Here is a 115,343-nt window from a genome sequence, read left to right as displayed (position 1 = left end):
GTCCTTTCCTGCAAAAATAACAATCCCATCCCGAACAACCGATACTTCCGCAGTTTCTCCAGGTGCGATCATCATTCCCTGTCCATTCGATTGAAATGTTTCCTGCACACTTCCACTTACAGGCAATGCCAGTTGGCTATTGGCATCTGTTGCCGCCTGGTTTGATTGTGCCGTAAAGGCTAAGGGACTACCAAAGGATTTCTGATACCACAAGTTAACTTTGGCAAACGGGAATTCCTTTGTTAATACGCCACTGGTCCAAGCTTTTGGCTTATCAAGTAAAGCTGCATCTGATTGCCCTAATAACGCAACACTAAAAAATAGTAGCACAGATAGTATCGCTTTTAGCATGATGCCTGGAGCCAGCTTGCTTTTTTGGCTGCTCGAAAAACTATCGTCCGGCAAAAGTGGTAAATAACCATGCTTCTCTTCTTCTTGAGGAAATGCCGGTAAAACTTGCTTCTTAGCTCCGTCTTTCGGCGTCAATCCACGCACTTTCTTTCGCTGCGCTATTGATTGGCGAACCTTTTTCACACCATTATCCATTATCCTCACAATCCTTCTCATACATTTGTACAAGTTTATGAGAATGGATAGCTATATATGAATAAAAAAAGATGTAATGAAAGTTTTTCTTTCACTACATCTCTTTTGATTCGGCTGTTTTCTAAAAGATTGTTTTTTTATAAGTAAAGAATCTTAAAAGTAGGTATAAATTGCGGCATAATAAATTGGGTTTCTTGTCTACCGTGGAAAGCGACTACCAGTAGCGAAAATCAACATCCCAATTACGTTGCGGTATATCAAGAGCAACAAAGTATATGAAAGACAGCTTCAGTTTACAATATTAAGATCGCATACCAAACAGTCTTTTCACTCTTTGGAACATACCTTTTTCTTCTTCTAAAGATTGTAATGGAACCGTTTCGCCTAGTATTCTTCTAGCGATATTACGATAGGCAATCGATGCTTTTGAATTTGGATGAACCGCAACAGGCTCCCCATTATTTGTTGCTTTAATAACCGCATCATCATCAATCACGATACCAATCAGATCAATGGATAGCACCTGGGTGATTTCATCCACTTCAAGCATGTCTCCATTTTTCATCATATGGTTACGAATTCGATTGATTACTAATGTCGGTGGATCCATTTCGGTTTGTTCTAATAATCCAATAATCCGGTCCGCATCCCGAACACTGGATTTTTCAGGGGTGGTGACCACAATCGCCCTATCAGCACCGGCAATCGCATTTTGAAAGCCCTGTTCAATACCGGCAGGACAATCAATAATAATATAGTCATATTCCTGTTTTAATTCAGCGACAATCTTTTTCATGCCATCTGTTGTTAAAGTATCCTTATCGCTGGTTTGAGCTGCCGGTAATAATGTTAAATGTTCAAAACGCTTATCTCTGATCAGTGCCTGTTTTAATTGACAACGTTCCTGAATGACGTCCACCACATCAAAAATAATTCGATTTTCCAATCCCATTACAACATCAAGATTTCTTAAGCCAATATCTGTATCTATTAAACATACTTTTTTATCCATCAGTGCTAAAGCTGTTCCAATATTAGCTGTTGTCGTTGTTTTTCCAACGCCACCTTTACCGGAAGTAATGACGATTGCTTCACCCATTTTGCATTCTCCTTTCGAATCCGCTTAATTCTTTTCGTTTATGTGGAAGAGCCTGTAGTCGATCAATAATAATTTTATCTTGTGTTTCATCAATAAGACCACATTCCATATACACACCATCCGATTCATAGTCTGGAGCGCGACTAATGTAATCTGCAATTCGAAGTTGGCTGGGATTCATGTAGGATGCAGCAATGAATGCATCCCGATCACCGTCAGATCCTGCATGAGCAATACCCTGCAGGCTTCCCATAATATAAATGTTTCCTGTTGAGGATACTTTTCCTCCTGGGTTCACATCTCCCACTAACAAAAGATCCCCATTCACTTCAATAACCTGTCCGGATCTAACGATTCGATTGATCGTTTTTACCTCGCTATCTTCTTGCCACCTTAATGCGTCTTCTCTGCGTACCACATCCGATTGAATGGAATGAATAATAAATCGGTTTTCTCCACCAATAATTTTACCTATTTGATCTTTTTGTGCTTCATCCAAATAGCGGTTACCCAATTTTACTTTCACAGATACAAGCGGCTCATCCCTTTTGGGTCTGCTGGCAATAATTTTATCTTTTAATTCGATAACAGCTTCTTCAAAAGAGCACGATTCATCAATAAATAGAGTGAGTCCCTCTCTTGTACCTTTAATGATGATTAATTGCTTCTTTTCAAGCACAATAAGTTCACCTCAATCCAATATCTAAGTGCAACGATTTTCCTAAAAGGAGGTTGTTCAAAAAGGGTCCTTGTTATAAAGCGTTATTTTTAGTTAAGTGCTCCCCGCCCCATCTTGTTAGTCGTTTTGCAAAGATAGGGTATAGAATAACTAGAAATACGAGATTCAATATTACGGTTGGCAATAAACGATGTGTAAAGTAATCGATCCAAGGTGCCTCCGTTAATCCTACCATTGTATAAATAAATTCAATTAGAATATCAACCGAAGCAACTCCGGCAAAACCGAGTATAAGTGTCACATAAATATTGCCGTGCAGCATTCGCTTCAATCCGTGAATGATATAAATAACAAATGCATAACTGAACATATAAACCCCAAGAACACCGGTATATACAACATCAATTAGCAAACCAAATATTAACCCATACAAAACGGCGTAATAGGTGTTCTCATAATCATAAAAGATAGCCAAAAACACCAGAAATACCAAAACCCAATGTGGAATAATCAATAAATTGCCTACTACCAGATTGGATGGTAATAATTCAAGTGCAACGCCTTCCAATACGACAAACAGAAAAAGGATGAGTGGCAGTAATAATCGTTTCATTACTCATCCTCCTCTTCACTTTCATTTGATTCATCTTTTGCTAGATTTCTATCCACAACAATGACCTGGTTAATCTCATACATATCTGCTGCAGGTTTGACCAATGCAGTACGTGTTAACCCATACTGATCAGAAACAACCTCTTTGACCTCACCAATTTGTAGGCCAGCCGGGAATACACCGCCCTTCCCAGAAGAAAAGACTTGTTCCCCTTCTTTTAACTCTTGATCCGATTCTTCAATGATCTTAAATAACAGAGAATTACTCTCTTCATCAAAACCTTCAATCATTCCGTTGATATCATCGCCTTTTTTACGGGAGATCGTTGCAGATATCCGGTTATATTGGTCAAATCCAGTAAGTAATTTTACTGTTGAAGTCGTTTTTGATGTATTAAGGATTTTACCAACCATTCCTTCAGCAGTAATAACCGCCATGTTTGTGTCTATACCATCCTTTGAACCTTTATTCAGGGTAATCTGTTCTACCCATCGCTCCGGAGAACGGGATATAACGGTGGCCTGGATGGGTGTATAGTCTCGAATGGACTCCGTTAAATCGAGCGTATCACGCAATTCTTTGTTCTCTTCCTTGATTTCCTGAACTTCGTAAATCATTCCCTTATACTGGGACAGTTTCTCTTTGAGTATTTGGTTTTCCTGATACGTATTTCTAAAATCATCTATATTTGTAAATATGTCTGTTATAAAATTAACAGGTGCATGGATGATTCTTTGCGCCCAACCAACTGTATCATTGACAACTTGCTCTGGTCCCGTGATATTTTCCCGATCACTTAGTGAGTAGCCGATTAAAGCTACAAGAACAATAAACCCTATTAATATAATAAATAACTTTTTTCTTTGAAAAAATTGCATATTATCACCTGCTTAATTGACAAAAGGACGAGCGGATACACCAGGGTGGGAACGGAAGTGCTGAATGTATTCCAGGGATTTACCAGTTCCGATTGCTACACTTTCAAGTGGATCCTCTGTAACAAAGACAGGCATTTTTGTCTCATCGCTAATGACTTGATCGAAATTCTTTAATAATGAGCCCCCACCAGATAATACGATTCCACGATCCATAATATCTGCTGCTAATTCAGGGGGTGTTTTTTCTAATGTGTTCTTCACTGCTTCTACAATCGATAGGACTGTATCTTCTAAAGCCTTCGCAATCTCTTTGGCAGTTATCGTAATCGTCTTCGGTAATCCGGTTAATAAATCACGACCACGGATATCCATATCGACGTCTTCCTTCACTTCACCAGCGACCCCAACGTCCATTTTAATGGACTCTGCGGATCTTTCACCAATCATTAAGTTATAGTGCTTCCGAATATAATGAATGATCGCTTCGTCCATATTATCTCCAGCTGTACGGACGGAGCGGCTTGTAACAACACCACCTAAGGAAATAACAGCAACCTCTGTCGTACCACCACCGATATCCACAATCATACTGCCGGTCGGTTCCCAAACTGGCAAACCCGCACCGATTGCAGCAGCAAAAGGTTCAGAGATTGGGAAAGCATCCTTTGCTCCCGCTTGCTTTGTCGCATCTATCACTGCACGTTCTTCCACCATCGTAATACCAGTCGGCACACAAATCATAACGTCCGGCTTTTTGGCGAGAAACGAACGATTACGCATTGCCTTTTTTATATAATAACGCATCATAACAGCCGTCGTATCATAATCCGCAATAACACCATCTTTCATTGGACGAATGACAGTAATATTTCCTGGTGTACGTCCAATCATGTTCCTTGCTGAATTTCCTACCGCTTCAATATCTCCTGTTTGTATATTTCTTGCTACAACAGAAGGTTCACTTACAACAACGCCTTTACCCTTAACAAATACAAGTGTATTTGCAGTTCCTAAGTCAATCCCTAAATCTTGCGAAAAACTAAATCTTCCCAAAAAAATCTCCCTCTCCAAATCACCATTCATTTTATTCTATGTAGCTTTACTATATCGATTAATTTTATGTGTTGCAAACCTGGAATAAAATACATATCCTATTTCAATCAAGTAAAATTACATATGTGCACCCAATCATAAGTAGCGCCACTTTCAATAACAAATCGAAAAAATGGCGCTGCATCATAAGTACGTCTATACAATTATACGAAAAAAATCCTAAAATAGATAGTGTTATAAATAGCCTTTTTCTTTTAATGACACAAATTTTCGATCTCCAATGATCAAATGGTCCAAAACCTCAATACCGATCATTTTCCCTGATTCAACTAAACGTCTTGTAACATGGATGTCTTCCTGGGATGGTGAGGGGTCTCCCGAAGGGTGATTATGCGCCACAATAATTGAGGCTGCTGACCTTTTTACAGCTTCACGATAGACTTCTCTAGGATGGACGATCGAAGCATTGAGGCTGCCAATAAAGATGGTTTGACGATGAATAATCTGGTTCTTTGTATTTAAAAATAAAACGACGAAATGCTCCTGATTCAGGGATCGCATCTCTTCCATAATATAATCTGCGCCATCTTCAGGCGAACGGATCACATATCGTTCTTCCGACTTATATTGGTGCATTCTTCTACCCAGCTCCATTGCAGATAATACTAATACACCTTTTGCTGATCCAATTCCTTTAATTGCTGTTAGTTCCTCAATTGTAGCATCATTTAGTAGCTTTAGCCCTTCAAAATGCATTAAAACACGGTGGGATAAGGCCATTACGGATTCTTCTTTCGTCCCACTTCCAAGCAGAATGGCGAGTAACTCCTGATTTGATAAATGATTGGCTCCTAACTTTAACAATCGTTCTCGGGGACGATCCTCTTTTGGTACGTCCTTAATCATAATGGATGTAACAGACATTTTTGTAGCCTCCTCTTCTTTAAATTACATCCATATTAGCGCCTGAATTGATTTGCCACAAATCAGTGAAATACCATTATCAAGTGCAATACATCAATGAAAATCGAGATTTCCCTAGAACTAAATAACATTTTAAATCGGAATTAAAGATAAAAATAGAAAAACAGACAATTTTACTTGTCTGTTTTTCGACTGACTATTTTAAGGATTGATCGTAAGCATTCCACAAGTTTAACAAGGTAATTTGTGCATCCGTTCCTGTAGTTTCTTCCACTTTTGAAATTGCGTCAACAAGGTCTTTTCCCCGTTCCGACTCTTTTGGATAACTAGCGGCAATTGGTTCCCAATCAGCAGGTAATAATGCTTTCTCCTTATTTACTCCAGCTAGTGACTTCGCCCACTGGTCCTGAAATGATTGAAACCATTTTTGCTCTTCGCCGGACATTTCCACTTCCACTTTATCTGTTGACCATTCCTTCACAAAAACGTCATAGTCAGATGATTCTTTTGTTGTTGCTACAAGATTTTTCGCTTGTTCCTTTTCCTCTGTCAGTCCTAGGAACAAGTAATACTGCTCGTCCTGCTCCCAAACCATGGATGACATTCCAGCATCCGTGAACTTTTCTGCCCACTTATCGGCATTCGCTTTCTCTGAAAACACACCACCTTGAAGTGCATAGGCATTCATCGATTCAATTGTTATTGGCTTTGCTTCCGCTTCTTGTTGCTGCTTGTCCTCATCCGCATTAACAGCCGCAGTTGGCAAGGAATTTGGACTTGGTGCTGCTAACTCATGATCGATTCCGACAAACATTCGTAACATAACGAAACCCAGTACCGAGCCAATCACAGTTGCAGAAACAATCGCAATGATAACCGGTTTAAAATGACTGAATCTGTTGTTTTTCCCTGTCTTGTTTTTCGGATAGGGTTTGTCTTCTTTAGCTAAAACAGGGATCGGATCTTCGCTTGATTCTTGAAGGGTTGCTGCCTGCTCTGTTTGGGAGGCGTCGACATGTTCTGTAGCTTGTTGTTGCTTTTGCTTCTTTCCACTTTTTCTTGCGACAAATGATTTTTTCATATTTACAAATTTCCCCTCACTTTGCTGAATGTTTTGTTTCACTCTAGCATAGGGTTTGTAAAAAGTAAGCGGAAAATTGTCATACTATTAATATTTCGTTCTACAGAAAATGGCTTTATTTTACAGTTACTTTCTCCTCATACGTTTAAATACTTCCGCACTTCTGTAATAAAATGTAAGGATCCAGTGATGAAGTAGTTTCCGCTTTTTTGTGTTAAAATATACTCTATCACATGATGCCAGTCCGGTTGATATTCATTGTTTTTTTTACCACCCGCAGCCTTTAAATCAGCTACTTGCGCTGCCCGGGGGTGATCGAAGGATGTGAATATAATCGAGGAAAATTGGCGCTGTAGTTGCCCTTGCATTGTTTTTAAATCTTTATCTTTAAAGGCCGCAAAGATCAAATGTTTTTCCTGATTTGCAAAAGACTGACTAACCGTATTTAAAAATGCTTGTACACCTGCCGGATTATGTGCACCATCCAAAATAATCATTGGCTGTTCCCGTACCACTTCAAATCTGCCTGGAACTTGAGTACGCCTTAGCCCTACACAGCTCCTTTCCATATCAAGCTTATAACCAACCTGTTTTAAAAGTAGCAGGGTCATCAAAGCAATCGATGCGTTTTTAACTTGATGCTCTCCATACATGCTAACATCAGCCTCAATCTGATCGTCCGCATGCGTGAACAAAAATGAATGGCCATTTTTAAATTCTTTATATATAAATTCGTTTCCCAACTGGTAGCTCTTCGTTCGCTTTAAGCGTACTTCTTCGTTGATCACTTCCAGCGCTGCTTCGTCCATGTCCCCAATAATTACTGGTGACCCTTGTTTAATAACTCCTGCTTTATGGTAAGCAATGTCTTCTAAACGATGACCTAAGAAAGCAGTATGATCCCGATCAACATTTGTTATAATGGACAGGATAGGTTGAAAACAATTGGTTGTATCTTCTCTTCCACCCATGCCAGCTTCTACGAGTACAATATCAGTTTGTCTGGTAAAATAAACAAATGCCACTGCGGTTATGATCTCAAATTCCGTCGGTGCCATATCTCGGTTATCTAATTGGATAATAAATGGATAGATCCGATTACATATTTCGACAAATACATCTTCTGGTATAGCTTGATCGTCCTTAAACATATAACCGGTTAAGCCGAAAAAACTTGGCGAAGTAAAAACACCGACATGATACCCATTTGCCTGAAGCGCATTTTTCAGAAAGGATAATGTCGACCCCTTACCATTTGTGCCCGCAATATGAATGGCTTTTAGCATATCTTGGGGATTGCCTAACAATCGCAGTAATTCTTTAACTCTATCCAAACCTGGTTTTATGCCGAGTGATTTCCTTTCAACAAAAAAGGACTCCACTTCTTGGAAATGATTAAACATACGAACACCACCTCTGAGACTAATTATAACAGAAAGGATATCAAAATATGAATTTACAAGGATGGATCATCTATAATGGAAATTTACCGGGAAATAAATTCTTGGACTTTGCAGAATGGGTCCAGGAAGCAGCAGCAAGAAAAACAAGCCCAACCAAGATTTACAAAAACAATCAATTGCTTAGCTACTTAACTGGAGATCAGCTTGGTATTTTACAGCAAACAAATCTCACACTTCCTGATTATGTGGTTTTTGCCGATAAAGATATTTATTTAGCAAAGCAGTTGGAATTACTTGGTGTGCGTGTATTTAATACTGCACATGCCATTGGCGTCAGTGATGACAAGATTGCAACCTATCAGTATTTGGCTCAGCAGCACCTACCAATTCCAAGAACGATCATTGCTCCAAAAATCTTTTCAACTGGACATATCGACGCGGAAACAATACAATTGGCGATTGACCAATTAGGCTTTCCTATGATTTTGAAGGAAGCTTTTGGTTCATTTGGTGAACAGGTTTATCTAATCCGTTCTAAAATGGAGTTGTTTAGAAAAATAGAATCGATTCAAGGAAAAGCATTTATCTTTCAGGAATTTATTTCCTCCAGTTATGGCGTAGATCTGCGCCTTCACGTCGTTGGGAATCAGGTCATAGCCGCCATGAAGCGTAACAATGCGGAAGACTTCCGGGCAAATGTGACTGCGGGCGGATCCATGGAAGTTTACGAACCAACTGAACAGGAAAAGGCATTAGCTATTACCGCAACAAAAGCAATTGGAGCGGATTTTGCGGGTGTCGATCTGCTGTTTGGCCCTAACAATCAACCGATTATATGTGAAATAAACTCGAATGCCCATATTCGTAATATGTATGATTGTACCGGCATCAATGTTGCAGATGCCATGATTGATTACATTTTGGACACATTAAGCAACGAATGAGGTGAGAGGGATGCCAACCGGCTGGCTAATTTATAATCAAATCGATGCAGAAAAGAATAAAGCATATATCGATTGGTTTATCGAAGAAGCACAATTACAACAGTTATCGCTCGTTCTGGTACTACGAGAAGAATTAACGATCGGAATTAAAAATAATCGGCGGATCATCACGATCAAAAACATGCCCGTTTCTCCGCCACAATTTGCGATCGTTCGGACGATAGAGCCTTTATTAAATTTACATTTGGAAGCTTGTGGGAGTAACGTATTTAATTCAGCACATATTTCACAAATTTGTAATAACAAAGCATTGACCCACCATTATATAATGGACCTGGACATCCCAATGGTCGATACCCTATATTTTAAAAAAGCGGATATACAAGCGTCGCAAGCCCCGATGCCCTTTCCTTTTGTCATTAAAGAAGTAGCTGGAAGAGGCGGCAACGAAGTTTATTTCATTAAAGAAACAGCGGACTGGACTCAGTGCATAGAGACGGTTTCTACAGATATCATTGCCCAATCTGTAAAAGTAAAACATGGAAAAGATCTTCGTGTATTCGTCGTTGGTAAAGATATCATCGCTGCAGTCCTGCGCGAAAATCCTGCTGACTTCCGGGCGAATTTTATGCTAGGTGGGTCAGCCCGCATATATGAGCTCAATGAAAAAGAGCGATTTACCATTGAAAAAATTGTGAACCATTTTGACTTCGGGATGGTCGGTATCGATTTTCTAATTGCCTTAAACGGGGAATTATTATTTAATGAAATAGAAGACATTGTTGGTTCAAGAACCCTAAGTACATTAAGTGACACCAATATCGTTCGAGCATATGTAACACACATCAAAAAAGTTTTAGTTAGCAATTAACTTTCAAGTTTTCAACGGAGGATAGCCTCCCAGAAAAACATAAAAAATAGCTTTGAACACTATTCGATTATTGTCCCAATCTCTATAAAAGGAGTAAATAAATGACTTTTATTCAACATATAATCAGTTTTATATTGCATATTGACGAACATCTTAACGATATCATTCAAATATTCGGTGGGTGGTCCTATACGGTTTTATTTGCCATCGTATTTGTGGAGACTGGTATTGTTATTTTCCCCTTTCTACCCGGGGACTCTTTATTATTTACTGCTGGTGCTTTTGCAGCGATGAAGACTTTTAACATTGTACTTCTCCTTATCGTTTTTTTCGCGGCCGCTGTGATTGGCGATACAGTCAATTATTATATCGGAAATAAAATAGGTAAATCGATCCCGCCTAATAGCTGGTTCGGAAAAGTAATTAACAAAGAAAAAATGCAAAAAGCCGAGGATTTCTTTAACAAACATGGCGGTAAAACGATTATTATTGCTCGTTTCATGCCATTCATTCGTACATTTGCACCGTTTGTAGCAGGCGCCAGCCGGATGAACTACCGGTATTTTATTGCCTATAATATAATTGGCGCTGCACTTTGGGTAGCATTGTGCACCATGGCAGGATACTTTTTTGGGAATATTCCCTTCGTGAAAAACAACTTTTCAATTGTCCTTTTGAGCATTATCTTTTTATCTGTTTTACCAGCTCTAATCAGTTATTTTAAGCACCGATTAAATATTAAGGCTTCGTGATTTATATGATATACAAAATGGGATTCCAATGTTTGAACATTGGAATCCCATTTTATTTTATACTAAAAGAAACCATTCGGGCGTTATCTTTAACCTCTTAATTCCGCTAAGCGTGCTTTTACTTTTGCATGTTTTTCCAGATAGTCTGTTTCTTTCTGTTTTTCCTCATCTACAACAGATTGTGGTGCCTTTTTCACAAATCCTTCGTTGCCAAGTTTTTTCTGAACACGGTCCACTTCTTTCTGCCATTTATCCAATTCTTTTTCCAATCGGGCAATTTCCTTATCGAAATCAATTAAACCTTCTAATGGTAAATATAGCTCTGCACCAGTCACTACTGCTGACATCGCCTTTTCAGGGGCGTTAATTTCCACATCAATTGTCAGCTGGCTTGGATTACAGAATCGTTCAAGATAGTCACTGTTGTTCTCCAGTTCCATTTGAATTGTTGGATTTTCCGCTTGGATTAACAGCTCAATCTGTTTGGACATTGGTGTATCCACTTCTGCACGAATATTACGTACGGATTTAATAATAGCAACTAGTCGCTTCATTTCTTTTGCCGCTGCATCATCATGAAATTCGCTACGTACTTCGGGCCAAGCCGCGACGGTAATCGAGTCTCCATCATGCGGCAGTTGCTGCCAGATTTCCTCTGTAATAAATGGCATATATGGATGTAGCATCCGCATCGTTTGATCCAGTACATAGGCTAATACTGATCTTGTTGTTTTCTTTTTCGCTTCATCTTCACCATATAACGGAAGCTTCGCCATCTCAATATACCAATCGCAAAGGTCATCCCAGATGAAATTATAAAGATGACGGCCCGCTTCGCCAAACTCATACTTGTTCGTGTTCTTTGTTACATGTTCAATCGTTTCATTCAGTCGGGTTAAAATCCATTTATCCGCCAATGATTTTTCACCGGATAAATCAATGTCTTCGTAGCTGAAGCCTTCCATGTTCATCAGTGAAAAACGGGATGCGTTCCAGACTTTATTCGCGAAGTTCCAAGTAGACTCCACCTTTTCCCAATGAAAACGTAAGTCCTGTCCAGGCGTTGAGCCTGTTAGTAAAAAGTAACGCAATGAATCTGCGCCATATTTCTCAATAACATCCATTGGATCAACACCGTTACCGAGCGACTTACTCATTTTTCGTCCATCGGCATCACGGATTAATCCATGCATCAGCACATCCTTAAATGGCCGTTCACCAGTAAACTCTTTGGACTGGAATACCATACGTGCCACCCAGAAGAAAATAATATCGTATCCGGTCACTAACACATCTGTCGGGAAGTACCGCTTGAAATCCGCTGCATTCAAATCTGGCCAGCCCATCGTTGAAAAAGGCCATAAAGCAGACGAGAACCATGTGTCAAGGACATCCTCATCCTGCACCCAATTTTCAATATCAGCTGGCGCATCTTTTCCGACATAAACTTCTTTGGTTTCCTTATGATACCAAGCTGGAATCCGATGCCCCCACCATAATTGACGGGAGATACACCAATCGCGAATATTTTCCATCCAATTGAGATAGGTTTGTTCAAATCGTTCAGGAACAAAGTTTACTTTGTTTTCCCCTTGTTGCATGTCAACGACAGCATCTGCTAATGGTTGCATATCTACGAACCATTGGGTTGACAAATAGGGTTCAACAACCGCACCGCTTCGTTCTGAATGACCAACTTGGTGTGTGTGATCTTCTATTTCAAATAAAACGCCCATATCCTGCAAATCCTTAACGATTTGTTTACGGCATTCAAAACGATCAAGGTCTTTATACTTGCCAGCATTTTCATTCATTGATCCATCCTCATGCATCACTAAAATACGTTTTAAATCATGACGATTACCAATATCAAAGTCATTTGGATCGTGTGCAGGTGTGATTTTCACAGCACCGGAACCTAGTTCCATATCTACATAACTATCTGCGACAATTTCGATTTCACGACCAACAATCGGTAAAATAACCGTCTTTCCAATCAGATGTTTGTAACGGTCATCATCCGGGTGCACAGCGACAGCTGTATCTCCAAGCATTGTCTCTGGTCTTGTTGTAGCAATTTCAATTGTCTCATTACTATCCTTGATTGGATAACGCATATGGTAAAATTTTCCATGGACTTCTTCATAAATAACTTCAATGTCAGATAGGGCTGTTTTCGTTTGTGGATCCCAGTTGATGATATATTCACCGCGGTAAATCAATCCTTTTTCATATAAGGTAACAAAAACTTCTCTAACCGCATCAGATAATCCGTCATCCAACGTAAAGCGTTCACGTGAATAATCCAATCCTAGACCTAACTTCTCCCATTGCGCGCGAATAAAATTAGCATATTCTTCTTTCCAATCCCAAACAGTGTCGATAAATTTTTCCCGTCCTAAATCGTAACGGCTCTTTCCTTGTTCCTTTAATTTTGCCTCTACTTTTGCCTGTGTGGCAATACCCGCATGATCCATTCCTGGCAGCCATAATACATCATACCCTTGCATGCGTTTCATTCGAGAAACTGTATCCTGCATCGTTGTATCCCAGGCATGCCCCAAATGTAATTTACCGGTTACGTTTGGTGGTGGAATAACAATTGAAAATGGCTCTTTTTCTTTATCACCTGTTGCCTCAAAATATTTTCCTTCTATCCAAAATTTATAACGATCTTTTTCTACTGCTTGCGGATCATATTTTGTTGGCAGTGATGTTTGTTTGTCTGTCATAGCGATATCCTCCTTTAAATAAAAACAAAAAACCCTTTTCATCCTTAGATAAAGGACGAAAAGGGTATATCTCCGTGGTACCACCTTTGTTTACAAGTAATAGAACTTACTTGCACACTTCATTGTTTGATAACGGTCAATAGCCGGCTTCCTCTACTCATCACTGTTCAAAGAAGCTGCATCAAGGGCGACCTTCTAAAATAAACGAATCTGGAAAATTCTCAGCAATTATTTTCCTCTCTGAAGGCGTCTATTCTATACTCTTCCCTATCATCGCATGTAAAAATGTTCAATGTATTTAATCACATTTCATTCTATAACGAAACATATCGAACGTCAACTTTTATTCTCCCTGGCGGTATTAATACACCACCCCTACAGGCAGTTGTTATTTCGTGAAACTACGATAAATACAATCCATTAGGGATCAGATTGCAGCTGAACCAACTCTTATTTATATAGGTATTGCACAAAACAACCACCTATATACATATTATATTACATCAAAAGTAAAAAGTGATACGAACGGGGTGATTCATATGTCGAGGTTTTATCGCTATAGACTACCGCCATGGGTAAGGCAATGCATCTTTGTTGTGGAAAAATGTACACTACCAATTCTAATTTTTCAATTGGTGCGTACCTTATTTTTCCCGACGACCTTTGATGTATTTTTATTAGGCCTTTTAGTCGGAATATTTGTCGCCTTTTATTTAGAATGGATTTAACTTTCCAAGTCATCCATTGAAAAGTTACTTTCATGTTCTTTTTCCACATAATCCGACCATGCTAAACCAAAGTTAATTTTCCGGTATTCATGTTGCAGATGCTTGATTTGATCCACCATGTTATAATCAGATGATTTTACGCTATACGCCTGCACTTTAGCAATGTACGGTGTGGGATTCAACAAATACATCGTCAGTAAATAATGCTCTTTAAGGGTTAGTTCATTTTCCTTCATGTATGCCGGAAATAATTCAATCAATAAATCAGCTATTGGACCATATTCTGCTGCTTCCTGCTGAAAGAAATGAACTAAATCCATTACTGCATTATCTTGATGGCTTTGTTCCCAATTAATAAGATACGAATTTACAGTATGGAAGCGGCTTAAATTTCCATGACAGAGACTATCATTCCAAGCGAACTGTTCGTCGTCTTCCTCTAAAAATTGTTCGATTCTTTTGTCTGCTATGTTTAATGCAAGCTCCAAATCGCGGTACTGTGTACAAACCAACAGTTCAAAAGGAGACATATACCGGCTTCGTTCAAACACTTTCACATATTCCAGCAGCCTATCTTTTGTTTCTGAACAAAAGGTTTGGTAAGTGCGAAACTGTTGTTTGAATTGATCCGTTTGTACAGGATGAGATTGTTTTGTTTTTCCATGAAGGCTACCAATTGTATGATATATCTGCTCAATAATTTGCTGATCGCTTCTATTTTCGTTTTCATGAATCCAAGGTGTTAAGTAATAAACAGATTGACCTGTTTTTGTGTATAATTTACCTTCTCTCGTTAAATAAACAGGTAAAACAGCCGTCAAATTATGGGAATAAGCATATTGATAAACTAATTCCCAATTTTTCAGTGTCTCATCTGTTAATGTCGTTCTTTTCAAAGCATATGTTTGTTTTCCATCTTCCACACGAAACAATTGATTTGTTACTTTCTCTAGATGGAGCGGATAAACAGCATATGCTTGCAATGCTTCCTTCTCTTGTTCCACCTGTGGCCACCACCAATCTGGTATAGAAAAACGCGACATACCCCTTCTATTATCAAGGGGTATGTCTGGTTATTTTTCCTTTTGCATCGGGATATTTAATAATTGTCCTTCTTCAATGTTATAATCTTCATCTAAATGATTTTGTTTAATCAGTTGCAATGCACTAATATGATAGCGTTCCGCAATGGATTCGATCGTGTCTTGATCCTGTACAATACATAGTTTCATTTTGGTATATTGGCGTTCTTCCGGTTCCCTGAACATGTCGGATAAGTATGTGACACCTTCTACTCGTTCCGAACTTTCTTCCTCTTGTTCAGTTGCTTCCACGTCCACGGAAGGAGATGGAGATGGTATGTCTGTTATTTCCGATAAATCTTCCTCCGGTTCCTGTGATGGAAGCTTCTTAAAAAATTCTGCTAACGTTTTTGTTTCTTTGTATTTCCATCTGTCAGGATCGACTTCATCCTGCTCTTCTTCCGCTTCTACCACCGTATCCATTTCTGCTGGTAGTGCTGGCGGATGATCTGTGTTCAGTAATTCCACAGCATCTGCAGATTCTTTTTGCTGTTTTTCCTTCATTTCAAATTGAAATGAATCGCCCACTTCCACTGCTTCTTCACGGCCCTCTATTTCTTCCTGTTCCCGTGATTCATGATCTTGTTCCCGAGATTCTTCCTGTGCATGTAATTCATGATCTTGTTCTCGTGATTCTTCCTGTACCTCTAATTTATGGTCCTCTTCCTGCGTTTCACGTTCTTGTATCTCTTCTTCATGGTCCTCTATTTCATTTAGGTCTTCGGCAAGTGTTTCATCCAACGACGCTTCTTCCTCTAGGGCTTCTTCCTCCAATTCTTTCTCAGCTTTTCTGGCAAATGGTGCTTCTATTTCGCTGTTGATGCCTTGAATTTCAATGGTAGAATAGAGTTTTAATTGACTTGGGTCAGGTATTTCATAATCGAATGCTTCTATATTTACCGTGATATCATTTATATCGGTCACCCGGTATGCAGGTACCGATATTTCAACGGGAAACCGGTGAGAAAATGCTGCCACATTGTTTACCGTATCCACTACTTTTTCCACATAACGCTTTGCCTGATAATCCGTAAAATCGGTAATTTGCTCTTGTTCCGTTGATACAATCTTCTCAAACTCACCCTGAAGTTCAATTTTACCTACAATTGAAATATAATCATTATAGGTTTGAATCGTAATTTCGGGATCTAATGAAATACCTCTCATTTCAGCAACTTCCTGTCCCTTTTCAAAAAAAAGAGATTCATTTAACTCAAAACTAAATACTGATTCGTCATTTGACAAAGGACTTCCTCCCTTCAACATATTAACCCATATACTTCTATGTCTTAATTATCTATATGAAGCACCCAGTGGTGATATGCTAAAGTGACCTTTTACAAGTAAAAAAACTTTCGGTTGGCAAGACTGAAAGGCCGGTCTAGGGGCTAAGTTGCACGCTTAATGGTTTACTTTCATAAAGCACAAATAAAAAGAAGCTATCCTCTAAAGAATAGCTTCTCATGCTTATTTATTACTTTTCAATCCGGGAAAATACATTCCGGATGGCCTGAATTGTTTGTTCAATATCGTCATCAGTATGGGAAGTAGAAAGGAATAATCCTTCAAACTGAGAAGGTGGTAAAAACACGCCTTCTTCAATCATTCCCCGGTAATATTGACTGAAATAATCCAAATTAGCAGTTTGAGCCGTCTCAAAGTTAATTACAGGCTCATCCGTAAAGAATACGCCAACCATAGAACCGGCGCGATTAATATATAGTGGGATATCAAAATCAATAGCAGCCTGTTTAAAGCCAGCGACCAATTTATCCACTTGCTGGTTAATTGCTTCATAGGAAGATTCGTCAAGTGCACTTAATGTTTCATAACCCGCAGTCATTGCCAAGGGGTTACCGGATAGTGTTCCCGCCTGATAAATTGTACCTGTTGGCGCAACATTTTCCATGATTTCACGTTTTCCACCATAGGCACCCACTGGCAGGCCGCCACCGATTACTTTACCTAAGCAAGTCAGATCCGGTATGACATTAAAATGCCCTTGTGCACAATGATAACCTACACGAAAGCCTGTCATCACTTCATCAAATATTAATAGCGTACCATTATCTTTCGTAATTTCTCGTAATTGCTGAAGGAAGTCTTCCACCGGTGGTACAACACCCATATTGCCTGAAACAGGTTCAACAATGATTGCTGCAAGCTCGTCTCCATATTTTTCAAATGCGTAACGTACACTTTCTATGTCATTATATGGGACCGTGATCGTGTTACTCGCAATCGACGCTGGGACGCCCGGGCTATCCGGCAATCCCAATGTAGCGACACCGGAACCCGCTTTAATGAGCAGTGAGTCACCATGCCCATGATAGTTCCCTTCGAATTTGAGAATTTTATCTCTCCCGGTATAACCCCGTGCTACACGTATTGCGCTCATCGTAGCCTCTGTACCGGAATTCACCATTCGCAGCATTTCAATGGATGGTACCCGGTCAATAACAAGTTGAGCCAGTTTATTTTCTAAAACTGTTGGTGCACCAAAGCTGGTCCCTTTCTCAACAGCTTCTTTCAACTTCGAAACAACGTGATCGTCTGCATGTCCCAAAATCAGTGGACCCCAACTTAAGACATAATCAATATATTCATTACCATCAATATCCGTAATCTTAGATCCTTTACCATGATCCATAAAAATCGGGGACATACCCACTGATTTAAATGCTCGGACCGGAGAGTTAACCCCACCAGGCATTAAGTCAACTGCCTCTTTATAGGCATCAATTGAATGATTAAATTCCTTCACAACGATTCACCTCTATGATTTATTTTTCATCCAGCCATGTTGCTACATCTTTTGCAAAATACGTGATAATCAAGTCTGCTCCTGCTCGCTTCATTGAGGTTAGCTTTTCCATCACCAATTCTTTTTCATTGATCCAGCCATTTAATGCTGCAGCTTTTACCATCGAATATTCTCCACTTACATTGTAAGCAACCACTGGTACATTAAAATTGTTTTTCACATCTCTTACAATATCAAGATAGGACAATGCAGGCTTAACAATTAGAAAGTCTGCCCCCTCTTGCATATCCGATTCAGCTTCCCTTAGTGCTTCTTCACGGTTTGCTGGATCCATTTGATAGGTTTTACGATCACCAAATTGTGGTGTACTATCGGCTGCATCACGAAACGGACCATAGAATGCTGAACTATACTTAACGGCATAGGACATAATCGGAATTTGTGTAAATCCTGCTTCATCGAGCGCTTGACGAATGACGGTTACAAAGCCATCCATCATATTCGAAGGTGCGATGATATCTGCACCTGCTTCTGCTTGGGAAACAGCTGTTTTTGCTAATAGTTTAAGTGATTCGTCATTGTCAACATCATGGTTATGGATCACACCACAATGTCCATGTGATGTATATTCACATAAACAGGTATCCGCAATAACGAGTAAATCTGGTACTGTTCTTTTCGCAATCCGAGTCGCTTCTTGAACCATACCGTCCTCAATAAAAGCACCTGTACCTTGTTCATCTTTTTCTTTTGGCACACCAAAGAACATGATGGCTTTAATACCGAGTGCATCAATTTCCTTCAGCTCTTCCGCTAACAGGTCCAAAGATACCTGATACACACCAGGCATAGAAGGTACTTCACGCTTCATGTTCTCCGCCTCAATGACAAACAGCGGATAAATTAAATCATCTTTTCGTACATGGTTTTCCCTTACAAGTGAACGCATCGCACTGGAAGATCTTAAGCGGCGATGACGTTTAAAATCAGTATTCATTGTCATTCTTATCTATCCTTTCATTGCTAGATGATTACACATACTTGTTAACATTCCATCTATTGTAAACTCCTCGGGTGTAAGGATCATTGTAAATCCATGCTCCCGTGCACGTGCTTCAGTCGTTGTACCAATGCATACACATTTCTTTTCGTAATCTTCCACAGCCATCTCTGTGAAAGCATCAACAGTGGATGGACTAGTGAACGTAATAAAATCGTATCTTTTTTCTTTTAACACTTCATTTAACCGTCCAGCCATTTTATAGTTGAAACCTGTTTCATACACTTCTATTGCTGAAAAATCTACCCCAATTTGGGAGAACTTTTCGGGAAGTACGGTTCTTGAGCGATTTCCTCGGACAAGTAAAAACGAACCTTCGACAGTAAAATGAGTAAGAAACTCACGGACCATATGCTCTGCATCATAAACGGTTGGAATAAAATCAGCAGAAATGCCATGTTCCTTTAGTGCGTTTTCCGTTTTATGACCAACGACTGCTATTTTAATACTTTTCAATATAGCTGGCTGAATATGATGTTTGTGCAATAATTGGAAGAAACAATCCACACCGTTGGCGCTTGTGAAAAAAACCCACTGGAATGCTGCTAACGATTGAAACACAGACCTATCCTCCGGGCGATCTTTACAAATAATTTCTAACAGTGGCACTTCCACGGGGTTGCCACCATACTGCACTATCTTTTCGGCAAATGCGCTTGCCTGTTTCTGTTCTCTTGTGATTAATATCTTTTTATTTTGTAAAGAAGTCGTCATTTTTGATTAAGCGCTTCTTTCACTTCATTAATAATATCTAATGCACCTTGTTTAATCAGTTTATCTGCTGCTTCCTTTGCAACTGTGGCTGGATCTGTACCTCGAACCAGTTCTTTCAAAATCGTCTTGCCGTCAGTAGAGATAACAGTAGCTTGCAATACAAGTTCTTTGTTATCAAGTTGGGCATAAGCGCCAATTGGGAACTGGTCACTTCCTTGAAGAATTTCAAGGAATATTCGTTCCGCTTCAACCGTTTTTACTGCTACTTGATCATTTATCTTCGCTAGGATGTCACGGATTTCCACATCATCAGTACGACATTCAATTGCAAGTGCCCCCTGACCAACAGAAGGAATAAACGTATCCACAGGTAAATATTCGGTTATGTTCGCTTCGCTTAAGCCAAGTCTATTTAACCCTGCGACAGCTAATATGATTGCATCATAATCTTCCGTGTGTAACTTTTCAATGCGCGCATCGATAGCGCCACGAATCCACTTGGTCTGTAGATCCGGTCTAACAGCCAACATTTGCGCTTCTCGGCGCAAACTGCTCGTGCCGACGATTGCTCCAGTTGGTAGATCCTTAAACGCAATATCGTTTTTCGCAATATAAGCGTCACGGGGATCTTCTCGTTCAGGGATCGCTGCAATCGTTAACCCTTCAGGCTCCGTAGCGGAGAGATCTTTCATACTATGAACAGCAAAATCTATTTCTTTATCATACATTGCTTGTTCAATTTCTTTCGTAAAGATGTCACTTCCGCCAACTTGGGACAACGCGACATCCAGTACACGATCCCCTTTTGTTACAATTTCTTTTACTTCAAACGGGTTTTCTACGCCTGCTTCTTTTAAATCTTTAATCACCAGGTTTGTTTGCGTAAGAGCTAATTTACTGTTTCTTGAGCCAACAACTATTTTTCTCATACTTCATCCACCTTCTATGTTAATTAAAAATGAAAATTTGATAATGAACTGGATAATAAAAAGTTTATTATTAAAATCAAAAATGCAGCTACATTAAACATGGAGATTGTTTTCCCCTGATATCCTTTTACAAGACGTAGCAGTAAATAAACGACATAGACGCCTAGCACGAGGATTGATCCAGCTGTCTTCATATCAAACCAATAAAATTCTGCCTTGGAGACATACGCCCATACAACGCCTAAAATAATAGCAATCAACAGGAATGGTACTCCAATTGTTACGGCCCTAAATGAATAAGTGTCCAATTGTTTTAAATCACCAAAACGCCACATCCAGCGTAATCCCTTTTTCCGTTTCAGAAAACGATATTGAATCATAAACATTAATGAAAACAAGAAGGATATCGTAAAGAATCCATAAGAAACGATCGCCAATGTGATGTGTGAAACAAGTATTTCATGTACGAACTGTATCCCACTACTGAATGTTTGTTTATTCGCATTGGATGTAATATATAATAGTAATATAAAAAATCCAAATACGTTGATAAAAAACACAATAAAGTGCGTTGGAAACAGCCGACTAATAATCAATGAAAAAGTAACTAGTATCCACGCATAAAAAAACAAACTGTCATTTAATGTAGCAATAGGGAAATTTCGGTTGATCAACACTTCATACAATAAAAAAACGGTTTGAATTGTCCAAACCATACCAAGTAACCAGAAGGCGACCTTGTTCACCTTCTGGTTACTTTGAATAAAATCAATAAAATACCCGATAATACTTAAACCATAAATAATAAGAATGATTTCATAAAGCCACTTCAGTTCAAACATCCTTGAAATCCTTTCTTTTTAAATGGTTGTGATACGTTCAATAAATGAAAATGGTGTTTTAATTTTACTGATTGTTTCATTTTTTTCAGCTTGTTTTTCAAATTCTTGCTTTACTTCCTGCTCGATTCCAAAAATCTCTGTAAACAGCTCTAATGATTCGTCCGCACGGTCACTTGCAGCCATTTCTTTCGCCTGTGTCACCGGTTCTTTTAAAAGCTGATTAATAATACTTTTTGTATGTTTATTAATGACTTTCTTCTCGCGTGCTGTCAGATCCGGAATCTTTCTTTCAATGCTTTTAACTGTTTCAGCCTGAATAGACAGTGCCTTTTGACGCAATGCAGAAATCACTGGGACAACACCAAGTGTTTTTACCCATTCTTTAAAGATAACAATTTCACCCTCTAGCATGATTTCAATTTCTTGAGCAGCTACTTTTCTCGCTGCCAAATTCTCATCCACAATATGCTGTAAGTCATCAATGTCATAAAGAAAAACATTATCCAAGCTAGCAATAGCAGGATCCAAGTCTCTTGGTACTGCGATATCAACAAGAAAGAGTGCCTTTCCCTTTCTTTTCTTTTGAATTGGCGCTAACGTTTCCTTGGTTAGCACAGCATTGCTTGCACCTGTAGAACTAATTAATATATCCGCATTTTCTAATACACTGGTTAAATCATCCATATGTGCTGTTTTCGCCTGGAACTTCTCTGCTAAAGCTACAGCATTTTCATACGTACGATTAATCACGGTGATTTCTGTTGTCCCGGATCCTTGCAGGTTTTTAGCAGCAAGTTCGCTCATTTTACCTGCCCCAAGTATCACAACATGTTTATCTTTTAGATCACCAAAGATTTTTTTACCCAATTCAACCGCCGCATAGCTGACAGAAACAGCCTGCTCACCGATCGCCGATTCATGCTGGGCACGTTTAGCAAACGTAATCGTCTGTTTAAACAACTCATTAAAAACAGTACCAGTCGTCTTCGCTTTTTGTGCTTTGAAAAAAGCATCTCTAACCTGACCAAGGATTTGTGTTTCACCCAAAACCATGGAATCAAGTCCTGCCGCTACCCGAAACAGATGTTCTAATGCACCATCCTCTTCTGCAATACGCAAATAGGAAGAAAATGCTTCTTTATCGAGATCAAACCAATCTGCCAAAAACTGCTTAATATAATAACGCCCTGTGTGCAGTTGATCAACAACTGCGTAAACCTCCGTACGGTTACATGTAGACACAATCACGTTTTCCAAAATGCTTTTTCGTGTTTTTAATTCTGTCATCGCTTCACTTAATGTTTCTTCTGAAAACTGTAGCATTTCCCTTATTTCTATGGGAGCGGATTTATAATTAAAACCTACTTTTATTATATACAATTTACCTACCTCCAAAATAGTTGCAGGAGGATGTTCAATTTTTTTGAACATACCTAACTACACTGATACGAAACTAACTTTTAGGATATCAGCATAAGTGAAAACTACTCCTTTGTCTTCGCCTTAGGACCTTCTTTATAATTTTGTACGAATAAATGATTATTTATAAATTTCTTTATCTACATTATATTATACCATAAATCGCTGCACACTTTTTTTGAAAATGTGAACAGAATCTGAAACAATATGGTAGGATAAAGCATGTAAGATGTTAATATGAATGTACTTTATCACACCATTAGCCTATAATCAAGAAATCGATATTGAACAGCAAAGGAATGATACCATGAAGAAGCAAAATACGTTTGCGGCATATTTACTTATTGGTGTTGGGGCATATTTTCTTTTGCGACAACTTAAAATACCAATCGTAACCGATTTTTACTCTTGGCCAACATTACTTATTATTGTTGGTTTGGCACTTCTTATACATAGTTACACAGCAAAAAATTATCAGAACCTATTTGTCGGAACAATTATCCTAGGACTTGGGATCCATTTTCACGGAGTGGCACATTACCCTTTTTGGATTGATCATTGGGCCGTATATCTGCTGATTGTCGGGATTGCCTTTCTTGTTCGCTATGTACATACAAAAGCAGGACTTTTCCCCGGGATGCTGCTTATCGCTATTTCGGTCATTATGATATTTTCCATTAATCTTCCTGTATGGTTTGATTGGGTCTATATTGTTGTTGATGTTATTGAGAAATTCTGGCCAATCCTATTGATCATCATCGGCATCTATTTATTATTCAAGAAGAAAAAATAATCCACTCCACACGGTACCGACCCCTGAAAGTTAGAGTAGAAAATCTAAATTTCAGGGGTGTTTTTATGGCTAAATATAGTGAAGCATTTAAAATAAAGCTTGTGACTGAGTATTTGCACGGGAATCTTGGATATAAATCATTGATGAAAAAATATAATATGCCTAGTACTTCACCATTAAAAAACTGGGTGAAATCTTATAAAGTACAAGGAATGGAAGGATTAAGACGAAGAAAAACGAAAGAGGAGTATACTGTTCAATTTAAATTAGATGCGGTACAATTTATGCTAGAAACAGGTGCTTCTTATTTAGAAACTGCAGTTCAATTTAATTTGAACAACCATTCCATGATTCAACGTTGGTTGAAAGCATTTCGTGAACAAGGGATAGAAGGCCTGAAACCAAAATCAAAGGGGCGACCTTCTATGTCTAAGAAACCTAATAAACAGAAGAAAAAGGAAGAAAAGAAGTTAACACGCGAGGAAGAATTAGAACGCGAGAATGAATTATTGCGACTGGAAAATGCATACCTAAAAAAGTTGAGAGCTTTTCGAGAAAGTCCGAATGCCTTCCACGAAAAGCACAAGCAAAGGTGGCATTCGAGCTCAAAGAAGAAGGATTCCGATTAAAAGATATTCTCCTTGTCGTGGCCATTCCGGAAGCAACTTACCACTATCATGTGAAAAACTTTGACAGAGAAGATATGGACACAGCATTAAAAAACATTATTATAGATCTATTTAAAAAGTTCCATGAACGTTATGGCTACAAACGGATCACGAGAGAATTAAAGAAATTAGGATATGGGATCAACCATAAAAAAGTGTATCGGATTATGCGAGAACTTGGATTAAAATGTGTGAAGTTCATGCGTAAATCTCGTAAATATAATTCATATAAGGGGCATGTTGGGAAAGTAGCAAAAAACCGCTTATCCCGCCGTTTTAGCACACCTATTCCGCTTCAAAAATTAGTAACAGACATTACAGAATTCAAATGTCTAGGCGAAAAGAAGTTATATTTAAATCCCATTCTTGACCTTTATAATAGTGAAATTATTGCTTGTGAAATCAAGGAACGTCCAACATTAGATCTTGTCATGAAACCTTTAAAAGAAACCATAGAGATAATAAAGAATCGTGCAACCTATTATCGCACCACCATTCATTCAGACCAAGGCTGGCATTATCAGCACAATCAATGGGTGAAGACATTAAAACAAAATAAAGTATTCCAAAGCATGTCACGCAAAGCAACCTGTGCAGACAATGCTTCGATGGAGAATTTCTTTGGCATTTTAAAGCAAGAAATGTATTATGGGGAAGCATTAGTAAGCTATGAAGAATTAAAAAGACGGATTGAAAAATATATCAACTGGTATAACCATGAACGATCAAAAGAAAAATTGGCTGGATTGAGTCCAGTAGCATACCGAACTCAATCCAGCCAATTAGCTGCATAATAAAAACTTTAACTTTTGGGGGTAACCACCCACTGGAGGGATTATTTTTTTCTTTTTATCGCAGTTTGGCTCAACTAACATTAAGTGGAATAGGCAGGCTATATCGCGAGGCCTGGCACTCCGGTTAGTAGAGCATTGTCACAACGTCCACACTAGCACGTGCTGTGCGTTGAAAACGCTCTCCAAATAAAGCTTCACTTTATAATATAGAACTCAAAAACGCTTGCGTGCGCTTCTCTTGTGGATTATCAAACAAGTCACTTGGTGTGCCGCGTTCCACAATTTTACCTTCATGCATATATAAGACCCAATCAGATACTTCTCTGGCAAAGCCCATCTCATGGGTAACCACTACCATCGTCATACCTTCTTTTGCCAACGCCTTCATTGTTTCTAGGACTTCCCCAACTAGTTCAGGATCAAGTGCCGACGTTGGTTCATCAAATAACATAATATCCGGTCTCATTGCCAACGATCTCGCTATCGCGACACGCTGTTTTTGACCGCCGGACAATTTTTCTGGATAAACGTCTTCCTTATCTGCTAGTCCTACTTTATCTAATAATTCTTTGGCATCTTTGATTGCCTGTCTTTTCGATGTGCCTTTTACTTGTGTTGGTCCTTCAATCACATTTTCCAAAACACTTTTGTGCGGGAATAAATTAAAATGCTGAAACACCATACCTACTTTTTGTCGCACCTTATTCAAATCTGATTTTTTTGGGTCAATTGACTTATCTTCAATCAGAATGTCTCCGCTATTTTTCATTTCCAAGAAGTTCAGACAGCGTAACAAAGTACTTTTTCCTGAACCACTTGCGCCAATTAAAACGACAACATTGTTTTCATCCACTGAAAAGTCAATATCCTTTAATACATGTAAATCACCGAAATATTTATTCAGTTTTCTCGCTTCAATCATTTTCTTAACTTCGCCCATCTTCTCCATCTCCTTAATCGCTCACTGCTAGTTTTTTCTCTGTGAAGCTAACGAGTAGCGTTAATAAGAATACTAGAATTAAATAATATACTGCACTAATCAACAGATAGGTCATAAAATCAAAATCAGCCGATCCCATCGTTGTGGATACATTAAATATTTCTGCCAAACCGACAAAAGCAGCCAAGGACGAATCCTTCAAGCCAATGATAAATTGATTCCCAAGTGGTGGTAGTGCCCTGCGTAATGCCTGTGGTAAAATAATCCGCTTCATTGTTTTCCAGCTCGTCATCCCAATGGATCTACCTGCTTCCGTTTGCCCTTTACCAATTGATTGGATGGCGCCTCGGAATATCTCTGCAATATATGCACCATTATGGAACGCTAAGCCAAGTGCAGCGGACCAAAATCCGCTAATTTGCAATGGACCATACGATAAACCGTAATAAAATATAAAAATTTGTACGATAAGTGGTGTCCCACGTACGAGAAAAATATAAGTATTTGCGATCCATACTAACACTTTAACCCCTGTTGTTTTAAGCAGAGCAAAAAACAAACCGATAAATATTGCAATAAAGATGGACAGCACTGTTAACCTCAAGGTAAGTACAGTAGCATCGAGAAAAATCCCCTTACTTTCAATAAATACTTCCCACAAATGCCCAAGATAATGGATAAAATCAATAAACACTTTTATCAACTCCAATCATTGTCAGTTAACAATTTGACCGAAATAGTTCAGCCCTTCACCGTGTTTTTCAACGACAAAGGGCTGAAACTGTTCATTACTACTCTATTTGTACAAATCACTGCTTATTCCGGCTCCTCCGTAATATCTGCTTCAAAATATTTTTCACTCAGCTCAGTTAATGTTCCGTCTTCTCTTAACGTTTCTAGGGCTTCGTTGATTGCATCCAATAATTCTGGATGGTCTTTTCCGACTGCTACGGCCTGTTCACTTCTTTCAATCATTTCCTTATCGACAATATCAAGATCAGATGCAATGGCTTCTTTCCCTGTTAGGAAATCAGTGATCACCGCATCATGATGTCCTTTCTCAAGTGCTTGCAATGCAACAACATCACTATCATATGTCTTCACATTGTCGGTTACCTGTTCAGCATATTCGGTATATGTCGACCCTTTCGATAAACCAATTTCCAATCCCTCCAAGTCTTCCAATGATTCCACATCACTGTCCGGTCTGACAAAGATCTGTGCTCCAGAATAGTAATAGGGTGTTGAAAAATCCACACTCTCCGATCGTTCTGGTGTAATCGTGTGACTTGCGACTGCCGCATCAAATCGACCCGTTTTTACGCCTTCAACAATTGCAGAAAATTTATAGCGTTCCTGTTGTGGTTTCAACCCCAACTCTTTTGCAATCGCATTACCAACTTCCAAATCAAAACCTGTCATTTCGCCGCCACCTTCTATGTAACTGAAAGGTTTAAATTCCCCCGATGACGCAAAAGTAAATGTACCTTCTTTCACAAGATCATAACCATTCCCAGAGTCGATATCCTTATCATCCGACCCGCAAGCAGCCAACAATAATATCATTATCATACAAATAAAAGCAAGATTCAGTCTTTTCATAAGCTAATCAACCTTTCAAAATTATCATCGTTATAGAACACTCTCCTCATAAAACATAAAATACCGCTTACATTTTTAAGTGTTTTTAGCAATGGTTAAAAGTATAACAATGAAACTTTTCAAAATCCAACTGCTAATTACCGTATATATCAGACTATAACCACATAATGAAATGTGACGTTCATTTAACGCCTATTAGCTTAGTTATCCCAACAAATACTAATCATTACGCCTTTACCCTTTCAATTATTTCATAAGCGTGAAATAATTCGGCATAGGAAAACCGCTTCTCATTCCATGAAAAGCGGTTTTTGCTCAGGCTAAATATTTCCTCACCAGTGCCCAGGCTGCTTCTTTTCCTTCACCTGTTTCCGAGGAAAATGGCAGTAAATTATCTTCTGATTGGATTTGAAAAGCTTCTTTGGATCGTTTAACATGCTGGGATCTTTTATTTTTTGGAATTTTATCAAGCTTGGTTGCAATAATAATAACTGGTAGATCGTAATGCTTCAAAAAATGATACATTTGTATATCATCTTTTGAGGGCTCATGACGAATATCTGTAATTAATAATACAGCTTTTAGTGTGTCTCTTGTTTGGAAGTATTCTTCCATCATGCCGCCCCATTTTTCTCGTTCTTTTTTCGAAACCTTGGCATAACCGTATCCAGGAACATCCACAAAGTAAAAGAAATCGTTAATCCGATAAAAATTTAATGTTTGTGTTTTCCCTGGCTTGGATGATGTTCTTGCCAGGCTTTTTCGTTGGATTAGCGTGTTAATAAATGACGATTTACCGACGTTCGATCTTCCCGCTAACGCAATTTCAGGGATTCGATCTCCTGGGTATTGCTTCTGACTAACTGCACTGATTACGATTTCTGCATTAGTTACCTTCATTGTTGTCCTCCACTAGTGCATGTTTTAACACTTCATCTAAATGATTTACTTTAATAAATGTCAACCCTTTACGAACACTTTCCGGTATTTCATCAAGGTCCTTTTCATTTTGTGCAGGCATAATAATAGTCGTAATACCGGCCCGGTGTGCACTTAATGATTTTTCTTTTAGTCCACCAATGGGTAACACCCGACCGCGAAGGGTTATTTCTCCCGTCATTGCAACCTCTTTTTTTACTGCTCGTCCAGTTAATGACGAAACAAGTGCGGTTGCCATGGTAATGCCTGCGGATGGACCATCCTTTGGAATCGCTCCTTCTGGTACATGAATATGAATATCATATTTTTCATGGAAATCTGGATCAATATGGAGTTCATCTGCTCTGGAGCGGATATAGCTAAACGCTGCTTGGGCAGATTCCTTCATTACATCCCCAAGTTTTCCAGTTAAAGTAAGTTTTCCTTTGCCAGGATAATGGGAAACTTCAATCGATAAAGTATCCCCACCCACTGTGGTATAGGCCAGACCGGTCGCCGCCCCAACCTGGTCCTCCCGCTCCATTAGACCGTAACGGAAAAGTGTCTTCCCTAATAATGTTTCTAAGCTTTTTTCTGTAATAACAACGCGTTTCTTTTCGCCTGAGATAATGATTTTAGCCGCTTTTCTACAGAGCGTAGCGAGTTGCCTTTCCAAGCTACGGACCCCAGCTTCACGCGTATACATTCTGATCAGCTTTAATAAAGCTTCATCCCGTATTTGCAGGTTCCCTTTTTGTAACCCATTTTCTTTAATCTGTTTCGGTAGTAAATGTTCCTTTGCGATGTGCAGTTTTTCAACTTCCGTATACCCAGCAATGGAAATTAACTCCATGCGGTCCAATAACGGACCTGGAATTTGATTGACATTGTTTGCAGTGGCTACAAATAGAACACTGGATAAATCATAGGTTTCTTCAATAAAATGATCACTAAAATTGCTATTTTGTTCCGGATCTAATACTTCCAGCATAGCTGACGACGGATCCCCGCGAAAATCATTGGCCATTTTATCAATTTCATCTAATAAGAAGACGGGGTTGATCGTTTCCGCCCTTTTCATTCCTTGAATAATTCTACCTGGCATCGCACCAATATATGTTCTTCTGTGTCCCCTGATTTCCGCTTCATCACGAACACCACCCAATGAGATTCTAACAAAGTTACGATTAATCGATCTGGCAATCGATTTAGCTAAGGATGTTTTCCCTACCCCCGGCGGACCAACTAAACAAAGAATCGGACCTTTAATGGATTTGGTAAGCTTTTGCACGGATAAATACTCCAGTATACGTTCTTTTACTTTCTCCAGTCCATAATGATCTGTATCCAGTATTTCCTCCGCATGATCGATTTCAATTGTATCCTGCGATTTTTTTGTCCATGGTAATGCTAAGAGCCAATCTAAATAATTACGAATGATAGAACTCTCTGCAGAGCTTTGTGGGACCTTCTCATACCTATCCAGTTCCTTTAATGCTACTTTCATGATGTCTTCAGGCATATCGGACTGGTCGATTTGCTCTTTCAACTGACCGACTTCACCATTTTTGCCTTCTTTTTCTCCCAGTTCCTTTTGGATTGCTTTTAATTGTTCACGTAGATAATATTCTTTTTGCGTTTTATCCATTGAACTTTTTACACGCTGTCCGATTTTTTTCTCCAAATCTAATACTTTTTTCTCATTTGATATGATTTTAATTAAGTACTGGAGTCTGTTTTGGATATTTTGAATCTCAAGCAGCTCTTGTTTATCCTTAACTTTCAAAGCAAGGTGGGAGGTGATAATATCTGCCAATCTTCCCGGCTCGTCTATATCTGAAACAGTTGCGAATGTTTCTTTCGTTATCTTGCTGGATAATTTTATGTAGTGCTCAAATTGTCTTAATAAAGAGCGCATCAAGGCTTCTTCTTCATTGATATCCCCGTGGACATCCTCAATCCCCTTTATATCTACAACAAATTCATCCTTTAATTCAATAAATCGCACAATTTCTCCCCGGTGAAGCCCTTCCACGAGTACCCGCATTGTACCATTGGGAAGCTTAATCATTTGATTTACTTTTGCTACAGTTCCTACCCGATAAATATCATCCGGTTTCGGATCGGTTAAACTCACCGTTTTTTGTGCTGCCAGAAATATCGTTTGATCACCCATCATGGCCTTTTCTAAAGCGGCGATGGATTTGTCTCTGCCTACATCAAGATGAAGAACCATTGCTGGAAAAACAAGTAATCCGCGTAAGGGTAGGAGGGGGATCTGATTGATATCTTTTGTCATGGTATGTACCTCCTAAGGTTATGTATTTTTTCTGTACACTATGAGATAAAGTTTATAGAAAATCTGACCATTTGTAAAATTTATATCCTGCTTGGTTTTAGTATGACCTGTTACGTATTTACTTATCAAAAAAAGAAGAGACTAACATGGGCATCACCTCGTCTACAATAGCAAGCGTTTGATATGCCAGTCAGTCTCTTCTATAGCTAAAAATCTTTGCTTAATCAGGCACTCTCTTTTGGATGTTTTTCGTTGCCCTCTGTCACTGTTCCATCTCTATAAACAAGTTTTGGGTGACTCTCTTCGCTGAGAACTGTTTCTTTTGTAATTACACATTTCTCAATATCTTCTCTTGATGGTAATTCAAACATGACATCAAGCATGATACCTTCGATAATGGAACGTAATCCACGTGCACCTGTTTTACGTTCAATCGCCTTCTTGGCGATTTCCACAAGTGCTTCTTCTTCGAATTCTAATTCGACGTCATCCATTTCGAATAGCTTCTCATATTGTTTAACAAGTGCGTTTTTAGGTTTAGTCAAAATTTCAACTAAAGCATGTTCATCAAGTGGCGTTAAGCTTCCTACAATAGGAACCCTACCGATAAATTCTGGTATTAAACCATAACTCAACAGGTCCTCGGGTAATATTTTCGAAAGTAATTCTCCCATGTCCAGATCTTCCTGCTTTTCATTGGACCCAAATCCAATTACTTTTTTACCTAGACGACGCTTGACCACTTGATCAATTCCATCAAACGCACCGCCAACGATAAATAATATATTTGTTGTGTCAATTTGAATAAATTCCTGATGCGGATGCTTACGTCCTCCTTGAGGCGGAACACTGGCAACCGTGCCTTCTAGAATCTTCAGCAATGCCTGCTGTACACCTTCACCGGATACGTCTCTGGTAATCGACGGGTTTTCCGATTTACGTGCTACTTTATCGATTTCATCAATATAGATAATTCCCTTTTCAGCCTTTTCAACATCGTAATCTGCTGATTGAATTAATTTCAGGAGAATATTTTCTACATCTTCACCAACATAGCCTGCTTCTGTTAAAGACGTTGCATCGGCCATTGCAAATGGAACATTTATAAGTCGTGCAAGCGTTTGTGCCAAAAGTGTTTTACCACTACCTGTTGGTCCAATCATAGCAATATTACTTTTCGCCAATTCTACATCATCTGTCGTACTCTTTGGCGAATTAATTCGCTTGTAATGGTTGTAGACCGCTACAGATAAATTCTTTTTTGCTTGATCCTGACCAATTACATAATCATCCAGGGTAACGCGAATTTCCTTTGGTTTAGGAATTTCTTTTAATTCCGTTTCCTCTTCCGTACCCAGTTCTTCTTCTACAATTTCTGTGCAAAGTTCAATACATTCATCACATATATAAACGCCAGGTCCTGCTACAAGCTTACGGACTTGATCTTGGCTCTTTCCACAAAATGAACATTTCAATTGTCCTTTTTCTTCATTAAACTTAAACATTTCCATTCACCCCTAAAAGTTTAAATCTGCTTCTTAGTGTATGCCTAGAATTCAACTTTCATTGCCATCATATCAGATGGGAATTAAAACACAAAGCAATATACTTGTTTTCATTATGGATAATATTTTTTAAATGTCAAATCAAACTACTTATACTATATGCTACTTCCATTATTTAAGTCGTTGATTTGTTTACCATTCCACTGTATGCCTTAGAAAACCTGGCTTTAACGCCAAAGCTAGAAATAGGCATATACTTTCTTTGCTGCTAAAAACATAAAACAAGGTGCGATATGTTTCACACCTTGTTTTCATTCACTTTATGGATCTGCAATTAACCTGTAAGAAAGGTTTATACTGTTTTACTATGCTCTACGAGAAAGTCAATTCCTTTTCTCATTTTCAGATCTTCTTTAATGGCATCTGCGTTTCCACCGAGCATTTGTTTTAATTGCTCAACCTCAGTACCATACATTGAAGCCATTTTTTCCAATTCAGCATCCACATCTTCATCAGATGCTTCCAGACCTTCTGCATTAACAATTGCTTCAAGTGTCAAGTTTGTTTTTACACGTTTCGCTGCATCATCTTTCATTTGTTCTTTTAATGCATCTTCATCCTGACCTGAGAACTGTGCGTACATTTCCATCGTCATGCCTTGTGCTTGCAAACGTTGTTCAAATTCACGAACCATTTGCTCCAGCTCGGTGTCAACCATTGGATCAGGAATATCCACTTGTGCATTATCAGATGCTTTTTCGATTAAAGTTTCACGTTTTTGATTATCAGCCGCTTGTTTCTTTTGCTCTTCAAGCTCTGCCTTTTTCTTTTTCTTCAGTTCGTCGAGTGTTTCTACCTCTTCGTCGACATCTTTCGCAAATTCATCATCTAATTCAGGAAGTTCTTTGAATTTAATATCATGAATCTTAACCTGGAAGGTAGCTTGCTTACCTGCTAAATCTTCTGCATGGTAATCTTCAGGGAATGTAATTTCAATTTCTGTTTCCTCTTCAGCAGCTTTACCAATTAATTGTTCTTCAAATCCAGGAATAAACTGACCGGATCCAATTTCCAATGAGTGGTTTTCACCTTTTCCACCTTCAAAAGCTTCTCCGTCCATGAACCCTTCAAAGTCCATTACAACAGTATCGCCTTGTTCTACAGTACCTTCTTCTTTAACAACAAGTTCTGCCTGATGTTCACGTTGGTGCTCAAGTTCATGGTCTACGTCTTCGTCTGTTACTTCAACAGATTCTTCTTCGACTTCTAAGCCTTTGTAATCGCCAAGGGTCACTTCTGGTTTAACCTCTACTTTTGCTGTGAAGATTAAAGGTTCACCTTGTTCAATTTTCTCAATATCCACGTCCGGCTGAGCAATTGGCTCAATACCTGCTTCATCAATTGCTTGTACATACGCATCAGGTAATGCAATGTCTACCGCATCCTGATAGAGTGATTCGACACCAAATCTTTTTTCAAAGATTTTACGTGGTATCTTACCTTTACGGAATCCAGGGATCTGAATATCCTTTACAACTTTCTTGAATGCTTTATCTAAAGCATCATCAAATTTTTCCGCTGGTAATTCAAATGTTAGTACGCCTTCGTTACCTTCTTGTTTTTCCCATTTTACTGACATAAAAGTTCCCTCCAAAATCTATTGTGTCCATTCATTACTCACGTTCATAACTAACGCTAGGGTTAGATAATGATCTATTTTACAACCATCTCATTATAACATAATTCATTGGGCTTTCAAATATTTGCAGTCCATTACGATTACGCCTCAATTATACTCGAATATAATGATTCACACATATTAATTTCTTCTATGTAATGCTGTACTTTATCATTCAATTCATCTGCATGATTTACAGGTAGATTCAAATACTGTTCACCTATGTATCGTAGCGCTTCAGCGATTGCTGGGACATCTTCTTCCTGCGGCATCAGCGGGTAACGAACATATGCATAACGGTAAAGCAACTGATCGATCATCGTGAATAATGTTGGATTTTCCTGTTCAATACTATTGATTAGCAATCCAATTTCTTTTATTGCCGTATTTGATTCAATATCTAGAAGCTCCATTGGTTTAACATTTACTTGCGCATTTAACTTATGTATTTCCACAGTTTGCGAGATTTCTTTTTCCCGAAGCCAATTTATAATGGCTGTTTTTGTTACCGGATGAACCAATTCATTTTCCAATAGTGCAATAACCTCATCCGTGGGATTCGATTTCATGTTACGCAAGTTTTCCACAAGACGCCATTGTTTTGTATGTTCCTCATTTTTCACCGCGCGCAGTAAATCGTCAAAATACACTGTGGATTTTTCATCAATAACATTTTCCTTCATTTTCCAGCTTATATCGTAAAGTTGCTGGAATTGCTCCCTGATTGATTCTGGTAATGAGCCATCTTCGAATTCATGATTAACTTGTTCGATTAAAAGCTCAAATTGATTGGTTTGAAAAAGTATCGTTAAATAAATATGTACATAATGATAGTAATTATCGTCTTTGTTTTTATTTAAAAGCAGTGTCTCGCATATGTCCTGCGCTTCATCAAAACGGCCTAATTCTATTAAGCACATTAACTTACCGACAACAATTTCGTGGTCATTAATATCATAGCTTAATAACTTGTTTAACTTTTCCAGTGCTTCTTCAAACCTTTTTTCTTTTAATGCTTGTAAGCTTTCTTTTTCCAATGCTGTTTTCCATTTCGGAAAAAGAATGACATTATCGGATTGTTTTACCATAGATTCCCTCCATTCTTTATTAATGTTTCTATTTATAGTATTAAAAAACAGCTAATAAATATACATACCCGATTGCCTGGCTTTTAAACCTTTTTCCGGCAACTTTCTGCTTACATTGTTAACAGTTTTATGGCGGACACCCTTATAGATAAGAAAAATCCATCATACAACAGTAGGTCATCGGCTGATTAAACGATTGCCTTCACGGTTGATATGACGGATTTTTAGGACTTTCAGGTAGCATGAGTGTCCCAGGCAGGATTCGAACCTGCGACCCACAGCTTAGAAGGCTGTTGCTCTATCCTACTGAGCTACTGAGACATGTCGTGTGTGTTATGTATTTATGGAGCGGGTGATGGGAATCGAACCCACATCATCAGCTTGGAAGGCTGAGGTTTTACCACTAAACTACACCCGCATGCGTTAGATACTTTTTAACGGACAAGACTCATTATATGCATTAACATAAAATTTGTCAACAGGTTTTTATTTTTTTATTATTGAACGCCTATCATATAACATATTTTAATGTATGATAGGCGTCATTTTTTATGCAGATGTCCAAAGGGTAAGTGCTTCGACAATTTCTCCCTGTACTGTATAAAAAGTTACATTTATTTCATCTGTGTTTTCCCATTCCATAATAGCATACGTTTTTTCTTTTCGGGCTTTTGGAAGTCGAATACTTCCTGGATTGATGAATAATTGCTTATTGTTCTGTTCTGCTCCCGCAATATGTGTGTGACCAAAGCAGACGACCTGAGCATTCTCCTCTGCCGCACGGTACGATAATGACATTAAATTAGCCTTCACATTGTATAAATGCCCGTGTGTAATAAAAAATGTCAGACCATCAATCGTTAACTTTTCTTCATTTGGATAGTTTGTATCAAAGTCACAATTCCCTGCTACTTTTACAAAGTCTTCCAGTTCATCTGCATCATAATCCAATTCAGAATCCCCACAATGAATCATATGTTGTAATTGATGGCGCTTTTTAATATCTTCCAGTTCACGAGTTAGTCCATGGCTATCACTTAAAATAAGCACCTTCGTCACTTGATACACCTCCGGCTCTGAATCCTATAATATATCCTGTATCCATTCATCTAAGTGAAGGATTGCGTTTTTGCGATGACTGATACTATTTTTCACCCCAGCGGAAAGTTGTGCCATTGTTTCTTGATAGCCTTTTGGAATAAAGACCGGGTCATATCCAAAACCGTTTTCTCCCGCTTCGGAAAAAGCTATCGTCCCTTCACAATAGCCCTTACGAAAAATGGTCTTTTCGCCTGGAACGGCAATTGCAAGAACACATACAAATCTTGCAGTACGTTCTTCCAAGGCCGTAAAGGCTGTTAATTCTTCCAATACTTTGTTCATGTTTGCCTGATCACTTTTTGGTTCACCTGCATACCTCGCAGAATAAATACCTGGCCTACCATCTAATGCGTCAATCATTAGACCTGAGTCATCGGCCAAAACGGGTTTATCAAACAATGATGCCATCTGTTCGGCTTTTAAAGCAGCATTTTCCTCAAAGGTTGTCCCTGTTTCTTCAACATCAGGAATATCTCCCTGCATATCTAATAAAGACATTGCTTCAATGCCATAATCAGAAAAAAATTGCTTGAATTCTATTGCTTTCCCTTTATTCTTTGTCGCTATAATGATCTGCTTCATATATTAAACACCTCAACGATTCGTTGTAACTGTTTCTCCAATCCGATCGCTTAATTCTCCCAGCGTAGCTTTTTGTGTTTCAAGAATTTCTTGCATTCCTTCATTCGCAAGCTGAAGCATCGTTTGCAATTGGTTGTTAGTAAATGTTGCTTCTTCCCCAGTTCCTTGAATTTCAACAAATTCACCTGATCCGGTCATAACAACATTCATATCCACATGTGCTTTAAAATCTTCTTCATAGTTCAAATCTAAAATTTCAGTGCCATCTGGTAGCACACCAACAGAGATCGCCCCTAAAAAGTCTGTTACAGGCATTTTACTAATGGTTTTCTTCTTCAATAACTTTCCAAAAGCAAGTACCACAGCAACAAAAGCACCTGTAATCGACGCTGTTCTTGTACCACCATCCGCTTGGATTACATCACAATCAACCCAAACTGTTCGTTCGCCAATTTTATCTAAATCAACTACAGAACGTAGCGATCTACCAATTAATCGTTGAATTTCCATTGTTCTGCCGCTTACTTTCCCTTTAGAAGATTCCCGAATATTTCTTTGGTCTGTAGCACGTGGTAACATCGCATATTCTGCCGTTATCCAACCTTTACCTTGTCCCCGCATAAAAGGAGGTACTCTATCTTCGATGCTGGCATTACAGATCACCTTCGTATCTCCTACCTGAATTAAAACAGAGCCTTCCGGGTGCTTTACAAAATTTGGTGTGATGGTTATCGGTCGTAAACTGTTTACCTCGCGTTGATCATTTCTCATCTTAACTCCTCCTCATACATTTCATAGCTTAACATATTCTACACCAAATCAGCACGTTAATACATCACTGACCTTACTTGGATTGTTAGAAAAGCAGGCATTCGCCAAACCTTTATCCGCGCGCCTTCGCTCAACGAAAAAGTCCTTTTCGTCTGCGATAATCGCTCCCGTAGCATTCCTTTGTGCATTTACGACGCAAAGGAATACTTGTACTGGCGTTGTGCAGGACGTCGCGTTTTTAGCCAGTGGGCAGAATGAAATAGGCTAATGCTTTCTTGCCAAAAAAATAAACATAGAGGCTCTTGCTCACGCCCCTATGAATTATAGTTTTTCAGATGGGATAAATGTTTGTTTGGTCACTGGTTCAGTGTATGCTTCCCCGTTCTCATTTACTAATTCATCTACTTTTTCTACCTTTATATTAACAGCTTTAACCTGCTGTTGCTCTGTCAATGTTCTAACCAATGTTTCCATCACGTCATCTGCTATCACTGGTTGATCTGCTTCTTTTAGTAATTCTTTATTAAATTCGAGCTCCAGCACACCATCTTCAAGCTTTGGCTTGTTGGTTAAGACTGTATCTGAATTAAACACTTGCTCCACATTGGTATCTAATCCTGGACCTTTAATTAACGCCTGTACAATGGATGCGTATGTGTCATCATCTTCTTTATTGTTTACATATTGGGTAACAGGCACGTAATAGCGACTGTCATTATATTCTTTTGGATAATACATCGTCACTGCTTTACTGTTTACGAAATCTAACGTATCTGTATCATCAATATTAATTCCATTTGACCGAGAATACCCTTCATTAATTGGCGTGCCATTTACAGGCATTTCAGATTGTGGATCACCATCAATTCGCAACTGGATATCCTTCACACTGTCAAACTGGGTTAGCGTATGTGTCATTGCTTCAAGTATTACTAATTCCTCTTTGGCCTCATAATCTTTAAATTCTTTGGAGAAGTCTACAATCATTGTCCCATCTTCTTGTAAATTAACGCCTAAAACTTCGGTTCCTTCAGGTAAAACAGCCTGGAATCCGTTTGGCAGCAATGATGTTACCGGGCCGCCCTTTACTAAATACTCTAGTACCTGTGTTGCGACTTCCTTCGTATCTGGATTCGGTAATTCTAAAGTCTGTGCAGCGACCATGCCATTAGCATCAATTAAGAATAACTGCCTGGCTACCGTTTCCACTTCCGGTTGATCCTCTTTTTCTTTTGCTTCATCCACTGCTTCTTCTTGCTCACCTGACTCGGCATCCCCTGTTTTATCTACTGCTTCTGCACCTTGCGGCGGATCCACTTCTTCTAACGATTGTTCCCCCTGAAAGCATCCCGACAATACGATGGTAAGGGTCATTGTTCCTGTCAAAAGTATACTGCGCTTTAACATGTCGTTCCCTCCTACGATGGTTTGTATTACTATATATACGAGCCCATCGCAGGAAATAGACCAAGCAAGCAGAATTAATCTGTGCAGAAAATTAGTTTAAGATTGCTTGTTCAATCGAGACTGTTTGCAGATTCGAATGCTGGAAGATACTTTTGGAAATCTTAATAAAAATATCTAGCTCACCCGTCGTATAAAATTCATGGTTAGCTATGCGTTCGCCATGAAACAGCAAACCATGAACATCTAAGGTCGTACTCGTTTCCCGTGCCGTTTCCTCACTAGAGGAAATCACAGTAACTTCCATACCAATGACTTCCTGTATCGTATCTTTAATCAAGGGGTAGTGCGTACAACCCAGAATCAGTGTGTCCTGATGATTATTCAGTTTAAATAGTTGTAATGACTCCTCTACAATTTCTTTTGCTTGCGGACCTGATAATATTCCTTGCTCAACCATCGGTACGAATAGCGGACATGCCAATGCATTAACATGAATATTTTCATTTATACTATGTAATGCCTGTGTATACGCCTGACTTCTGACCGTTCCTTCCGTGCCAATCACTCCAACGCGGTTATTCTTTGTTGACTTAATCGCTGCTCGTGCACCGGGCTGAATAACGCCAATCACAGGAATCGTTAATTTTTCCTGCAGTGCTTTCAGTGTAAAAGCTGTTGCAGTATTACATGCGATCACAAGCATTTTTATATTTTTATTCATTAAAAAATCGACCATTTCAAATGTGAATTTTTGCACCTCGGCTTTTGACCTTGGTCCATATGGGCATCTGGCCGTATCCCCTAAGTAAATTAATCGCTCTTTCGGTAATTGACGCATAAGTTCGTGCGCTACTGTTAAGCCGCCAACACCAGAATCAATTACACCGATAGCCTGATCCAAAAAAATCGCCTCTTCTATGCTGTTATTTTTCATCTACCATTTTCATTTGTTCGTGGAGGAAATCGAGAAGTTCATTTAATGAGCTTGTCTGCTCCTCAGTGAATTTCTCTAAAACTTCTCCTAGATATACCTGTCGCTTTTCAATCACTTCATGAATGATGACCTTTCCCTTTTCCAAAAGATGAATACGCACAACGCGCCGGTCCTTCAAGTCACGGGTTCTTTCTACCAGTTCATTCTTCTCCATACGATCCACTAAATCTGTTGTTGTACTGAAAGCAAGGCTGATTTTATTGGAAAGCTCTCCAATCGTTAAATCTCCCTCTTCCAATAACCATTGTAACGCGATAAATTGTGGAGATGTGATCGGGTAATTATTTAATATTTTACGACCATTTTGCTTAATTGTACCCGATATATAGCGAAGTCTTTTTTCTAACTTTTTAATTGATTCAATGGATACTTCACTTTTCAACTCCTTACCTCCCACTGCTGTACTTTTTAATAGTTTATCATATTTTTGAACGTTACATGAAAAAAGATACCATGGTGAATGGATGTTATCCACGATTTGAAAGGATGGTCGCCCGAGTTCTTAATATTTAAGATGATGACACGCACTGTTTCTTTACGGCTTCATAAGCTATAAGGACTGAATAATTTCCCTTCAGCATGATGCTCTATGACAGCAAGGAGGGGTTAACATTTGAAGGAAAACGAGTACAAATCGAAGCAAATACTAACCAAGCGTGAAAAAGAAGTGTTCGAACTGTTAGTACAAGACAAGACAACAAAGGAAATTGCCCAGGAATTGTTTATATCCGAAAAAACTGTTCGAAATCACATTTCAAATGCCATGCAAAAGCTGGGAGTTAAGGGGCGATCACAAGCCGTAGTAGAGCTCCTTCGTATGGGGGAACTAAAACTCTAAACGAAAGTTGAACTTTAAACGGCTGGTGCATGTACCGACCGTTCTTTAGTTGAACCATTCTACCGGTTAAGTGTGAAAAACCGACTTTTCATTGAGAAGTCGGTTTTATTTTTTGACAGTAATTAAAAACACGGCGAATGCCAAGTTCCCTAATATCAGACTTGTTTTGCTTATTTTTCCAGAAGTGCTTGCTTGATTTCATCTGTTATCTGGATTGGCTTACCTGTCCCCGGATGAATATAGACCATTCTCCCCCGGCCAGTTAATGAGATTTCTCCCTTTTCATTTAATGCCATGTAATGAACATCAAGTGATGTGTTTCCTACATGATCTACCCTTACATACAAATTTATTTTTTCACCAAAAAACATTTGCTGCAAGTAGTCACACTGCAAATCTGCCACGATCGGCATACCTTCATCATTATTCGGATCATCAAATAAACCAATTGTTTTTAAAAATTCAATTCTTGCTTCCTCAAAATAGATAAACGGAGACACATTATTAACATGTCCAAACATATCCGTTTCTGAAAAGCGAATATTAATCGGGATCGAAAAGGAAAAGCCGGCTCTCCATGTATCTATATCCTTAATATATGAAATTTGTTTCAATACCCTTCCTCCTTTCCAACAACTTTACATTTATGTAAAAGAGGCCCTTACAATTAATCGTAAGGGCCCTTTTGCACTTAAAGATTATTGGGCATTGTCACTGCCAAAGAAATTTTTAAATGCTTGTATATTGGTTGCACGGTTCATTGCTGCAATAGACGTGGTCAATGGAATTCCTTTTGGACAAACTTGAACACAATTTTGTGCGTTCCCACAGCCGTCAATTCCCCCATCTTCCATCAATCCATCAAGACGATCGCTTTTATTCATTTCACCTGTTGGGTGTGCATTGAATAAGCGGGCTTGCGATAGCGCGGCAGGTCCAATAAAGTTTGATTTATCATTAACATTTGGACAAGCTTCTAAACACACACCACATGACATACATTTTGATAACTCATATGCCCATTGGCGTTTTTTCTCAGGCATACGTGGACCAGATCCCAAATCATAGGTTCCATCAATTGGAATCCAAGCTTTTACTTGTTTTAAAGCGTCAAACATCCGTTCACGATCTACAATTAGATCGCGAACAACCGGGAATGTGCTCATCGGTTCTAAACGAATTGGTTGCTCTAATTTGTCAACAAGCGCGGTACATGATTGTCTCGCTGTCCCGTTAATAACCATAGAACAAGCACCGCATACTTCCTCTAGACAGTTCATATCCCAATAAACCGGTGTTGTCTTTTCACCGTTTGCATTTACGGGATTTCTTCTGACTTCCATTAACCCAGAGATAACATTCATATTTGGTTTGTAAGGTATATTAAATGTTTCTTCATAAGGAGCAGAATCTGGGCCATCTTGCCGCGTTATAATAAAAGTAACTGTTGATTGTTCAGCCATTTTTTATCTTCTCCCCTCTAATGTGCTTTTGTATAGTCTCGTAACCTTGGCTTAACTAAAGAAGTGTCTACCTCTTCATATGTGAATACTGGTTCATTTTTTTCTTTATCATAAGTAGCTATGGTCGTTTTCAACCATTCTTCATCATTTCTTTCAGGATAATCCGGTTTGTAATGTGCCCCACGACTTTCATTACGGTTTAGCGCTCCAATAGTTATAACACGTGCTAACTGCAGCATGTTTTTCAATTGACGTGTGAACATAACACCCTGGTTACTCCAACGGGAAGTATCATTAATATTTATGTTTTCCCAGCGTTCCATCAATTCTTTGATTTTTTCATCTGTTTTTTTCAATCTGTCATTATGGCGAACAACCGTGACATTATCTGTCATCCATTCACCGAGCTCTGCATGAATTTGGTAAGCATTTTCTTCGCCATCCATACTCATCAGTTTATCAAATTTCTCTTGTTCTTCTTTTTGTCTGTCCTCAAATAGCTCAGGAGACATATCTTCTACATGCGTTTCCAATCCATCAATATATTTGATTGCGTTTGGTCCGGCAACAGAGCCACCATAAATCGCTGATAATAAGGAGTTAGCTCCCAGTCTATTACCACCGTGTTGTGAATAATCACATTCGCCAGCTGCGAATATTCCCGGAATACTTGTCATTTGATCATAATCCACCCATAATCCACCCATCGAATAGTGAACAGCAGGGAAAATTTTCATTGGTACTTTTTTCGGATCTTCTCCAACGAATTTTTCATAGATTTCAAGGATACCGCCAAGCTTAACATCCAATTCATCCGGATCTTTATGGGATAAATCAAGATAAACCATGTTTTCTCCGTTTATTCCTAGTTTTTGATTCACACACACATCAAAAATTTCTCTTGTAGCAATATCACGTGTTACAAGATTTCCGTAAGCAGGATATTTTTCTTCTAGGAAGTACCAAGGTTCGCCGTCTTTATATGTCCAAATACGCCCACCTTCACCACGAGCTGACTCACTCATGAGGCGCAGTTTGTCATCCCCCGGGATTGCAGTTGGATGTATTTGAATAAACTCTCCATTTGCATATCTTGCACCTTGCTGATACAGCTCACTTGCTGCGGAACCCGTATTAATCATTGAGTTTGTCGATTTTCCAAAGATAATTCCCGGTCCGCCGGTTGCCATAATCGTTGCATCTGAGGCAAATGATTTTATTTCATGGGTTTTAATATCTTGTCCGACAATCCCTTTACCGACACCGTTTTCATCAATAATTGCCCCAAGGAATTCCCATCCTTCATATTTCGTTACTAATCCTTCTACTTCATAACGACGAACTTGTTCATCCAGTGCATATAGTAACTGTTGTCCAGTAGTTGCCCCTGCATATGCCGTACGATGGACACTTGTTCCACCAAAACGTCGGAAATCAAGCAGACCTTCCGGCGTACGGTTAAACATAACACCCATACGATCCAACAAGCTGATAATTCCTGGTGCCGCGTCACACATTGCTTTTACCGGTGGCTGGTTTGCTAAAAAGTCCCCACCGTACACGGTGTCATCTAAGTGTTTTGCAGGAGAGTCCCCCTCACCTTTTGTGTTCACTGCACCATTTATACCGCCCTGGGCACACACAGAGTGAGAGCGTTTAACAGGAACAATGGAAAACAGGTCAACATTTACGCCTGCTTCTGCTGCCTTGATGGTTGCCATCAAACCGGCAAGCCCACCACCTACAATGGCAATTTTACGATTACTCATTTTAAATACTCACTCCTTCTATTTTTACGCTCCGTATGCAAATTGAATCAACGTTCTGACACCAATGTAACTGATCACTAAGAATATAAGTATAGTTGCATATGAAACTACTTTCTGTGATTTTGGCGATTGTGTTAAGCCCCAAGTCACTGCAAAGCTCCATAGCCCATTCGCAAAGTGGAAAACAGCTGAAACAACCCCAATGATGTAAAACCAGAACATAATTGGATTCGTTAAAATATTTTCCATTAAGCTATAATCTAAATCTGCATTTCCAAGTCCAATCTGAATCCGTGTTTCCCATACATGCCATGCGATAAATACAAGCACAATAACACCGGTAATTCGTTGTAACTTGAACATCCAGTTACGGAAATACCCGTAATTTTTCACATTATTTCGTGCTGTAAAAACAATATAAACCCCTAAAATCGCATGAAACAATATGGGCAGATAGATTACAAACGTTTCCAACACTAGTACAAATGGTAGCCCTGCCATAAATCCTGCTGCTTTATTAAAACTTTCCTCACCATACACAGCAAAATGATTCACCACCAAGTGCTGAACCAGAAAGACACCGATTGGAATTACACCTAGAAGCGAGTGTAACCGCCTGTAATTAAATTCACGATGATCTGCCATGTTTACCCCCCTTAATCAATTATGTATTCTTAATAAATTGCTGCACAACAAGACATTAGTATAATTTCACATAAATTCTGCACCCATGTTCGAATTGTGACATATTTATTGTACTTCTTACTACAATAAGCGTCAAGATAAGTAACTGTAAAACACAAAAAGTTAACTGAAATCTGATGCGTGTACTTGCTAAATTCCTTTGTTATATGGATAATGAGTCTATCGATATTTATCGAGAAGCAATCGATAGATAATGACGGAAAGGATGACACCAATGTCAAAAACACAACAATTATTGCCCGTTTCTCAACTAGAGGATTTATATACTGCAGGTGCCGGTTATGATGTACTTAGATATATGACATTGCCTGAATTATTAGGAACAGAATCAAAGACATTGCTTTACTTTATGGGAAGAAATTTGGCAAGAAGTCTCGATTTACAAGCAGTAGAAGACATTTACTATACCTTTGAAAAAATGGGATGGGGTAAGCTCGAATTAGTCAAAGAAAAGAAAAAAGAACTTGTATTTCATTTAATGTCTGATTCAATTGCGCGGAGACTACAAGCTTCGTTAGACATTGAGTTTTACTTGGAATCAGGTTTTTTGGCTGAAGCGATACAACAATTAGAGAATGTGGAATGTGAGTGTGTAGAAGAAATCAACAGCAAAATCATGCAGGTTGAGTTTTCGGTTTTCTTTACACATTAAAACTCTCAAAAAGCTGCAGTTCACAATGAACTACAGCTTTTTTATATTTCACTGAATGAAAATAAGTATACATTTTTGGGGCATCCGAATAAGTTCGAGCTAAGGCGCCCCCAAGGATTCGCGATAAGCAAAATCTTTTAATCTTTTTCATTTAAATGACCAATAATATCTTCCGCTGTGTTGATTGGGATACCTAGCTTTGTTAGATCGGCAATGGACGCCTTTTTTATTTCTCCAAGTGACTTAAAATGGGTAAGTAGCAGTTTTCGACGCTTTTCACCAACACCTGGAATCCTGTCCAGTTCAGATTGGAATAAACCTTTTCCGCGTAATTGCCGGTGAAATGTGATGGCAAACCTGTGGACTTCATCCTGGATGCGCTGTACAAGATAGAACTCCTGCGACTTCCTGGATAGATCCATTATCTCTGGTGGTGATCCATACAACAATTCACTTGTTTTATGTTTATCATCTTTGACCAAACCACACAGTGGGATGTCCAATCCTAATTCGTTTTCCAACACATCTAAGGCGACACTCATTTGGCCTTTTCCGCCATCTACAATGATTAAATCCGGTAATGGTAGTTTATCCTTTAAAACCCTGGAATATCGTCTTCTAATTACCTCACGCATTGTTTCATAATCATCTGGTCCCTCTACATCTCTAATCTTATATTTACGATATTCGTTCTTATTCTGTTTTCCATCAATAAAAACAACCATAGCTGAAACAGGGTCTGTCCCTTGAATATTTGAATTATCAAATGCTTCAATCCGATGGGGTATTTCAATATTTAATGCTTCTCCTAATTGTTCGACAGCCTGAATGGTCCGTTCTTCATCTCGTTCAATCAATGAAAACTTTTCCTGCAGTGAAATATTTGCGTTTTCCATTGCGAGTTCCACTAATTCTTTTTTCCTGCCTCTAAACGGTGTGTGAACTTCAATTTCTAATAATTCTTTAACCAACTCATTATCTGCTCCAATCGGCAACAGGATTTGTTTTGGTTTTGGATGATGCTGGTGCAAATAAAATCGACCAATATAACTAATGAAATTCTCTTCCGGTTCATCAAAAAACGGAAAGACAGACACATCTCTCTCGATTAATTTTCCCTGTCTAATAAAAAAGACCTGAATACACATCCAGCCTTTATCATAGCTATAGCCGAATATATCGATATCCGTGTGATCATTGATAGACATTTTTTGTTGTTCCATGACAATTTCAATGTGCTGGATCTGGTCCCGTAATTCCTTTGCCCGTTCAAAATTTAAATGTTCACTGGCCTCATACATCTTGGAATTCAAATCTTTTTTGATATTACCGTAGCCACCTTGCAGAAAAGAAGTAATATCCTGGACAATTGCCTGATATTCCTTTACTGTGGGCGGGTTCTCACTGCATGCAAGACATTGATTCATATGATAATAAAGGCAAGGCCGTCCCGGAGGATTGTTACATTTTCTTAATGGGTATAAGCGATCAAGCAATTTTTTTGTTTCTTTCGCCGCAATCACATTCGGATACGGGCCAAAATATTTCCCCTTATCTTTCTTTACTCTACGTGTAATAAGTAATCGGGGATGCCTTTCGGAAGTTATTTTCAAATAGGGATATGATTTATCATCTTTCAACATCACATTATATTTAGGATCATACTTTTTAATTAAATTCATTTCTAAAATAAGTGCTTCAATTTCTGATGAGGTCACGATATACTCAAAATCTGTAATTTCCTGGACAAGCCGTTGTGTTTTACGATCATTCGCACCATTGAAATAGGAACGTACCCGATTTTTCAGCAATTTTGATTTACCAACATAAATAACGGTATTGTGACGGTCTTTCATTAAATAACATCCTGGCTGTGCAGGAAGAACAGCTAACTTTGCTTTTATATTTTCGTTCATCATTTGATACATTCCTTATTATATATTAGGTTAAGCAAGAAAATCCCCTGTTACATGATGCAACAAGGGATTCCATAATTCATACTTACTTTAAGCATGTTTGTTAATTAGATCAACTAATGCTTCTTTAGGCTGAAAGCCAATAACCTGATCCACTACTTCGCCATCCTTGAACAGCAATAATGTAGGGATACTCATTACTCCAAATTTACCAGCTGTTTCCTGGTTTTCATCTACATCTAATTTTACTATTTGAACTTTCTCTTCCATTTCACCATCAATTTCTTCCAGAAGGGGTGCAATCATTTTACAAGGTCCACACCATGGCGCCCAAAAGTCCGCTAAAACGAGTCCTTTGGAAGTCTCTTCTGTGAAATTCTGATCCGTTACATTTACGATAGCCAATTATACTCCTCCTTATCAAGCATGTATATCATGCACTTTCTAAACTAGAGTATATCATCGTTGGTACACACATGCTACTAGTTTGCTTATGACGTAAATAAGAGGTCCAGACTGCGATCATCCAGACCCCTTTCGTTTATTTCAACTGTTTCACTTCTTCAATAAGTAAAGGAATAATTTCAAACAGGTCTCCGACAATCCCGTAATCCGCTACATTAAAAATGTTCGATTCTGCATCCTTGTTAATCGCTACGATCACTTTAGAATTAGACATACCTGCGAGATGCTGGATAGCACCTGATATCCCTACTGCAATATATAGATCCGGTGTGACCACTTTACCCGTCTGACCAATTTGCAGGGAGTAATCGCAATAATCGGCGTCACATGCACCACGGGAAGCTCCTACTGCACCACCTAGGGCATCAGCCAATTCATAGAGCGGTTTAAATCCATCTGCACTCTTCACGCCACGACCTCCGGCAACAATGACGTTTGCTTCAGACAAATCAACACCTTCAGAAGCTTTTCGGATCACATCTTTGATCACGGTCCGCAGATCGGTAATATCCACTTCTTTTGCTGTTACTTCACCCGTTCGGGACTCATCCCGTTCCGACATTGCGATGTTATTCGGTCGAATCGTCACAAATGTCAATCCACTCGTAATGACTTTCTTCTCGAATGCCTTTCCGGAATAAATCGGTCTGATAAATGTCACTTCATCCCCATCGGTTTGAATCTCAACCGCGTCAGATACAAGTCCAGATCCTAATTTACTAGCTAATTTAGGTGTTAAATCCTTTCCAATGGACGTATGCCCCATCACAATGCCACCTGGAGATTCTGCTTCAATAACAGCTAGAACCGCTTGACCATACCCTTCCGGTGTATACGTTTCCAAATTATCGTGTGCAACCGTTACGACGCGGTTCGCACCATAATAGATCATTTCTTGCGCTTGCTGCTCTAAATTTTCTTTTCCACACAATACACCAACTATCTCACCATCCGATTGTATTTGCTTTGCGGCAGCAATTGCTTCAAACGTTACATTACGCAATTCCCCATCTCTTGCTTCCCCAATAACGACTATTTTTTCACTCATGTAAGTTGCTCCTTTCTATCCACATGGATTACAGTACTTTTGCTTCGTTTTTTAGTAGTGATATCAGTTCTTTCACCTGATCCTGAACGTCACCTTCCAGTACCCTGCCAGCTTCTTTTTCCGGCGGTAAGAAGATGTCTGTTGTTCTGGTTTTGGCTTCTACATCATCTTCATCCAGATCCAGGTCATCTATTTCCAGTTCTTCCAGCGGTTTCTTTTTCGCCTTCATAATCCCTGGGAGTGATGGATAACGCGGATCATTTAGTCCTTGTTGACAGGTTACAAGTAAGGGCAGACTGGTTTCAATGATTTCAACGTCACCTTCCACGTCCTTTTCAATATTTACCGTTTCCCCATCGATCTTCAAACTCGTAACGGTCGTAACATAGGAAATGCCGAGACTTGAAGCAAGCCTTGGTCCAACTTGTCCACTTGCCTCATCGATGGCCACATTACCTGCAAGAATTAAATCTGCTTCTTTATCTGCAAAAAACGCTTCCAAAACTTTCGCAGTCGTAAACTGGTCGCCATCTTCCAGATCATCTTCGGTATTAATTAATACTGCTTTATCTGCCCCCATCGCCAGTGCGGTGCGTAATTGTTTTTCGGAATCTTCATCACCGACTGTTACAACGGTAACTTCCCCACCGTGTGCATCCCGTTGATTAATGGCCTCTTCGACGGCATATTCATCATAGGGATTAATGATAAACTCTGCACCATCATCTTCAATGACACCACCGGATACAGCGATTTTTTCCTCTGTATCAAATGTCTTTTTTAACAATACATAAATATTCATACGATATCCTCCTTATAAGCATTGAACTATTTATCCTTAAAGTTTGGTTCACGTTTCTCTAAGAAGGCTTGCACACCTTCTCTGGCGTCTTCCGAGCCAAATATTTCGCCAAAGGCTTCTGCTTCTAACTGAACACCTTTAGAAAATTGTTCTGTTTTTGCAAGAGGGATCAACCTCATTATGCGCTGGATGGACGGCTGACTCTTAGCAGCAATTTTCTCTGCTAGTTTAGTAGCTTCTGCAAGTAGCATATCCTCGGAAACTAGTTTATTGACCAGTCCCAGTGCATGTGCCTCTTTCCCACTAATTGGCTCACCTGTCAGCATCATTTCATATGCTTTCGCTGTTCCAACATATTGTGGAAGCCTTTGTGTACCGGCAAAACCCGGGATGATTCCTAAAGTTGCCTCCGGGAGCCCCATTTTTGCATTTTCAGTAACAATTCGGATATGACAAGCCATTGCAAGTTCTAATCCTCCACCCAACGAAGCACCATGGATAGCTGCGATGACCGGAATGGACAGGTGCTCGATCCGGTCAAACAATTGCTGAACTTTCCTGGATAGGGATTCGTAGTCAGACGCATTTTGAAAAGAAGTGAATTCCTTAATGTCTGCACCAGCCGAGAAGAATTTCCCTTCCCCTTTTATAACAATTACTTTGGCATCCCCATCCTGTTCAATGGTATCCAATTGTTCGGAAAGAACGTCAAGTAATCTACTGGATAAAGCGTTTGCTGGTGGGCTTTGAATCGTTAAGTATGCAACCTTATTTTTCAATTCATATGCTAATGTTCCCAAAGTTTAACCTCCTTCTTCATCTATTATAAGTTAAATTTGAAAAATTTGAAACTCATAGCTAATTCTCCGACAGGCCATTTGTTAGTAATGCGTGCACATGTACTGCCTGCTCGACCAAATCATATTTGTGCTCCTTCATAACCCAGTTTGTAACTGTTTCATCTAAGGTTCCGAATATCATTTGTCTTACAAGCGGGAGATTCAAATCAGCCTTGAATACCTTTTCTTCGATACCTTCTTCAATAACATCATCAATTACTGTCAAATAAGGCTTCAGTATTTGATTTATTTGTAGCCTTAAGGCAGAATCGGATTGTCTTAATTCTAGCTGCGTAACGATTGCCAAATGACTATCTTCTGAAAGTTGACTAAAATGCATCTCAATCAATGTCAGCAACTTTTCATTCGCATTCTGTTTTTGATTGATTGCATATGCAATCTGTTCGATAAATTGCCCCATTTTATTTTTAAATACGGACACTAAAATATCCTCTTTATTTTTAAAATAAAGATATATCGTTCCGTCAGCTACTCCCGCTTTCTTAGCAATTTTGGAAACTTGCGATTTATGGTAACCATTTTCTGCAATAACCACAACCGCCGCATCAATGATCTGTTTGTATTTTGGTTTATTCTTCATGTTATTCTCCTTAAATCTTACATTTAAAACAATATGAATGAATAATCATTCATATTCCATTGTAGCGGGATCAGGTCATTCTGTCAATCCATTGTTTGTCCTTTTATCGTATAAAATTTTTAGATCGTTCTTTTACACGGTTTTACTATCTTCCATTGGTTGTTCTTTTTCTTCTGCAACCAACTGTCTTCTCAGTATTTTACCGACCGCCGTTTTCGGTAACTCATTGCGGAAGTCATATATTCTGGGCACTTTATATGCAGCAAGGTGTTTTCTGCAATAAGCATTTAATTCAGCTTCATCAACCGTGTACCCTTCTTTTAAGACAATATAAGCTTTTACTGTTTCCCCGCGGTAAGGATCTGGAATACCTGCTACAACTGCTTCCTGGACACCTTCATTTTCATAAAGTACTTCTTCCACTTCTCTCGGATAGATATTATAGCCACCGGCAATGATCATATCTTTGAGTCGGTCCACCACATAAAAATAACCATTTTCGTCCATATAGCCAAGGTCTCCAGTAAATAACCAGCCATCTTTTAATACATTTTCTGTTTCTTCTGGATTATTCCAATAACCTTTCATAATTTGTGGACCCTTCACAGCAATCTCACCGACTTCATCTGTAGCGGCTTCTTCACCAGATGCTTCCATACTAAAAATTTTTGAATCGGTATCTGGCCATGGCACACCAATACTTCCATTGACGCGCGCTTCCCAAACAAAATTCGCATGTGTAACTGGAGAGCTTTCTGTCAGTCCGTACCCCTCAACCAATTTCCCCCCAGTAACCTGCTCAAATTGTTCCTGTACTTCTTTTGGCAGTGCTGATGAACCACTGATACACGCTTCAATGGAAGATAAATCGTATTTCTTAAGGTCCGGATGATTGAGCAATCCAACATAGATTGTGGGTGCTCCAGGGAACAATGTTGGCTTTTGTTTATCGATTGTCTTTAGTACTTCTTCTGCATCAAACTTCGGTAGTAAAATCATTTTAGAACCTTGCATAATAGACATGTTCATTACAGCGGTCATACCGTAAACATGGAAAAATGGTAATACACCAAGTACAATTTCTTCTCCTCGTTTCGTTTTATATAACCACGCTTCACACATTTGTACATTTGCGGTTAAATTATAATGTGTCAGCATAACACCTTTCGGATGACCGGTTGTTCCACCTGTGTATTGCAATAAAGCCAAATCCTCACGTGGATTAATGTCAACTTCTGTAAAGTTTTCATTCGTTTGATCCATCATTTGCCGCCACACATGTGTGTCCTCGCTTTGTTCTACTTTTACTACCATATGATATTCTTTTTTTTGAATAAATGGATAGATAACATTTTTAGGAAATGGTAAGTAATCTTTAATACCAGTGACAAGCACATGTTTCAATGATGTGTTTCCACGAATGCTTGAAACACGTGGCAATAAAATATCCAAACACACAATAAATGTTGCACCCGCATCATTTAACTGGAATTCCAATTCACGTTCCTTATAAAGTGGGTTGGTTTGGACAACAATTCCTCCAGCTAAAAGTGTTGCGTAATAACTAATGACAGATTGTGGACAATTTGGCAACATTACAGCAACCCTGTCGCCTTTTTTTAAACCTAACAATTGCAGATAATGGGCCATCTGCTTTGCTTCCGTATACAATTCCTGAAAAGATATTTCCTTCCCCATGAAATGAAGCGCTTTCTTTTCTTTGTAAGATTTAGCAGCTTCGCTCAAAAAGGCATGTAACGGCTTATCGTCATACGTAATGCTTATCGGTATTTCACTTGGATAAAGCTGCTGCCATTTTTTTACCTCTTCCATTATAATTCCTCCTTTATCTGTACATACATTCATTATAGCGATAAAATTCTATTTTTTGAAATTTTTTCACCTTATTACTAGAAAATCTGGCCTATCGCCAAGCCTTAGTTGAACCAATCGGGCTTGTGCGGGCAGTTATACTTTTCTATCAGTGTAAAAAACTTTGAATACATCCTTTTCACCGGCGTATTCAAAGTCTTTATAACTATATGCTTTATCTATAAAATGAATGCCTCAAACCTCTAGTTTCTATGATTATCAAATTAAATAAACAGCTCCGACAATGATAAAAATAGCTGCTACAACAAAGCACACTTTAATCAATGTTTCCACGCTACTCTCTCCTCATATCATACTTGTGCTGACAACGGATGGTTGGCTGTATTTCATTTAAGCGAATGCAATGACCGTAACGCCGCTACCGCCCTCTCCCATTGTTCCTTGTCTGGCGGAAGCAATGCCAGGATGCTTCTTAACAAATTCCTGCACACCTTTTCGAAGTGCACCTGTGCCCTTGCCGTGGATAATCGAAACTTTAGGATAGCCTGCCAACAATGCGTCGTCTACATATTTTTCCAATTTAAGTAAAGCATCTTCATAGCGTTCTCCCCGTAAATCCAATTCCGTACTTACATGATAACTGGATCCTTTAACTGTCGCCAGTGGTCTTTCCACCACTTGTTTTTGTTTTCCAATGAATTGGAGATCCTTGCGTTTCACTTTCACCTTCATAATGCCGACCTGTACAAGGTATTCATTTTTATCAATTTTCTCTAGAACCGTACCTTTTTGATTGATCGTTAACAGGTTGATTTCATCTCCTGGATAGAGCTCTGTATTGGAGGGAGAAGGTTTTTTAACCTTATCTTGTTGTTTCTTGGACAAATTCGGCTGTGCTTCTTCAAGCATTTTTTTCGCTTCGATCCATTCATGCTCTTTCAACCCTGCGTTGGTCTTCATTTTGCGAATTTCATCGACAATTAATTCCGCTTCTTCACGTGCGTTGGTTAAAGCTTTTTCCGCCTTTTCTTCCGCTTTCTTAAATAATGCTTCCCGTTGCCCCTCAAAGTTGTGCCATTCCTTTTCCAGTTGTTCCTTTAGCTTCTCACTATCGAGTAGCGTGTCATGTGCCTGCTGATAGTCATGTTCCGCACCTAGTTGTGCCTTCTCAAGGGAAGCGATCATATTGTCAACGCCTTTTGAATCCACACCTATAAGTCCTTTTGCACGATCAATAATCGTATCATTTAGCCCTAACCGCTTCGAAATCTCAAATGCATTACTTCTGCCTGGCACGCCTAGCAGCAAACGGTAAGTAGGTTGTAGTGTTTCGACATCAAATTCAACGGAGGCATTAACAACCTGTTCCCGATTGTAGCCATATGCCTTTAATTCCGGATAGTGGGTTGTCGCAATGACACGTGCATCTCTCGATATGACTTCATCCAACAACGCCATTGCCAAGGCAGCGCCCTCCTGCGGGTCTGTCCCGGAACCAAGTTCATCCAACAGCACGAGTGATTGATCATCGACATCCTCGATGATATTAACGATATTTGTCATATGAGAGGAAAAAGTACTTAAGTTCTGCTCAATCGATTGTTCGTCACCAATATCTGCAAACACATCGTTAAATACCGCGAGTTCACAGCCGTCCAATGCTGGGATTTGTAAACCAGATTGCGCCATCAAGGTACATAATCCAACCATTTTCAATGTTACTGTTTTCCCCCCGGTATTCGGACCGGTGATAACGATCGATGTATAGCTTTCTCCAATTTCAACATCATTGGCTACCACCTCGTCTACTGGTATGAGCGGGTGTCTGGCCTGCTGCATTTTAATAATTCCCCGATTGTTCATTTTGGGTTTTGCTGCCTTCATTTTATTTCCCAATTTTGCCCGGGAAAAGATAAAATCGATGGAAGCTAGTACGGATACGTTTTCTTGTAAATAAGTTTCCTGCGAAGCGATTTGCACCGTTAACGCCTGTAAAATTCGTTCGATTTCCTGTTTTTCTTTAATGGTCGCTTCCTGTAATTGGTTGTTCAGATCAACGACAGCTTTTGGCTCCATGAATAAAGTTTGTCCGGATGCTGACTGGTCATGAACGATACCACCAATAGATCCACGGTATTCTTGTTTAACCGGTAATACATAACGGTCATTACGGATCGTGACAATGGCATCAGATAACATGTTACTATTTGTTTTCGTATAATTGTCGAGCTTGTCCCGTACTCGGCTTTCAAATGTACGGATCGATGAACGCAGGCCCCGAAGCTTTTGTGAGGCACTATCCATCACACGACCATGATCATCAATACAGTTTTTAATTTCCTGCTCCAATTCCCTTAAGGGCACAATTTGTTCGACTTGTGCTTTTAAAATCGGCAGATCCATTTCTAATTTTTCGATGAAATCCTTTACCCGACGTCCACCATAGATCGTATTTGCCACATCAAGACACTCTGTTGTCGTGAGCATACTTCCGATGACACTTCGTTTTAAATTTGCGCGTATATCAACAACCCCACCTAACGGAATCGCTTCATTTAAACGAACAATTTGCGCCGCTTCATCTGTTTCTTCATGCATTTCAAGCACACGATCAAAGTCTGTTGCAGGCTTAACATGTGCGGCAGCATCTTGTCCCAATGAGGTTGCTGCATTCTCTTTTAATTGTTCTATTATCTTATTAAACTCAAGTACACGGAGAATTCGTTCATTCATCCTTCATTACTCCTTTATCATTCCAGTTCTTATTTATTTCGATTGAAGTATTCGATCAGTTTCGCTTTCGACCATGTATTCATAACTGTTTCCTTTTCAATCCAGCCTTTTCTTGCTACTGAAACGCCATATGCCATATGTTCCAGCATTTGATAGTTATGTGCATCTGTATTGATCGCCAGCGTTACACCGCTTTTCTGTGCCCTGCGAACCCATTCAGCAGATAAATCCAAACGGTTTGGATTGGCATTGATTTCTAACGCAGTATTGGTCTCTTTGGCTTTCTCGATTAATTTTTCCATATTTACGTTGTAACCCGCTCTTTTTCCAATCAATCTTCCGGTTGGGTGGGCAATCAATGAGACATAAGGATTCTCCAAAGCTGTATATAATCGATTCATTATTTCATCCTCTGTTTGATTAAAACTGGAGTGAATCGCAGCAATTACAAAATCCATTTCACTTAGAAATTGGTCCGAGAAGTCCAGTGTTCCATCTGGTAGAATATCCATCTCAACACCGGCAAAGATATAAAGATCATTATATTTATCATTCAATCTCTTAATCTCTTCCCGTTGTTTTCTTAATCTGGTCTCATTCAGCCCATTGGCAATACGTAAAAATTTGGAGTGGTCTGTAACCGCCATGAACTTATAACCCTTTGCACGTACACGTTCTGCCATTTCTTCCAAAGATTGTCCACCATCACTCCAAGTGGTATGCATGTGCAAGTCACCCTGAATATCATCCAGTTGTATGAGGGGCACATCTTCATGAAATGATTCCACTTCTCCTGTATTTTCCCTAACTTCTGGTGGAATATACTGCAATCCAAAATGCTTAAAAAATGCTTGTTCTGTTGAAAACGTTAAAGTTTCCCCTGTTTCTTCCACTTCAATGCCATATTCATTTATTTTTTCACTACGTGATTTTGCAAGCTGCCGCATCGCCACATTGTGATCCTTTGATCCTGTAAAATGATGTAGCGTAGAAGCAAATTCCGCGTTCGTTACTAAACGAAAGTCTACATTAATATCGTAAACCTCATCCAGCGTGATGGAAATTTTTGTATCTCCTTTAGCGATTACTTCTTTTATATTTTCAATTTCTAGGAGTGCATCGCGAACTTTCTCCGGTTCAGCAGTCGCAATAATAAAATCAATATCTTTAACGGTTTCGCGCATCCTTCGTAAACTGCCTGCAAGTGAAAAGTTATCCACTGCATCTATTTTGCTTAAGTATGCTTCCAGTTTTTCTGCAATCGGAAGCATCATCGCAATTGGCAAACGCTCTGGACGTTTACCTGACTCCTCAATTGCCAAAAGAATCTTTTTCGCCGTTTTTTTACCGAATCCTTCCAGATTTTCTACCTGTCCCGATTCACATGCTACTTGTAGGGATTCAGCATCTGTGACATCAAGTTCCTTATATAGTTTTGCTAACTTTTTACCACCTAAGCCGGGTAATTGCAGTAAAGGGATCAGCCCTGCTGGAACCTCCTCCTGCAACTCCTCCAATGTGTCTGACGTTCCTTTTTCTAGATACTCTATCATTACGGTGTTCGTCCCTTTACCAATTCCTTTTATTTTTGTAAAGTCGTCGATATCTGCTAGCGAACGATTGTCCCGTTCCAGTGCCTGTGCTGCTTTTCTGTATGCGGAAATTTTAAAAGGGTTTTCTCCCTTAAGTTCTAAGTAAATAGCAATTTTTTCAAGTAAATTGATTATATCTTTTTTATTTATGTTCATTTATTTTTCATCCTTTTCGTCCGCTTGTTTTTACGTGTAAAAGAGACTGATTATCTCTAGATAACACTATTGTACATGACATACAAATGTATCTCTATTAAGATGAACCAGTCTCTTTACATCCAATGGAATGCTTTTTTACATGATGTTGTCCATACTTGTAAACCATAAATCTTTCACTTTTTCCGATAGATATGGTGTATTTTCGATAATGAAAAATGCGATAGATGAGTTATTCATCCAGGTTTGGATGCCTCCGATAGGGGTCAATGCCAAAATGTACAAGATAATAAAAAGAATAAGGTAGATTTCCAGGAATCCAAAGATGGCACCAAGAAGCTTATTCATCGTATGCAACACAGGCAATGATGCGACAAAATCGAGCATGGAGGCAATAATGTGTAAAATAATCTTCACTGCAAAAAAGATAATCGCAAATGCAACTGCATTATAAAAGCCATTTTCTAATGGTAAGTACTGTAAGAAGTTCGCCCACGCATTATCACTTGACAGTTCTGGATATGGAATCCATAATGCCAGCCTTTCTGCCACAACATCATAATATTTAACCGCCACAACAAAGGCAATAATAAATCCAACCAGATGAAAAAGCTGTAAAATAAATCCTCTTTTTAATCCGATCAACACACCAAAAATTAACAATATAATTATAATAAAATCAAACATAGTTGATTAATCCTCTTTCTCTTTTAAAGTTCCCAACAACGAAGCGTAGTCTTCTTTTAGTTTTAAATAATCATTCATCGTATTGACTGCAGTCAGCACAGCTAGCATTTTCGTATCTAAATGCTGATTCATTTCTTTTATTTCTTTCATTTTCTGATCCACCAAGCTTGCTACTAAGCGAACATGACTAGCTGACTCTGTTCCCACAATGGTATAGGATGTATTTTGTATATCTACGGTTATTCGTTTCTTGTTGTTTTCTGTCACGGAATTCCCTCCTACTGAGAAAATAGTACACTTCATATTAACATGAAAGGCTTTTAAAAAGAAGTATTTCAATATCGATTAGATTTTGCTATAGTCAATATACGAATGGAGAGATCAATATGCCACAACAAGTTCATGTATTACCAATGGAAACAATCAATCAAATGCAGCAGCATTATGTCGGTGCTTTAATGTCAACACCACAAGGAGCTATCTTTCGTGCCAAAAACACAAACGCAGTGATTACTGCATACAAATCGGGAAAAGTGCTCTTTCAAGGCGCATCACCAGAAGTGGAAGCAGGAAAATGGACCTTTAATGCAACTGCGAAAGCCGCAAGTGGTAAGACGAAGCAGGTTAAAAAGGCGACAACGAAATTCACGCCACCCCAATCATTATTTGCGTCCAACCATATCGGGTCGGACGAAGCCGGGACAGGAGACTATTTCGGACCAATTACCGTTGCGTGTGCATATGTACCATCCCATCAAATCGAAACATTGAAAAGTATTGGTGTAACAGACTCTAAAAACCTGACAGATCCAGTTATTGAAAAGCTATCTAAAGAAATTATCAAATTAAAAATTCCTTATTCATTGCTTATATTACATAATGAAAAATATAATCGGCTACAAAAACAAGGGTGGTCCCAGGGGAAAATGAAAGCCATGTTGCATCACCATGCTATCAACAATCTATTGGGAAAAATCGATGATGCCCCGTTGGATGGCATACTAATTGACCAGTTTTGTGAGCCCGCTATTTACCAAAGACATATTGCTTCTGAACAGGAAAAGCTTGCAAATAATACTTTTTTTATGACAAAAGCGGAAAGCCACTCTATCGCTGTTGCAGCAGGATCTATCATTGCCAGAACCAGCTTTGTCAATGAGATGGATCGTCTGTCAAAAGAAGCGGGCATCCTGTTACCTAAAGGTGCATCGAAAAAAGTGGATCAGGCTATCGCAAAAGTGATAAATGAAAAGGGAGAAGCCTATTTAAACAAGTGCGCAAAAACACATTTTGCTAACACAAAAAAAGCGCAGGCATATTTGTAAAATGGCGTGCTTCGATTGCTGATTTAGTTGGCGATCCACATTTCGTCACTGCACAATTCATGCCATAGCAATAAAAAACGGCAAACTACATGTGTAGTTTGCCGTTTTTTTACTATGATCGTACATATGCGTTAAATGCTTTGTTGATTGTTTCGATGATTTCCTGGTACGATGCTTCGATTTCTTCGTCCGTCAATGTCTTTTCCGGGTGCTGATATAACAGGCTATAGGCAACAGATTTCTTGCCTTCCGGTAAATTATCACCTTGATATAAATCAAAAATCTTTACATCTTTTACCAGTGGTGCACCACTTTGTTCAATTGTTGCTTTCACATCACCAGCGACTACGTCTTTAGCAAGAATAAACGCAATATCTCTGGCGATGGATGGATATTTTGGAACTTCGTGGTAGCTGGGAACATTCGAATATGCTGCGAATACCTGCTCCATATTGATATCAAATACATACGTTTCTTTTAAGTCCATTATTTTCTGCAACTGCGGATGAATTTGCCCCATAAATCCAACAACTTTATCAGCAATTTTTATTGTTGCGCCCCTGCCTGGATGCATGTCCGGAAGTTTTGCCTGTTCAAATGTAACTGGAATTTGCACATGTGCAAACAGTCCTTCGACAATTCCTTTCACAAGATAGAAATCAACTGCTTTCTTTTCCTGCTGCCATGGATGCTCGAGCCAATTCCCTGTTAGTGCACCTGCAAGTCGACGCTGTTCGGTCGGCTGTTTCGTCAAAGTATCCTCGTCAGAAATAAATATACTTCCAAGTTCATAATAGGCTAGATCATATTGGTTTCTTTTTTGATTATATGTCAATGACTGCAGTAATTCCGGTAAAATACTTAACCGCAAATATTTATGATCCTCACTCATTGGCATTGACAGTTGTACTGGCACTAATGTTTGATCACTTAATTCCGGACTAACCAGTTTACGAACCAAGTCATCCTTTGTTAAGGAATAGGTGATGGTTTCCATTAATCCTGCACCTTGCAAATATGCTTCTATATCGCGTTTTAACTGTTGTTGTTCTGTAAGTCCACCAGATTGTGAAGAGCCAACAGGCAACGTGTATGGCAAGTGATCATAGCCATAAATCCTGGCAACCTCTTCCAGCATATCTTCAAAAATCGTAATATCACCACGTCGTGTAGGCACATGTACAATAAAGTTTGTTTTATCCTGTTCAAATTCAAAACGAAGCTTTCTTAAAATCTGTGCGATTTCTTCTGAAGCAATCGATGTCCCTAGACGTTTATTAATTTCTGCCGTTTCCATTTCAACAGTTTTTTCAGAACGGTCTAATTCATCAAACGAAACAGTTCCTGCTAGTACTTTACCATCTGCATATTGTTGTAATAAGTGACATGCACGTAGACCAGCTTTGTGAACCCGATTCGGGTCAACACCTTTTTCAAACCTAGTACTTGATTCACTACGTAGTCCTGTTTCCTTTACGGTTTTCCTAACAGATACGGCATCAAATATAGCCGCTTCCAGCAAAACGGTCGTTGTCCCTTCATGCACTTCCGTATTTGCTCCACCCATGACACCTGCTAAGGCAACGGGTTCCTTACCATTTGTAATCACCAGATTTTTTTCCGATAACGTTCTTTCCTGATCATCAAGCGTAATCATTTTTTCGCCGTTTTTAGCACGGCGAACCACGATTTTATCTGATGCGAAACACTCATAATCAAATGCATGTAATGGTTGCCCATATTCAATCAATACATAGTTCGTAATATCAACGACATTATTGATCGGACGGATTCCCGCTGCCATTAAATAATTTCTCATCCATAGCGGCGATGGTTTAATTTTAATGTCCTTAATCACAAACGCACCATAATATGGATTGAGATCAGGCGCTTCCACGTTGACAGCAATATAATCTGCTGCCGCCTCATTTTCGGTCCGTACTGTTTCGTCCGGAAATTCGATTGCTTCATCTAAAATGGCAGCAGTTTCGTATGCCACTCCCAACATGCTTAAGGCATCGGCACGGTTCGGTGTTAAATCAAATTCCAATACCGCATCATTTAAGTTGAGTAAATCCGCTACATTGTCGCCAATGGTTACATCATCAGGAAAAACAAAGATCCCTTCTGCAGTATCCTTTGGTACGTATTTTTCATCAATACCCAGTTCCTGTAGCGAACAAATCATACCATTTGATTCGATGCCGCGCAGTTTTACTTTCTTAATTTTAAAATCACCTGGCAGTACCGCACCAGGTTTAGCGACTGCTACTTTTTGTCCTTCGGCGATGTTTGGTGCCCCACAAATAATTTGCAACTTTTCTTCGCCCGTATCCACCTGACAAAGATTTAACTTATCGGCATTCGGATGTTTTTCACACACATCTACATGCCCAACAACAACCCCTGTACTTTTCTCAGCTATATATTCAATGCCGTCCACTTCAATCCCGGATTTCGTTATTTTTTCTGCAAGCTCCTCCGGGGGATTTGTTCCTAAATCAACATAATTGCGTAACCAGTTTAATGAAACTAACAACGTAAAATCCCTCCTTATACTTGATGGTATTGTTTTAAGAATCGAGCGTCATTTGTGTAAAACTGACGTATATCATTCACACCATATTTCAACATGGCAATTCGGTCCGGTCCCATACCAAACGCAAATCCTGTGTACACTTCCGGATCATATCCTGCCATAGACAATACTTTCGGATGAACCATGCCACCGCCTAAAATTTCAATCCAACCGGTTTGTTTACAAACTGAACACCCTTTCCCCTGACAAACCTTACATGAAATATCCATTTCTACCGATGGTTCTGTGAACGGGAAGAAGCTTGGACGCAACCGAATTTCGCGGTCTTTGCCAAACATTTTCTTGGCAAAAGCATCTAGTGTGCCTTTCAGGTCACTCATCCGAACGTTTTTATCCACATATAACCCTTCAATTTGCGTAAATTGATGGGAATGTGTCGCATCATCGGAATCACGACGGTATACTTTCCCAGGGCAAATCATTTTCACTGGTTTACTACCGTCATTCGCACGCATCGTTCTTGCCTGTACTGGCGATGTATGAGTCCTCATCAATAATTCATTCGTAATGTAAAAGGTATCCTGCATATCTCTTGCTGGATGATTCTTTGGTAGATTCAATGCTTCAAAATTAAAATAGTCTGTTTCCACTTCCGGGCCCTCTCTTACTTCATAGCCCATACCAATAAATAAATCTTCAATTTCTTCAATGATACTTGTTAATAAATGGGGACCGCCTACCTTTACCGGTCGCCCTGGCAATGAAACATCAATTGCTTCCGTTTCCAGTTGTTTTTCCAAGGCAATCCACTCTAGCTTTTCACCCTTTTCATCGAGTGCTGCTGTGATCGATTCCCTCACATGGTTAGCCATTTCACCAACAACAGGTCGTTCTTCCTTGGATAGCTTTCCCATTCCTCTTAAAATCGCGGTAAGTGAACCTTTCTTTCCTAAATAGGCTACACGTATTTCCTGCAGCGCTTTTGTATCTTCTACTTGCGCTATCTTTTCCAATGCTTCTGTTTCTAACGCACTTAATTGCTCTTTCATTTACCTTCATGCCTCCTTAAAATTTGCAATATAAAAAGCCCCTATCCCGTAAAGGGACGAGGCTATTATTCGCGGTACCACCCTTGTTGATACAAATCATCTAGGCCAAATAACCTTGTGTCTGTATCCAACTTAAGAACATGGTAACGGATGTTATCCGGAAACACCTTTACTTTTGTTATTTCAAAAGGTCCGAGTGTCTGCTCCAGAGTGAAACAATAACATTGCATACGGCGGGAATGCTTTCAGTCTAGGACATTCCTTCCCTTTTCCGCTCATAAATGCTATTAGGCTCTTTCAAAGCATTTTACACTGATAAGAAAGTATAAGCTTGGCAAAAAAACAAGTTTACCAATAATACATATATTATAGAGAAATTACTTGTCAGTTGCAACTTTAACTTTTTACATAATACATTAAAATAGCTGAGGCAATACTAACATTCAGTGATTCCGCTTTTCCGTAGATTGGAATGGTAACAATGGTGTCTGCTAACGCAATCAATTCCCGATTGACTCCAGCGCCCTCATTTCCCATAATTATAGCCATTTTATTGGCCACGGATACATCACTGTATATTTCAGCATCTTCCAGTGCGGTTGCCCAAATTGTAAACCCCGCTTCTTTTAACGCCACAATTTCATCCGTCAGCTTCGCATCGTATATCGGGAGGTGAAAAAGGGAGCCTTGTGTCGCTCGGACAACTTTATCATTAAATAAATCGACTGTACCTTCCCCCAACACAATACCATCAAATCCAGCGGCATCAGCGGTCCGAATCATCGTCCCCAAGTTACCAGGGTCTTGAACAGCATCAATTAAAAGTACGTGGTTTCCCTTATTGTTATCCATCCGCTTTATCTCTACTACCGCTGCAATTCCCTGTGGTGTCTGGGTTTGCGAAATATACTGGAATACATTGTCACTTACTTCTTCAACAGCAAAGTCCTGAACCCATTCAGGCAATACTTCGAAATCCAGCACAATAATTTCCTTTATTCTCCACTCACTTTTCCAAGCTTCCTCTATTAAATGTAAACCTTCAATAAGAAAAGTGTTTGTTTGTTTGCGTTCTTTTCTTTGTTGGAGCTTTTTCCAGGCTTTAACTTTTTCATTTTTTACTGAAGTAATCATTATTTTTCATCCTTATTCTTATTTTCTAGTTTCATCATACATATTTTTAACTACATTGGTCAAACTATCGTTAGCATTATGATGATGAGGAGTGGAAATCATGGATTTAAATTTACGCAAAGCTATTTTATCAAACATCGAAAGTAATGATCAGTCACAGCTGGAGGCGACGATTAATGACGCCATACAAAACGGGGAAGAAAAAATGCTACCTGGACTCGGTGTCTTATTTGAACTCATTTGGAAGCAATCGCCAGCAGAAGAAAAACAGGAAATGGTCGATGCTTTGGAACAAGGGGTTAAACAAGCAACAGCTGAATAATGGTCATTGAAGAAGAGGCTGATGCGACAAAGTATCAGTCTCCTCTTCAAATGAACCTTTGTACCTATTGCATTCCGCCTATACATCGATAAAATAAACTATAATGGTGCTTATCATCTATTATTCTAATATAATAGATATTTTTTGGCGCCTTGTAAACATATTGTCCTAGTTTATGAGAAAATTTCGGCTCAACTTCAACCATTACGGGTCCGACGACATTTGACTATCTTTTTATTTAGTGATATAAAAATATTCAGATGCTTTATTTTTATGGGTTGAAAGAAGGAATAATACATATGATTATAGGGCAGGAACAATGAGAGGGGTAGTAGAATGGATGAATCGGTTGACAACGGAAATACAAAAAAGGGAATCTCTAAAGGCTTAATCGCCTTTATTGTAGCCGTCCTAGTCGTAGGCGGTGGTGTCGCTGCATATGTAATGCTAAATTTCTCCGATAAGGAAAAGTACTTTTTAGCAGAGAAAAGCTCTATTGAATTTATGAGTGAAAAGTTTGAGGAGCGCTATCAGCCTGAAATGGATTGGGGAGAACAAACAAAAGAAAAGCCAACAGCATCAACAATCACCCTTTCAGGTGAATACAATGATCCTTATGGTGGCGGATTTGGGGCTATGGGACCCGAACAATTTATTAACAATTCCACGATTGAGATTCAAACTGCAACAGATTTGAAAGAAGAACAGATCGCTGCAAAGCTAAAAGCAAATATCGGGGAAATGGAAATTGACGATGTTAATTTGTATGTAAATGCAGACGAAATATTGTTTGGCCTCCCTTTCATCGATGAATTGCTTCAAGTTAAAGGGGATGACATCGGAAATATATTACACGAACTGGATCCCGACACTTTTACTGATGAGAAAGAATATGATTTAGGAAATATTTTCAATGAGGAAAACGCATTCCTTTCTGAGGAAGACATGGAATATTTTAAAAAAGAATATGCTAACATGATTTATGATGAATTGCCTGATGAAGCATTTGATTCTACGAATGATAAAATCGATGTGGATGGTAAATCAGTGAAAGCAGAGAAAATTACCTTCCACCTTTCTGAAGATGAAATCAAAGCTATCCTTACAAAAGTACTCGACAAAATGGAAAAAGATGAGAAAATAAAAGAACTTCTGAAAGATCAGTTAGCAATGCAGATTGACGATGCGATAGGTCAAGATGTCGAAGAAATGCTAAGTGAGTTTGAAACAGGTATTGCCGATGCCAAAAAAGGAATAAAAGATTTCAAGATTCCAGACGGACTAACATCTAACATATGGGTGAATGATAAATTAATTGTTCAACGCGATTTCAATATTGAAATGGGACCAGATGAACAAGATTTAGTAACATTTACAGTTAAAGGCACACAATCATTGGACGATGAAGCACAAGTCTTTAATTATGATTTAGGCTTTAAGGATGAATACGATGAAGGAACAATGAATGTTGCAGGTGATTTATCCTGGAAGGACAACAAAGCAAAAGACTCTATTAATCTAACAGTAGACGAAACCGTTCTATCGTATGAAGGTTCGGAAACGTTAAAAGATGGTAAAAGAGATTTTGACCGTACATTTTCTTACAAAGATCCATATGGCGGCGGTGGCAGCTTATTATGGAAAGGAAATGCTTCCTTTGACAAGGACCAGATGAACGCTGAACATAACCTATCTGTTGGAAGCCCGGATATGGATCAAGATATGTTTATACTACAAATTGCAGTTGACGGTAAAACGACGAAAAAAGTTGAAGCACCTGATGATGGTGATGTTAAAGATTTAGGCAGTATGAGCGCCGATGAAATCACAGCGTATTTCAACGATGATGTTGGACCTGGCTTCCAACAATGGTTGATGGAAATGATAGGTACTGGTGGATTCGGATATTAAAAAGCCAACTGAGGAAAAATGTCAAACTTTGTAAAAAGGGCCTTCTTCAAGGTCCTTTTTACACTATTTAGGAAAGTAAGCTCTAATAATATTTTTACAGAAATGGAAGTGCCCCCTATGCATTTCATCAAACACCTCTTACTTTTTACAAAAAATAACTTCATGCAGCTTCAGCGGAAGTGGCTCTCACTTCCGCTGCTTTTCATTTTTCCAATTGTCATCGTTGGATTGATCGTAACAATTATCGTTTCTTTTTTCACCACAGAAGAAAACGACCCCATTCAAGTTGGATTGGTTGATCTAGACCAATCCAGTGAAACACAATTAGTGGTTGATTTAATTGATGAAGCATCACAACTGGGAACTTTTATCCACATTGGGAAAATGACAGAAGAAAAAGCAATCAGCTCGATAAAAGATGATCAGCTCAGTGCTTACATTATCTTTCCGGAAAACTTCACTGCAAATTTGTACAAAGGAAACGCTGTTGCATTACCCATTGTTGGTAACCCGAAAAAAAGCACGGAAAGCTATTTAATTAAAGAACTGATTGAAAGCGTGACACGACATATCCGCTCAGCGCAAGCTAATATATTAACGATTAATTCCTTTGCCAACGAAATGACTATGGATCAGGAAACCCAAAATGATATATTATTTGAGCAGTTTAAGGATTACTTATTCTATACGATTGGCAGAGATAAAATCATAAACGATAAAGAAATCCAGAACAGCGCTACTGCCTCCCCCATCCATTATTATGGAATCGCGAGCTGGTTTATCATTGTGACGATCTGGCTATTATCCATTTACAGCTTTCTAGTTAAAGAAGATACTTTACGAATGAGGCAACGAATGAAGTTGTATGGTGTAACCGCCTTTCAACAAGTCATGGCCCGGATGTTCGTGACTTTAACCACGGTTGGCCTATTTGCAATTGTTTCCTTTTTCCTTTTACAAAAATGGTTAGGGGTGGATTTAGATGTGGAGGATTGCCTGAGAATCGCAATCATCATCCTGCTATATAGCTTTGCTTTTCTGCAGGGGCTGGCTGTCATTTCATTTCTTATACCATCGCAGAAGTTGCGCTTGCTTGGGCATTCCATACTAACAGGCGTCTTGCTGATTTTGAGCGGGGCAATTATACCGACACTCTATTTCCCTGCTTGGTTACAGGATCCGACTAAATATAGTTATGCCAATGAAGGATTTCACTGGCTACAGGAAATTATTTTACATGCCCGCCTGTATGCTGATTACCTTCCATTATTATTAATGAATGCAGTCGGGATATTTATACTCATCGGACTATCATTGTGGAAGGAGCGTGCCCAAAAGTGATGAACATACTTCAAACACGTCTCATTCATTGGAAAAGACAATGGGTTTCCCTCCTATTCTGGTTATTGTTTCCCATAATCAGCACACTCCTGATCATTCAATTAACTAGTTTCATACAGGAGGATAGCAAAGTTCCGGTTGGGATTGTATTACAGGAAGATACTGCCTTGGCAACAACGCTTTATGAGTCAATTAAACAAACACCATTAATTCGTGTTCATGACTTAGATGAGCATGAAGCACTGGCACAGTTGGAAAAGCATCAGCTTGATAGTGTCTTTGTTATTCATAATGGCTATGAAGCAAACATACAAAAAAACAGTCGTAATCATTTAATTACAAGTTATCGATCCGACCTGTCTTTTGCCTATACACCGGTCAAGGAAATGATCGTATCCTTTGTGCAACAGGATACTGGAAGATCAAAAGCAGCTTATATCGTAAAAGATCTTAGTGATACGTATGGTGGAGGTCAGCAATGGAACTGGAAGGATGTCGTTTCTAAAAGCGTTGACATTCAGAAAAAAGAAGATTTACTGCGCACTACATTTTCGTTTACAGATGGGTCCCCAACAGCGTCAGATGATGAAGTGATCCAATTTAAACCCTGGGGACTATGGGCATTGTTCAGTTTACTATCCACATTGCTATTGTTTGACTGGCTAATCAAAGAAAACCGTCTGTCGATTCTGCCGCGATTCGCGTTTATTCGGATTTCTTTTAAAAATTATATGCTGCAAAATGCATTGTTTTATACGATTTTATGTATAATCTTTGATGGACTGGCATTGTTGACTTTCTACTTTGTTATCCATGAACCGATCAGCCTTGGCTTAATCGCTGCGATGCTTTCTTATCGAATCATGCTAAATGCCGGTGCATTTGTATTAGCAATCTGCTTTAAAAATTTATATTTATACTATAGTACTTCTTTTGCACTTGTCCTGTTGTTTGCCATTTCAAGTGGCGCAATCATGCCAATCGACGGTATCATCAATCGAGTACCATGGGTGGAATTCCTAAATCCGATCTACCCTTTTCTGCAAAATAATGTCGTTAATTTATGGCTTCTGCTATTTGCAGTCTGGATCATTAGCTGGTATGTAAGAAAGGAGAAATTCGATGCTTAATATAGATAGTTTATCTAAATCCTATGGCAAAAAGACAATCTTGGATGAGCTTTCCTTTTCCATCGAACAAGGTGAAATTGTTGGTCTAGTTGGGGAAAATGGGGCTGGAAAATCTACTCTACTAAAGACATTAGCGACACTACAGTTGCCGACGATGGGGACAATTACATTAGATGGAATGTCCTATGGAACACAGCGAAAGACAGTGAGAAAAAATATTGGCTTTGTTCCACAAGAGATTGCAATCTGGGATGAATTTACCGTGGAAGAAAATATGGTTTTTTTCGAAAAACTATCCTGGAAAAAGAAAAATAATACCCAATTAAAACAACTTTGCCTCGATATGAATTTGGAAAAATGGAAAGACCCTGTCAAGACATTGTCAGGTGGCATGAAACGTAAATTGAATCTGGCAATTAGTCTGATTCATGACCCTACCCTTCTTCTACTTGATGAGCCTACGGTCGGAATCGATTTAAAGTCTCGCAAGGAGATTGGCAACTATTTAAAGAACCAGGCAATCAACAATGGTAGGACGATCCTTTACACTTCTCACGACATGGATGAAATTATTCATTTGTGTGACCGGGTCCTATGTATTGGAAATGATCCTTTCTATCAAGAAATTTTAAAGGATGCAGAAAAAGATGTCATCATCATGTAAACACGCTCACATATTGCTTAAATCAACGTTTAACAGTATGATAGAAGGGTATGATAGAGGAGGAATCATTTAATGGAAGTACGGGAATTGCAGCAAATGGTCCAGCAACAAGCAATGTCGACTGTAACAGCAAAGGATCAGTCCTTATCAGTCCATTCTCCAATGGTTGATTTGGCATTCAGACAGCTGCTTCAGGAAAAGATTAATCAGGCTGCTGACTTGAATGTAAGTGAAAATGTGGCAACAAAAACGTATGCAACTGCAACGCCAGACAGTTATTCACAAACTAAACCTGTCGGGAGTGCACTGGCCGGAACATCATTTGACAGTTCGATTAAAGAAGCAGCAAATAAATACGGCATAGATGAAAAACTCATCCATGCCGTAATAAAAAATGAATCCAATTATAACCACAAGGCAAGAAGCAGTGCAGGTGCACAAGGTCTGATGCAGCTTATGCCTTTAACCGCAAAGGGATTAGGTGTTGCCGATCCTTATGATTCAAAACAAAATATTGAGGGCGGAACAAAATATTTAAGCCAAATGCTAAACCGCTATAATGGAAATATTGAATTGGCATTGGCAGCCTATAATGCTGGACCGGGAAATGTTGATAAACATCAAGGTATCCCGCCGTTTAGCGAAACACAAAGTTATGTAAAAAAGGTAATGAACACGTATTTAGCATAAAAAAGATCAGTAGATATTCTACTGATCTTTTTTAACTTTAAAACTACGCCCTTTTCGTAAGTTTTGTTGCTTTTAATCCCCGCTTTTGATAGAAACTGCGACGTAATAAATTGATTCCTAGCTGACCGCTCCAGAAATACACTACGCTTTCCCGCTGGAGTCTTGGTATATTTCCTTCGCTGGTATGATGCTTGGCTCAATTAACTGTAATATAATCAATAAAGTCACATCCTACCGCTTCACTAGTCCCGATAAGTGGAGGGTGGTCACTCCTGTTTAGAGCAGCACGTGTCCGAAGAACCCGCGGTGCAGTCCCAATTTTTGAGCAAAGAGTCTTAAGCTAATATAATATCTTTTACTGTATCGGCATCCAGTTTTTTGATCGTTTCAACAATCAATTTTACTGCATTTTCGAAGTCATCACGATGTAAGATACCTGCATGGGAATGGATATACCTTGTGGCAATGGTAATCGATAATGATGGTACCCCATTGGCTGTTAAATGAATAGAGCCGGAATCAGTTCCTCCACCTGCAATCGCTGCATATTGAAATGGAATATCATGTTCCTCCGCAGTTTTTACAACCAACTCACGGACACCCTTATGGGAAACCATAGAAGCATCATATAATATGAGTTGCGGACCTTTTCCTAACTTACTATCAGCATCATTGTCTGAGATCCCTGGTGTATCCCCAGCGATTCCTACGTCCACACCAAAACCAACATCAGGCTCAATCATATGCGTGGAAGTTTTTGCACCGCGCAAGCCTACTTCTTCCTGTATAGTACCAACACCGTATACAACATTGGGATGGTCTTCCCCTTTTAGTTGTTTTAATACTTCGATAGCAATTGCACAACCAATCCGGTTATCCCAAGCTTTTGCAAGTAGCATTTTTTCATTTTTCAGTTGCGTAAATTCAAAGTAAGGAACAATAGAGTCGCCAGGTTTCACGCCGAATTCCTTTGCTTCCTTTTTACTTGATGCACCAATATCAATAAACATATCTTTAATATCAACTGGTTTTTTACGTGCTTCTGCTGAAAGAATGTGTGGTGGCTTAGACCCGATGACACCAGTTACGTCGCCATCACTAGTCATGATGGTTACACGTTGTGCAAGCATAACCTGGCTCCACCAACCGCCAACTGTTTGGAAATAGACGAATCCATTATCATCAATGCGCGTCACCATGAAACCAACCTCATCCAGGTGACCGGCTACCATGATTTTTGGACCATTTGCTTCACCTGTTTTCTTGGCAATCAGACTGCCAAGATTATCTGTAAACACCTCGTCCGCATAGGGGGTGATATACCCCTCCATGACGTCTCTTACTTCTTTTTCATTGCCCGGAATTCCCTTTGCATCTGTTAAATCTTTTAGCATGGTAAGTGTTTCATCCAACTTTGCCATATGTATATACGTCCTCTCTTATTGATCTACATATTCATTATAACGACTTTGTTAGTAAATATAAAGAAAATTCATCTATTGGAAAACTAACTTAATAGCCTTCATTTTGTCGTTGATAATTGACTTCGTTCTTTTTATAATACGCTTCCTGAATAGCTTGTTCACTAAAGCCCAATTTATCCCCCAACTGGAGGAATGTCGTAAATAAATGTTGGTACTGTTGTAAGCTCGGGATGTTTTTAAAAGTAACACATGCTTCGAAGACATCATTAAACTGCTCCGTTTCACTTTTATTAACCGTCGTTATACCACTCGAATTAAATCGTAGCCCCTTTTTAATACCTAATGATAATATAAAATGGATCCCATCTACATATTCCTCTAGAATAACTGATTTTTCACTGCGGGGTTTCGTGCTCCAAAATTTAAAACATCTTGTTTCGTTTGCTAGTTCACCAAGCTCAACCAGCAATGCTAAATATTTTTCCTGGAACAAATCCTGATCTGATAAACCATGCTTTTCCTCAATATACTGATCTAACTGTTCCTGCATCTTAAATAACTTTTCCCAGTTCATATGCAACCCTCATTTCTCTTTATTTCCCGATTGTATCATGAAAATTATAAAATAGTGAAACTTACAGCGGTTCTCTTTCGTATATAATGGTAACAAACAGAGGGAGCCGGTTGGATATGATTATTATTTTATTTCGCATACTTATTCTCATTGCAATAGTTTTCCTCATTTATACGGGTATTCAGTACATTCGAAGTCCGCAAAGAAGATTACGTTTAGCTAAATTATCTAACGAATTCTTTTTTCTAGATGAACCAGGTAATAGTAAAAGAAACCTGCAATTTGTGTATAAGGGCTGTTTATTTGCTGGTGAAAAGTATCTTGGCACGACGGAAGATGCTTTTGAAGTCGTCAATATTCATATTACCGTGGATGATCCCATTGAATTAAGCGGGCTCACACGCGATGATTTATATTTTCTGGAAAAAGAGATTTTATTACGTTATCCACACGCAAAAATTGAGTGGAAACATCCGATCAATCAGTTACTATTAACAAACATGGAATAAGAAAACACGCATCAGCATTTCATGATGCGTGTTCTCTCTAAGCACTAACCTGGAAAAACTCCTGCCATTTTATAATAATTTCTTTGCGTCTTAGTAAATAAAGGAATGGTAGTAGTAGCATTAAAAATAGGAAGATATTTAGTGGGGTTAAATGTGAAATCCATCCGCCAATTGATGTGTATACAAATGCCAGTGGAACATTCGAAAATAAAGATGATTTCGTATAATCTTTAAAATTTGCTGATACCTCAATTAAACATAGTGATAATAAATGAAAATGGATAAATGGGACGAGTCTTAGAACTGCAATTTGCGAAGTGGTCAGTTCACCACGGCTACCAATTAGCTTCTTCTTTACATGAACCAGCTTCTTGAATGATTTAGGTGCCCAGCTAATTAATCCATAAAAGATAACACTCGATAGTGTAATCCCAATAATGGAATACACAGTTCCTGCAACCGGGCCAAACAACACCCCGCCAGAAACACAAATAAAAACAACTGGAAGAAAAAACAGTGGGCGTAATAGATGACAGCTAATAAATAAAATCGGTGCGAAAAATCCTCCCATCCCAATAAAAGTCATGATGTAATTCCCAAAAATCTCCATAACACCCCTCCACTTTGAAGACATGAGCATGGGTTACTTTAATTTTTCTCCTTTTAGATCTATATGACAATAGACGAGCCTTTATGACATAAAGAAGTATGACACCACAATACAATTGAAGATGAGTAGTATCGGCATACCAATAACAAAGGAACGATGCTTTGTTTTGTGACGAAACACATTCATACCAATTAATGAACCGAATGCGCCACCAATCAGGGATAATAGCCAAAAGGTTCGTTCTGGGATCCGGTATTGGTGTTTGATTGCTTTTTGTTTATCTACACCCATCAATATAAATGTAATGATGTTAGCCCCAGCTACGTACGTTAGGATGGTGTTTAATTCGTTCATCTCATTTCTCTCCCCCACTAAGCAATTAAAAAGGACCAAACCCCTGCATATGACGGATTTGGTCCTTTTGTACAATAATTATTTTAAAGCTGCTTTTGCTTTCTCTGTTAATTGCGCAAAGCCTTGTTCATCATGGATAGCAAGATCTGATAACATTTTACGGTTAACTTCAATGCCTGCTACTTTTAAACCATGCATTAATTGGCTATAAGAAATATCATTTAAGCGTGCTGCTGCATTAATACGAGTAATCCATAGTTTACGGAAATCACGTTTTTTCTGTCTGCGGTCACGGTAAGCATACTGACCTGATTTAATTACTTGTTGTTTTGCTGTTTTAAATAATGTGTGCTTTGAACCATAATAACCTTTTGCTAATTTAAGTACGCGTTTACGACGCTGACGCGTAACTGTTCCACCTTTAACACGTGGCATAATAATTCCCTCCTAAATACAACCTATATCATTGTAATTCCTTTTGAATTTTAATTTTGACATCCTTTATTAAGGAAGCATGTTTTTAATACGTCTGAAATCTCCTGCAGAAACAAGTGCACCTTTACGTAGTTTGCGTTTTTGTTTTTGAGATTTATTTGCAAACATATGGCTTGTATATGCATGAGAACGTTTCAGTTTGCCTGTTCCTGTTCTTTTAAAACGTTTTTGAGAACCTTTGTGGGTTTTCATCTTTGCCATGTAGATTTCCTCCTTGTAATCGCTATGCAAGAAATCATGATGATAAATAGCTATGACTTTTTGCATAATTCCCGTCTGTTATGTCATTGTTTTTCATTGATTGGCGTTAGCATCATAAACATGTTACGACCTTCCATTTTTGGTCTGGATTCAATCGTAGCTATGTCTTTCACTTCGCCAGCCATTCGATCTAGAACCTCGCGGCCCAGATCCTTGTGTGTAATAGCACGTCCGCGGAAACGAACAGATGCTTTTACCTTATCGCCTTTTTCAAGGAATTTCCTGGCGTTCTTTAATTTTGTTTCAAAATCATGATCACCAATTCCTGGTGTAAAGCGAACTTCTTTTACATTAATTACTTTTTGTTTCTTACGTGCTTCTTTGTCTTTCTTTTGTTGTTCATAGCGATATTTCCCATAGTCCATGATTCGACAAACTGGTGGTTTCGCTCCCGGAGCAACCAACACCAAATCCAGTTCCCTGGTTCGTGCGATTTCTAATGCTTCCTGACGAGTTTTCACTCCAAGCTGATCACTGTTTGAATCGATAAGACGTACTTCTCTAGCACGAATATTCTCATTGACATTCATATCTTTGCTAATAGCCAGCCACCTCCGTATATTTTTGTTACTGATTCATCATTGACAAGCGAATTTTTACCATAAAAAAAGTGTGGTACAATATTGCACCCACACATCTCCAAATAGTCTATTAAAAGAGTTCGGAACCAGTCAACTACTTCATAAGCGTCGATCAGGTGAGAAGCGGGTGCCTCTACTTGTCTCAAATCATTCAATTTCATTCAACTTTAATAGTATAGCACGATTATCCATACATTGTCAAATATTATTTTATACATATCTTCTGTTCTTCATAAACTATACCACATTATTAGAAAAAATAAAAGACCAGGCAAATGCCTGGTCTATTTACGTAATGTTTTATTTTCTATCTCGTTATGAATTAAAGTAACAAAATCATCATATGGAATTGTTTCCGATTGTTTTTCGCCATATCGTCTGACGTTCACCGCGTCAGTTTCGATTTCTTTGTCGCCTAATACGAGCGAGAAAGGCACTTTTTGAGTTTGTGCTTCCCTTATTTTGTAGCCGATTTTTTCATCGCGTTCATCCACTTCAACGCGGATACCCTCTAATCTTAACTTGTCAGCAACCTTTTTAGCATCATCTAAATGTGCCTGTGGTGAAACAGGGATAACTTTCGCTTGAACAGGCGCTAACCATACTGGAAATGCTCCTTTATACTCCTCGATCAAGAATGCTACAAAACGTTCCATTGTCGATACAACCCCGCGGTGAATAACAACCGGGCGATGTTCTTTTCCATCTTCACCAATATAAGTCAGATCAAACCGTTCTGGTAATTGATAATCCAATTGGACGGTTGACAATGTCTCGTCTTTTCCTAATGCTGTTTTAACCTGAACATCAAGTTTTGGACCATAGAATGCAGCTTCTCCTTCTGCTTCAACATATTCCACCTGCATGTCTTCCATTGTTTCTTTTAGTAAGGATTGTGCTTTCTCCCACATTTCGTCATTGTCGATATATTTTTCCTTGTCTTCCGGGTCACGATAAGATAATCGGAAATAATAATCTTTAATACCAAAGTCTTCATACACTTTTTGTACCAATTCCACTACACGAATAAATTCATCCTTCAATTGATCCGGACGTGCAAAAATATGTGCGTCATTCAATGTCATACCTCGAACACGCTGCAGTCCTGCTAGCGCACCACTCATTTCATAACGATGCATGGTGCCAAGCTCAGCAATTCGAACTGGTAGATTCCGGTAGCTGTACAGCTGATTTTTATAAACCATCATATGGTGTGGGCAATTCATTGGTCTCAGAACCAAATCTTCATTATCCATCTCCATGACAGGGAACATATCTTCATTATAATGATCCAAATGTCCACTTGTTTTATAAAGCTCAACACTACCTAACACTGGAGTGTACACATGGTCATAGCCTAAACGTTCCTCTAGATCAACAATATAACGTTCAATCATACGACGAATCGTCGCGCCTTTTGGTAGCCATAAAGGTAATCCTTGCCCTACTTTTTGAGAAACAGTAAATATATCCAACTCTTTCCCTAATTTGCGGTGATCGCGCTCTTTACGTTCCTCCAAGAGATGCAAGTATTCCTCCACCTGTGCTTTTTTTTCAAATGCAGTACCATAAATGCGCTGCAGCTGCTGATTATTGCTGTCTCCTCGCCAATAGGCTCCAGAGATACTCAATAATTTAAATGCCTTGATTTTGCTTGTGGATGGTACATGAATACCGCGACATAAATCAAAGAATTCTCCCTGCTGATAAATCGTAACCTGTTCATCTTCCGGAATAGCATCAATTAATTCCAGTTTCAGATCGTCACCAATTTCTTGGAACATGCGCTTCGCTTCTTCGCGTGACACCTCAATACGCTTTATATCCAGATTTTCATCAATAATACGTTGCATTTCTTTTTCTATTTTCGGTAAGTCTTCCGGTGTTAATGCATGCTCCATATCCATGTCATAGTAGAAACCTTCCTCAATAACCGGACCAACACCAAATTTCACATTTTTGTACAGACGTTTAATCGCCTGTGCCATCAAGTGGGCTGTGGAGTGACGCATTACTTCAATACCTTCTTGATTTTTATACGTAATAATTTCAATCTTTCCACCTTGGGATAGTTCACGTCTTAAGTCAACCAGTTCCCCATCTAATTTTATCGCTAATGCCTGCTTCTTCAATCCCGGGGAAATGGATGCTGCAATTGCTTCTCCAGTTATACCGGCCGGAAATGGTTTTTCTGTACCATCCGGAAATTGAATATTAATTTCTGCCACCATAATAATCACTCCTTCTTTCTTTATTTAAAATCAAAAAACGCCCATCCCTCTGCATCTCTGCAAAGGGACGAGCGTTTATCACGTGGTTCCACCCTATTTCCCGTACCAAAATAAAAAGCACGGCTTCATCATCTTTAACGCAGATCTTACGCTACTATCTACATGTTATGTTTTCAATAGTAGGGCTCGAAGGTGGTAATTAATTGAAAGTACAGTAGGAGCTCTCAGCCATTGACTCCATTCTCTTATCAATACAAATATCAACAAATCATGTCCTTGTCCATGCCTTTAGTTTCATAATATATAATTTGTATTATATCCCTTGCCCTTATTAAAATCAAGTAGGTTGTTCAAAAAAGTCCGGTAAAAATGACACATCGAATTTCTTCGTTAGCTTGCTTATCCGTTTCTCACATATTAAAAACATACGCACCGCTACTCAAAGCTACGCTGCCTTGAACTCTCGACGCACAGGACGTGCTAATGCAGGCGTTGTCACAGGACGTGACGAACTTTAGCCTGTGGACGCGTGCGGGCTAGTGTCGACGTCGCAACTAATCACTTTGCTGTTAACGCAATCCCAGGACGTTGTAAAGTTAGCTGATTCGGTCCTTTTTATACTCCTTTTTGAACGCTCAATATTACTTACCTATTATTTAAATAGGTTGGAAATGGAAAATGATTATATGGTTCAAAATCAACCTTTTCCTGAAAAATATTGATAACTGTTAATGTCTTTGGTTCTGCTGGATGATCACCATAAATTTTAATTTTTCTTGGGGCCATGGCAACTAGTGGTGCTAGATTGAATTCACTTTCATCTAACCCAACACTATAGAGCGGCTCTTTCTGTACCAGTTTCCGAAGTTCCATTTTAGTAAACTGTTTACCACTCTGTTTAAAAAAAGTGAATGTACTATCCTGTAAAATATGAATCATGTTAAAGCCTGGTTCTTTCTTAGCAATATACTCCCTCAGCATATTAATAAATGTCTGATGATCCTCCTCCCGTTTAAATTCGTCAATTGCCAGTCCAACATAATGAATCAGTTGATCCCTAAATACTTTCAAACGAAATTTAACAATGGAATCATAATGCACAGTTGTTATATTCTTGATGTTGGCAATAAATAAAGATTGCAATAACAACTTTGGATCCTTATCTTTTCGTACAAAAAGACTATCTGAATCATCACCTGTAAGGATCCAATACGTTAAATCCATAATCCGTTCCAATTCATCTGTATTTGTAAAATAATAAAAGTCTTTGATGATATGCTTGATCATACTTCCTAACCGATGTGCAATAAATACATCAACCATGGACTTAGCAACCACTTCTATAAATTCATTTTTAGGTAGCTTTTCTTCTAACTGTAATTGATTCCCCCAATCCTTATGTGTTTTCCAATGTAATTCAACCTGCTTATTGTAACGAAATACATGCTCACAAAAACCGATTACTTCCTGATCAGACTCAAAATATATCTCCAACAACAAACATCACCCTCATCCCGAACCAAACTGTTATATTATATGGACAGACAAGGTAAAAAATGATTAAACATAGAAACTAACAGAAATAAAAAAAGCCAGCATTAGAAAACTAAGGCTTTCGCCAAGTCTTTAATGGCGAAAGCCTTAGTTGCGCTTATACTGGTTTCCTGTAAAAGTTATACTATCAGTGTAAATGAAAACACTTCTTTTATGCTGGTTATTGCTCTCTGCGGTTATCTCCAGATACTTCAACCGCTTGACTCACTTGCTTGATACGCTCTATAATTCTACCGGCTTTTACTTTTTCAACACCGGCACGCGTTGATGCCAACTGCTCTTCCAGCTGTTTTAAATCATAATTGGAGGTAAAGAATACAGGTAATCTTTCCATCATTCTATATTGTAGAATGGATCCGAGTATTTCATCCCTAAACCAGGCAGACTGCATCTCAGCCCCTATATCATCGATCATCAATACATCTGCCTTCTTAAAGTATTCTACCTTTTCATTGATTGTATCATCTTTTAATGATGCTTTTATTTCTCTTGTAAATTCAGGCATGTAGATGAGCATAGACGATATATTTAATTCTTTTAATTTGTTTGCTATTGCACCGAGAAAATATGTTTTCCCTACGCCAAATGGTCCATAAAAGAAAATTCCTTTTTGCGGAAGACCAGATTTCGCTTTTTCTATAAAGGAGAGTAGTTCCAATATCGCTTTACTTCGGGTCTTATCATTATCAATACCGTGAATGGTCGCTTGCAAAATCTCTTTTGGCATATATAAACTTTGAATTAATTCTTGCTGGTCCTTCTCTTTTTCATAATGAAGCCGGCTATGACATTTTTCATAGGAGAGATGGATTTCGTTATTTTCCATGTGCAAAATCGGGGAGTACCCTTGCAACATATTTTTACATTGTCCAAATGAACTACACTGACTACATTGTTTGGACTGTGTTTTATATTCATAGAGCTTAATTAAATTCCTATTTAGCTCCTGCTTGGTCAACTGTGGATGCAACGCTAGAAATTCTTTGATCTCCGGGTCACTTAATACTTCGTCTTTGATCTTTATATAATTTTCTTTAAAGTTTTCATTCTCCTGCATCCACTTTTTTAATGAAGACTGTACTGGTTTCATTTCAGTCCCCCCTCGCAAATGATGATATTAATTGTTGCTCGAATATTGCCGTAGTAACGCTGCTACTTTTTCCTGCTCTTTGGTCATACCTGTATCAACGTATTCCGTTTGTTTTGGTTTTTTGTTATTACGCTCTTTAAACCAATCTGGAACAATGTCTTTAGGACCGGACTTACTATAGTTAGACTTTTTCGCCGCACTTTGTTTATATTTTGCTTTTTCCTTTTTGGCAAATGCCATCGCTTCTTTAGCAGTTTTTAAATTTGCACGCGACCAATGACTTGCCAATGTATCTAAATAGGCCTTCGATAGCTTCATATCGGATTGCAATAGAACATAATGAATTAACACATTCATAACCGGTGAAGGTAAACCTTGTGTGGTCATCACCTGTCGAATTACTTTCATGTCCCTTTCGGATGCTTGACCACCGCTTGATAAGTCCTCCAGTAACTGTTTAGGAGAGATCGTCTCTAATTCATGAATCAACATTTCCTCTTTCGTTACTGGTTTTTCATCTGTTTGTTGCTTTGGCTTTTGTACTTTATTAACGAGCTGTATTGGTGTGTCATCATGCTTCGATTTAAACAAATCATGACATGCCGTTTGAAATTCCTCCCGATCCAACTCATTTTCGTCCGTTAACGCCCATAATACAGATTTTTCTATCTCATAGGTCGCCAGGTCATAAAGAAGCAACATTTGCGAGATCAGTTTTTTGTTCTCTGCAGTTAATACTTTCTTAACTGGAATCATTCGTTGCTTGAGCATATGCTCCATCCAGGAAAAGTCAACCTTGTTGTCATTTTCACTGGTCGTTTGATTGTTTTGCGTTGGTGCGACTTCCATTTGTTCCGGTGATGGTGTGAAAGTTTGAAAAACATCACTAAATGCTGCAGTAATGTTTTCACCTAATGTAAATCCATTCTCTTTTGCATAATGACTTTTTAATACTGTGAATTTATCCTCACCAATATGATGATATAAAAGCTGCGTCAGCATTGCGTCTTTAAAAAAAGAACTTGGAGAAAAAGGAGCTTTTAATACATAGGTGTATCGATTGTTTGCCGTGGTATTTTCTTTATACGTTTCTAGCAAACCGATCCCCTCAAGCAGCAGCCTGGATTGGTAAATTTGATCCAGCGGAAGATTTAAATAATTCATCAATGTGTGATGGGTTTGGAGTGTTGATTCTTTCTGTAATTCACGCTCATGTAATAATGTTTGGTATAAAGTAGTAGCCTGAATACCAATTAATGGTTGATATAAATGGGTTAATGATTTCGCATAGTCGATGGGCAGCGATTCTTCCAGTAAAACATAATACCCTTCAACAGGTAAAATTTTGCCAATAAAATTCATTATCGTCACCCTTGTCTCTTCTAAAATTCATCATGGTTGATGTTTATCCGCGTTAATTAGATCTTTCAATTCGTCCAAAAACACACTGATATCCTTAAACTGACGATAGACGGAAGCAAAACGTACATAAGCTACTTCATCTAAATCAGATAATCGCTTCATTACTAATTCGCCGATTTCTTTACTATCAATTTCTGCAGTCCCATTATCCCGCAGCTCTTTTTCTACATCTAATGCGAGAGCCTCGATTTTTTCCAGTGGAACAGGCCGTTTTTCACAAGCTCTGATTAATCCCCGAATCAGTTTTTCCCTATTATATTCCTGTCTGATACCGTCTTTTTTAACAACAATCAGTGGGAGCTCCTCTACGCGTTCAAATGTAGTAAAGCGAAAGCCACATCGTTCACATTCTCTTCTTCGACGAATAGATTGTCCTTCCTCGATCGGGCGGGAGTCAGTAACCTTTGTACTTTTGTTATGACAATTGGAACATCTCATTCCTTTCAACTCCATTCATTCAGATTAAACCTAGTGTAACGTTTCAAAAATCTTTTCCACAACCTTGAAATGAACAATTATATGTTTGAAAAAGGTGTGGAGACAAAATAACGCTCCGATTACCGCAACTGGAATACACTCGCTTTCCGCGGGCGGCTAATGAGCCTCCTTGCCCCGACAAGGGGTATGCCGACGTTGTTCGCAAAGAACGGTTTTAGTCGGCTCTCACCATACGCTCTGCGGGGTCTCATCGAGGCCTTTCATCCCGCAGGAGTCTCGCGTATTCCATTTGCTAGGATGGTTTTTTATTTTCGGTGGTTTGCTTTACTGTTTTATTCATCGAAATCAATTTCATAAGCACGTCAACTTGTTCTGAGTCCGAAGTATAATATACACAAACAGTTTATCATCCATTAATTCGAAGCACTACATCGTTGATTGGAACGGAAGGCGGCGACTCCAGCGGGAACAAAGGTTTTCGGTGGGACGAGTAATCGCAGTCCCAGCACGTGTCTGAAGACCCCGCAGAGTGAGGTTCTCGAGGAGACTGAAGCCGTGCCCGCGGAAAGCGTCCGCCTGCAGTGGAAATCAACGGTTTTAGCACACATCCAAATAGTTCGGATTTCCACAGATTTTAAGTGACGAAATTGGCTCAAATATTTGCACCGGATAGAACTTCTGGTATGTTCCACTAGGTGTTCTGTACCCTAATTAACGTTAATTCTTTATTTATCTGTTCATATAATTGCTGAATTAATTTACTGCTGTATCCAAAGTCAAACGGCAGGACAGATTCAGTTGTAACTGAAAAGTCGATAGCTGTCTGATATGGACGTACCATAATAACCGTAGCAACGATAAACGCCTTTTTCCCTTTTTTTACATTCACACTTATTTCACCGTGGGCTTTAGAAATAGAATGAATCTCATATTTTTGCGCGTTATTAAAGAAGTTTTCAAGTGTGCTCATGCCTTTGTCTTTCGTAGTCTTATAATAATGCGTTTGTAGTGGTTTATCCCAATGTTTCTCACTGGTCTCAGCATGGTTATTTAAATATTTTCCTATTGTATTACGAAACGACATTTTTTGCACCTCTTCTATTTTATCAACCATGTTCTATGTATATGAAAAAAATATGTATATCCTTTATTTTAACACGTTTTGGTTAAATCCTCTAGAGCAAACAAAAAGGACCGGTGATTTATACAAATCGTATAAATCACCGGTCTCTTAGGAATAGATGCGATATTATCTATAATTTTGCTGGCAACAAAAATCCCACAACAAAAATAGAGAGATACCGAGAGTTTTAGGAATGAAGTTTCATTTTATGATATTTTTTCCTGCTGTTGATGTAAGTAGCTGCCGACATATTTCGTAAGATCCAGTACACGTTTGGAGTATCCCCATTCATTGTCATACCATGCGATTACTTTTACTTTATTACCATCCATCACAATGGTCGATAATCCATCAACAATTGCCGAATAATCTGTTGTTGTGTAATCAATGGAAACAAGTGGTTCTTCTGTGTATTTTATAATTCCGTTTAATTCCTGATTGGATGCTTGTAAGAATGCATGATTAATCGCCTCCATTGTGACCGTCTCCTTCACATCGACTACTAGATCGACTAAGGAAACATTTGGTGTTGGTACACGTAGTGCCATTCCATGCAATTTCCCATTTAAATGTGGCATTACTTCTCCCAACGCCTTCGCTGCACCTGTTGACGTCGGAATAATAGATTGCGTACAACTGCGTGCCCGTCGTAAGTCCTTATGCGGATTATCTAAATTTTGCTGGTCGGTTGTAAAAGCATGTACCGTTGTCATTAAACCATTAATAACCGAAAAGTTATCATCCAACACTTTCACAACTGGCGCGAGACAATTGGTTGTACAGGAAGCGTTAGAGATAATATCATCCTTCTCCGGCTGATAGCTGTCATCATTTACGCCCATTACAATCGTCTTATCAACTTGCTTACCAGGAGCAGTGATCACTACTTTCTTCGCACCTGCTTTGAGATGCTGACCCGCAGTTTCCTTCGTTTTAAACTTACCTGTTGCTTCTACAACAACATCAATGTCATACGCTTTCCATGGCAATTGTTCAGGTTGCCTTTCATTTACCAGTTTAATTTTTTTATCATTCACTTCCAGCCCACTTTGCAGCGCTTTCACATCCCCGTTAAAAACACCATGTACACTATCATATTTTATTAAATGTGCCAGTGTTTCTGGAGGATAGCTAGCATTTATTGCAACAATCTCCAATTGATCATCAGTTATTGCCTGACGAAATACCATTCGACCTATTCGACCAAATCCGTTAATAGCAATCCGCGTTTTATTCATCTGTGATCCCCCTATATAGGTTATACTCATAATGTCTTTTATTACAATTAGTATAACACATTAGAAGAAGTTTGTGATTTGTTTTATTAATGATTAATATATTATAATATTCAGAACCAAAATTCTAAAAAATACACCTGCGCACTAGCATAGGCACAGGTGTAGATAATATTATAAGACTTTCCAACGTTTTAAGATTTGTTCCAACTGTTCATAGGACTCCTGCTTTGTCCCATTATTATTAATGACGGCATCTGCTAGTGCAGCCTTTTCACGTATGGGAATCTGTGATTGGATTCGTTGCCTTGCTTCAGTTTCATCGGATTTATCCCGCGACATCAAGCGATCTAACTGTACCTTTTCATCCACTGAAACAACCAATATTTTACCAACAAAATTAGTTAACTTACTTTCAAATAACAGCGGAATATCCAGTACAACGCAACTCGCCCCGCTTGTTACATAACCATCTCTTTGTGCGAGCATTTCCTCTCTCACAGCAGGATGAACAATATGATTTAACTGTTTACGCTTTGTTTCATCTGTAAAAACAATGGACCCCAGCTTTTTGCGGTCAATCATCTTATCTGGCTGCAGCATATCCTCTCCAAATGTTTGCACAATCTTTTTATATGCCTTCTGACCAGGTTTGACAACTTCCCGGGAAATTTCATCCGCGTCCACTACAGGTATATTCAAATCAGCAAACATAGCAGAGATTGTGCTTTTTCCACTGGCAATACTACCTGTCAAACCAATGATTAATGCCATGGTACTCACCCTTTCGCTACTTGGCATGTACTGCATATATGTGTGCCGCGTCCCGCAACCTTCATTTTTGTGATTGGGTTGCCACACTCCTTACATGCTTCATTTTCCTGACCATATACATATAATTCCTGTTGAAACATGCCCATCTCACCTTGCCCATTCACATAAGAGCGGATAGTGGTACCGCCCTGTTTCACAGCCTGTGCCAATATATTTATTGCTTCTGTTTGAATGGCCTTAATTTCCTTTTTTGTTAATTTATCAGAACGGGTTAGCGGATGAACGTTTGCCTTGAACAATGTCTCATCCACATAAATATTACCGAGACCCGCTACAATCGTTTGATCCAGCAAAGCTGATTTAACCACACGTTGCGTTTTTTTCAGCTTCTTATAAAAATAATCGAATGTAAATGCTTCATCAAATGGATCGGGGCCTAGCTTATTCAATGGCTTCTCCAGTAACGCTACACCCTTATGATAAACATGCATTGTACCAAATTTACGCACGTCATTATAACGCAATTGATCCCCATCTGTGAATGTAAAAATAACATGGGTATGTTTTTTTACTGGCTCGGCTGCTTGCTCAACACTGTATTTCCCTTCCATCCGCAAATGAGAAACGAGTACATAATCATCCATTTGAAAAAGAAGAAATTTTCCTTTTCGTGTAATATCATGAATTGTTTGTCCTGATAAGACCATTTTGAAATGGTCTACATCATCTGGTTCTTTGATGATATTCGGCCAATATACATGAACTTCTTCGATCTGTTTATTGATAACAAATTGTTTTAAAGTGTTTTTGATTGTTTCTACTTCTGGTAATTCCGGCATATAACCTATTCTCCTTATTTTGCGTCAAACCAGCTTTTTCCATAGGAATAATCGACCTTCAGCGGTACATTTAATGCTACCGTGTGTTCCATGATTGCTGGTACTATTTCTATTAATTGATCTAATTCTTCCTTTGGTGCTTCAATAATTAATTCATCATGTACTTGTAATAGCATCCGCGCTTCTAATTTCTCATCTATTAATTTCCCATGTAAATCAATCATCGCTTTTTTAATCACATCTGCAGCACTTCCCTGGATTGGTGTATTCATCGCTGTTCTTTCCGCAAAACTACGCTGGTTAAAATTCCTGCTTGTAATATCCGGTAAATACCGTCTACGGTTCATCAGTGTTGTCACATAGCCTTGGTGTTTAGCTTCCTGGACAATATTATCCATATAAGCTTTAACGTCTGGATAGCTTGCAAAATAACGTTCGATAAATTGTTTTGCTTCTTTTCGCGTAATGCCCAAATTCTGTGAAAGGCCATAATCACTAATACCATAAACAATACCAAAGTTTACTGCTTTTGCCTGACGGCGCATATTGTCTGTTACATCAGCTTTATCAACATGGAACACATCCATGGCAGTTTGTGTATGAATATCCAAACCTGCTTTAAAAGCAGCAACTAACTTTTCGTCTTTTGCTATATGCGCTAATACACGCAGCTCAATTTGAGAATAGTCTGCAGAGAACATGATCCAATCCTTTTTGGCTGGTACAAATGCTTGACGAATTTTCCGACCTTCTTCCAGTCGGATAGGAATGTTTTGCAGATTCGGTTCAATCGAACTGAGCCTGCCCGTCTGTGTTAATGCCTGATTAAAGCGGGTATGGATTTTATTTGTATCTTTGTCCACTACCTTTAATAGCCCTTCAATATAGGTTGACTGCAATTTACCAAGTTGTCTGTACAATAGCAACTTAGGTATAATTTCGTGTTCACTTTCTAGTTTTTCTAAGACATCTGCAGCAGTAGAATAGCCCGTCTTCGTCTTTTTAATGACAGGTAATTTTAGGTTCTCAAATAAAACGACGCCCAACTGTTTTGGAGAGTTTATGTTAAATATCTCACCAGCTAATTCATACACTTCCTGTTTGAGTGTATCTAAACGCCCCTTCAGACCTTCGCCTATTTCTTCTAGACGAGCAGTATCTACTTGCACCCCTAAATGTTCCATTTCGCCTAAAATAAGTGTAAGCGGCATTTCTAATTCTTTACATAACACGTCTTGCTCGTTACTTTTAAGCTGTTCTTCCATTTCGTCTTTTAGTCCATACAATATATTTGTTTTTCGCACAATATGCTCCGCTAAGACCGTTTGTTCAGGCACTTTGATTTTCGCACCTTTTCCGTACACTTCCTCATCAAACAAAACATCTGTCTTCCCCATTCGTTGTCCAATTGCCGGGATATCATGGTGATTGTCCGATGGATTTAACAGGTAAGATGTCAGCAGCATGTCAAATGTAATTCCTTTTATATGAATATCATGTCTCAATAAAGCTACCAATGTTTGTTTTGCATCAAAGACACTTTTTTTATTCCCTTCATCTTCTGCCCATTTTTTAAATGCTTTAGAGGTTAAGGCAACTTCCGTCGGAATAAAATAACTACCCTGTTCATTGACAATACCCAGGCCTTCAATCGCTGACTGATGATAATTGTCTCCAAGCATTTCTACTACCAGTGCTTCGTTTCCGGTAAACATCTTTTCAGTTACTTCCTCAACAATCGTAACATCTATTTCCGTTAACGCTGCCTGTTCAGCTTCCACCCCATCATCTGCATTGTCATTCATTTTATTAAGTAAAGATTGAAATCCAAGTTCTTTAAAAACGGTACTGACTTTGCTTTCCTGATAGTCTTCATATGCAATCTCATCAATAGATATCGTAATTGGTGAGCTGCGGTTAATCGTGACAAGCTCTTTACTCATAAATGCGTCATCTTTATAGTTAACTAGGTTTTCCTTCAGTTTTTTCCCACTAATGTCATCGAGATGGTCGTAAACTTTTTCCAATGTTTCATATTGCTTTAATAATTTGGTTGCTGTTTTCTCACCTACACCAGGCACACCTGGGATATTATCTGAGCTATCCCCCATCAGTGCTTTCAGGTCAATAATCTGTTCTGGTGTGATTTCCATGTTTTCTACCATATAGGATGGCGTATACTTCTCCACATTACTGATGCCCTTTTTTGTTAGACTAACAGTAACCTGATCAGATACAAGCTGGAGCATGTCTTTATCACCGGATATAACAGTTATATCCCATGCTTTGTCTTGTCCTTTTGCAGACAGTGTGCCAATAATATCATCTGCCTCATATTGTTCTAATTGATAATGGGGGATACTAAATGCGTCAAGCACTTCTTTAATTAACGGAAACTGCTCCGATAATTCTGGTGGCGTTTTTTGTCTACCGCCTTTATATTCCTTATACGTTGCATGACGGAAGGTTGTTTTACCGGCATCAAAAGCTACAAGCATGTGTGTCGGTTTTTCTTCCTCTAAAATTCTTAAAAGCATGGTCGTAAAACCATAAACCGCATTCGTATAGACACCTTTATCGTTATTTAATAATGGTAATGCGAAAAAGGCACGGTATAAAATACTATTTCCGTCAATTAAAACAAGTTTGTTTGACATATATTTGACTCCTCCAATATAAATGTTTGCTACACACATTTTAGCATTGTCTCCACATAAAGTGAAACTTCATTCATTGTGACTTTTCCATTAGTGAAAAGAAAAAAACATCCGTTTAAATGGATGCTTTCCTATTTTCCTTCTCCTTTTGGTAAATAGACATGAATACTTGTTCCCTTGTCAACTTCACTTTCGATATCGATGTGACCTCCATGAACCTCAACAATATGTTTAACGATTGCTAACCCAAGTCCTGTTCCACCGGTATTTCGACTTCTTGCTTTATCAACACGATAAAAGCGCTCAAATATGCGTGGGATCATTTCCTGCGCAATACCAATGCCTGTATCTTTTACCTCGATATGAATGGAATGTGCTGTCGAATGGATCGATAATAATACATGACCATCGGCAGGTGTATAACTAAAGGAATTGTCCAACAGGTTAATAATGATCTGTTTTACTTTTTCCTTGTCAGCCATAAGCGTAAGGTTCTCAGCGACATCGATTGTAAGTTGCAGATTATGATCATTTGCTTTATGCTGCGCAATCGGACTAATTTCGTCCACTAATTCTGTTATTCTCACTTCAGCCAGTTGCAAGAAGAAATCTTCCCGCTCCAATCTTGATAACGTTAATAAATCTTCAATCAGCAATTGCATTCGATGACTCTCTTCATGAATAATACTTAGAAATTCATTGTTCTGCTTCTCATTAGCCATGTTATTTTCCAACATTGTTTCTGCAAATCCTTTTATTGAAGTAATTGGCGTTTTCAATTCATGGGATACGTTGGCAACAAAGTCCTTACGCATTAATTCCAATTTCTTCATCTCAGTAATATCGTATAATACGAGGACAGTACCTTTTAATATATTACGTTCATTAAAGATCGGAGCACCAACGATTTCCCGGTAATGTTTATCTAATCCCTTAAAATGGGTGAATGATTTTTTTACATCTTCCTCATATAAAAAAGTTTCCTGGACGGTCTCATGAATGACTTCATTTTCAAGTACATCATAATAAAGAAATCCTTTGTAATCTTTATCCACACCACCGAACATATCCATAAATTTACGATTCACAAAATGAATATAACCCTTCTCATCTATCAGAACAAGCCCACTCTCTGTATTATCAAGTACAGTTGATAATTGCTCAGATTGAATTTGTTCATGAATGGATAGTTCACTTAGATTTCGCGCTAATGCATTTATTTTATAGCTCAATTCACCAAAGCTTCCCTTTTGTGTATGATGAATTCTCGCCCGGTAATTTCCCTTCACCAGTTCATCCACTGTTGCCGTCGCTTTCTTTATCGGTTTCATATAATTATCAAAGATATGAAGTAAAATGATTAATAATACGATTAGCTCTGTTACTAATACAGCAATCAAAACAATTAAATCATCAACGACCTGACTAAGCACCGACCCTGTAATCGCAATGAATATAAAAATCCCAATTACATATATTCGCAATGGTTTCTTGAATACATTTTTCATCACTTTATATCCTCCATCTTATAACCGAGCCCACGGATGGTTTTTATATATTGTGGTTTTTTCGAATGTGGCTCAATTTTATCCCGTAGATGACTAATATGAACATCTACTATCCTCGTGTCACCTGCAAAATCGTAGTCCCAAACTTCGCGGAGCAGTTGATCTCTAGAAATGACTTTGCCTTTATGCTTCGCAAGGTAGTGTAGTAGCTCGAATTCTTTCCTTGTGAAGGTGATCAGTACCTGATTGATCTCAACCTCATAACGCTCTGGGAAAATAATGATATTGCCTATTCTTAATTTATCGGTTGGAGATTGAGTCGTTTTGTTTGCTCTTCTTAATATCGCTTTAATACGCGCGATCACCTCTTTGGGACTAAACGGCTTCGTTAAATAGTCATCAGCACCTGATTCCAAGCCAAGAATTTTGTCTGACTCCTCATCCTTGGCAGTCAACATCAAGATAGGTGTATGTATGTGATGGGTTCTCAAATAGTCACAAACCTCCATCCCATTCATCTTTGGCAACATTAAATCCAGTATGATCAAATCATAGTGGTTATGTGCTGCTTTTTCAACTGCAGCAAGACCATCAAAAGCTTGATCGGTTTGGAACCCAGCTTGTTTTAAATTAAAGGTTAACAATGTAACAATCGGTTTTTCATCATCGACAATTAGTACGTTTTGTTCCATTCATAAACCCCTTTTCATCATTGTTCTATCTCTATCTTACAATGGATTCATGATTAAGGGAATCTAAAAACCCGTTTATTAACCTAAACTTTACAAAGCAAAATAAGGCACGGCTGTCTTAGCATTGTAAAACAGCTGTACCTTCTCCTATTGTTATGGATATTTAGAAATTCGATATTCGTCAGGCCATATTTAATGTCGATGACTTACTCGCGTTTATAGAATAGGATATTTTTCCTGTCTGCTAAAAGAAGTTTTCCAGTGAATTTGCAGTGAATGAATTCGTTTTGTATGGTGGTTTTACATATAACTTTCCATGAATGATTTCATTATCTTTGCATTGAAAGCCTGTTACAGATAATGCTACTTGATTTTCGGTTTCATCAACCGCGATCACCTCTAGGGTTATTTTCAGATCTGTATTATGAAATAAAGGTGTGGGAAAAGTCATTTCATGTTGGGTAATATGGCTTCCCGGACCAGGCAAGTGCATCGATACAACAGAAGAAATCAACCCAAATAGCATAACAGACGGTACAATAGGTTGTTTATAAGGTGTCTGTGAGGCATAATCATGCTGGATATATAATGGGTTGGCATCGTCTGTTAATCCTAAATATAACAGTAAATCTCTGTCCTCGATCGTACGGGATACCGTGTAAGAGTCTCCTATATTTATATCACTAATATGCTTTCCTAACTTCCTTTTCTTATCTATCATACATACCACCTCCGCGAATGTAATCGCTTACTATATTTTTAGTATAGCAAAAGAAATGGTTTCTCGCTACTCGATATATTAAAAGGCCTCTGTTTGTATGGTTTACAAACAGAAGCCTTTTCTCTTTTTATTCTAGAACTTCAAGGACACTTTTAACGGATGCAGCCGATTTATCTAATGCTGCTTTTTCTTCAGTTGTTAAATCAAGTTCAATAATTTCCTCAATACCATTTCCACCAATTACAGTTGGGACTCCAAGATAAATATTGGAATAACCATACTCACCTTCAAGAAAAGCAATAGATGGTAATACACGACGCTGGTCTTTAAGAATTGCCTCAGCCATTACCGTTAAGGAAGCAGCTGGTGCATAATAAGCACTGCCATTTCCTAGTAGATTAACAATCTCTCCTCCACCTGTACGTGTACGAGCAACAATTTCATCTAAACGTTCTTTGGAAATTAACTTTTCCAATGGAATGCCACCTGCGTAAGAATAACGGATTAACGGAACCATGTCATCACCATGTCCACCTAATACAAAACCTGTAACATCCTTAACGGATAAATTTAATTCCTCAGCAACAAATGTACGGAAACGTGCTGTATCCAGTACACCTGATTGCCCGATTACACGCTCTTTTGGTAGACCAGATTCTTTAAAAGCAGTATATGTCATTGCATCCACTGGATTCGTCAATACAACAATCGTCGTATCCGGTGAATACTTAACAACATCTTTAGCAACGGTTTTCATGATTTTAGCATTTGTATTAACCAAGTCATCACGACTCATACCTGGTTTACGTGCAATACCAGCTGTGATGATGACTAGATCGGAGCCTTTGGTATCTTCATAGTTAGAAGTACCTTTAATATTAGCATCAAAGCCTTGTACTGGAGCAGCTTCTGCCATATCTAATGCTTTACCTTTCGTTGGATCTTCCATGTTTGGAATATCCACTAAAACAACATCCCCTAGTTCTTTTTGCGCGATCATTAATGCTGCAGTTGCTCCCGTGAATCCAGAACCAATTACAGAAATTTTATTTCGCTTTACACCCATCCTTATCCCCCCTCTATCGGTATTAATTAATCCATATTTTTAATTAGTTCATCACCAAACTCGGAACATTTTACTTCTTTAGCACCATCCATTAAACGTGCAAAATCGTATGTTACTACTTTAGAAGCAATTGTTTTATCCATCGCTTTTGTAATTAAATCTGCCGCTTCTCTCCACTCCAAATGTTCAAGCATTAATACTCCGGAAAGAATTACAGATGAAGGATTAACCTTATCCATTCCAGCATATTTCGGAGCCGTACCGTGTGTTGCTTCGAAAATGGCATGACCAGTGTCATAGTTGATATTAGCCCCTGGTGCAATACCGATACCGCCAACTTGAGCTGCCAGCGCATCAGAAATATAATCCCCATTGAGGTTCATTGTTGCCACAACATCAAATTCTTTCGGGCGTGTTAGAATTTGCTGTAGGAAAATATCAGCAATCGCATCTTTAACGATAATTTTACCTGCCTCTACTGCCGCGTCCTGCGCTTTATTTGCTGCGTCTTTACCGTCTTTTTCAACAATACGGTCATATTCTGCCCATGTGAATACTTTATCACCATATTCCTCTTCAGCAACTTCATAGCCCCATGCTTTAAATGCGCCTTCCGTAAATTTCATAATGTTACCTTTGTGTACTAAAGTAACATTTTTACGACCTTCATTTAATGCATAGTCAATACTTGAACGTACCAAACGTTTCGTACCTTCTTCGGAAACAGGTTTAACGCCAATTCCTGATGTTTCAGGGAAACGAATATTTTTAACATTCATTTCATTTTGTAGGAAATCAATTATTTTTTTAACATCATCCGTACCTTTTTGCCATTCGATACCAGCATAAATGTCTTCTGTGTTTTCACGGAAAATGACCATGTCAACTTCTTCTGGACGCTTAACAGGTGATGGAACACCATCAAAGTAACGTACGGGACGTAAGCATGTAAACAAATCCAGTTCTTGACGCAATGCTACGTTCAACGAACGGAACCCGCCACCAATTGGTGTTGTTAATGGACCTTTAATTGCGATTTTATACTCATCGATCATGTCCAATGTTTCCTGTGGAAGCCATTCGCCCGTTTTGTCAAAAGCTTTTTGACCGGCATATACTTCTGTCCAATCAATTTTTTTCGTACCATTATATGCTTTTTCTACTGCAGCTTCAATAACATTTCTTGCAGCTGCCCAAATATCTGGACCTGTCCCATCTCCTTCAATAAAAGGAATAACTGGATTGTTAGGAACATTCAATTTCCCATTTTCTACAACAATTTTTTCACCTTGTGCCATTTTACAAATACCTCCTAATAATATTCGTTATACCATTATATTAACATAATTTATATAACACATTTTCATGTGAATGAACGGTTTCCGTCCACTCTTTTCTTTGTTTTAGCGATTTTCTATTGCTACATATTCAGGCTTTTTAGGTCCAATGTATTCTGCGCGTGGACGGATTAGACGGTTATTATCATATTGCTCTAGAATATGAGCAATCCATCCTGATACACGGCTTACAGCAAACAATGGCGTGAATAAATCATGATCGATTCCCAGACTGTGGTATACAGAAGCCGAATAGAAATCTACGTTTGCCGGAAGACCTTTATGTTCTTTAATATAATCTTCAATTTTTACAGACATATTGTACCATTTTGGTTGACCCGTAAGTTCAGTAAGTTGTCTGGACATTTCTTTTAAATATTTTGCACGGGGATCTCCATTGCGGTAAACGCGATGACCCATACCCATGATTTTTTCTTTATTATCTAGTTTTTCTTTAATATAAGGAATTGCGTTGTCTTCCTCACCGATTTCAGTAAGCATTTTCATTACTTGTTCATTTGCACCACCATGAAGCGGTCCTTTTAATGCACCGATTGCTGCAGTAACACCGGAATAAATATCCGATAGGGTTGCAACACATACCCTAGCAGTGAACGTGGATGCGTTTAACTCATGATCAGCATGAAGTACCAATGCTTTATTAACCGCTTCCTCCTCAATATCTTCAGGATCTTTCCCGTTCAGCATATACAGGAAGTTTGCTGCATAGCTCAATCCTTTTTTCGGTTGAACAGGATCTTTCCCCTGACGAATTCTGGAGAATGCAGTAACAATAGTTGCGATTTGCGCTTGAATACGAAGCGCCTTTCGCTTATTCGCATCCGCTTCCATTATATCTGCCTCTTCATCATACAAGCCAAGCAGGGATATAGCTGTACGCAAAGCTGCCATCGGATGTACAGTTGATAGATCATAAGATCGTAAATGATCAATAACTGCTTCAGGCAATGTCATATTATCAACTAATTCCGATTTAAAAGCATCTAATTCCGATTTGTTTGGTAGCTTTAAATTCCATAACAAATAAACAACCTCTTCAAAGCTTGAATTCTCCGCTAAATCATCAATTTTATAACCAACATATGTAAGTTGATCATCAATTATCGAGCTGATTGATGACTGAGTTGCTACAACCCCTTCTAGTCCTTTCGATGATGTTGTCATAACAAACCCTCTCCTTTTCTATAAACTTTTCTTATATCACATAAGAAAATAATTAAAACAATGTTCAACAATATTTTCATCATGGCACATTGTCATCCCCACGAACAATTATAAATGATTATGGTAATAAAGTGAATTGAAAGCATTTAAATTCGCTAATATACTCACAAATTGCTAGTTTACAACTTATTGATCTACTTAAAAGCATGTTTTTATCGCACGTAAGTCTATTTTCGATTTTTCAATCATAAGTAAAGTAGTACAAGTATTTATTGAAAATGGGGTATTACATTGTACAAGCAACGCTTATATCAAATTTTGCGGGCGTTTATCGTCATTTGTTCCGGAATAGGAATCTATTTTCTACTTAAATATACGATTGGTATGTTTTATCCGATCATCCTTGCTGTTCTATTTTCTATGTTACTGCATCCTTTTGTTACCTTTATGGAAACGAAGCTTAAATTCCCACGTCCGTTAGCAACCATTACAATGATGGTAATGGTGTTTGGATTATTTATCGGCGCCACTTTTCTTATCGTTTCAGAATTGTTCCAGAGCACTGCTTATTTAGCGGAACAGATTCCTGCTCATTTCCAGACACTCGTCCATTTTGGAGCAGAACTATTAAATACAAAAATATTACCGGTTTATCAAAAAGTCATTTCTCTCTTTCATACATTAGATGGATCACAGCAAACGACGATCCATGAGCATATTAAACAATTCACCAATCATATCGCGTCCACTGGCGCAGGACTGCTACAAGATGGCATACTTAAAATACCTGTTTTAATATCAAAGTTGCCAAATTCAATTACGGTGTTCCTATTTACTGTTTTGGCAACTTTTCTGATAACAAATGACTTTGTAGGATTACAACAAGTCAGTGGTAAGCTATTCCCGGTTTCTACAAAAAGATCAGTTAAAAATGTGATAAAACAACTTAAAAGCGCATTTACTGGTTATATCAAGGCCCAATTAATCCTTGTTTTTATTACTGCCTGCATTATCTTTTTCGGATTACTGCTACTCGGAGTTGAGCATACGCTAACCATTACTTTATTTGCCTTTGTAATGGACTTACTACCCTATATTGGTACAGGGATTATTTTCATACCATGGATCATTTATTTATTTATTACGGCCGACTTTTCGTTGACCATCGGCATCACTATTATCTATATGATCATTGTTGTTTCCAGGCAGGTATTGGAGCCAAAAATACTTTCTTCCAGCATGGGAATCAATCCGCTAGCAGCATTAATCAGTCTGTTTGTCGGTATTCAGTTATGGGGCGTCACCGGCATTATCATTGCACCAATTTTGCTCATTTTCATTAATGCACTTTATCAGGCAGGGATATGGAAACAAATTGGCCTATTTATCAAAGGATAGGGCATACTTATCTACGGTAAATAATAATTCTATTCAGCATCATCCACTTCATCAATTTTTGGATACTATGCTTAAAAAATGGCCTAGTAATCGGCAAGATCAATATGAAACCCACAATATCTGTAATAAATCCTGGTGCGATTAAAAATACGGCACCAGCTAATATACAAATGCCATCTGTTATTTGTTCTGTCGGTACCTCTCCATTACTAATCAAAAGTCGTGCCCGATTCCAAGTTTTTAACCCTTCCTTTTTGCCAATTGCAACACCAGCTAATCCCGTTAAAAGGATAATCAATACAACCCACCACGGCCCAATCATTCCTCCTATCCAAATAAAAGTGCCAATTTCCAGGGCAGATAATATAATTATTGTCAGTAGAAACCATCTCATTCATTTCACCCTCCTACTTGGTGAATAAACAGGAAAAAAAGAAGGAAGCGCCCCTTCTTTTTCCCTGTTGAATTCTGTATTAAAGAACGCGTGTATGTCCTTGATAGATGTCACCTTTTGCACCATCAATGGTAATATCTGTTCCATCTTCAATCAAATCAAATACATTTTTCACACCAACAATTACCGGAATACCAAGGCTTAATCCGACAACAGCAGCATGAGATGTTAAACCGCCCTCTTCTGTAATAATTCCACTTGCTTTTTCAATTGCAGGCATCATATCCCGTTCTGTGCCATAAGTAACTAGAATATCATCTTCGCCTAATTTCTTTATTGCCTCTTCTGCCGTTTTGGCAACAACGGCTTTACCATAAGCACTTCGTCTACCAATTCCCTGGCCTTTAGCAATCACATCTCCTATTACATGGACCTTTAATAAATTCGTTGTTCCACTTTCACCAACTGGAACGCCTGCAGTAATAATGACTCTGTCTCCTCGTTCACAGAGATTTGTGCTTAGGCCACGATCTATTGCAACGTCAAGCATTTCATCCGTCGTATGGGTTTCCTGACCCGCTATTGCATGTACACCCCATACTAAAGAAAGCTGACGATTTACTTTATCAGAGAAAGTTACAGCTATAATTGGCGCACTGGGACGGTACTTAGAAATCATCCGTGCCGTATGCCCGCTTTCAGTTGGTGTAATAATGGCACTAACAGATAAATTCATTGCTGTATGTGTGACCGATTGACTAATAGCATCTGTTATTGTCATATCGACAGCTTTTGAACGATGTTTCAAAATTGCTTGATAATCTAATGCTGATTCTGTTTTTACAGCGATATTATTCATTGTCTGTACAGATTCAATTGGATAATGACCGGCAGCTGTTTCTCCAGACAGCATGATCGCATCAGTACCATCAAAAATAGCATTTGCTACGTCAGATGCCTCTGCCCTTGTCGGTCTTGGATTTCGTTGCATGGAATCCAGCATTTGTGTTGCAGTAATGACTGGTTTTCCTGCTGTATTGCACTTTCTGATCAATTCTTTCTGTGCTAATGGTACGTCTTCAGCAGGAATTTCTACTCCTAAATCTCCACGCGCAACCATTAATCCGTCACTAACTTCTAAAATTTGATCTATATTATCGATACCTTCCTGGTTTTCAATCTTCGGTACGATGTGAATCTGGTTTGTCGTATGCTTTTCAATTAATTCTCTGATTTCCAAAACATCTGATGGGCGACGAACAAACGATGCTGCAATAAAGTCAACATCATGTTCGATACCAAATTCGATGTCTTTTGCATCTTTATCAGTGATACCTGGTAAATTGACAGCTACATTTGGAACGTTGACACCTTTTTTGTTTTTAATCAATCCTGTGTTCAGTGCAGTTGTTTTAATCTCCTGTGAGGCTTTATCAATATCCATCACTTCCAACTCAATCAAACCATCATCAAGTAAAATCTTAGATCCAACATGCACATCATTAATTAAGCCATCATAGGTAATCGAAAAGCGTTCAGCAGTGCCCTCTATGTCCTTCATGCTCACATAGACAGTAGAACCTTCAACAAGCTCTGCTTCGCCATCTTTAAAGCTGCCCGTTCTAATTTCCGGACCTTTTGTATCTAATAAAATAGCTACAGTTTTCCCTTTGTTTTTCGCTGCTTGTCTAATATTATCAATTCGTGCACCATGTTCGGCAAAGTCTCCGTGTGAAAAGTTCAATCTTGCTACGTTCATTCCCGACTCAATCAGCTGTTCCAGAATTTCAATGGATTCTGAAGCAGGACCAATCGTACATACTATTTTTGTGTTTCTCATTTCAACTTCCTCCTCCACTTTTACGTTACCTTTATATAGATAGTTCCTTGGATAAATTATACATATCAATGTTTGTCTGATGTTCCTTTGACAACACATCCAAAATCTTTTGATCAACCAGGCTATTCTGTTGTATACCTACCATTCGTCCAGCTTCTCCTGCTAAAATGAGGTCAACAGCTTTTGCCCCTAGACGACTGGCCAAAACTCGATCTGAAGCGGTTGGGGATCCACCACGCTGAATATAGCCGAGTACCGTTACACGCGTTTCTAAATCGGTTGCTTCTTGGATTCGTTCCCCATAATCAAATCCACTGCCAACGCCCTCTGCCACAACGATTATACTATGTTTCTTCCCACGTTCATGACCACGTTTTAATCGATCGACAATATCTTCGAAATCTTCCTGCTTCTCTGGGATTAAAATACTTTCCGCCCCACCTGATAGACCGGCCCATAGCGCAAGATCACCAGCATCTCTTCCCATTACTTCGATAATATATGTCCGTTCATGCGAAGTCGCCGTATCACGGATTTTATCAATGGCCTCAATAATCGTATTGAGTGCAGTATCAAATCCAATTGTAAAATCAGTTCCAGCAATATCATTGTCAATCGTAGCTGGAACACCAATGCACGGGAAACCCTTCTCTGTTAGCTTTTGTGCCCCACGAAAACTGCCATCTCCACCAATGATAATTAGTCCTTCAATACCATGTTTTTTTAATTGGTCGATGCCTTTTTGTTGTCCTGCATCTGTCTTAAATTCTGCACTTCTTGCTGAGCGTAACAACGTACCACCCCGCTGTATAATATCTCCAACAGAACCTAATTCCATTTTTTTAATATTTCCTTCAATCAGTCCTTGAAACCCGTTTTTAATGCCAAATATCTCCATATTATGGTAAATTGCTTTCCTTACAACAGCACGAATGGCTGCATTCATTCCCGGAGCATCTCCACCACTTGTTAAAACACCTATTTTTTTCATGTTGTTTTTCACCTCTGGGCATACAAATTTATTTCTTAACCTATGTAAACCATAGCCTCACTATACAAACATAATGCGTAAGACTAGAAATAGCAATTATTATACTAAAAAGCAGCATAAATACCAGAGGCTGACATGTCCGTCAACCTCCTTCATTCATCCTATTCAACGGATTTATATTCCCCGATCTGTTTGTACTTTTCCCATCTTTTTTCCAGTATTTCTTCCTTAGAATAATCTGTAAGTTCTTTTATTGATGCTTCTAACACTTCATTCAAGTAGGCTGCTTGTTGGTCTAGGTCGCGATGTGCCCCACCTTTTGGTTCCGGAATCACACGATCAATCACATTTAATTGCTTCAGATCATAGGCTGTTATTTTCATCGATTCGGCAGCCTGCTTTGCAAGACCGGAATCTTTCCACAATAGAGCAGCGGCCCCTTCTGGAGAAATAACAGAGTAAGTGGCGTTCTCCAGCATATGTATATGATCACCAACGCCTAAGGCGAGTGCACCACCACTTCCTCCTTCACCAATAACAATACACACAATCGGAACCGTGAGACCTGCCATCTCCATTAGGTTGTGGGCAATCGCTTCACTTTGTCCTCGCTCTTCAGCAGCTTTTCCTGGATAGGCTCCTTTTGTATCAATAAAACAAACAATCGGTCGATTGAATTTCTCCGCTTGCTTCATATGTCTTAGTGCTTTTCTGTACCCTTCCGGATGTGGCATACCAAAGTTTCGCCGAATATTTTCCTTCGTTCCTTTTCCCCGCTGGTGACCGATTACTGTAATCGGTTTTCCATTATAGTAAGCAATGCCTGCGACAATGGCTTCGTCGTCTCCATAATAACGGTCTCCATGAAATTCAATGAAGTTTGTGAATAACTTATCAATATAGTCCAGTGTTGTGGGTCGCTCCTGGTATCTCGCCATTTGTACACGATCCCAAGGTTTTAAGTTACCATAAATATCATCTTCCAAATCAGCTAACCTTTTTTCCAACGTACTAATTTCATCTGTTAAGTCTAATTCACTATCTTCCGTAAAACGCTTTAATTCCGCTATTTTTTCTTTCAGATTAATGATCGGTTTTTCGAACTCTAAGACATGTTTCATGAGATCACCCCATCTTTTTGATGCATTTCAAGTAATGTTGTTATAAGGCTTTTCATCTCATGACGATGAACAACTTTATCCAATTGTCCATGTTTTAATTGAAATTCAGCGGTTTGGAAGTCATCTGGTAGTTTTTCACGGATTGTTTGCTCAATGATACGTCTCCCAGCAAAACCAATCAAAGCACCAGGTTCCGCAATATTGTAATCGCCAAGTGATGCAAAGCTCGCAGATACACCACCTGTTGTTGGATGGGTCATCACTGAAATCATTAACCCTCCCGCATCGGAAAATCGTTTAATCGCTACCGACGTCTTCGCCATTTGCATTAAGCTTAATATTCCTTCTTGCATCCTTGCGCCGCCTGAGGCAGTGAAAATAATAAATGGCAATGATTCTTCTTTGGCACTTTCAATAGCGCGTGCGATCTTTTCACCCATTACCGACCCCATACTACCCATTCGAAATGATGAATCCATCACAGCAAATGCGGTAGCTTGGCCTGCAATGGTTCCCTTACCCGTTACAATACCTTCATTTAATCCTGTTTTCTTCCGATCCTTTTCCATTTTCTCATCATAGTCCGGAAAGTTCAGTGGATTACCTGTAATTAGATGTTTGTCCCATTCCACAAAGGATCCTTCATCAAAGAGACTATCAATCCTCTCCCAGGCTGTTAAGGGGTGGTGATAACCACAGTTTGGACATACATTCATATGCTTTTTCATTTCTTTACGATAATATATTTTATGGCACCCTACACACTTTTGCATTAATCCTTCTGGAACATCTAATTTCCCTTGTTCACTTGGAATCGTTGCATATTTTCTGCGCTTGCCAAAAAAATCTTTAAGCAAGGTAATTCCTCCTTCTTCAACAAACCTTGGCATAACCGGTTACTTTCACCAGGCAATATAATAAACAGCTCATTTAACTCCTATTATAACGAATTTTTATTAAAAATGCTGTCAAATTTAGTCACTATGAAATATTTTTTTACTTTTTTGCGCTTTGATTTGAGCCGCCTTTTTTCAAGTAACGTTACAATGGGAGTATACATTCATTGCTGCCAAACCTTTGTTAATAAAAGGTTTTTGTTTTTAAAATTAAAAGAATGCCACATGCATTGTTGCATTCCCATTAGATATTTCGTCCGTTTTTTGTGAAGCCAATTGCCAGAGATCACGTTTTAAAGTGGATAATTAACCATCTATTTGCGTTAATCGTCTTGTCTTTTCGGCAACTTCCTCCGGATCCAAATGAATTCTTGCTACACCTGAATCCATGGCAGCTTTTGCGACACTTGCAGCTACAGCTGGCGCAACACGTACGTCAAATGGACCAGGTATCACATAGTCCTCGTTTAAATTTTCATCGGAGACCAGTGATGCAATCGCATTGGCTGCAGCAACTTTCATACGTTCATTTATTCTTGTTGCACGAACATCCAGTGCGCCCCGGAAAATACCTGGAAATGCCAATACATTATTCACCTGATTCGGAAAATCCGATCTGCCTGTTCCAATTACTTTAGCGCCAGCTTCCTTGGCATCCTCCGGCATAATTTCCGGTGTCGGATTGGCCATTGCGAAAATGATCGCATCGTCATTCATCTTGGTCACCATTTCTTTCGAAAGTGCTTCTGCAACAGACACACCAATAAACACATCCGCACCTTCAAGCATATCCGAAAGACTACCTTCCTGATTTTCTTTATTTGTGAAGTTGGCAACCCGTTCTTTTACTTCATTCATTCCATATGATCTACCTTCAAAAATAGCACCTTTAGAATCACACATGATCATATCACGGACCCCGAAGCTGTATAAAAGTTTTATAATTGCAATTCCTGCAGCCCCAGCACCGTTTGCTACTATTTTGATATCGGAAAATGACTTACCAACAAGTTTTAAAGCATTAATTAAACCGGCAACCGTTACAATGGCAGTACCATGTTGATCATCATGAAAAATAGGTATGTTCGTTTCTTTCTTTAGTCTTTCTTCAATAATAAAGCAATTCGGTGCAGCAATATCTTCTAAATTCACCCCACCAAAAGTCGGTTCCATCAACTTAACTGTATTTACAATATCGTCCACATCATGGGATGCTAAACAAATTGGAAATGATTCAACACCAGCAAAGCTTTTAAACAGTACTGATTTCCCCTCCATTACTGGTAATGCTGCTTCAGGACCGATATTACCTAAACCGAGTACAGCAGAACCGTCACTCACAACCGCGACCATATTCCCTTTCATGGTGTAATCGTATACAGTTTCCTTACGATCATAAATTTCTTTACACGGCTCGGCAACCCCAGGTGAATAAGCTAAGCTTAAGTCCTTGGCATTACGTACCGGTACTTTGGATTGAATGCTTAATTTCCCTTTATTAACTTTATGCATATGCAGTGCTTCATCTCTTAAACTGGCCATTTAATTATCGCTCCTTTGCATAGTAGAATTTCAGAAAAAATTAAATAATCTTATGAGATCAACGGTGGCTTGACCACCTATATCCACCTAATTATACCAGAAGGGACGACGCTGTAAAGTAATGTCTTTTAGGTTTGTTTTTTTTCTAAAACAACATTCTCTTTACCAAAATATTGTCTGAGGTGTTTCAGACATTCCGAATTTGGCTGGATACGATAATCATTTGCCAGTTGATAGGTTTGTTTTTTATTCGGATCATAAATAATAATCGGTGTTCTACCAGGGTGTTTATCTGCTGCCTCTTTCAAAACGTGCAGTGCAGCTTCATTATCCTGTTCGGTCAATTTGATAAATAAACGCGCTGTTTGCTTTTGATTTAAAACTTGCTGATCGAATGGCGTAACTTCCGATAAGACCCATTGCACCCGATTATTTCTCGTTGTTATATTTCCAGTAAATTGAACAACCATTTCCTCCTCAAGCCATTGATTAACGTCGCGGTATAAATCAGGGAAAACAACCGCCTCCATATCTTCCGCTTCGTCACTAAGTGTTAAAAACGCCATTGTATCGCCACGTTTTGTCCGAATCATCTTCAATGCTTGAACAATTGCAGCACTTTTAATATGTTTCTTTCCGATTAATTTTTTCGCGTTTTTCAACGAAACAACCCCGTTCGCACGGAGTTTCTCCCGGTATTCTTTCAGCGGGTGACTGGAAACATAGATACCAAGCAATTCTTTTTCATCAGCTAATTTCCGTACAACGCTAAAATCTTCTATCGCTTCATAATTCACTTCCAGCTCAATCTTCTCCTGAAACAAATCAGCCTGATCACTGAATTCACGAAAAAGTTCCCCTTGCTCCATCGCCTGATCCAGCGAAGCCAGTAAACTTGCCCGATTAGGATAAAGTGGATCAAAAGCCCCCGCAATAATTAGGTTTTCGATTATTTTTCGATTGACAATTTTAAAGGACACACGCAAACAGAAATCGAACAAGTTCTTAAACAAACCACCTTGCCGTGCACGAATAACTTCTTTAACTACCTGACTACCAATTCCTTTAATCGCTAAAAATCCCATACGTACACTGTCTTTTTCTACAGTATATTTTCCTCGGCTATGGTTGATGGATGGTGGTAATACTTGGTGATTCAAGTCTTTTAATTCTTTGATATAAAGATAAACTTTCTCTTGTTGATTCACCACAGAACTCAACAATTCCGCAAAAAAGTTGGCTGGATAATTCGCTTTTAAAAATGCCAGTTGATAGGAAATTTTACTGTATGCTACCGCATGACTTCGTGGGAAACCATAGGCAGAAAACTTCACAATCCAACTGAACAGCTCTTCTGCGACAGTCTGATTATATCCATTCTCCAAACATCCATGAATAAAAGCTTCTTTCTGTTTATCCATCAGTTCCGTTTCTTTCTTACTAACGGCACGCCGTAATATATCTGCATTTCCCAGTGAGAAACCAGCAATTTGATGGGCTATTTGCATAATTTGCTCCTGATATACCAAAACACCGAACGTTTTTTCTAAAATGGGAGCTAAATCAGGGTGTGGATAAGTTACCTTTTCCCGCTTGTTTTTGCGATCAATATATACTTGAATAAAATCCATCGGACCCGGACGAAACAACGCATTGACAGCAACAAGATCTTCAAACGACGTTGGTTTCAATTTCGTTAATACTTGTTTCATCCCTTGCGATTCCAGTTGAAAGACCCCGTTGGTTCTACCTTCTCGCAATAACTCGTAGGTGTTAGCGTCATTTTCCGGAATATGGTGCAGGTCGATTGTTTTTTTCGTTGTATAGTTAATGGACTGGATAACACTTTCCAATAATGTTAAATTTTTCAATCCTAGCAAATCTATTTTTAATAAGCCAAGCGCTTCTAAATCGTTCATTGGATACTGGGTCAAGTGTGTATCGTTTGCACCAATCGTTAATGGTACATGTTCGATTAATTTTTCTTCACTGATCACAATACCTGCCGCATGTGTTGATAAATGTCTGGGTATGCCTTCCAGCTTCGTCGCAATGGTAAACAATGTTTTTAATGAATCGGATTGTTTGATATATTGCTGTAAATCTGGCGAGAATGTAATCAGTTCGACAATGCTTTGCTTGGCTTGAACCGGTATTTCCCGCAAAATAAAGTCGGCATCCTGTTGATCGATCCCAAGTGTCTTGATTAATTCTCTAATTAAAGACCGTGCCGCAAATGTACCAAATGTTACAATTTGCGCTACGTGTTCGATCCCATATTTGTTTTGAACATATTGGATAACCTCATCCCGTCTTCTATCGGAAAAGTCAACATCAATATCTGGCATGGTTAGCCGCTCCGGATTAAGAAATCGTTCAAACAATAAATCGTATTGAATCGGATCAACCTCTGTAATACCTAACACATATGCAACAATCGAACCGGCGGAGGAACCTCTTCCAGGGCCAACGATAATTTTATTTTCCTTTGCATACGCAATGAAATCTGCAACGATTAAAAAGTAATCACTAAATTGCATCGACTTTATGATACCAAGCTCATAAGTTAATCGGTCAGCAATTTCCTGGTTTACTTCCGGATATTTCAACTCCACTTGCTGCCAGCATTGTTTCTCCAGATAATCATGTGCCTCCATCTGATCGGGAACGGGAAAAGATGGCAGCATTTGCTGGTCAAAATCAATGGAAACCTGACACTTATTTTTAATCGCAGTTGTTTCCTGCAATACTTCTGGCCAATAGGAAAACAACTCTTCCATTTCCTGTAAAGACCGTAAATGGTGACGTTTTATACTTTGATCTGTTATTTGGAATTCCCATTGCCTTCCTTTTTTCATAGCTAATAAACAATCATAGGCAATGACATCTTTTTCATCCAAATAACGTACATCATTAATCGCCGCAACAGGAACGTGATATTTTTCATGAAATGCTTTTAACGGTGTATGTATGCTGCGTTCATTTTCTAAACCGTGATCCTGGATCCCCAAATAGAAATCTCCCTGTGTGAATAAATCCTGCCAGCCATGTAAATAAGCAGCAACTTTATCGTGTGTTTCCGATAATAACAGATGTTCCAACTCCGGGTTATTAGCAGGGAAAATGCAGATGAGGTCTGTAGTAAAACCGTCTAGTTCCTCTAAGGTCAGCATGGACAATTCACGCTGTTGTATATTGGTACTTATCTTTATCAGTTGTTCGTAGCCGTTGTTATTTTTAGCTAATAAAACACAATAACCATTTTCCAATTGTAAGGTCATACCGATTATCGGTTTGATTCCTTGACTTTTACATGCCTGATAAAAAGGAATAACACCATGAAGTACATGCTCATCCGTTAATGCAAGTGCATCCAATTGTAATTCACTTGCTTTTTTAACTAATTTATCTATCGTAATGGTGCTTTTCATTAGGCTATAGCCACTTTGTATTTGTAAATGTGTATATGACATATAATCATCTCGCCCCTTACTTTTCTATTATACCAATCTGGTGAGCACATGCATAACATTGCTTGTTTAAACTTTTATCATATCATTTCAATTTTTATCATAAAATGAAAGGAGAGCTTGGCTTAGAAAGGGTGCGTTATCTATGGAGGAACGATTCTTTGCTACATTTATTCATTGTTATTTTATCGCATTCGGTGTACTCATTGGTGGTGCGATCATTGGCAGTATTGGTGACTTTGCTACCGGAAATGCACCCTTAACCTCCATCAGCCGGTTGGCTAAAAGTTTGCGCATCTGGGCGATTGTTGCTGCAATCGGTGGAACCTTTGATGCGATTTCCAACTTTGAAAAAGGCGTCTTTGATGGCTCGACGCTTGATTTATTTAAACAGGCATTATTAATTTTATCTGCAATGGGTGGCGTTAAAACAGCAATTATTCTAATGGAATGGATCATACAGGAGGATATTACGTAATGCATATTCCTCCCTATTATAAGAAGGAAAGCTGGCAGCGTTTTTTTATTGGTACATTTGTCGGTGCTGTTATTGCCTACGTTATCTTTATTTATATGTATGGTTCCATGTATGAAAAATTATATGAAGAAAACATTGATCTGCAATCACAGGTCAGCACATTAAAAAAGCAAAACGACGCATTGCTGGAAGATAATGAAGATCTGGACGAAAAATCAAAAGACCCCATTACAATAAATGCAATTGAAATTGACATTACAAATGCAGAAGAGTTGCGTTTAGATAGTCTGATCATATTGCAATTAGAAGAAATGATAAAAGATGAGATCGGCCACATCATTGGACAGGATCTTTCGATTGTAACGAAAAGTGATCAATTATTGCTATCCACCATAGAAAACAAGACATACACGGTAGATGACTTTTCCTATCACTTCGAGGTAACCAAACTAACCATTTCTCAAACCGTCAGAATCACTGTTGAAACAAAGCTTTCGGATTGATGCCAGGGATACAAGTCTACGGAAAATAACAATATATTTCCCGCAAATGACAGACACATATGATGGGTTAAACATATAATACTTTTACCGGAAGGAGTGGATGTAATGTTTGTAATGAACAACAGGCGTATAAGAGATGAAAAAATTTCCCAATTAAAAGCTGGTCGTACCGCATATGTAGAAACGGAAGAGCTTATCCGCTTAATGAAGCGCGGCATTGAAAAAGAACACTTACATGTACATTTTGATTCAACAAACGGAGGTTGCTGGTTCATTCCACTTACAGCTGATAAAGACGGTTAAAGATAACGCTGATTTCATATCAAAGATGAAATCAGCGCTTTTGAACTTAAAATGCGATGCATGCTTTTTCCAGATCAGCAATCAGAAGATCTGCTTCTTCCCAAGTATATACAGTTGCACCTGATGCCAGTGGATGACCACCACCATTATATTTCGATGCAATCCCATTGATAGTTGGGCCTTTCGATCGCAGTCGTACACGAATCATATCCGCTTCTTCAATAAATAGCGCCCATGCTTTAATTCCTTCAATATCTCCCAGTACCCCTACCAACTGTCCTGTCTCTGAAGGTGCAATATCATACATATCCAAAACTTCCTTTGTCAACTTAACCATGCTCATACCAGATGATGATCGTTCGAAATGTTGCAGCATATAGCCGCTTAACCTTGCAATTTTATCTGCCATATTGTAAATACCAGCATATAATGCTGGACGATCAAATTCGTATGTTACCAGCTCCGAAGCAAATTGAAATGTTCTTGTTGTCGTATTAGGGAATAAAAACCTGCCTGTATCACCAACGATTCCAGCGTAAAGCAATCGCGCCGCCGCATCATTCAATTGAAACCCTACAGTTTTTGCGTCCGTAAATAATTGACAAATCATTTCACTCGTTGAACTATAGGTTGGATCTACCCATTGTAGGTCACCATATATATCCACATTCGGATGATGATCAATTTTAATGATTTGTTTTCCGAGATCGTATCTGTCGTCAGAAATACGGGCTGTATTGGCTGTATCACATACAATGACGAGTGCGTCTTTATACAATGCATCATCTATCTGATCCATTTTCACCAAAAAAGTAAATGATGGGTCGTCTTCCCCAACTACATACACCTGTTTCTCCGGAAATGAATGTTTGATCATTTCTTTCAAACCTGCCTGTGATCCCAGTGCATCCGGATCCGGCCGTATATGCCGATGAATAATAATCGTATCAAATTCCTTGATGGTTTGGATTATCTTTTGTAAATTCATGTTTTTACCCCTATCTTTTATATGGTCGATCTCTCCTGTCTTCACTTGTTTTACTAGCTAAAACACCGAAAACAAGTTACACTATATGATGTGATTTTCAACATTTTGAGTGAGGAGAGATGGTATGGATTTCTTATTTATATTTCCAATCATTATTGTACTTTCCCTTGTACTTTATGTATATTATAAAGTTGCCATATTAAAAACAAGAGATGCGCTCACACAAGCGTATTATAACGCTAAATCCCGTCTATGCCTCGGAAGCTTTGTGTTTTTCTTTGGTATCAATCAATACATATTTTATTTAACCAGACTATCACTTTTTATTGGGATTATATTTTTAATCTTTGGTGGCATGCAAATGTACGTCGGTTTTAAACAAGTAAGACATTATCGCAAGGAATGGAAACGACTAAACCCATAGTTTCGAAGTAAAAGCTGACGCAGAAGAACGTCAGCTTTTCTTTATATAACAACATCGCCTGCCCTGATTATCGATTGATCAGTTGTGCCATGATTAATCCCTTACCAACAATTTTCCGCTCATTAAATACTTCCACATCAATTTTGGCATACATCCGCCCGATTTCAAGAAGTTTCGGCTTAATCGTTAATTTGCTATCTATCTGTACAGGTTTGATAAAATATACAGTAAGATTTTCAACAACGAATTCACCTTTTTTAAAATGGCGTAGTAACCTGCTGCTTGCAGAAGTAATCAGTGTTGTAAATACACCATTGGACAGTGTACCCAATTGATTTGTCATTTGCGGGATAACCTTCGCGTGAAAAACAGTTTCGTCTGTATCACTTGCCCTTATATTACTCGAAACAACATCTTCGATTGTCTCCCCGACCTGTGGCTGCCTTTGAATTTGCTGTAATGCTTTTAAAACATCCTGCCGGGAAATAATCCCTTTCAGTACATTTGCCTGTCCAACTACGGGAACGACTTCTATTCCTTCCCATACCATCATATGTGCTACATATGCCAGTGATGTTTTCATTTGTACAACCTGAGGATCTTTGCTCATTAACTTTTCAATCAGAACATTACTATCTTTGCTTACGATATCCTTCGATGTGGCCATACCGACAACCCGCATTTTGTCATCCACCACGGGAAACCTAGTATGGGTGGACTTTCCATTTAATTCATACCAAGACCGAACCGTATCCTTCGCATGCAAATAATAAATATCTTCAAACGGCGTAAAAATATCAGCAACAAAGATGATATCTTTCTTAATTAATTGGTCATATATTGCTCTGTTTATCATCGAGGCGACGGTAAACGAATCATAGCTGGTTGAGATGATCGGCAACTGTTGTTCATCTGCGAGCCGTTTAATATGGTCCTCGGTGTCAAATCCTCCAGTAATTAACACCGCAGCGCCTTTATTTAATGCTAATTCATGTGCCTTAATACGATTACCAACGATCAGTAATGAACCAGCTTCTGTATAGCGCATCATCGCGTCAAGCTGCATGGCGCCAATAATAAATTTGTTTAACGATTTATGCAGACCATCTCTGCCACCCAGCACTTGTCCATCAATAATATTAACGACTTCAGCAAATGTCAGTTTTTCAAAGTTTTCTTTTTGCTTGCGTTCAATTCTGACGGTTCCCACTCGTTCAATCGTACTGACAATTCCTTGATTTTCCGCTTCTTTAATTGCCCGGTAAGCAGTCCCATCGCTCATATTTAAATCCTTGGCAATCTGTCTGACAGATATCTTGCTACCGACGCTCAAAGAAATAATATGTTGGATAATTTGTTCATGCTTGGTCATTTGACGTTCACCAGCTTTCAACTGTACTAGTTCATTATTTCATCTCTATTATACAGCTGAATCGGCATAAACTCAATGAATATAGGTTTGGCGCCTTCTTTTTCTCTCCTGTTCCATAACTGGTGGCCTTGTCATTTGTAAGAGTGTCGCAAGATTCGCCCCCACTACTAATAAGAAAAATAATATCCAGACTCCCCAAAAAGTGGCTGCCACTGGTGTTGTTGCCTGTGGGATCATCGGCCAGGCAAAATATAGAAAGAATGATGCTAATAACAATCGTAAAATTGCATAATGACGCAATCTTATCACCCCCTATTTCTATTATTCTATGAAAGAATGGCTGGTTTGAGAACGATTACCTTCATTGGATTCAAAATAAATGCCAATACCAGTTGATCATTTGATCTCCATAGAAATAGGCTAAAAGTGTCGCAAGAAGAATATACGGGCCAAATGGTAGTGGCTGTTTGCGTTTGATCCATTTTAAATGAAGCAGGAGCAAACCAATGATAGATCCAATTACGCTAGCAAGAAAAAGGGTCAATAAAATTTTATCGATGCCCAGCGCAACACCTAAAACGGCAAATAGTTTCATATCCCCCGCTCCCATTCCACCACGGCTGATAAGGATAATCATCAAAATAAGCGAGAAGCCAATGAACATGCCAAGAGGCGCTGACCACCACGGATCCAGCGGCGCAATTAGACGCAAGATTATTAAAATAGGAAAGAAAAAAAGCAACAGATTGTTGGGTATGATCATATATATGAGGTCTGTAACGAGGATCATCATTAACATAGAAATAAGTAGAAGCGCAATTATTAATTCCAACTGAATACCAATTCGAACAAAACTATAGGCAAACAAGCAAGCAGTAATCAATTCGATAATCGGATACATACTGGAAATCCGTGTTTTACAGTGAAGACATTTTCCCGACTGAAGTAAAAATGACAGCACCGGTATTAATTCATACCAGGAAAGTGTTTGCTTGCAAGTTGGACATCGTGATCGATCATTTGTAAAGGTTTGCCTTCGTGGGAGCCGTAAACCAACGACATTAAAAAAGGAACCTAATAGGAGACCAAGTAGAAAAAATAGTAGAATTTGCGAGGAAAACATTTATTCACTCCTTCTATTTCTTTATATAGTTTTCACTAAATTCATTATATAACGAAAAGGAACACCATGCAACATGAAGTTACACGCGTGTTCCTTTTTTTACTCTATTGATTATAACTCAATTTTCACCGAGTAAAATTAACATATAGGCTTTGATAGAATTAGGAAAGATGGTAATACACTGCTCAACTTGACTTTTGATAGAGCCTTTTCGTTAATTTTGTCGCTTTTTATTATCGCACTTATATAAACTGCGACATAAGAGCATGTTGATTTCCCAAGAGATGTGCTATTCCACCGCTCGGGGTCGATCCGGGCGGATGCTTTCCGCGGGCACGGCCTCAGCCACCTCGAGAAACCCACTCTCGGGGGTCTTCGGACACGTGCTGTTCCCGCAGGAGTCACCTCCCTTCTCTCCTCCGGACTGGTAATGCTATTTACTGGAAGGTACTTTGTCATTTCATCAAGCTAACGCACGCTTTTATTGGCAAACGCTATGCTTAGCAGCCCGTATATACGAAGACTCCTGCGGGAGAAAAGGCATCGGTGAGACCCCGCAGTGCGTTAGCACAAGGAGGCTCAACAGCCGCCCGCGGAAAGCGAAGTGTATACGGGATGCGGTCGCCTAAGAAACTTGTTTTATTGTCAGCATTAAGATCTAACATAGATAGAATTTATGTCGAAGCTTATCTCTTTTGTGTAAGAAAAACCTTTATTTTATAAGGTTTTCAAGGGAATTATTAGAAAGTTTCTAGGTTTAACTCATCTACTCTTGGAACGTATTTTATTGGTACGAAAGTTGAGTTATAAAGTTAAAGATTCCCCAATTTTCATTGCCTTACCTTCACCAATTTTAACCTGTTTGGCGAAAGCTTCGGGATCCTGTTTAATCACGGGAAATGTATTGTAATGGACCGGTACAACCACTTTCGCACGAATCCAATCGGTCGCAATTAAAGCATCTTCTGGCCCCATCGTAAAATTGTCACCAATGGGAACAAAGGCTAAATCAATGCTATTCATATCCCCGATCATTTTCAAATCGGAGAATAATGCCGTATCTCCGACATGGTAAATGGTCTTTCCATCGATCGTCAACAAAATGCCCGCAGGCATGCCCGTATAAACAATTGTATTATCTTCCTCTGTATAGGATGAGCCATGGAAGGCCTGCGTAAATTTCACACGCCCAAATTCAAATTCATGCGCGCCACCGATATGCATGGGATGCGTCTTTAACCCTTTGAAACCTAAATATACAGCGAGTTCATTTGGGGCAACGACCAATGCATCGTTGCGTTTGGCAATTTCCATCGTATCTCCGACATGGTCATTATGACCGTGCGTTAATAAAATAACATCTGCTTTAACTGTATCAGCATCTAAATCACATGCATCGTTTCCGGAAATAAATGGGTCAATTAATATCGTATGTTTATCTGTCTCGACCTTTACAACAGAATGTCCATGATAAGATACTTTCATTTTTAACCTCTCCTTATTAGAAAACTTGACCTATGCCGTACCTTTAGGGATAGGCCTTACTATACTGATTTCAAAAACATTTCGAGCGTATACTTACTCTCTTCCCGTTCTTTCATCAATTTATGCTTGTTTTTTCTTCATTTTCGCCTTTAATGCAGCCAATTCTTTATCTACATTACTGCCTTCAAGCTTTTCAAATTCTTCATCCAATGTGCGGGAGGATTGGCTTAGATCTTCCGTCGTTTCAGCCTCTGCCTCGAATTGTAATACCTTTTCTTCCATACGTTCGAAACCTTTTCGTGAATCGTCCCCGCCAATATTGGACATTGTCCGGTTCATTTTCGTCCTTGTTTTGGCAGTTTCAGCCCGCGCTTTCAAAGCATCTTTCTTCAATTTCATTTGATTGTATTCTTTTTTCATCTGTTCCAGTTTGTCTTTTATTTCGTCAGCATCATGTTTCGCTCTTTCCCATGATTCATCAAGTAATACGGCTTGTTTTTCATTTTCCGTCTTCTCTTCCAGGGCACGACGCGCTAAATCATCGTCTCCAGCTTCGACTGCTTTTTCTGCCTGCTGCTGCCTTTTCACTACCATTGCTTCTGCATCATTCGCTTTTCGCTTCAGGATCTTTTCATTGGCGATCTGCTTTGCTACCGCACCTTCCGCATCCCTAATATCCTCTTCCATCTCACGCATAAACTGATCTAGCATCTTGACCGGATCTTCCGCCTTATCTAACATCGCATTCAACTCAGACCCAACAACCGTCTTCATCCGCTTAAAAAAATTAAACATGGATAATCCTCCTTCTGTTTGTTCAAACTTTGATTGACAATCACAAACGCTTATTTTTAAGTAATACGATTTTCACTGGGGATAAGTTTCAATTATTAATAAAAATGTTCTCAATTCACTCGGAAAAATTCACATTTAGAAAACTGCTTGCCTATCTGTTAAAAAGAAAAGAAGAGCAAAATCCATTATGCTCTCCTTCCCTTCAGCTTATTTTAATAATATCTGCACATCTTCATATGCTAAACCATGTGCTTCCGCAACAGCTTGGTATGTTATATAGCCATCCAATGTATTGATCCCTTTTAATAGTGCCTCATTATCCAATGCCGCTTGTTGATATCCTTTATTCGCAATTTGTAATGCATATGGAACCGTTACATTCGTTAACCCGATTGTCGCTGTACGCGGAACTGCTCCAGGCATATTAGCAACAGAATAATGCAATACCCCGTGCTTCGTAAATGTAGGATTATCATGCGTTGTTACACGATCGCTCGTTTCAAATATGCCACCATGATCAATTGCTACATCAACGACAACAGATCCTTCAGACATCGATTTCACCATTTCTTCAGTCACCAACTTCGGTGCTTTTGCGCCAGGTATCAATACAGCACCAATCACGAGATCTGCTTCTGCCACTGCGCTCTCAATATTCATCGGATTGGAAATAACTGTATTTATTGCGGTGCCAAAAATATCATCGAGCTGACGTAATCGCTCTGGATTCAAATCAAGTACGGTCACATCAGCGCCTAAACCAATCGCAACTTTTGCTGCATTTGTACCAACGCCGCCACCACCAATAATTGTTACTTTACCTCGTTTCACACCTGGTATTCCCGAAAGAATAATCCCTTTTCCACCTTTTGGTTTTTCTAAAAATTGTGCACCGATTTGAACTGCCATCCGACCTGCCACTTCACTCATTGGTGTTAGCAGCGGCAATGTTCTATTTGGTAGTTGTACTGTCTCATAAGCTACACCAATTACCTTCTTATCAATTAATGCTTTTGTAACTTCTTCATCATTTGCCAAATGTAAATACGCAAATAAAATAAGTCCCTCGTAAAAATAATCATA

At 38.8% G+C, this 115,343-nt stretch carries 109 protein-coding genes, 2 tRNA genes and 2 other annotated features (2 of these 113 cut by a window edge); of the genes, 22 read left to right on the top strand and 89 right to left on the bottom strand.

Annotated features, from left to right (window positions below; all coding sequences use genetic code 11):
• The 9 genes from JOC34_RS00860 to JOC34_RS00820 form a co-directional block, all read right to left on the bottom strand.
• On the bottom strand, positions 1 to 546 hold the 5' portion of the coding sequence (locus JOC34_RS00860) for a M23 family metallopeptidase (RefSeq protein WP_205134822.1). 225 nt of this gene lie to the left of the window's left edge; only the first 546 of its 771 coding nucleotides appear in the window; the start codon lies at positions 544 to 546; its stop codon lies off the left edge, out of view.
• A 301-nt stretch (positions 547 to 847) separates the two neighbouring features.
• Positions 848 to 1,645: a septum site-determining protein MinD gene (gene minD, locus JOC34_RS00855; RefSeq protein WP_205134821.1), complete on the bottom strand. Its 798-nt coding sequence runs from the start codon at positions 1,643 to 1,645 to the stop codon at positions 848 to 850.
• Positions 1,638 to 2,324: a septum site-determining protein MinC gene (gene minC / locus JOC34_RS00850; protein ID WP_205134820.1), complete on the bottom strand. Its 687-nt coding sequence runs from the start codon at positions 2,322 to 2,324 to the stop codon at positions 1,638 to 1,640. The genes minD and minC overlap by 8 nt, the downstream gene beginning before the upstream one ends.
• A 73-nt stretch (positions 2,325 to 2,397) precedes the next feature.
• Positions 2,398 to 2,937 carry a rod shape-determining protein MreD gene (mreD, locus tag JOC34_RS00845; protein WP_205134819.1) on the bottom strand — a complete coding sequence of 180 codons (540 nt, stop codon included), beginning with the start codon at positions 2,935 to 2,937 and terminating at the stop codon, positions 2,398 to 2,400.
• Entirely contained in the window at positions 2,937 to 3,815 is an 879-nt protein-coding gene (gene mreC, locus JOC34_RS00840) for a rod shape-determining protein MreC (RefSeq protein ID WP_205134818.1), read from the bottom strand. Before mreC ends, mreD begins: the two co-directional genes overlap by 1 nt.
• A gap of 12 nt (positions 3,816 to 3,827) precedes the next feature.
• Positions 3,828 to 4,868 carry a rod shape-determining protein gene (locus JOC34_RS00835; RefSeq protein ID WP_275577663.1) on the bottom strand — a complete coding sequence of 347 codons (1,041 nt, stop codon included), beginning with the start codon at positions 4,866 to 4,868 and terminating at the stop codon, positions 3,828 to 3,830.
• Positions 4,869 to 5,102: 234 nt separating this feature from the next.
• Positions 5,103 to 5,792: a RadC family protein gene (gene radC, locus JOC34_RS00830; RefSeq protein WP_205134816.1), complete on the bottom strand. Its 690-nt coding sequence runs from the start codon at positions 5,790 to 5,792 to the stop codon at positions 5,103 to 5,105.
• Positions 5,793 to 5,988: 196 nt separating this feature from the next.
• Positions 5,989 to 6,873 carry an SPOR domain-containing protein gene (locus tag JOC34_RS00825; RefSeq protein WP_205134815.1) on the bottom strand — a complete coding sequence of 295 codons (885 nt, stop codon included), beginning with the start codon at positions 6,871 to 6,873 and terminating at the stop codon, positions 5,989 to 5,991.
• Between the two features lie 137 nt (positions 6,874 to 7,010).
• Positions 7,011 to 8,276: a bifunctional folylpolyglutamate synthase/dihydrofolate synthase gene (locus JOC34_RS00820; RefSeq protein ID WP_205134814.1), complete on the bottom strand. Its 1,266-nt coding sequence runs from the start codon at positions 8,274 to 8,276 to the stop codon at positions 7,011 to 7,013.
• A 47-nt stretch (positions 8,277 to 8,323) separates the two neighbouring features.
• On the opposite strand from JOC34_RS00820, the gene JOC34_RS00815 reads away from it, so the two are divergent.
• From JOC34_RS00815 to JOC34_RS00805, 3 genes are all read left to right on the top strand, one after another.
• Complete coding sequence (locus JOC34_RS00815; protein WP_205134813.1) at positions 8,324 to 9,220, top strand: RimK family alpha-L-glutamate ligase; 897 nt, start codon at positions 8,324 to 8,326, stop codon at positions 9,218 to 9,220.
• 10 nt (positions 9,221 to 9,230) lie between these two features.
• Positions 9,231 to 10,091 carry an ATP-grasp domain-containing protein gene (locus JOC34_RS00810; RefSeq protein ID WP_205134812.1) on the top strand — a complete coding sequence of 287 codons (861 nt, stop codon included), beginning with the start codon at positions 9,231 to 9,233 and terminating at the stop codon, positions 10,089 to 10,091.
• A gap of 101 nt (positions 10,092 to 10,192) precedes the next feature.
• Positions 10,193 to 10,843, top strand: a complete 651-nt coding sequence (locus JOC34_RS00805) for a DedA family protein (protein ID WP_205134811.1) — start codon at positions 10,193 to 10,195, stop codon at positions 10,841 to 10,843.
• An 89-nt stretch (positions 10,844 to 10,932) separates the two neighbouring features.
• Here the strand turns inward: JOC34_RS00805 and JOC34_RS00800 are convergent, their stop codons facing one another.
• Positions 10,933 to 13,575: a valine--tRNA ligase gene (locus tag JOC34_RS00800; RefSeq protein ID WP_205134810.1), complete on the bottom strand. Its 2,643-nt coding sequence runs from the start codon at positions 13,573 to 13,575 to the stop codon at positions 10,933 to 10,935.
• A 48-nt stretch (positions 13,576 to 13,623) separates the two neighbouring features.
• Positions 13,624 to 13,858, bottom strand: a binding site (T-box leader).
• A 256-nt stretch (positions 13,859 to 14,114) separates the two neighbouring features.
• Between JOC34_RS00800 and JOC34_RS21665 the strand changes: the two genes are divergently transcribed.
• Entirely contained in the window at positions 14,115 to 14,303 is a 189-nt protein-coding gene (locus JOC34_RS21665) for a hypothetical protein (RefSeq protein ID WP_239544018.1), read from the top strand.
• Here the strand turns inward: JOC34_RS21665 and JOC34_RS00795 are convergent.
• The 8 genes from JOC34_RS00795 to hemA form a co-directional block, all read right to left on the bottom strand.
• Positions 14,300 to 15,346 carry a protein kinase family protein gene (locus JOC34_RS00795; RefSeq protein WP_205134809.1) on the bottom strand — a complete coding sequence of 349 codons (1,047 nt, stop codon included), beginning with the start codon at positions 15,344 to 15,346 and terminating at the stop codon, positions 14,300 to 14,302. The genes JOC34_RS21665 and JOC34_RS00795 overlap by 4 nt on opposite strands.
• A 30-nt stretch (positions 15,347 to 15,376) precedes the next feature.
• Positions 15,377 to 16,630, bottom strand: coding sequence for a LysM peptidoglycan-binding domain-containing protein (locus tag JOC34_RS00790; protein WP_205134808.1), 1,254 nt, complete (start codon positions 16,628 to 16,630; stop codon positions 15,377 to 15,379).
• Positions 16,631 to 16,859: 229 nt separating this feature from the next.
• Entirely contained in the window at positions 16,860 to 18,149 is a 1,290-nt protein-coding gene (gene hemL, locus JOC34_RS00785; protein ID WP_205134807.1) for a glutamate-1-semialdehyde 2,1-aminomutase, read from the bottom strand.
• A 19-nt stretch (positions 18,150 to 18,168) separates the two neighbouring features.
• Positions 18,169 to 19,152 (bottom strand): porphobilinogen synthase, encoded by a 984-nt coding sequence (gene hemB, locus JOC34_RS00780; protein ID WP_205134806.1) that lies wholly within the window; start codon positions 19,150 to 19,152, stop codon positions 18,169 to 18,171.
• Between the two features lie 6 nt (positions 19,153 to 19,158).
• Positions 19,159 to 19,923: a uroporphyrinogen-III synthase gene (locus tag JOC34_RS00775; protein WP_205134805.1), complete on the bottom strand. Its 765-nt coding sequence runs from the start codon at positions 19,921 to 19,923 to the stop codon at positions 19,159 to 19,161.
• Positions 19,920 to 20,852, bottom strand: coding sequence for a hydroxymethylbilane synthase (gene hemC / locus JOC34_RS00770; RefSeq protein WP_205134804.1), 933 nt, complete (start codon positions 20,850 to 20,852; stop codon positions 19,920 to 19,922). Before hemC ends, JOC34_RS00775 begins: the two co-directional genes overlap by 4 nt.
• Before the next feature lie 23 nt (positions 20,853 to 20,875).
• On the bottom strand, positions 20,876 to 21,694 hold the full coding sequence (locus JOC34_RS00765; RefSeq protein ID WP_205134803.1) for a cytochrome C assembly family protein: 819 nt from the start codon (positions 21,692 to 21,694) through the stop codon (positions 20,876 to 20,878).
• 18 nt (positions 21,695 to 21,712) lie between these two features.
• Positions 21,713 to 23,074 carry a glutamyl-tRNA reductase gene (hemA, locus tag JOC34_RS00760; protein WP_205134802.1) on the bottom strand — a complete coding sequence of 454 codons (1,362 nt, stop codon included), beginning with the start codon at positions 23,072 to 23,074 and terminating at the stop codon, positions 21,713 to 21,715.
• A gap of 280 nt (positions 23,075 to 23,354) precedes the next feature.
• Between hemA and JOC34_RS00755 the strand changes: the two genes are divergently transcribed.
• From JOC34_RS00755 to JOC34_RS00745, 3 genes are all read left to right on the top strand, one after another.
• Positions 23,355 to 23,906, top strand: coding sequence for a LiaI-LiaF-like domain-containing protein (locus JOC34_RS00755; protein WP_338062625.1), 552 nt, complete (start codon positions 23,355 to 23,357; stop codon positions 23,904 to 23,906).
• Positions 23,907 to 23,971: 65 nt separating this feature from the next.
• Positions 23,972 to 24,535 (top strand): helix-turn-helix domain-containing protein, encoded by a 564-nt coding sequence (locus JOC34_RS00750; RefSeq protein ID WP_205134801.1) that lies wholly within the window; start codon positions 23,972 to 23,974, stop codon positions 24,533 to 24,535.
• On the top strand, positions 24,499 to 25,368 hold the full coding sequence (locus tag JOC34_RS00745; RefSeq protein WP_205134800.1) for an IS3 family transposase: 870 nt from the start codon (positions 24,499 to 24,501) through the stop codon (positions 25,366 to 25,368). Before JOC34_RS00750 ends, JOC34_RS00745 begins: the two co-directional genes overlap by 37 nt.
• 199 nt (positions 25,369 to 25,567) lie before the next feature.
• Here JOC34_RS00745 and JOC34_RS00740 read toward each other — a convergent pair whose 3' ends face one another.
• The 16 genes from JOC34_RS00740 to JOC34_RS00665 all read right to left on the bottom strand — a co-directional run bounded on the left by JOC34_RS00740 (position 25,568) and on the right by JOC34_RS00665 (position 40,635).
• Positions 25,568 to 26,308 (bottom strand): amino acid ABC transporter ATP-binding protein, encoded by a 741-nt coding sequence (locus JOC34_RS00740; protein WP_275577662.1) that lies wholly within the window; start codon positions 26,306 to 26,308, stop codon positions 25,568 to 25,570.
• Between the two features lie 13 nt (positions 26,309 to 26,321).
• Entirely contained in the window at positions 26,322 to 26,987 is a 666-nt protein-coding gene (locus JOC34_RS00735) for an ABC transporter permease subunit (RefSeq protein ID WP_205135891.1), read from the bottom strand.
• Positions 26,988 to 27,124: 137 nt separating this feature from the next.
• Positions 27,125 to 27,910 carry a transporter substrate-binding domain-containing protein gene (locus tag JOC34_RS00730; protein WP_205134799.1) on the bottom strand — a complete coding sequence of 262 codons (786 nt, stop codon included), beginning with the start codon at positions 27,908 to 27,910 and terminating at the stop codon, positions 27,125 to 27,127.
• Positions 27,911 to 28,225: 315 nt separating this feature from the next.
• Positions 28,226 to 28,810, bottom strand: a complete 585-nt coding sequence (gene yihA / locus JOC34_RS00725) for a ribosome biogenesis GTP-binding protein YihA/YsxC (protein WP_205134798.1) — start codon at positions 28,808 to 28,810, stop codon at positions 28,226 to 28,228.
• Complete coding sequence (lon, locus tag JOC34_RS00720; protein ID WP_205134797.1) at positions 28,797 to 31,127, bottom strand: endopeptidase La; 2,331 nt, start codon at positions 31,125 to 31,127, stop codon at positions 28,797 to 28,799. Before lon ends, yihA begins: the two co-directional genes overlap by 14 nt.
• Positions 31,128 to 31,351: 224 nt before the next feature.
• On the bottom strand, positions 31,352 to 32,632 hold the full coding sequence (clpX, locus tag JOC34_RS00715) for an ATP-dependent protease ATP-binding subunit ClpX (protein ID WP_205134796.1): 1,281 nt from the start codon (positions 32,630 to 32,632) through the stop codon (positions 31,352 to 31,354).
• Between the two features lie 352 nt (positions 32,633 to 32,984).
• The gene (gene tig, locus JOC34_RS00710) at positions 32,985 to 34,271 is read right to left on the bottom strand and encodes a trigger factor (protein ID WP_205134795.1); all 1,287 of its coding nucleotides are present in this window, start codon (positions 34,269 to 34,271) and stop codon (positions 32,985 to 32,987) included.
• 140 nt (positions 34,272 to 34,411) lie between these two features.
• Positions 34,412 to 35,398 carry a tetratricopeptide repeat protein gene (locus JOC34_RS00705; protein ID WP_205134794.1) on the bottom strand — a complete coding sequence of 329 codons (987 nt, stop codon included), beginning with the start codon at positions 35,396 to 35,398 and terminating at the stop codon, positions 34,412 to 34,414.
• A 247-nt stretch (positions 35,399 to 35,645) separates the two neighbouring features.
• Positions 35,646 to 35,719 (bottom strand) — tRNA-Arg (locus JOC34_RS00700).
• 23 nt (positions 35,720 to 35,742) lie between these two features.
• Positions 35,743 to 35,816, bottom strand: a tRNA-Gly gene (locus tag JOC34_RS00695).
• A gap of 131 nt (positions 35,817 to 35,947) precedes the next feature.
• On the bottom strand, positions 35,948 to 36,457 hold the full coding sequence (locus JOC34_RS00690; protein WP_205134793.1) for a YfcE family phosphodiesterase: 510 nt from the start codon (positions 36,455 to 36,457) through the stop codon (positions 35,948 to 35,950).
• 24 nt (positions 36,458 to 36,481) lie between these two features.
• A complete protein-coding gene (locus JOC34_RS00685; RefSeq protein WP_205134792.1) occupies positions 36,482 to 37,081 on the bottom strand; it encodes an XTP/dITP diphosphatase in 600 nt (199 codons plus the stop codon).
• 12 nt (positions 37,082 to 37,093) lie between these two features.
• On the bottom strand, positions 37,094 to 37,852 hold the full coding sequence (gene rph, locus JOC34_RS00680; RefSeq protein WP_205134791.1) for a ribonuclease PH: 759 nt from the start codon (positions 37,850 to 37,852) through the stop codon (positions 37,094 to 37,096).
• Between the two features lie 321 nt (positions 37,853 to 38,173).
• Positions 38,174 to 39,259, bottom strand: coding sequence for a GerMN domain-containing protein (locus tag JOC34_RS00675; protein WP_205134790.1), 1,086 nt, complete (start codon positions 39,257 to 39,259; stop codon positions 38,174 to 38,176).
• A 91-nt stretch (positions 39,260 to 39,350) separates the two neighbouring features.
• Positions 39,351 to 40,160, bottom strand: coding sequence for a glutamate racemase (racE, locus tag JOC34_RS00670; RefSeq protein ID WP_205134789.1), 810 nt, complete (start codon positions 40,158 to 40,160; stop codon positions 39,351 to 39,353).
• 22 nt (positions 40,161 to 40,182) lie between these two features.
• A complete protein-coding gene (locus JOC34_RS00665; RefSeq protein WP_205134788.1) occupies positions 40,183 to 40,635 on the bottom strand; it encodes a MarR family winged helix-turn-helix transcriptional regulator in 453 nt (150 codons plus the stop codon).
• 231 nt (positions 40,636 to 40,866) lie between these two features.
• Here JOC34_RS00665 and JOC34_RS00660 point away from each other — a divergent pair, with 231 nt between their 5' ends.
• Entirely contained in the window at positions 40,867 to 41,091 is a 225-nt protein-coding gene (locus tag JOC34_RS00660) for a helix-turn-helix domain-containing protein (RefSeq protein WP_205134787.1), read from the top strand.
• A 170-nt stretch (positions 41,092 to 41,261) separates the two neighbouring features.
• Here JOC34_RS00660 and JOC34_RS00655 read toward each other — a convergent pair whose 3' ends face one another.
• From JOC34_RS00655 to JOC34_RS00640, 4 genes are all read right to left on the bottom strand, one after another.
• A complete protein-coding gene (locus JOC34_RS00655) occupies positions 41,262 to 41,705 on the bottom strand; it encodes an acyl-CoA thioesterase (protein WP_205134786.1) in 444 nt (147 codons plus the stop codon).
• An 84-nt stretch (positions 41,706 to 41,789) separates the two neighbouring features.
• Positions 41,790 to 42,554: a succinate dehydrogenase iron-sulfur subunit gene (gene sdhB, locus JOC34_RS00650; RefSeq protein WP_205134785.1), complete on the bottom strand. Its 765-nt coding sequence runs from the start codon at positions 42,552 to 42,554 to the stop codon at positions 41,790 to 41,792.
• Between the two features lie 17 nt (positions 42,555 to 42,571).
• Positions 42,572 to 44,323, bottom strand: coding sequence for a succinate dehydrogenase flavoprotein subunit (gene sdhA / locus JOC34_RS00645; RefSeq protein ID WP_205134784.1), 1,752 nt, complete (start codon positions 44,321 to 44,323; stop codon positions 42,572 to 42,574).
• A gap of 24 nt (positions 44,324 to 44,347) precedes the next feature.
• A complete protein-coding gene (locus JOC34_RS00640; RefSeq protein ID WP_205134783.1) occupies positions 44,348 to 44,968 on the bottom strand; it encodes a succinate dehydrogenase cytochrome b558 subunit in 621 nt (206 codons plus the stop codon).
• Between the two features lie 274 nt (positions 44,969 to 45,242).
• Between JOC34_RS00640 and JOC34_RS00635 the strand changes: the two genes are divergently transcribed.
• On the top strand, positions 45,243 to 45,680 hold the full coding sequence (locus JOC34_RS00635; protein WP_205134782.1) for a DUF2507 domain-containing protein: 438 nt from the start codon (positions 45,243 to 45,245) through the stop codon (positions 45,678 to 45,680).
• Positions 45,681 to 45,817: 137 nt separating this feature from the next.
• Here JOC34_RS00635 and uvrC read toward each other — a convergent pair whose 3' ends face one another.
• From uvrC to zapA, 11 genes are all read right to left on the bottom strand, one after another.
• Positions 45,818 to 47,596, bottom strand: coding sequence for an excinuclease ABC subunit UvrC (uvrC, locus tag JOC34_RS00630; protein WP_205135890.1), 1,779 nt, complete (start codon positions 47,594 to 47,596; stop codon positions 45,818 to 45,820).
• Positions 47,597 to 47,686: 90 nt separating this feature from the next.
• Positions 47,687 to 48,001 (bottom strand): thioredoxin, encoded by a 315-nt coding sequence (gene trxA, locus JOC34_RS00625; protein ID WP_205134781.1) that lies wholly within the window; start codon positions 47,999 to 48,001, stop codon positions 47,687 to 47,689.
• Positions 48,002 to 48,137: 136 nt separating this feature from the next.
• Entirely contained in the window at positions 48,138 to 49,109 is a 972-nt protein-coding gene (locus JOC34_RS00620) for an electron transfer flavoprotein subunit alpha/FixB family protein (RefSeq protein ID WP_205134780.1), read from the bottom strand.
• Between the two features lie 28 nt (positions 49,110 to 49,137).
• A complete protein-coding gene (locus JOC34_RS00615) occupies positions 49,138 to 49,911 on the bottom strand; it encodes an electron transfer flavoprotein subunit beta/FixA family protein (protein WP_205134779.1) in 774 nt (257 codons plus the stop codon).
• A 26-nt stretch (positions 49,912 to 49,937) separates the two neighbouring features.
• Positions 49,938 to 50,711, bottom strand: coding sequence for an enoyl-CoA hydratase (locus tag JOC34_RS00610; protein WP_205134778.1), 774 nt, complete (start codon positions 50,709 to 50,711; stop codon positions 49,938 to 49,940).
• 58 nt (positions 50,712 to 50,769) lie between these two features.
• A complete protein-coding gene (locus tag JOC34_RS00605) occupies positions 50,770 to 51,351 on the bottom strand; it encodes a TetR/AcrR family transcriptional regulator (protein ID WP_205134777.1) in 582 nt (193 codons plus the stop codon).
• A 132-nt stretch (positions 51,352 to 51,483) separates the two neighbouring features.
• On the bottom strand, positions 51,484 to 53,184 hold the full coding sequence (locus tag JOC34_RS00600; protein WP_205134776.1) for a long-chain-fatty-acid--CoA ligase: 1,701 nt from the start codon (positions 53,182 to 53,184) through the stop codon (positions 51,484 to 51,486).
• 390 nt (positions 53,185 to 53,574) lie between these two features.
• Complete coding sequence (locus JOC34_RS00595) at positions 53,575 to 55,917, bottom strand: endonuclease MutS2 (protein ID WP_205134775.1); 2,343 nt, start codon at positions 55,915 to 55,917, stop codon at positions 53,575 to 53,577.
• A 29-nt stretch (positions 55,918 to 55,946) separates the two neighbouring features.
• A complete protein-coding gene (gene polX / locus JOC34_RS00590) occupies positions 55,947 to 57,665 on the bottom strand; it encodes a DNA polymerase/3'-5' exonuclease PolX (protein WP_205134774.1) in 1,719 nt (572 codons plus the stop codon).
• Positions 57,666 to 57,803: 138 nt separating this feature from the next.
• Positions 57,804 to 58,352 carry a CvpA family protein gene (locus JOC34_RS00585; protein WP_205134773.1) on the bottom strand — a complete coding sequence of 183 codons (549 nt, stop codon included), beginning with the start codon at positions 58,350 to 58,352 and terminating at the stop codon, positions 57,804 to 57,806.
• A 6-nt stretch (positions 58,353 to 58,358) separates the two neighbouring features.
• Positions 58,359 to 58,655: a cell division protein ZapA gene (gene zapA, locus JOC34_RS00580; protein WP_239544011.1), complete on the bottom strand. Its 297-nt coding sequence runs from the start codon at positions 58,653 to 58,655 to the stop codon at positions 58,359 to 58,361.
• Positions 58,656 to 58,738: 83 nt separating this feature from the next.
• Between zapA and rnhC the strand changes: the two genes are divergently transcribed.
• On the top strand, positions 58,739 to 59,677 hold the full coding sequence (gene rnhC / locus JOC34_RS00575; protein WP_205134771.1) for a ribonuclease HIII: 939 nt from the start codon (positions 58,739 to 58,741) through the stop codon (positions 59,675 to 59,677).
• A 112-nt stretch (positions 59,678 to 59,789) separates the two neighbouring features.
• Here rnhC and pheT read toward each other — a convergent pair whose 3' ends face one another.
• The 3 genes from pheT to JOC34_RS00560 all read right to left on the bottom strand — a co-directional run bounded on the left by pheT (position 59,790) and on the right by JOC34_RS00560 (position 64,399).
• Entirely contained in the window at positions 59,790 to 62,216 is a 2,427-nt protein-coding gene (gene pheT / locus JOC34_RS00570) for a phenylalanine--tRNA ligase subunit beta (protein ID WP_205134770.1), read from the bottom strand.
• 14 nt (positions 62,217 to 62,230) lie between these two features.
• Positions 62,231 to 63,265, bottom strand: coding sequence for a phenylalanine--tRNA ligase subunit alpha (gene pheS / locus JOC34_RS00565; protein ID WP_205134769.1), 1,035 nt, complete (start codon positions 63,263 to 63,265; stop codon positions 62,231 to 62,233).
• 396 nt (positions 63,266 to 63,661) lie between these two features.
• A complete protein-coding gene (locus JOC34_RS00560) occupies positions 63,662 to 64,399 on the bottom strand; it encodes a TrmH family RNA methyltransferase (RefSeq protein ID WP_205134768.1) in 738 nt (245 codons plus the stop codon).
• Between the two features lie 100 nt (positions 64,400 to 64,499).
• Here JOC34_RS00560 and sspI point away from each other — a divergent pair, with 100 nt between their 5' ends.
• The 6 genes from sspI (at position 64,500) to JOC34_RS00530 (ending at position 70,457) form a co-directional block, all read left to right on the top strand.
• The gene (gene sspI / locus JOC34_RS00555) at positions 64,500 to 64,721 is read left to right on the top strand and encodes a small acid-soluble spore protein SspI (protein WP_205134767.1); all 222 of its coding nucleotides are present in this window, start codon (positions 64,500 to 64,502) and stop codon (positions 64,719 to 64,721) included.
• Between the two features lie 336 nt (positions 64,722 to 65,057).
• The gene (locus JOC34_RS00550; protein ID WP_205134766.1) at positions 65,058 to 66,632 is read left to right on the top strand and encodes a DUF6583 family protein; all 1,575 of its coding nucleotides are present in this window, start codon (positions 65,058 to 65,060) and stop codon (positions 66,630 to 66,632) included.
• A gap of 117 nt (positions 66,633 to 66,749) precedes the next feature.
• Entirely contained in the window at positions 66,750 to 67,973 is a 1,224-nt protein-coding gene (locus JOC34_RS00545; RefSeq protein ID WP_205134765.1) for an ABC transporter permease, read from the top strand.
• Complete coding sequence (locus tag JOC34_RS00540) at positions 67,973 to 69,103, top strand: ABC transporter permease (RefSeq protein ID WP_239544086.1); 1,131 nt, start codon at positions 67,973 to 67,975, stop codon at positions 69,101 to 69,103. Before JOC34_RS00545 ends, JOC34_RS00540 begins: the two co-directional genes overlap by 1 nt.
• Positions 69,096 to 69,767, top strand: coding sequence for an ABC transporter ATP-binding protein (locus JOC34_RS00535; protein ID WP_205134763.1), 672 nt, complete (start codon positions 69,096 to 69,098; stop codon positions 69,765 to 69,767). Before JOC34_RS00540 ends, JOC34_RS00535 begins: the two co-directional genes overlap by 8 nt.
• Before the next feature lie 72 nt (positions 69,768 to 69,839).
• Positions 69,840 to 70,457: a lytic transglycosylase domain-containing protein gene (locus tag JOC34_RS00530; protein ID WP_205134762.1), complete on the top strand. Its 618-nt coding sequence runs from the start codon at positions 69,840 to 69,842 to the stop codon at positions 70,455 to 70,457.
• Positions 70,458 to 70,792: 335 nt separating this feature from the next.
• Here the strand turns inward: JOC34_RS00530 and JOC34_RS00525 are convergent, their stop codons facing one another.
• Together JOC34_RS00525 and JOC34_RS00520 are read right to left on the bottom strand one after the other, a co-directional pair.
• Positions 70,793 to 71,878 carry a M42 family metallopeptidase gene (locus JOC34_RS00525; RefSeq protein WP_205134761.1) on the bottom strand — a complete coding sequence of 362 codons (1,086 nt, stop codon included), beginning with the start codon at positions 71,876 to 71,878 and terminating at the stop codon, positions 70,793 to 70,795.
• A 91-nt stretch (positions 71,879 to 71,969) separates the two neighbouring features.
• Entirely contained in the window at positions 71,970 to 72,455 is a 486-nt protein-coding gene (locus JOC34_RS00520; protein ID WP_205134760.1) for a dUTP diphosphatase, read from the bottom strand.
• 116 nt (positions 72,456 to 72,571) lie between these two features.
• Between JOC34_RS00520 and JOC34_RS00515 the strand changes: the two genes are divergently transcribed.
• Positions 72,572 to 72,964 (top strand): sigma-w pathway protein ysdB, encoded by a 393-nt coding sequence (locus JOC34_RS00515; RefSeq protein ID WP_205134759.1) that lies wholly within the window; start codon positions 72,572 to 72,574, stop codon positions 72,962 to 72,964.
• 37 nt (positions 72,965 to 73,001) lie between these two features.
• Here the strand turns inward: JOC34_RS00515 and JOC34_RS00510 are convergent, their stop codons facing one another.
• From JOC34_RS00510 to citZ, 21 genes are all read right to left on the bottom strand, one after another.
• Positions 73,002 to 73,574, bottom strand: coding sequence for a TVP38/TMEM64 family protein (locus JOC34_RS00510; RefSeq protein WP_205134758.1), 573 nt, complete (start codon positions 73,572 to 73,574; stop codon positions 73,002 to 73,004).
• An 81-nt stretch (positions 73,575 to 73,655) separates the two neighbouring features.
• Positions 73,656 to 73,928 carry a DUF1294 domain-containing protein gene (locus tag JOC34_RS00505; protein ID WP_205134757.1) on the bottom strand — a complete coding sequence of 91 codons (273 nt, stop codon included), beginning with the start codon at positions 73,926 to 73,928 and terminating at the stop codon, positions 73,656 to 73,658.
• Positions 73,929 to 74,006: 78 nt separating this feature from the next.
• Complete coding sequence (rplT, locus tag JOC34_RS00500; RefSeq protein WP_205134756.1) at positions 74,007 to 74,363, bottom strand: 50S ribosomal protein L20; 357 nt, start codon at positions 74,361 to 74,363, stop codon at positions 74,007 to 74,009.
• Between the two features lie 69 nt (positions 74,364 to 74,432).
• Positions 74,433 to 74,624 (bottom strand): 50S ribosomal protein L35, encoded by a 192-nt coding sequence (gene rpmI, locus JOC34_RS00495; RefSeq protein WP_205134755.1) that lies wholly within the window; start codon positions 74,622 to 74,624, stop codon positions 74,433 to 74,435.
• An 83-nt stretch (positions 74,625 to 74,707) separates the two neighbouring features.
• Positions 74,708 to 75,214 (bottom strand): translation initiation factor IF-3, encoded by a 507-nt coding sequence (infC, locus tag JOC34_RS00490; RefSeq protein WP_205134754.1) that lies wholly within the window; start codon positions 75,212 to 75,214, stop codon positions 74,708 to 74,710.
• Between the two features lie 68 nt (positions 75,215 to 75,282).
• Positions 75,283 to 75,410, bottom strand: a sequence feature (ribosomal protein L20 leader region).
• A 139-nt stretch (positions 75,411 to 75,549) separates the two neighbouring features.
• Positions 75,550 to 77,496, bottom strand: coding sequence for a threonine--tRNA ligase (thrS, locus tag JOC34_RS00485; protein ID WP_205134753.1), 1,947 nt, complete (start codon positions 77,494 to 77,496; stop codon positions 75,550 to 75,552).
• Between the two features lie 645 nt (positions 77,497 to 78,141).
• Positions 78,142 to 78,993 (bottom strand): putative sporulation protein YtxC, encoded by an 852-nt coding sequence (gene ytxC / locus JOC34_RS00480; protein WP_205134752.1) that lies wholly within the window; start codon positions 78,991 to 78,993, stop codon positions 78,142 to 78,144.
• A 217-nt stretch (positions 78,994 to 79,210) separates the two neighbouring features.
• A complete protein-coding gene (dnaI, locus tag JOC34_RS00475) occupies positions 79,211 to 80,140 on the bottom strand; it encodes a primosomal protein DnaI (RefSeq protein ID WP_205134751.1) in 930 nt (309 codons plus the stop codon).
• A 27-nt stretch (positions 80,141 to 80,167) separates the two neighbouring features.
• Positions 80,168 to 81,502, bottom strand: coding sequence for a replication initiation and membrane attachment family protein (locus tag JOC34_RS00470; RefSeq protein ID WP_205134750.1), 1,335 nt, complete (start codon positions 81,500 to 81,502; stop codon positions 80,168 to 80,170).
• A gap of 30 nt (positions 81,503 to 81,532) precedes the next feature.
• Positions 81,533 to 82,000 carry a transcriptional regulator NrdR gene (nrdR, locus tag JOC34_RS00465; protein WP_205134749.1) on the bottom strand — a complete coding sequence of 156 codons (468 nt, stop codon included), beginning with the start codon at positions 81,998 to 82,000 and terminating at the stop codon, positions 81,533 to 81,535.
• A gap of 691 nt (positions 82,001 to 82,691) precedes the next feature.
• Positions 82,692 to 83,084, bottom strand: a complete 393-nt coding sequence (locus JOC34_RS00460) for a cytosolic protein (protein WP_205134748.1) — start codon at positions 83,082 to 83,084, stop codon at positions 82,692 to 82,694.
• 245 nt (positions 83,085 to 83,329) lie between these two features.
• The gene (locus JOC34_RS00455) at positions 83,330 to 84,361 is read right to left on the bottom strand and encodes a glyceraldehyde-3-phosphate dehydrogenase (RefSeq protein WP_205134747.1); all 1,032 of its coding nucleotides are present in this window, start codon (positions 84,359 to 84,361) and stop codon (positions 83,330 to 83,332) included.
• 171 nt (positions 84,362 to 84,532) lie between these two features.
• Positions 84,533 to 85,132: a dephospho-CoA kinase gene (gene coaE / locus JOC34_RS00450; protein ID WP_205134746.1), complete on the bottom strand. Its 600-nt coding sequence runs from the start codon at positions 85,130 to 85,132 to the stop codon at positions 84,533 to 84,535.
• 5 nt (positions 85,133 to 85,137) lie between these two features.
• Complete coding sequence (gene mutM / locus JOC34_RS00445) at positions 85,138 to 85,971, bottom strand: DNA-formamidopyrimidine glycosylase (protein ID WP_205134745.1); 834 nt, start codon at positions 85,969 to 85,971, stop codon at positions 85,138 to 85,140.
• Positions 85,972 to 85,985: 14 nt separating this feature from the next.
• Positions 85,986 to 88,628 carry a DNA polymerase I gene (gene polA / locus JOC34_RS00440; RefSeq protein WP_205134744.1) on the bottom strand — a complete coding sequence of 881 codons (2,643 nt, stop codon included), beginning with the start codon at positions 88,626 to 88,628 and terminating at the stop codon, positions 85,986 to 85,988.
• Between the two features lie 131 nt (positions 88,629 to 88,759).
• On the bottom strand, positions 88,760 to 90,136 hold the full coding sequence (gene pnpS / locus JOC34_RS00435; RefSeq protein ID WP_205135889.1) for a two-component system histidine kinase PnpS: 1,377 nt from the start codon (positions 90,134 to 90,136) through the stop codon (positions 88,760 to 88,762).
• Entirely contained in the window at positions 90,136 to 90,828 is a 693-nt protein-coding gene (locus JOC34_RS00430; protein ID WP_205134743.1) for a response regulator transcription factor, read from the bottom strand. Before JOC34_RS00430 ends, pnpS begins: the two co-directional genes overlap by 1 nt.
• Before the next feature lie 244 nt (positions 90,829 to 91,072).
• Positions 91,073 to 91,549, bottom strand: coding sequence for a MaoC/PaaZ C-terminal domain-containing protein (locus tag JOC34_RS00425; RefSeq protein ID WP_205134742.1), 477 nt, complete (start codon positions 91,547 to 91,549; stop codon positions 91,073 to 91,075).
• 127 nt (positions 91,550 to 91,676) lie between these two features.
• Positions 91,677 to 92,615 carry a malate dehydrogenase gene (gene mdh / locus JOC34_RS00420; RefSeq protein WP_205134741.1) on the bottom strand — a complete coding sequence of 313 codons (939 nt, stop codon included), beginning with the start codon at positions 92,613 to 92,615 and terminating at the stop codon, positions 91,677 to 91,679.
• Positions 92,616 to 92,641: 26 nt separating this feature from the next.
• Positions 92,642 to 93,913: an NADP-dependent isocitrate dehydrogenase gene (gene icd / locus JOC34_RS00415; protein WP_205134740.1), complete on the bottom strand. Its 1,272-nt coding sequence runs from the start codon at positions 93,911 to 93,913 to the stop codon at positions 92,642 to 92,644.
• 105 nt (positions 93,914 to 94,018) lie between these two features.
• The gene (gene citZ / locus JOC34_RS00410) at positions 94,019 to 95,137 is read right to left on the bottom strand and encodes a citrate synthase (RefSeq protein WP_205134739.1); all 1,119 of its coding nucleotides are present in this window, start codon (positions 95,135 to 95,137) and stop codon (positions 94,019 to 94,021) included.
• A 291-nt stretch (positions 95,138 to 95,428) separates the two neighbouring features.
• Between citZ and ytvI the strand changes: the two genes are divergently transcribed.
• Complete coding sequence (gene ytvI / locus JOC34_RS00405) at positions 95,429 to 96,535, top strand: sporulation integral membrane protein YtvI (RefSeq protein WP_205134738.1); 1,107 nt, start codon at positions 95,429 to 95,431, stop codon at positions 96,533 to 96,535.
• A 7-nt stretch (positions 96,536 to 96,542) separates the two neighbouring features.
• Here ytvI and JOC34_RS00400 read toward each other — a convergent pair whose 3' ends face one another.
• The 7 genes from JOC34_RS00400 to dnaE form a co-directional block, all read right to left on the bottom strand.
• Positions 96,543 to 96,929 carry an FxsA family protein gene (locus JOC34_RS00400; RefSeq protein ID WP_205134737.1) on the bottom strand — a complete coding sequence of 129 codons (387 nt, stop codon included), beginning with the start codon at positions 96,927 to 96,929 and terminating at the stop codon, positions 96,543 to 96,545.
• Positions 96,930 to 97,008: 79 nt separating this feature from the next.
• Positions 97,009 to 98,769, bottom strand: a complete 1,761-nt coding sequence (gene pyk / locus JOC34_RS00395) for a pyruvate kinase (protein WP_205134736.1) — start codon at positions 98,767 to 98,769, stop codon at positions 97,009 to 97,011.
• Between the two features lie 31 nt (positions 98,770 to 98,800).
• On the bottom strand, positions 98,801 to 99,760 hold the full coding sequence (pfkA, locus tag JOC34_RS00390) for a 6-phosphofructokinase (RefSeq protein WP_205134735.1): 960 nt from the start codon (positions 99,758 to 99,760) through the stop codon (positions 98,801 to 98,803).
• A gap of 161 nt (positions 99,761 to 99,921) precedes the next feature.
• Complete coding sequence (gene accA / locus JOC34_RS00385; RefSeq protein ID WP_205134734.1) at positions 99,922 to 100,881, bottom strand: acetyl-CoA carboxylase carboxyl transferase subunit alpha; 960 nt, start codon at positions 100,879 to 100,881, stop codon at positions 99,922 to 99,924.
• Entirely contained in the window at positions 100,878 to 101,738 is an 861-nt protein-coding gene (accD, locus tag JOC34_RS00380; RefSeq protein WP_205134733.1) for an acetyl-CoA carboxylase, carboxyltransferase subunit beta, read from the bottom strand. Before accD ends, accA begins: the two co-directional genes overlap by 4 nt.
• Positions 101,739 to 102,083: 345 nt before the next feature.
• A complete protein-coding gene (gene ystJ / locus JOC34_RS00375) occupies positions 102,084 to 103,319 on the bottom strand; it encodes an NADP-dependent malic enzyme (protein ID WP_205134732.1) in 1,236 nt (411 codons plus the stop codon).
• Between the two features lie 128 nt (positions 103,320 to 103,447).
• A complete protein-coding gene (dnaE, locus tag JOC34_RS00370; RefSeq protein ID WP_205134731.1) occupies positions 103,448 to 106,792 on the bottom strand; it encodes a DNA polymerase III subunit alpha in 3,345 nt (1,114 codons plus the stop codon).
• A 142-nt stretch (positions 106,793 to 106,934) separates the two neighbouring features.
• Here dnaE and ytrH point away from each other — a divergent pair, with 142 nt between their 5' ends.
• The 3 genes from ytrH (at position 106,935) to JOC34_RS00355 (ending at position 108,073) form a co-directional block, all read left to right on the top strand.
• Positions 106,935 to 107,267: a sporulation membrane protein YtrH gene (gene ytrH / locus JOC34_RS00365; protein WP_205134730.1), complete on the top strand. Its 333-nt coding sequence runs from the start codon at positions 106,935 to 106,937 to the stop codon at positions 107,265 to 107,267.
• On the top strand, positions 107,267 to 107,770 hold the full coding sequence (gene ytrI / locus JOC34_RS00360; protein WP_205134729.1) for a sporulation membrane protein YtrI: 504 nt from the start codon (positions 107,267 to 107,269) through the stop codon (positions 107,768 to 107,770). The genes ytrH and ytrI overlap by 1 nt, the downstream gene beginning before the upstream one ends.
• A 105-nt stretch (positions 107,771 to 107,875) precedes the next feature.
• The gene (locus tag JOC34_RS00355; protein WP_205134728.1) at positions 107,876 to 108,073 is read left to right on the top strand and encodes a YtzJ family protein; all 198 of its coding nucleotides are present in this window, start codon (positions 107,876 to 107,878) and stop codon (positions 108,071 to 108,073) included.
• Between the two features lie 46 nt (positions 108,074 to 108,119).
• Here the strand turns inward: JOC34_RS00355 and JOC34_RS00350 are convergent, their stop codons facing one another.
• Positions 108,120 to 109,061 (bottom strand): DHH family phosphoesterase, encoded by a 942-nt coding sequence (locus JOC34_RS00350; RefSeq protein ID WP_205134727.1) that lies wholly within the window; start codon positions 109,059 to 109,061, stop codon positions 108,120 to 108,122.
• A 124-nt stretch (positions 109,062 to 109,185) separates the two neighbouring features.
• Here JOC34_RS00350 and JOC34_RS00345 point away from each other — a divergent pair, with 124 nt between their 5' ends.
• On the top strand, positions 109,186 to 109,485 hold the full coding sequence (locus JOC34_RS00345) for a YtpI family protein (protein WP_205134726.1): 300 nt from the start codon (positions 109,186 to 109,188) through the stop codon (positions 109,483 to 109,485).
• A 67-nt stretch (positions 109,486 to 109,552) separates the two neighbouring features.
• Here JOC34_RS00345 and JOC34_RS00340 read toward each other — a convergent pair whose 3' ends face one another.
• The 6 genes from JOC34_RS00340 to ald all read right to left on the bottom strand — a co-directional run.
• Entirely contained in the window at positions 109,553 to 110,857 is a 1,305-nt protein-coding gene (locus tag JOC34_RS00340) for a DRTGG domain-containing protein (RefSeq protein WP_205134725.1), read from the bottom strand.
• 72 nt (positions 110,858 to 110,929) lie between these two features.
• Positions 110,930 to 111,166, bottom strand: a complete 237-nt coding sequence (locus JOC34_RS00335) for a hypothetical protein (RefSeq protein ID WP_338062624.1) — start codon at positions 111,164 to 111,166, stop codon at positions 110,930 to 110,932.
• A 61-nt stretch (positions 111,167 to 111,227) separates the two neighbouring features.
• Complete coding sequence (locus JOC34_RS00330) at positions 111,228 to 111,980, bottom strand: prepilin peptidase (protein WP_205134723.1); 753 nt, start codon at positions 111,978 to 111,980, stop codon at positions 111,228 to 111,230.
• 804 nt (positions 111,981 to 112,784) lie between these two features.
• Positions 112,785 to 113,465, bottom strand: coding sequence for a metal-dependent hydrolase (locus JOC34_RS00325; RefSeq protein WP_205134722.1), 681 nt, complete (start codon positions 113,463 to 113,465; stop codon positions 112,785 to 112,787).
• A gap of 120 nt (positions 113,466 to 113,585) precedes the next feature.
• Complete coding sequence (locus tag JOC34_RS00320; protein WP_205134721.1) at positions 113,586 to 114,260, bottom strand: PspA/IM30 family protein; 675 nt, start codon at positions 114,258 to 114,260, stop codon at positions 113,586 to 113,588.
• Between the two features lie 207 nt (positions 114,261 to 114,467).
• On the bottom strand, positions 114,468 to 115,343 hold the 3' portion of the coding sequence (gene ald / locus JOC34_RS00315; protein ID WP_205134720.1) for an alanine dehydrogenase. 240 nt of this gene lie beyond the right edge of the window; 876 of the gene's 1,116 nt are visible here — the last part of the coding sequence; its start codon lies off the right edge, out of view; it ends in the stop codon at positions 114,468 to 114,470.

Source organism: Virgibacillus halotolerans (genome assembly GCF_016908515.1).
In the GTDB taxonomy this organism is placed as follows: Bacteria; Bacillota; Bacilli; order Bacillales; family Amphibacillaceae; genus Virgibacillus_M; species Virgibacillus_M halotolerans.
The sequence above is the reverse complement of the archived record's forward strand: the minus strand, read 5'-3'. Positions and strand labels throughout refer to the sequence as shown.

Coding starts and splice junctions, on each gene's coding strand:
- zapA (WP_239544011.1), bottom strand. CDS start 58,655: ATGAAGTGTACTATTTTCTCAGTAGGAGGGAATTCCGTGACAGAAAAC.
- thrS (WP_205134753.1), bottom strand. CDS start 77,496: ATGGTGGCAGAAATTAATATTCAATTTCCGGATGGTACAGAAAAACCA.
- dnaI (WP_205134751.1), bottom strand. CDS start 80,140: ATGAAACCAGTACAGTCTTCATTAAAAAAGTGGATGCAGGAGAATGAA.
- icd (WP_205134740.1), bottom strand. CDS start 93,913: ATGGCACAAGGTGAAAAAATTGTTGTAGAAAATGGGAAATTGAATGTT.
- minD (WP_205134821.1), bottom strand. CDS start 1,645: ATGGGTGAAGCAATCGTCATTACTTCCGGTAAAGGTGGCGTTGGAAAA.
- JOC34_RS00620 (WP_205134780.1), bottom strand. CDS start 49,109: ATGAGTGAAAAAATAGTCGTTATTGGGGAAGCAAGAGATGGGGAATTG.
- citZ (WP_205134739.1), bottom strand. CDS start 95,137: ATGACAACATCATCGAAAGGACTAGAAGGGGTTGTAGCAACTCAGTCA.
- sdhA (WP_205134784.1), bottom strand. CDS start 44,323: ATGAGTAATCGTAAAATTGCCATTGTAGGTGGTGGGCTTGCCGGTTTG.
- JOC34_RS00755 (WP_338062625.1), top strand. CDS start 23,355: ATGTACTTTATCACACCATTAGCCTATAATCAAGAAATCGATATTGAA.
- JOC34_RS00815 (WP_205134813.1), top strand. CDS start 8,324: ATGAATTTACAAGGATGGATCATCTATAATGGAAATTTACCGGGAAAT.
- JOC34_RS00510 (WP_205134758.1), bottom strand. CDS start 73,574: ATGGAGATTTTTGGGAATTACATCATGACTTTTATTGGGATGGGAGGA.
- JOC34_RS00550 (WP_205134766.1), top strand. CDS start 65,058: ATGGATGAATCGGTTGACAACGGAAATACAAAAAAGGGAATCTCTAAA.
- mreD (WP_205134819.1), bottom strand. CDS start 2,937: ATGAAACGATTATTACTGCCACTCATCCTTTTTCTGTTTGTCGTATTG.
- ytrI (WP_205134729.1), top strand. CDS start 107,267: ATGCATATTCCTCCCTATTATAAGAAGGAAAGCTGGCAGCGTTTTTTT.
- JOC34_RS00730 (WP_205134799.1), bottom strand. CDS start 27,910: ATGAAAAGACTGAATCTTGCTTTTATTTGTATGATAATGATATTATTG.
- clpX (WP_205134796.1), bottom strand. CDS start 32,632: ATGTTTAAGTTTAATGAAGAAAAAGGACAATTGAAATGTTCATTTTGT.
- JOC34_RS00430 (WP_205134743.1), bottom strand. CDS start 90,828: ATGGAACAAAACGTACTAATTGTCGATGATGAAAAACCGATTGTTACA.
- ystJ (WP_205134732.1), bottom strand. CDS start 103,319: ATGGCCAGTTTAAGAGATGAAGCACTGCATATGCATAAAGTTAATAAA.
- pheS (WP_205134769.1), bottom strand. CDS start 63,265: ATGAAAGAGCAATTAAGTGCGTTAGAAACAGAAGCATTGGAAAAGATA.
- JOC34_RS00675 (WP_205134790.1), bottom strand. CDS start 39,259: ATGTTAAAGCGCAGTATACTTTTGACAGGAACAATGACCCTTACCATC.
- JOC34_RS00400 (WP_205134737.1), bottom strand. CDS start 96,929: ATGAGATGGTTTCTACTGACAATAATTATATTATCTGCCCTGGAAATT.
- JOC34_RS00615 (WP_205134779.1), bottom strand. CDS start 49,911: ATGAATATTTATGTATTGTTAAAAAAGACATTTGATACAGAGGAAAAA.
- rnhC (WP_205134771.1), top strand. CDS start 58,739: ATGCCACAACAAGTTCATGTATTACCAATGGAAACAATCAATCAAATG.
- JOC34_RS00595 (WP_205134775.1), bottom strand. CDS start 55,917: ATGAATGAACGAATTCTCCGTGTACTTGAGTTTAATAAGATAATAGAA.
- JOC34_RS00775 (WP_205134805.1), bottom strand. CDS start 19,923: ATGACGACTTCTTTACAAAATAAAAAGATATTAATCACAAGAGAACAG.
- JOC34_RS00330 (WP_205134723.1), bottom strand. CDS start 111,980: ATGTTTTCCTCGCAAATTCTACTATTTTTTCTACTTGGTCTCCTATTA.
- JOC34_RS00460 (WP_205134748.1), bottom strand. CDS start 83,084: ATGTCGTTTCGTAATACAATAGGAAAATATTTAAATAACCATGCTGAG.
- JOC34_RS00560 (WP_205134768.1), bottom strand. CDS start 64,399: ATGATTACTTCAGTAAAAAATGAAAAAGTTAAAGCCTGGAAAAAGCTC.
- JOC34_RS00820 (WP_205134814.1), bottom strand. CDS start 8,276: ATGTTTAATCATTTCCAAGAAGTGGAGTCCTTTTTTGTTGAAAGGAAA.
- JOC34_RS00505 (WP_205134757.1), bottom strand. CDS start 73,928: ATGAACGAATTAAACACCATCCTAACGTACGTAGCTGGGGCTAACATC.
- polX (WP_205134774.1), bottom strand. CDS start 57,665: ATGAACATAAATAAAAAAGATATAATCAATTTACTTGAAAAAATTGCT.
- pfkA (WP_205134735.1), bottom strand. CDS start 99,760: ATGAAAAAAATAGGTGTTTTAACAAGTGGTGGAGATGCTCCGGGAATG.
- tig (WP_205134795.1), bottom strand. CDS start 34,271: ATGTCAGTAAAATGGGAAAAACAAGAAGGTAACGAAGGCGTACTAACA.
- yihA (WP_205134798.1), bottom strand. CDS start 28,810: ATGAAGGTAACTAATGCAGAAATCGTAATCAGTGCAGTTAGTCAGAAG.
- JOC34_RS00640 (WP_205134783.1), bottom strand. CDS start 44,968: ATGGCAGATCATCGTGAATTTAATTACAGGCGGTTACACTCGCTTCTA.
- JOC34_RS00530 (WP_205134762.1), top strand. CDS start 69,840: ATGGAAGTACGGGAATTGCAGCAAATGGTCCAGCAACAAGCAATGTCG.
- pnpS (WP_205135889.1), bottom strand. CDS start 90,136: ATGAAAAATGTATTCAAGAAACCATTGCGAATATATGTAATTGGGATT.
- sdhB (WP_205134785.1), bottom strand. CDS start 42,554: ATGGCTGAACAATCAACAGTTACTTTTATTATAACGCGGCAAGATGGC.
- JOC34_RS00340 (WP_205134725.1), bottom strand. CDS start 110,857: ATGACCAAGCATGAACAAATTATCCAACATATTATTTCTTTGAGCGTC.
- JOC34_RS00535 (WP_205134763.1), top strand. CDS start 69,096: ATGCTTAATATAGATAGTTTATCTAAATCCTATGGCAAAAAGACAATC.
- lon (WP_205134797.1), bottom strand. CDS start 31,127: ATGACAAAAGATATCAATCAGATCCCCCTCCTACCCTTACGCGGATTA.
- JOC34_RS00635 (WP_205134782.1), top strand. CDS start 45,243: ATGTCAAAAACACAACAATTATTGCCCGTTTCTCAACTAGAGGATTTA.
- JOC34_RS00740 (WP_275577662.1), bottom strand. CDS start 26,308: ATGGGCGAAGTTAAGAAAATGATTGAAGCGAGAAAACTGAATAAATAT.
- mdh (WP_205134741.1), bottom strand. CDS start 92,615: ATGGGTGTAAAGCGAAATAAAATTTCTGTAATTGGTTCTGGATTCACG.
- JOC34_RS00705 (WP_205134794.1), bottom strand. CDS start 35,398: ATGGTAAAACAATCCGATAATGTCATTCTTTTTCCGAAATGGAAAACA.
- JOC34_RS00810 (WP_205134812.1), top strand. CDS start 9,231: ATGCCAACCGGCTGGCTAATTTATAATCAAATCGATGCAGAAAAGAAT.
- hemB (WP_205134806.1), bottom strand. CDS start 19,152: ATGACAATGAATACTGATTTTAAACGTCATCGCCGCTTAAGATCTTCC.
- JOC34_RS00800 (WP_205134810.1), bottom strand. CDS start 13,575: ATGACAGACAAACAAACATCACTGCCAACAAAATATGATCCGCAAGCA.
- JOC34_RS00605 (WP_205134777.1), bottom strand. CDS start 51,351: ATGAAGAATAAACCAAAATACAAACAGATCATTGATGCGGCGGTTGTG.
- JOC34_RS00600 (WP_205134776.1), bottom strand. CDS start 53,184: ATGGAAGAGGTAAAAAAATGGCAGCAGCTTTATCCAAGTGAAATACCG.
- JOC34_RS00325 (WP_205134722.1), bottom strand. CDS start 113,465: ATGAAAGTATCTTATCATGGACATTCTGTTGTAAAGGTCGAGACAGAT.
- infC (WP_205134754.1), bottom strand. CDS start 75,214: ATGAATGTCAATGAGAATATTCGTGCTAGAGAAGTACGTCTTATCGAT.
- mutM (WP_205134745.1), bottom strand. CDS start 85,971: ATGCCGGAATTACCAGAAGTAGAAACAATCAAAAACACTTTAAAACAA.
- JOC34_RS00585 (WP_205134773.1), bottom strand. CDS start 58,352: ATGTTTGATTTTATTATAATTATATTGTTAATTTTTGGTGTGTTGATC.
- JOC34_RS00825 (WP_205134815.1), bottom strand. CDS start 6,873: ATGAAAAAATCATTTGTCGCAAGAAAAAGTGGAAAGAAGCAAAAGCAA.
- JOC34_RS00750 (WP_205134801.1), top strand. CDS start 23,972: ATGGCTAAATATAGTGAAGCATTTAAAATAAAGCTTGTGACTGAGTAT.
- JOC34_RS00540 (WP_239544086.1), top strand. CDS start 67,973: ATGAACATACTTCAAACACGTCTCATTCATTGGAAAAGACAATGGGTT.
- JOC34_RS00470 (WP_205134750.1), bottom strand. CDS start 81,502: ATGAATTTTATTGGCAAAATTTTACCTGTTGAAGGGTATTATGTTTTA.
- JOC34_RS00425 (WP_205134742.1), bottom strand. CDS start 91,549: ATGATAGATAAGAAAAGGAAGTTAGGAAAGCATATTAGTGATATAAAT.
- rph (WP_205134791.1), bottom strand. CDS start 37,852: ATGAGAAATGATCAACGCGAGGTAAACAGTTTACGACCGATAACCATC.
- JOC34_RS00515 (WP_205134759.1), top strand. CDS start 72,572: ATGATTATTATTTTATTTCGCATACTTATTCTCATTGCAATAGTTTTC.
- pyk (WP_205134736.1), bottom strand. CDS start 98,769: ATGAGAAACACAAAAATAGTATGTACGATTGGTCCTGCTTCAGAATCC.
- ytrH (WP_205134730.1), top strand. CDS start 106,935: ATGGAGGAACGATTCTTTGCTACATTTATTCATTGTTATTTTATCGCA.
- polA (WP_205134744.1), bottom strand. CDS start 88,628: ATGTCAAACAAACTTGTTTTAATTGACGGAAATAGTATTTTATACCGT.
- hemC (WP_205134804.1), bottom strand. CDS start 20,852: ATGAGAAAAATAGTTGTTGGCTCAAGAAACAGTAAATTAGCTCTTACG.
- JOC34_RS00525 (WP_205134761.1), bottom strand. CDS start 71,878: ATGGCAAAGTTGGATGAAACACTTACCATGCTAAAAGATTTAACAGAT.
- JOC34_RS00350 (WP_205134727.1), bottom strand. CDS start 109,061: ATGAATTTACAAAAGATAATCCAAACCATCAAGGAATTTGATACGATT.
- JOC34_RS00520 (WP_205134760.1), bottom strand. CDS start 72,455: ATGAACTGGGAAAAGTTATTTAAGATGCAGGAACAGTTAGATCAGTAT.
- coaE (WP_205134746.1), bottom strand. CDS start 85,132: ATGGCATTAATCATTGGTTTGACAGGTAGTATTGCCAGTGGAAAAAGC.
- JOC34_RS00765 (WP_205134803.1), bottom strand. CDS start 21,694: ATGTTTGAACTGAAGTGGCTTTATGAAATCATTCTTATTATTTATGGT.
- JOC34_RS00685 (WP_205134792.1), bottom strand. CDS start 37,081: ATGAAGCAGATCATTATAGCGACAAAGAATAAAGGGAAAGCAATAGAA.
- radC (WP_205134816.1), bottom strand. CDS start 5,792: ATGTCTGTTACATCCATTATGATTAAGGACGTACCAAAAGAGGATCGT.
- rpmI (WP_205134755.1), bottom strand. CDS start 74,624: ATGGCAAAGATGAAAACCCACAAAGGTTCTCAAAAACGTTTTAAAAGA.
- JOC34_RS00355 (WP_205134728.1), top strand. CDS start 107,876: ATGTTTGTAATGAACAACAGGCGTATAAGAGATGAAAAAATTTCCCAA.
- JOC34_RS00805 (WP_205134811.1), top strand. CDS start 10,193: ATGACTTTTATTCAACATATAATCAGTTTTATATTGCATATTGACGAA.
- JOC34_RS00545 (WP_205134765.1), top strand. CDS start 66,750: ATGCATTTCATCAAACACCTCTTACTTTTTACAAAAAATAACTTCATG.
- JOC34_RS00320 (WP_205134721.1), bottom strand. CDS start 114,260: ATGTTTAATTTTTTTAAGCGGATGAAGACGGTTGTTGGGTCTGAGTTG.
- JOC34_RS00455 (WP_205134747.1), bottom strand. CDS start 84,361: ATGAATAAAACGCGGATTGCTATTAACGGATTTGGTCGAATAGGTCGA.
- dnaE (WP_205134731.1), bottom strand. CDS start 106,792: ATGTCATATACACATTTACAAATACAAAGTGGCTATAGCCTAATGAAA.
- uvrC (WP_205135890.1), bottom strand. CDS start 47,596: ATGAACGAAAATATAAAAGCAAAGTTAGCTGTTCTTCCTGCACAGCCA.
- JOC34_RS00345 (WP_205134726.1), top strand. CDS start 109,186: ATGGATTTCTTATTTATATTTCCAATCATTATTGTACTTTCCCTTGTA.
- accA (WP_205134734.1), bottom strand. CDS start 100,881: ATGAAACATGTCTTAGAGTTCGAAAAACCGATCATTAATCTGAAAGAA.
- sspI (WP_205134767.1), top strand. CDS start 64,500: ATGGATTTAAATTTACGCAAAGCTATTTTATCAAACATCGAAAGTAAT.
- mreC (WP_205134818.1), bottom strand. CDS start 3,815: ATGCAATTTTTTCAAAGAAAAAAGTTATTTATTATATTAATAGGGTTT.
- rplT (WP_205134756.1), bottom strand. CDS start 74,363: ATGCCACGTGTTAAAGGTGGAACAGTTACGCGTCAGCGTCGTAAACGC.
- JOC34_RS21665 (WP_239544018.1), top strand. CDS start 14,115: ATGTCGAGGTTTTATCGCTATAGACTACCGCCATGGGTAAGGCAATGC.
- JOC34_RS00795 (WP_205134809.1), bottom strand. CDS start 15,346: ATGTCGCGTTTTTCTATACCAGATTGGTGGTGGCCACAGGTGGAACAA.
- nrdR (WP_205134749.1), bottom strand. CDS start 82,000: ATGAGATGTTCCAATTGTCATAACAAAAGTACAAAGGTTACTGACTCC.